At 59.8% G+C, this 88,699-nt stretch carries 86 protein-coding genes, 1 tRNA gene and 1 pseudogene (1 of these 88 running past the window's edge); 21 read left to right on the top strand and 67 right to left on the bottom strand.

What is annotated here, in order from left to right; genetic code table 11:
- The first annotated feature begins 446 nt into the window (after positions 1-446).
- The gene (locus ABXR19_RS08750) at positions 447-1,571 is read left to right on the top strand and encodes a restriction endonuclease, SacI family (protein ID WP_354600737.1); all 1,125 of its coding nucleotides are present in this window, start codon (positions 447-449) and stop codon (positions 1,569-1,571) included.
- Here ABXR19_RS08750 and ABXR19_RS08745 read toward each other — a convergent pair.
- From ABXR19_RS08745 to ABXR19_RS08690, 12 genes are all read right to left on the bottom strand, one after another.
- Positions 1,568-2,620 carry a DNA cytosine methyltransferase gene (locus ABXR19_RS08745; protein WP_354600736.1) on the bottom strand — a complete coding sequence of 351 codons (1,053 nt, stop codon included), beginning with the start codon at positions 2,618-2,620 and terminating at the stop codon, positions 1,568-1,570. The genes ABXR19_RS08750 and ABXR19_RS08745 overlap by 4 nt on opposite strands.
- Positions 2,601-2,915 (bottom strand): XRE family transcriptional regulator, encoded by a 315-nt coding sequence (locus ABXR19_RS08740; RefSeq protein ID WP_354600735.1) that lies wholly within the window; start codon positions 2,913-2,915, stop codon positions 2,601-2,603. The genes ABXR19_RS08745 and ABXR19_RS08740 overlap by 20 nt, the downstream gene beginning before the upstream one ends.
- 129 nt (positions 2,916-3,044) lie before the next feature.
- Positions 3,045-3,239, bottom strand: coding sequence for a hypothetical protein (locus ABXR19_RS08735; RefSeq protein ID WP_354600734.1), 195 nt, complete (start codon positions 3,237-3,239; stop codon positions 3,045-3,047).
- A gap of 146 nt (positions 3,240-3,385) precedes the next feature.
- Positions 3,386-4,615 carry a type II secretion system protein GspD gene (locus ABXR19_RS08730; RefSeq protein ID WP_354600733.1) on the bottom strand — a complete coding sequence of 410 codons (1,230 nt, stop codon included), beginning with the start codon at positions 4,613-4,615 and terminating at the stop codon, positions 3,386-3,388.
- Positions 4,612-5,706 (bottom strand): zonular occludens toxin domain-containing protein, encoded by a 1,095-nt coding sequence (locus ABXR19_RS08725; RefSeq protein ID WP_354600732.1) that lies wholly within the window; start codon positions 5,704-5,706, stop codon positions 4,612-4,614. The genes ABXR19_RS08730 and ABXR19_RS08725 overlap by 4 nt, the downstream gene beginning before the upstream one ends.
- Before the next feature lie 24 nt (positions 5,707-5,730).
- Positions 5,731-6,018 (bottom strand): DUF2523 family protein, encoded by a 288-nt coding sequence (locus ABXR19_RS08720; protein ID WP_354600731.1) that lies wholly within the window; start codon positions 6,016-6,018, stop codon positions 5,731-5,733.
- 10 nt (positions 6,019-6,028) lie between these two features.
- The gene (locus ABXR19_RS08715; RefSeq protein WP_354600730.1) at positions 6,029-7,384 is read right to left on the bottom strand and encodes a hypothetical protein; all 1,356 of its coding nucleotides are present in this window, start codon (positions 7,382-7,384) and stop codon (positions 6,029-6,031) included.
- A 168-nt stretch (positions 7,385-7,552) separates the two neighbouring features.
- Positions 7,553-7,783, bottom strand: a complete 231-nt coding sequence (locus tag ABXR19_RS08710; RefSeq protein ID WP_303563104.1) for a major capsid protein — start codon at positions 7,781-7,783, stop codon at positions 7,553-7,555.
- Between the two features lie 51 nt (positions 7,784-7,834).
- Positions 7,835-8,206 carry a hypothetical protein gene (locus ABXR19_RS08705; RefSeq protein ID WP_354600729.1) on the bottom strand — a complete coding sequence of 124 codons (372 nt, stop codon included), beginning with the start codon at positions 8,204-8,206 and terminating at the stop codon, positions 7,835-7,837.
- A 12-nt stretch (positions 8,207-8,218) separates the two neighbouring features.
- Positions 8,219-8,605: a hypothetical protein gene (locus tag ABXR19_RS08700; RefSeq protein ID WP_354600728.1), complete on the bottom strand. Its 387-nt coding sequence runs from the start codon at positions 8,603-8,605 to the stop codon at positions 8,219-8,221.
- A 13-nt stretch (positions 8,606-8,618) separates the two neighbouring features.
- Positions 8,619-9,824 carry a rep family protein gene (locus tag ABXR19_RS08695; RefSeq protein ID WP_354600727.1) on the bottom strand — a complete coding sequence of 402 codons (1,206 nt, stop codon included), beginning with the start codon at positions 9,822-9,824 and terminating at the stop codon, positions 8,619-8,621.
- A gap of 234 nt (positions 9,825-10,058) precedes the next feature.
- Positions 10,059-10,292 carry a helix-turn-helix transcriptional regulator gene (locus tag ABXR19_RS08690; protein ID WP_354600726.1) on the bottom strand — a complete coding sequence of 78 codons (234 nt, stop codon included), beginning with the start codon at positions 10,290-10,292 and terminating at the stop codon, positions 10,059-10,061.
- A gap of 74 nt (positions 10,293-10,366) precedes the next feature.
- Between ABXR19_RS08690 and ABXR19_RS08685 the strand changes: the two genes are divergently transcribed.
- Positions 10,367-10,951: a hypothetical protein gene (locus ABXR19_RS08685; protein ID WP_354600725.1), complete on the top strand. Its 585-nt coding sequence runs from the start codon at positions 10,367-10,369 to the stop codon at positions 10,949-10,951.
- A gap of 17 nt (positions 10,952-10,968) precedes the next feature.
- Here the strand turns inward: ABXR19_RS08685 and ABXR19_RS08680 are convergent, their stop codons facing one another.
- The 9 genes from ABXR19_RS08680 to ABXR19_RS08640 all read right to left on the bottom strand — a co-directional run bounded on the left by ABXR19_RS08680 (position 10,969) and on the right by ABXR19_RS08640 (position 19,027).
- The gene (locus tag ABXR19_RS08680) at positions 10,969-12,156 is read right to left on the bottom strand and encodes a tyrosine-type recombinase/integrase (RefSeq protein ID WP_354600724.1); all 1,188 of its coding nucleotides are present in this window, start codon (positions 12,154-12,156) and stop codon (positions 10,969-10,971) included.
- 223 nt (positions 12,157-12,379) lie between these two features.
- On the bottom strand, positions 12,380-13,471 hold the full coding sequence (ychF, locus tag ABXR19_RS08675; RefSeq protein ID WP_354600723.1) for a redox-regulated ATPase YchF: 1,092 nt from the start codon (positions 13,469-13,471) through the stop codon (positions 12,380-12,382).
- On the bottom strand, positions 13,468-14,061 hold the full coding sequence (gene pth, locus ABXR19_RS08670; protein ID WP_354600722.1) for an aminoacyl-tRNA hydrolase: 594 nt from the start codon (positions 14,059-14,061) through the stop codon (positions 13,468-13,470). The genes ychF and pth overlap by 4 nt, the downstream gene beginning before the upstream one ends.
- A complete protein-coding gene (locus ABXR19_RS08665; protein WP_354600721.1) occupies positions 14,061-14,672 on the bottom strand; it encodes a 50S ribosomal protein L25/general stress protein Ctc in 612 nt (203 codons plus the stop codon). The genes pth and ABXR19_RS08665 overlap by 1 nt, the downstream gene beginning before the upstream one ends.
- A 94-nt stretch (positions 14,673-14,766) precedes the next feature.
- Complete coding sequence (locus ABXR19_RS08660; RefSeq protein ID WP_354600720.1) at positions 14,767-15,723, bottom strand: ribose-phosphate pyrophosphokinase; 957 nt, start codon at positions 15,721-15,723, stop codon at positions 14,767-14,769.
- A gap of 81 nt (positions 15,724-15,804) precedes the next feature.
- Positions 15,805-15,878: transfer RNA gene (locus tag ABXR19_RS08655), tRNA-Gln, on the bottom strand.
- Positions 15,879-15,936: 58 nt separating this feature from the next.
- Entirely contained in the window at positions 15,937-16,803 is an 867-nt protein-coding gene (gene ispE, locus ABXR19_RS08650) for a 4-(cytidine 5'-diphospho)-2-C-methyl-D-erythritol kinase (RefSeq protein WP_354600719.1), read from the bottom strand.
- Positions 16,800-17,375: a lipoprotein insertase outer membrane protein LolB gene (gene lolB / locus ABXR19_RS08645; RefSeq protein ID WP_354600718.1), complete on the bottom strand. Its 576-nt coding sequence runs from the start codon at positions 17,373-17,375 to the stop codon at positions 16,800-16,802. The genes ispE and lolB overlap by 4 nt, the downstream gene beginning before the upstream one ends.
- A gap of 14 nt (positions 17,376-17,389) precedes the next feature.
- Entirely contained in the window at positions 17,390-19,027 is a 1,638-nt protein-coding gene (locus ABXR19_RS08640) for a tetratricopeptide repeat protein (protein ID WP_354600717.1), read from the bottom strand.
- 86 nt (positions 19,028-19,113) lie between these two features.
- Here ABXR19_RS08640 and mutM point away from each other — a divergent pair, with 86 nt between their 5' ends.
- Complete coding sequence (gene mutM / locus ABXR19_RS08635; RefSeq protein WP_354600716.1) at positions 19,114-19,929, top strand: bifunctional DNA-formamidopyrimidine glycosylase/DNA-(apurinic or apyrimidinic site) lyase; 816 nt, start codon at positions 19,114-19,116, stop codon at positions 19,927-19,929.
- A 120-nt stretch (positions 19,930-20,049) separates the two neighbouring features.
- Positions 20,050-22,011, top strand: coding sequence for a dynamin family protein (locus ABXR19_RS08630; RefSeq protein ID WP_354600715.1), 1,962 nt, complete (start codon positions 20,050-20,052; stop codon positions 22,009-22,011).
- A 235-nt stretch (positions 22,012-22,246) separates the two neighbouring features.
- Here ABXR19_RS08630 and ABXR19_RS08625 read toward each other — a convergent pair whose 3' ends face one another.
- From ABXR19_RS08625 to ABXR19_RS08565, 13 genes are all read right to left on the bottom strand, one after another.
- Positions 22,247-22,495 (bottom strand): YfhL family 4Fe-4S dicluster ferredoxin, encoded by a 249-nt coding sequence (locus tag ABXR19_RS08625; RefSeq protein WP_354600714.1) that lies wholly within the window; start codon positions 22,493-22,495, stop codon positions 22,247-22,249.
- A gap of 28 nt (positions 22,496-22,523) precedes the next feature.
- The gene (gene coaD / locus ABXR19_RS08620; RefSeq protein WP_354600713.1) at positions 22,524-23,012 is read right to left on the bottom strand and encodes a pantetheine-phosphate adenylyltransferase; all 489 of its coding nucleotides are present in this window, start codon (positions 23,010-23,012) and stop codon (positions 22,524-22,526) included.
- Positions 23,009-23,560, bottom strand: coding sequence for a 16S rRNA (guanine(966)-N(2))-methyltransferase RsmD (gene rsmD / locus ABXR19_RS08615; RefSeq protein WP_354600712.1), 552 nt, complete (start codon positions 23,558-23,560; stop codon positions 23,009-23,011). Before rsmD ends, coaD begins: the two co-directional genes overlap by 4 nt.
- Before the next feature lie 186 nt (positions 23,561-23,746).
- Positions 23,747-25,651 (bottom strand): B12-binding domain-containing radical SAM protein, encoded by a 1,905-nt coding sequence (locus ABXR19_RS08610; protein ID WP_354600711.1) that lies wholly within the window; start codon positions 25,649-25,651, stop codon positions 23,747-23,749.
- A 162-nt stretch (positions 25,652-25,813) separates the two neighbouring features.
- Positions 25,814-26,260, bottom strand: coding sequence for a hypothetical protein (locus ABXR19_RS08605; protein ID WP_354600710.1), 447 nt, complete (start codon positions 26,258-26,260; stop codon positions 25,814-25,816).
- A 288-nt stretch (positions 26,261-26,548) separates the two neighbouring features.
- Positions 26,549-27,304 carry a hypothetical protein gene (locus tag ABXR19_RS08600; protein WP_354600709.1) on the bottom strand — a complete coding sequence of 252 codons (756 nt, stop codon included), beginning with the start codon at positions 27,302-27,304 and terminating at the stop codon, positions 26,549-26,551.
- Between the two features lie 135 nt (positions 27,305-27,439).
- Positions 27,440-28,258, bottom strand: a complete 819-nt coding sequence (locus tag ABXR19_RS08595; protein WP_354600708.1) for a hypothetical protein — start codon at positions 28,256-28,258, stop codon at positions 27,440-27,442.
- Positions 28,259-28,361: 103 nt separating this feature from the next.
- On the bottom strand, positions 28,362-28,826 hold the full coding sequence (locus ABXR19_RS08590) for an Lrp/AsnC family transcriptional regulator (RefSeq protein WP_354600707.1): 465 nt from the start codon (positions 28,824-28,826) through the stop codon (positions 28,362-28,364).
- Positions 28,827-29,038: 212 nt separating this feature from the next.
- Positions 29,039-29,386 (bottom strand): DUF167 domain-containing protein, encoded by a 348-nt coding sequence (locus ABXR19_RS08585; protein WP_354600706.1) that lies wholly within the window; start codon positions 29,384-29,386, stop codon positions 29,039-29,041.
- Positions 29,387-29,487: 101 nt separating this feature from the next.
- A complete protein-coding gene (locus ABXR19_RS08580; protein ID WP_354600705.1) occupies positions 29,488-29,895 on the bottom strand; it encodes a VOC family protein in 408 nt (135 codons plus the stop codon).
- 78 nt (positions 29,896-29,973) lie between these two features.
- Positions 29,974-30,660, bottom strand: coding sequence for a dihydrodipicolinate reductase (locus ABXR19_RS08575; protein ID WP_354600704.1), 687 nt, complete (start codon positions 30,658-30,660; stop codon positions 29,974-29,976).
- A gap of 213 nt (positions 30,661-30,873) precedes the next feature.
- On the bottom strand, positions 30,874-31,323 hold the full coding sequence (locus ABXR19_RS08570; RefSeq protein WP_354600703.1) for an SRPBCC domain-containing protein: 450 nt from the start codon (positions 31,321-31,323) through the stop codon (positions 30,874-30,876).
- A gap of 131 nt (positions 31,324-31,454) precedes the next feature.
- On the bottom strand, positions 31,455-32,633 hold the full coding sequence (locus ABXR19_RS08565) for a hypothetical protein (RefSeq protein ID WP_354600702.1): 1,179 nt from the start codon (positions 32,631-32,633) through the stop codon (positions 31,455-31,457).
- A 584-nt stretch (positions 32,634-33,217) separates the two neighbouring features.
- Here ABXR19_RS08565 and glmS point away from each other — a divergent pair.
- Entirely contained in the window at positions 33,218-35,068 is a 1,851-nt protein-coding gene (gene glmS / locus ABXR19_RS08560) for a glutamine--fructose-6-phosphate transaminase (isomerizing) (RefSeq protein WP_354600701.1), read from the top strand.
- Between the two features lie 424 nt (positions 35,069-35,492).
- On the opposite strand, the gene ABXR19_RS08555 is transcribed toward glmS, so the two are convergent.
- Positions 35,493-37,214, bottom strand: a complete 1,722-nt coding sequence (locus ABXR19_RS08555; RefSeq protein WP_354600700.1) for a MarR family winged helix-turn-helix transcriptional regulator — start codon at positions 37,212-37,214, stop codon at positions 35,493-35,495.
- A 133-nt stretch (positions 37,215-37,347) separates the two neighbouring features.
- On the opposite strand from ABXR19_RS08555, the pseudogene ABXR19_RS19700 reads away from it, so the two are divergent.
- Positions 37,348-37,431, top strand: a pseudogene (locus ABXR19_RS19700) (hypothetical protein); the annotation flags it as partial.
- Here the strand turns inward: ABXR19_RS19700 and ABXR19_RS08550 are convergent.
- Positions 37,407-37,940, bottom strand: a complete 534-nt coding sequence (locus ABXR19_RS08550) for a response regulator (RefSeq protein WP_354600699.1) — start codon at positions 37,938-37,940, stop codon at positions 37,407-37,409. The pseudogene ABXR19_RS19700 and the gene ABXR19_RS08550 overlap by 25 nt on opposite strands.
- 992 nt (positions 37,941-38,932) lie before the next feature.
- Here ABXR19_RS08550 and ABXR19_RS08545 point away from each other — a divergent pair.
- Together ABXR19_RS08545 and ABXR19_RS08540 are read left to right on the top strand one after the other, a co-directional pair.
- A complete protein-coding gene (locus ABXR19_RS08545; protein WP_354600698.1) occupies positions 38,933-39,310 on the top strand; it encodes a hypothetical protein in 378 nt (125 codons plus the stop codon).
- Positions 39,295-39,732, top strand: a complete 438-nt coding sequence (locus ABXR19_RS08540; RefSeq protein WP_435594308.1) for an HAD-IC family P-type ATPase — start codon at positions 39,295-39,297, stop codon at positions 39,730-39,732. The genes ABXR19_RS08545 and ABXR19_RS08540 overlap by 16 nt, the downstream gene beginning before the upstream one ends.
- A gap of 473 nt (positions 39,733-40,205) precedes the next feature.
- Here ABXR19_RS08540 and ABXR19_RS08535 read toward each other — a convergent pair whose 3' ends face one another.
- Positions 40,206-41,084: a LysR family transcriptional regulator gene (locus ABXR19_RS08535; RefSeq protein WP_354600697.1), complete on the bottom strand. Its 879-nt coding sequence runs from the start codon at positions 41,082-41,084 to the stop codon at positions 40,206-40,208.
- A gap of 182 nt (positions 41,085-41,266) precedes the next feature.
- On the opposite strand from ABXR19_RS08535, the gene ABXR19_RS08530 reads away from it, so the two are divergent.
- From ABXR19_RS08530 to ABXR19_RS08520, 3 genes are all read left to right on the top strand, one after another.
- Positions 41,267-42,025, top strand: coding sequence for an SDR family oxidoreductase (locus ABXR19_RS08530; protein ID WP_354600696.1), 759 nt, complete (start codon positions 41,267-41,269; stop codon positions 42,023-42,025).
- Positions 42,026-42,066: 41 nt separating this feature from the next.
- Positions 42,067-43,071: a zinc-dependent alcohol dehydrogenase family protein gene (locus ABXR19_RS08525; protein WP_354600695.1), complete on the top strand. Its 1,005-nt coding sequence runs from the start codon at positions 42,067-42,069 to the stop codon at positions 43,069-43,071.
- 85 nt (positions 43,072-43,156) lie between these two features.
- Complete coding sequence (locus tag ABXR19_RS08520) at positions 43,157-43,993, top strand: SDR family NAD(P)-dependent oxidoreductase (RefSeq protein ID WP_354600694.1); 837 nt, start codon at positions 43,157-43,159, stop codon at positions 43,991-43,993.
- Between the two features lie 597 nt (positions 43,994-44,590).
- Here ABXR19_RS08520 and ABXR19_RS08515 read toward each other — a convergent pair.
- From ABXR19_RS08515 to ABXR19_RS08495, 5 genes are all read right to left on the bottom strand, one after another.
- Positions 44,591-45,013 (bottom strand): HAD domain-containing protein, encoded by a 423-nt coding sequence (locus tag ABXR19_RS08515; RefSeq protein ID WP_354600693.1) that lies wholly within the window; start codon positions 45,011-45,013, stop codon positions 44,591-44,593.
- Between the two features lie 291 nt (positions 45,014-45,304).
- The gene (malQ, locus tag ABXR19_RS08510; protein ID WP_354600692.1) at positions 45,305-46,789 is read right to left on the bottom strand and encodes a 4-alpha-glucanotransferase; all 1,485 of its coding nucleotides are present in this window, start codon (positions 46,787-46,789) and stop codon (positions 45,305-45,307) included.
- 76 nt (positions 46,790-46,865) lie between these two features.
- A complete protein-coding gene (gene glgX / locus ABXR19_RS08505) occupies positions 46,866-48,938 on the bottom strand; it encodes a glycogen debranching protein GlgX (protein WP_354600691.1) in 2,073 nt (690 codons plus the stop codon).
- 10 nt (positions 48,939-48,948) lie between these two features.
- The gene (gene glgB, locus ABXR19_RS08500) at positions 48,949-51,120 is read right to left on the bottom strand and encodes a 1,4-alpha-glucan branching protein GlgB (RefSeq protein ID WP_354600690.1); all 2,172 of its coding nucleotides are present in this window, start codon (positions 51,118-51,120) and stop codon (positions 48,949-48,951) included.
- 303 nt (positions 51,121-51,423) lie between these two features.
- Entirely contained in the window at positions 51,424-53,850 is a 2,427-nt protein-coding gene (locus ABXR19_RS08495; RefSeq protein WP_354600689.1) for a glycogen/starch/alpha-glucan phosphorylase, read from the bottom strand.
- Between the two features lie 260 nt (positions 53,851-54,110).
- On the opposite strand from ABXR19_RS08495, the gene glgC reads away from it, so the two are divergent.
- Entirely contained in the window at positions 54,111-55,379 is a 1,269-nt protein-coding gene (gene glgC, locus ABXR19_RS08490) for a glucose-1-phosphate adenylyltransferase (protein WP_354600688.1), read from the top strand.
- Positions 55,376-56,707, top strand: a complete 1,332-nt coding sequence (locus ABXR19_RS08485) for a glycogen synthase (protein WP_354600687.1) — start codon at positions 55,376-55,378, stop codon at positions 56,705-56,707. Before glgC ends, ABXR19_RS08485 begins: the two co-directional genes overlap by 4 nt.
- Before the next feature lie 95 nt (positions 56,708-56,802).
- Here the strand turns inward: ABXR19_RS08485 and ABXR19_RS08480 are convergent, their stop codons facing one another.
- From ABXR19_RS08480 to cysT, 4 genes are read right to left on the bottom strand one after another with little or no spacing between them, the layout of a single operon-like run.
- Complete coding sequence (locus tag ABXR19_RS08480) at positions 56,803-57,741, bottom strand: CysB family HTH-type transcriptional regulator (RefSeq protein WP_354600686.1); 939 nt, start codon at positions 57,739-57,741, stop codon at positions 56,803-56,805.
- Between the two features lie 2 nt (positions 57,742-57,743).
- Positions 57,744-58,868, bottom strand: a complete 1,125-nt coding sequence (locus ABXR19_RS08475; protein WP_354600685.1) for a sulfate/molybdate ABC transporter ATP-binding protein — start codon at positions 58,866-58,868, stop codon at positions 57,744-57,746.
- Positions 58,865-59,782, bottom strand: a complete 918-nt coding sequence (cysW, locus tag ABXR19_RS08470; protein WP_354600684.1) for a sulfate ABC transporter permease subunit CysW — start codon at positions 59,780-59,782, stop codon at positions 58,865-58,867. The genes ABXR19_RS08475 and cysW overlap by 4 nt, the downstream gene beginning before the upstream one ends.
- Positions 59,782-60,621 (bottom strand): sulfate ABC transporter permease subunit CysT, encoded by an 840-nt coding sequence (gene cysT / locus ABXR19_RS08465; protein ID WP_354600683.1) that lies wholly within the window; start codon positions 60,619-60,621, stop codon positions 59,782-59,784. Before cysT ends, cysW begins: the two co-directional genes overlap by 1 nt.
- Positions 60,622-60,780: 159 nt before the next feature.
- On the opposite strand from cysT, the gene ABXR19_RS08460 reads away from it, so the two are divergent.
- Complete coding sequence (locus tag ABXR19_RS08460; RefSeq protein WP_354600682.1) at positions 60,781-61,614, top strand: class II glutamine amidotransferase; 834 nt, start codon at positions 60,781-60,783, stop codon at positions 61,612-61,614.
- Positions 61,615-61,740: 126 nt separating this feature from the next.
- Here ABXR19_RS08460 and ABXR19_RS08455 read toward each other — a convergent pair whose 3' ends face one another.
- From ABXR19_RS08455 to ABXR19_RS08435, 5 genes are all read right to left on the bottom strand, one after another.
- Positions 61,741-62,061: a cupin domain-containing protein gene (locus ABXR19_RS08455; RefSeq protein WP_354600681.1), complete on the bottom strand. Its 321-nt coding sequence runs from the start codon at positions 62,059-62,061 to the stop codon at positions 61,741-61,743.
- A 257-nt stretch (positions 62,062-62,318) separates the two neighbouring features.
- Entirely contained in the window at positions 62,319-62,600 is a 282-nt protein-coding gene (locus tag ABXR19_RS08450; protein WP_354600741.1) for a dihydrofolate reductase family protein, read from the bottom strand.
- Positions 62,597-62,986 (bottom strand): dihydrofolate reductase family protein, encoded by a 390-nt coding sequence (locus ABXR19_RS08445; RefSeq protein ID WP_354600680.1) that lies wholly within the window; start codon positions 62,984-62,986, stop codon positions 62,597-62,599. Before ABXR19_RS08445 ends, ABXR19_RS08450 begins: the two co-directional genes overlap by 4 nt.
- Before the next feature lie 54 nt (positions 62,987-63,040).
- A complete protein-coding gene (locus ABXR19_RS08440) occupies positions 63,041-63,478 on the bottom strand; it encodes a ProQ/FINO family protein (RefSeq protein ID WP_354600679.1) in 438 nt (145 codons plus the stop codon).
- Between the two features lie 408 nt (positions 63,479-63,886).
- Positions 63,887-64,894 (bottom strand): sulfate ABC transporter substrate-binding protein, encoded by a 1,008-nt coding sequence (locus ABXR19_RS08435; RefSeq protein ID WP_354600678.1) that lies wholly within the window; start codon positions 64,892-64,894, stop codon positions 63,887-63,889.
- 221 nt (positions 64,895-65,115) lie between these two features.
- On the opposite strand from ABXR19_RS08435, the gene ABXR19_RS08430 reads away from it, so the two are divergent.
- Both ABXR19_RS08430 and ABXR19_RS08425 read left to right on the top strand, forming a co-directional pair.
- Complete coding sequence (locus ABXR19_RS08430) at positions 65,116-65,916, top strand: substrate-binding periplasmic protein (protein WP_354600677.1); 801 nt, start codon at positions 65,116-65,118, stop codon at positions 65,914-65,916.
- A gap of 53 nt (positions 65,917-65,969) precedes the next feature.
- Positions 65,970-68,987, top strand: coding sequence for a PAS domain S-box protein (locus ABXR19_RS08425; RefSeq protein WP_354600676.1), 3,018 nt, complete (start codon positions 65,970-65,972; stop codon positions 68,985-68,987).
- Between the two features lie 87 nt (positions 68,988-69,074).
- Here the strand turns inward: ABXR19_RS08425 and ABXR19_RS08420 are convergent, their stop codons facing one another.
- Positions 69,075-69,989 carry a LysR family transcriptional regulator gene (locus ABXR19_RS08420; protein WP_354600675.1) on the bottom strand — a complete coding sequence of 305 codons (915 nt, stop codon included), beginning with the start codon at positions 69,987-69,989 and terminating at the stop codon, positions 69,075-69,077.
- Between the two features lie 97 nt (positions 69,990-70,086).
- Here ABXR19_RS08420 and lysA point away from each other — a divergent pair, with 97 nt between their 5' ends.
- Positions 70,087-71,334 (top strand): diaminopimelate decarboxylase, encoded by a 1,248-nt coding sequence (gene lysA, locus ABXR19_RS08415; protein WP_354600674.1) that lies wholly within the window; start codon positions 70,087-70,089, stop codon positions 71,332-71,334.
- Positions 71,335-71,629: 295 nt separating this feature from the next.
- Here lysA and zapD read toward each other — a convergent pair whose 3' ends face one another.
- The 8 genes from zapD to ABXR19_RS08375 form a co-directional block, all read right to left on the bottom strand.
- Positions 71,630-72,385, bottom strand: a complete 756-nt coding sequence (zapD, locus tag ABXR19_RS08410; RefSeq protein WP_354600673.1) for a cell division protein ZapD — start codon at positions 72,383-72,385, stop codon at positions 71,630-71,632.
- A gap of 65 nt (positions 72,386-72,450) precedes the next feature.
- Entirely contained in the window at positions 72,451-73,086 is a 636-nt protein-coding gene (gene coaE / locus ABXR19_RS08405) for a dephospho-CoA kinase (protein ID WP_354600672.1), read from the bottom strand.
- The gene (locus ABXR19_RS08400) at positions 73,064-73,750 is read right to left on the bottom strand and encodes an SPOR domain-containing protein (RefSeq protein WP_354600671.1); all 687 of its coding nucleotides are present in this window, start codon (positions 73,748-73,750) and stop codon (positions 73,064-73,066) included. Before ABXR19_RS08400 ends, coaE begins: the two co-directional genes overlap by 23 nt.
- Positions 73,751-73,797: 47 nt before the next feature.
- The gene (locus tag ABXR19_RS08395) at positions 73,798-74,550 is read right to left on the bottom strand and encodes a type III pantothenate kinase (protein ID WP_354600670.1); all 753 of its coding nucleotides are present in this window, start codon (positions 74,548-74,550) and stop codon (positions 73,798-73,800) included.
- Position 74,551: 1 nt separating this feature from the next.
- Entirely contained in the window at positions 74,552-75,355 is an 804-nt protein-coding gene (locus tag ABXR19_RS08390; RefSeq protein ID WP_354600669.1) for a biotin--[acetyl-CoA-carboxylase] ligase, read from the bottom strand.
- Between the two features lie 76 nt (positions 75,356-75,431).
- On the bottom strand, positions 75,432-75,827 hold the full coding sequence (locus ABXR19_RS08385) for a hypothetical protein (protein ID WP_354600668.1): 396 nt from the start codon (positions 75,825-75,827) through the stop codon (positions 75,432-75,434).
- 58 nt (positions 75,828-75,885) lie between these two features.
- A complete protein-coding gene (locus tag ABXR19_RS08380) occupies positions 75,886-76,347 on the bottom strand; it encodes a DUF4124 domain-containing protein (protein WP_354600667.1) in 462 nt (153 codons plus the stop codon).
- Positions 76,348-76,372: 25 nt separating this feature from the next.
- Positions 76,373-78,427, bottom strand: coding sequence for a M3 family metallopeptidase (locus ABXR19_RS08375; protein ID WP_354600666.1), 2,055 nt, complete (start codon positions 78,425-78,427; stop codon positions 76,373-76,375).
- 105 nt (positions 78,428-78,532) lie between these two features.
- Between ABXR19_RS08375 and ABXR19_RS08370 the strand changes: the two genes are divergently transcribed.
- On the top strand, positions 78,533-79,390 hold the full coding sequence (locus tag ABXR19_RS08370) for an HDOD domain-containing protein (protein ID WP_354600665.1): 858 nt from the start codon (positions 78,533-78,535) through the stop codon (positions 79,388-79,390).
- Between the two features lie 234 nt (positions 79,391-79,624).
- Here the strand turns inward: ABXR19_RS08370 and ABXR19_RS08365 are convergent, their stop codons facing one another.
- From ABXR19_RS08365 to ABXR19_RS08335, 7 genes are all read right to left on the bottom strand, one after another.
- A complete protein-coding gene (locus ABXR19_RS08365; RefSeq protein WP_354600664.1) occupies positions 79,625-80,632 on the bottom strand; it encodes an esterase/lipase family protein in 1,008 nt (335 codons plus the stop codon).
- A gap of 138 nt (positions 80,633-80,770) precedes the next feature.
- Positions 80,771-81,667 carry a phosphoribosylaminoimidazolesuccinocarboxamide synthase gene (locus ABXR19_RS08360; protein ID WP_354600663.1) on the bottom strand — a complete coding sequence of 299 codons (897 nt, stop codon included), beginning with the start codon at positions 81,665-81,667 and terminating at the stop codon, positions 80,771-80,773.
- Between the two features lie 119 nt (positions 81,668-81,786).
- On the bottom strand, positions 81,787-82,059 hold the full coding sequence (locus tag ABXR19_RS08355; RefSeq protein ID WP_354600662.1) for an oxidative damage protection protein: 273 nt from the start codon (positions 82,057-82,059) through the stop codon (positions 81,787-81,789).
- A 357-nt stretch (positions 82,060-82,416) separates the two neighbouring features.
- Positions 82,417-82,899: a type II toxin-antitoxin system VapC family toxin gene (locus tag ABXR19_RS08350; protein ID WP_354600661.1), complete on the bottom strand. Its 483-nt coding sequence runs from the start codon at positions 82,897-82,899 to the stop codon at positions 82,417-82,419.
- 143 nt (positions 82,900-83,042) lie between these two features.
- Positions 83,043-83,276: a DUF3820 family protein gene (locus ABXR19_RS08345; protein WP_354600660.1), complete on the bottom strand. Its 234-nt coding sequence runs from the start codon at positions 83,274-83,276 to the stop codon at positions 83,043-83,045.
- A gap of 124 nt (positions 83,277-83,400) precedes the next feature.
- Positions 83,401-84,699 (bottom strand): M16 family metallopeptidase, encoded by a 1,299-nt coding sequence (locus tag ABXR19_RS08340; RefSeq protein WP_354600659.1) that lies wholly within the window; start codon positions 84,697-84,699, stop codon positions 83,401-83,403.
- Between the two features lie 93 nt (positions 84,700-84,792).
- The gene (locus ABXR19_RS08335) at positions 84,793-86,175 is read right to left on the bottom strand and encodes a M16 family metallopeptidase (RefSeq protein ID WP_354600658.1); all 1,383 of its coding nucleotides are present in this window, start codon (positions 86,173-86,175) and stop codon (positions 84,793-84,795) included.
- Between the two features lie 73 nt (positions 86,176-86,248).
- On the opposite strand from ABXR19_RS08335, the gene ftsY reads away from it, so the two are divergent.
- The 3 genes from ftsY to ABXR19_RS08320 all read left to right on the top strand — a co-directional run.
- Positions 86,249-87,253, top strand: a complete 1,005-nt coding sequence (ftsY, locus tag ABXR19_RS08330) for a signal recognition particle-docking protein FtsY (protein WP_354600657.1) — start codon at positions 86,249-86,251, stop codon at positions 87,251-87,253.
- Between the two features lie 18 nt (positions 87,254-87,271).
- Positions 87,272-88,429 (top strand): dienelactone hydrolase family protein, encoded by a 1,158-nt coding sequence (locus tag ABXR19_RS08325; RefSeq protein ID WP_354600656.1) that lies wholly within the window; start codon positions 87,272-87,274, stop codon positions 88,427-88,429.
- 211 nt (positions 88,430-88,640) lie between these two features.
- Positions 88,641-88,699: the start of a cell division ATP-binding protein FtsE gene (locus ABXR19_RS08320; RefSeq protein ID WP_354600655.1), read on the top strand. Its footprint extends 595 nt past the window's final position; the window shows 59 of its 654 coding nt (coding positions 1-59); its start codon is at positions 88,641-88,643; its stop codon lies beyond the right edge, outside the window.

The following is an 88,699-nucleotide window of genomic DNA, read 5'->3' as shown; positions in this document are numbered from 1 at the left end:
ACCGATGCGTGGTCTGCATGGGCTGCGGGGCAATAAGGCCGCCCGCAGCCCATGCAGCGATGATACGGTTGGGTCCGCCGTCAAGGCCAAGCCCTGACGGGCGCCTGCGGCGGCCTTGACGGAAGACCGGCTTGTGCGAGAGCGGGCGGTTCTAGAAAGCAAACAGCAAAGGCCTCTATTTACGCATATGAACTCTCAAGCAATCGAAAAATGCGTTTCCGATAGCCTTGGCGAATTGCGTATAGAGGGAATTTCGCATTTGCGAAAATCCCTTGTTCGGTCACTCCGCATCCACACAAGGTCTGCTCTCATTCGTTTATCGTGGGGGCGGCGACGGTATGAAGCAAGGGGCGAAGTACAGAGGGCACATTACGCATATGAACTCTCAAGAAACGTTCGCGCGAAGCATGACTGCTGCGTCTGTTAGACTTCGAGGATCTATTTCTATGAGCAAAACTATGGCGACCGCTCCCCGAACAAAAGTGCTTCAACCTCTGCACCAAGCGAGTAAATCACTGCTTGAGCAAGAGTGGGACAAAGTTCTTGCCGAGCCTTTGGCGGAACCGCTTCGAGACGAAGAATGGGGGGGCGCGCTCGAGACCATCATTACTAAAGGCGGCAGCACCTACCCATATGTATTGCTAGGCCAAGTCTTGGCGAAAGCGGCTGATGGGTCAATCAATACGCTGTGCTTACAGGACAGCTCGTTGCTTCCTGGCGCTAGGGACGTACGCATGCTTGTTAGAAATGTTGTTGTCCCTTGGAATTCGTCTGTAGGAAAACCGTTCCCAGGGACAAATCCAGATCCTTATGTAAATAACCCTGCGCGCTATAAAAATTTCGGTGAAGAAATGGCAAGCAAAGCAGGGAATCGAGCACTTTACGACTCACTGTTTAAAATAATTTCTCACGTGGAAAGTGGTGGGCAAGAAGAAGCCTTGCGGTTTTTACGTTTGATTCTTATTGAAACAAGAGTCGCACTCGAAACAAATAAACGAGATTACGTAGGCCCGTCTCGGGCCAGTCTTGAGGATGTAACTAAAGTTCTTGAAGAGTTTTTAAGTGAGCGCTCAAATGGCGTACGCCTTCAGGTTGTATGTTACTCAGTCTTTAAAGCATTTGCGGAGGCGTTCCCTAGTTTCGGGGAGGTTCGCTCATACTCAACGAACTCCGCGGATGCGTCCGGTTCCCGTGCCGGAGACGTTGAGCGAATAGCCGATGGGAAGGTAAATTTTGCGATTGAAGTAAAAGATCGAACATTAACCTTAAGTGATGTTGAAAGTTCGATAATGAAGGCGCGAATAACTGACGTTAAAAACTTGGTCTTTTTGGTACAGGCTTCTCCATTGTTGCAGGAGCGTGATGAGATCATGAAAAGGGCCGCGCACGAGTTTACTCGAGGAATTGATGTCAATATAACCGAATCAATATCCTTCTTCAAAACGGTTTTGCTGCTCCTATCCCCGGAGCAGCGTGCAGCACTACTCCGGGTTGTGCATGACGCGCTTCACGAATTAGGTGCTCATTACAAGCACGTCCATCGCTGGGTTGAATTGATGAAATCAATTTAGGACTCTGAGGCCTGGAGCGCTTTCTTTGTCCGTTTTCTTTCTAGAGTGTCACCGCAGGCGTTAAGCGCGTTATGCAACGCCTTGGCGACAACCGCTGCAAATTCAGGGGGAACAGCGTTCCCGATCTGGGCATATTGCTGGTTACGCCTTCCGACAAACTCAAACCAATCCGGAAAAGTCTGCAATCTGGCAGATTGACGGACGGTCAAGCGAGAACAACCCTTTACCTCACCAGTTTTGGGTTTCCCCCCGGCTTGTAAATGCTCGTGATACTGACGCAAGACCCCTTGCGGATCTAGGATGTGAGTGCGATTTCCACCAGCACTTGCAGGTATTGTATGAGCAGGTGCATCCATATTTAATGGACGTCCCTTTCCGTTTAATAACATCCCTGCATAGGGACTACGGCGAAGAATAGGGTTCTTTGCGAAAATCACTTTTGCCTGGTTTATGTGATCGACAGGGCAGCCCTCTAATGCCTCTGCCACAGTGCGGTATTTATTTTTATGGCTGGGGCCGTGCGTTGGTTTTGGGAAATCAAATTTTGTCCCAACAGGCAAACCGATGACAAACAGGCGGCGGCGGTTTTGCGGAATGCCGTAGTCTGCCGCATTAAGCACCTGCCAATAAACCTCATAGCCTAATTCCCGAAGTTCATCGACTCGATCTTCTAGGTAAGGAAGAAATCTGGCGGTAGTAAGCCCCGCAACGTTTTCCATAAGAAAAGCACGCGGGCGTATTTCTCTGACGACACGCACAAATTCGGGGACCATGTCTCGAACATCCAACTTACCAAGCTGTTTTCCGGACACAGAAAATGGCTGACATGGAGGCCCACCTGCTACGAGGTCAATAGAACCTGCATACTGTTTGAAATCAATATCGCGAATATCGTCACACAGGTGCAGAGTTTCCGGCATGTTTTTACGGTGAGTTTCAATAGCTGTTGAGTCGTACTCAACAGCTACACGCACATCCCAGCCTGACATCTTTAGCCCAACGGAAAGGCCTCCGGCGCCAGCGAACAAATCAATTGTGTGATTTCTCATTATTTGCTTCCGTAAACAGCAATCGGGTTTGCTTGCTACCCCCAAACTGACCTTTTACTACCCCACCTCTTGGTTTGCTGGCATCAAATTGAATTCGAGCCAGTGTCGCGCGAAAATCAATATCGGCTTCGGCCATTTCACCCATAAGCGCAGCAATGATTGCCAAGTGCGGAGGTACTTCCTTGTGTTGCGAGTGATTTGTAATGGAGTTCGGCGTCTGTTTTATCAGCACAGCGAACTCCTTGATCGTTAGGCCAGCTTTGCCAAGCTGGCGACGGAACTCTTCGTAAGTCATGCCTCAAAACATAACACACTCGCAATGGCTACACACTCAATAATACACGAAACAAATCAAAACATTAATAAAAAAAATTATTTGATTTGTTTTGAATTGCATCAAAAGGTTTGTCTTCTGGGTTGCCTATTAACGATGCTCACGAAGGGCCTCCAGTGCAATCCTGCCTGGTTCCTCCCCTGCATACCTCTCTGAAATCTTGACTAGCGCCTCCCTCAATTTGCGGTTTTCTGCCTTGAGAGGCTTAGTAGAAGCCTTGGAATCCTTGGCGATTTGGCGAGCGGTAGCCGCCGCCAGTCGTGCTTTGGCAAGCTTGGTACTCATCACTACCTCTCGATCTCTCCAGTTTCTGAACTCCACCGGTTGTGCGAACTATCGACTCCGGTTGCGATACATCCACTCAAGCAGCATCCAATACAGCGGCGCGACGATGATGAACGTGAGAAACGTGACCATATGACCTCCATGGACTACAGGCGCTGGACTTGAAGAACCAGCAGGATTTCCGACCGAGCAGCCTCGGAGCCGGATGTGTGCAGAAACTTCGGCAGAAACGTCAGTCCATCTCTGCTGTTACTGTCTTTGTTCTCAGCCAAGCCGCCCAGGACGATCAGATCGCCATCCTTCATGCTGATCGAGGTTTTGAGCGACCGCTTGGTCAGGGTCGGTGAGTTGTTGACGCCGGTTGTGGTCGCAATGAAGTTGGAGAGCTGCTGATCGATGTTCAGGTCGATCACGCCTTCACGTACGGTCGGCTGAATATTGAAGATGACTCCGCTGGAGCGATACTCGACGCTCTGCACTGCTTGGCCGCTACTCGGATAGCTGACGGCGCCGAGTACAGGCACATCCTGGCCAACGGAGAAAACGCCCTGAGCGCCAGAGCGAATGCGCAGTGATGGGCTGGATAACACCTTGAAGCGACTGTCCTGGTTCAGCAGGGAGTAGATGCCTTCGAGGTTCGCAGCTTTGAACTGGATGAAGCTGTTGGCCTTGGTGATTGCTCCAATTCCAATGGAAAAGCGACCGTCCAGCAAACTGGCGAGCAAGCCAAATGCAGAGCCTTCCTTTTCAGACGTGCTGACCTCATAGACCACGCCGCGCGCCATGACCTCGCCAAACGCGACATCGACTTGAGAGAGCGCCTGCTTCAAGCGGCCAATCTCGTCTGGTGTGCCGGTGAATACCAAAAGGTCTGACGCGCGATCCACCAACGCAGCGGCGCTGTTGGGCGGCGGTGTTTGTCCCTGGGGGATTTTTGCCGAGTCGGACGCCTTCACCGTGCGATTTGCAGTGAAACCGTTGCCAAACAGTGGTGCAAGAATTTCCGTCAGAAAGCCGACTTCACGGAACTTAGGGCGATAGACGAATACCTCTGAGGCAGGGGCGCGATGTGTCTTGCGAGCGACGAAATCCACGCCCGCACGGTTTTCGAGTGCGTACCCAAGGCTATCCAGAAAGCTGATCAGAAAAGGGCGCAAATCCCCCTTGTCGCTTTGCCAGCGGAAAGAAATGATCCGCTGATCTGCGGCCACCTCAGGATCGAACATATAGGGTGTGTGCAGCGCATCGCCAAAGATCAGTTGAAGTGCATCAGCAACCTTGACGCCTGTCAGATCGAACCCGGTTGGGGAATTTGCGGCATGAGCGGGCCATGGAAGAACTGCGGCCATCAGCAGGGTGGCAATAAGCTTTCTCATGGCATCGTTCCCGCGATAGATGGGACAACTGGCGGAGGCGCAATGGTTCCGCTGTAATAGGTCACCGTCTCGCCATCAATCTTCCCTGCCATCGCTTGGCCGCTGTTCGCGAAGTTGGAAGGGCTTTCAAAGCGCAGGCGCCCTGTCGGACTGGCGAGCACCACGTACTGTTGATTGCCTGAAACAAACCGGCCTGCAATACGCCAGGCTGTGCTGAAACTGATAGGCGGTAGAAGCGCCGTACCTGATGCGGGTAACTGAGAGGCGGAAGCCTGTGTTGATGCCGGCATGGCAGTAGTCGCTGCATGGGGTGCGCGATTTTTGAGGTGCGTATCCGGCTGGAAGAAGCGGAATACCTTGTAGAAGGAGAAGAGGACCGCAATCGTGACGCCAATGATTAGCGGCAGAAGCCACCAGCGTTTGAAGATGTTGGTTCGATCGTCAATAGCCTTTTCGTTGCCGTTTCCGCCCGCGTAGCTCTTGTACATCGGGAAAAATACTTTGTCATACTCTTTTTGATAACGACTGATCGCGTTGGTCCGTGTCTGCTTGTAGCCTTCAAAGACTTCAACCCGGTAGCGCTTTCCGATGCCAAGGGCTTTGTGCTTGGTTGTCCTGAAGCTGAATTCCACGACATTCTTCACGCTCCTGTGCAGGCCCGAAATATCCTGGATCATCAGCGCAACATCACAGCTCACTCCTGTCTCAGGGTGCGTGTAATGGCGGTGCATGCGGAAGAACTGCATGTGCTCATGGGTGAGCTTTCCACCATCGGCGGGCCAGAAGCGCCACGCTTCATCAATGGCGACCAGATCACCAGGTAAAACGACCGACACGACCTCGGTGTGCTCTTCGTCAGGGAAGAATGCTGGTTGCAGGATGCGTTCATTGGTGACATGAACAACCGTTCCGAGCTTGCCTTCTTGCGCCTTGTTCTTGGCCAGCAGGTACTCGTGGATCTTCTCTTCGTTGATGCCGTCAATATTGGTGATGACCCGGCGACCTGCGGCAATGGCCGATACGATCACCGAACTGGTGACTTCGTAGGATTTTCCGCTGCCTTGAAGGCCGGTGTATGCGTTGATCGCCATTGGTTACTTTCGCATATGCGAAACTCAGCCGATCACGGGGATGCGACGGATGATGAATCGGGTGGCGTAAGCCGATAAAACCATGGGCACGCCGACGTTGAACTGCATGATGTTCATCAGCCACCACATTGATCCAGGCAAACCGCCAAACGCGCTGCGAAGCGATGATCCATCAGGCAGGATGGTCGTCAGAATCTCGATGAACTCAGTTGTAATGAAGAAAAGGCCGAAATAGAGAACGAACTTGATCAGGATGGAGCGAGCAATCCACGCCAGTGCAGACCAGAGAGCAGAGAGAAGAATTCCGTACATTCCCAATACCTCAAGCGCGAAGCAGGACAAGCAGAGCCAGCACCGACCAAGCAACGAACATGAATGCCTGGATGATTTGCTGGTTCTGTCCGATGACGGTGCAGTGCGCGTCTATCTGGAAGCTGTGATTCCAGACGCTGAAACTGGCTACCGGGCATGTCCCCACTCCTGCCGGCATCATGAAATTTCGCAGGGTTGGCAGAAGGTTTAGCACTGGTGCCATGATCTGCTGGGCTGTTGGCGTTGCTTCAAGCTCAGGCTGGGGAATGGCCGGGTCGGCCCCGAGATTGACCTGTGGCTGTTCCGAAGCCGGATTTACAGCATTGGGATTCGGTTGAGTCGTCGGCTGGAGCTGCGATGAAGGCGCCGTTGGATTTAGCGGCAGCGAATATGCGGTCGGATCAGATGCTGGCCGAGGCTGCACGAAGTCACGCACAGTGGGCCACATCGACGGGTTCTGCTGCATCCATGTTTGCGCTTCTGCGGCAGTAACAGGATTGGCCTGCTGATATGGAAGCCCTTGATAGCCCGGCTGGGCTGCTGCCTGCTGCCAAAGGTGATTGGACAAATCAGCAACGACCTGTGGGTTCAGCGGCTTGGCCAATTCGCTATCTGGCAGAGCAGCGACGGCTTGCTGCAATGATTGGCCGGTAACGTTTTGAGTACCAGTGTTGAGTGGGTAGGAGTAGCTCGCACAGAACCCTCCAACAGCGTACATGCCGCGCCCGCAAGAAATGGAGGCAGTCCCATCCAGAAGGACGGAGTAGTTCCCGCAGTAATACAGGCCAGAGCCAACAGCGAAACAATATGGCTCACTCGGCTGCGTAACACCTTGCGCACGGTAACCGTCGTAATACAGCTGGCGCGCCATAGGTTCCGGTTGGCTGCCGTACACTTTTCTACCTGCGGAATCAAAGCCAACCCACACCGGATCGCCGACGTTGAAGCCATCAACGCTGTAAGAGAGATTTGCGGCGGATGACTGATCTACTTTCAGGGTGTCGCTATGGAATAGCCAGTTAATCAGGCCATCCAGCGCCAGGGTGACGCCATATCCAACTGCGGCAGTCGTTGCCGCAGCCAGCATGACTGTGGCCCACGCGGGCGCAGTAACCCCAATCAGCGTAACGACACCAGCCCCGGCAGCAGCGCCGACTGCTGTACCAGCAACGTTGGACATGGCCGATAGCGTTCCGTAGTACCGTGGGTCATTGGCAGCAAAGCCTCGGGAACGCATGGACTGCTGCGTTACGCCACTTACCGCGCGATTTACCCCAGATGAAACCGTGAGCGCTTGAGCTTGTGCTGTGCCGACTTGCAAAGAAATGACAATTGCAAATACAGCAGACAGGATGCGGGTGATCATAGGTCAAGCCCCCGGATGACCGCCCAGGCGCACAGCTGCCCCCATCCGAAAATGAAGATGTACCAAATTTGTGTGCTGGTCATGGTGTTGGCTTTCGGCAGATGTGTTGGCAGGCATGAAAAAGGGGAGTGCTAGCCCTCCCCATGTCATGGCGACAAAGGGGGCTGATCAGGCGCCCTTGAACATGCGCCAGACGATTTTCACGCCCTTGATGGCGAGCAGCAGGCCCATGGCCGAAACACCGATAGCCATGATGGCGGTGATGGTGGTCGACAGATCGATCTGGCTGGTCAGGGTCGAAAAGTCGGGGCCGGTATTGGTGGCCGTTTGTGCAAACGACACCATCGGCGTAACCAGAGCCACCATTGCGGCGACGAAAATTGCGAACAGCTTTTTCATGTTGCTTCCTTTCAGAGAAATATCCGGGTGCGCCGGACACGCTTGTTTCGATTACGCGCCTCGGAAGAAGCGCAGAATCGTTCCAACCTTGAGCGCCACGAGATACAGACCTACCGTGACGCAAAATGCTGCCGCCCATACTTGCGCGGCATATATGTAATCGAAGGACTCCGGGGCGCAGCTCGGGCTGATTGCTGTCGTAGATGAGGTGGGGTTATCCACCACTGCCGTAATGACGCCTTGCCACGCGCTTGTGCCTGAGGTGAAAGTGATGATCGTGTTGGCTTGAACCGGGTCTGATGTGCATGACTTTGCGGACCAACCACTTCCCCAGCCGAGCGCAGCGGTAACAGCCGGCTTGACGTTGGAACACGTCAGGTCAGTTACCGCGACGGTCGTATTGTTGAAAGTGACTGTAGCCATGGCAGGAAAGCCTTATGCGGCCTTGGCTACCTTCACATCGACAAGATCAACTTGGCAGATGTACTCGATGGCAACAACGACAAGTTTTTCGACGTCGTTTGAAACCTCTCGACCATCCATTACTTTCTTTTCGACTGCCGTGACGCGGCGGTAGGTGATGAAGCAGCGGGCAGGAAAGAGCTTGTCCTTCATCGATTCACCAACACTGGCATCCGCAATTTTTTGATCAATTGCAGTGTAACCAGTCCAGTTTTTGCTGGCGGGGGTAGAAACAATAGTAATTTTGGTCGATTCGATTCCCTCCATTCGTCCTCCTTTTTCACCAGTAAAACCAGTGGAAACGCCCAAAACAAACTCTTCACTCTTCAGCTCACTGACGTGACGTGATAAAAGCGACATTTTTTCTACTCCTTTATGTAAATGACCAATCAATATTTTGAGCGATGCGCTCGACTGCTTCTGCACCGCCAGATCGAGCGGCTTCCAAAAATTTGCCCATGCCGCCAGCTTTGACGATGTTCTCGAACTCGACACGGCCAACTCGGGTGATGATTGAGGACTCGCCCTGAGCGTTCGCATCCTCGATGTCGTCAAAAGTGACAGGCAGGTCGAAGCGACGAAGAAGGGGCGCGGCAGCCTTCATCGAAATGCAAGACTTGCCTTTGGTGGCGCGCAAGTATTCGAGCCACAGCTTTAAGGCCTGAGAATCACGGCCACGAAGGATTGCGTCTTCCAGAATTGCCCAGGGAGTCAGCGAGTGGGATCCGCCGGTTTTGAGCCTGCCGGCGGTCATTTCGGCGGACAGGCTCCAGTCCCGTTCCCTGTCAAACTTGGCGAGATATTCGCTGGCATCCCATGCCGTCCGCACGTCAACACCAACGCGCCGGTCTTTGAAAAACTCGCGGCAGTCCAAACCATGCTTGAGCAGCGCGCTTTGCCAGACAGGAAATAGCGAAGCTGAAAGCAACTCGGTTTCATCAGGTGACAGTGGGCGCGGAAAAAACCACGCCTGGTGCTGATGGGGGTGCCAGCCATTACGCGGGTTCCACTTAATCTCAGTGGCAACACATGCACCGCTTCGAGACTCGGCCAGGGCACGGAACTGACGCGACTGACTGAGCGTGCGTTGGGCTGATTTGAACTTTTCAAGCATTAGGGCCAAAGAGTCCTCCAGCCGATGTGCACACGTGAAAGTGACCATTACTGCGCCTCCGCCTTCCGCATGTATGGCCCCGAATAGCGCGCCGATTTGCTCAGCTCGCCGTCGCATGACCTTGGCGCAGCAGAAAACGCAGCCCCAAACGTTCCCGCAGCGGAGAACCCCTCCAATGCCGACTCCACCCGTGGCATTCCGATAGACGGGCACGTCGTGCTCAAGGGCGGTTCTACCGCATACGCTGACCCTGAACTCACTCCTCTTGCCCGTGATTTCACCGGTGTCACGATCAACAACATCCCGCCAGAATGGATAGAGCAAGTCCTGACTGCCCTGAAGCAGGATGTATCGATAGACCCGGAGCGCAGCTTCTGACGGCGCCGGGATGGCAACACCATCGCGGATGTGACGAACCCCGACAGGCAGGGTTTCAACAAAGCGAAGGTCGGCGAGTCGAGACACATCACGAACCTGCCTTTGCCGGCGTTGACAACAAAATCCGTATAGGTTTACCTAGAGGCGCCGACCCGGCTGCGCCCTCGTCCTCGCGCTCACGCGCTGCGGGCGTTGCGCTGCCGGTCGCCGGTGTGGAGTTGGTGTCTTTGGCAATGCCGCTCAGGGCTCGTGCATAGAAGTTCATTCCGGGGGCCAGTGCCTCCGGAAACATATCGAGTTGAACGAGCTGCCGACGAGCCTTCATTTCTGAGCCTCGTTCGTCATCCCGCGAGCAAGTACCCAGCCGTCGATCTCGGATGCAACAAAGCCGAGCTTTCGTTTGCCAAGTCGAACGGGGCGCGGGAAGTTGTGGGTCTCATCTTTCAGCCAACGCCATAGTGTTGGGCGACTAATGCCAAGCCGGGAAAGCACGGACACGTAGCTTTCGACGGTTGTTGGTGTTCCCAAAACAGAGTGAGCTACACTACTTTCCATTACCTTTTCTCCATTCAATCGTGAACTATGTCATCGATGTGGCGAGCATAGTTCTCCGTTTCAGGAGGTGTCAAGTGTTTTCGAGCATCAATTCGCGGATGAAAGATCTGATTGAGTCGAAGCTACCCAAGTACGGCCGCTTCCAAAGACTGGAAGAGCTTTCCAAGATCAAGGTCAGCGTGTGGAAGAGTTGGTGGGCGCGGAGACAGCGAGCAACGGCACAGATGGTGGAGGCCGTCGCTTTGATTTGGCCTGAGCATGCCTACTGGCTTGCGACCGGCGATGAGCTCCCGAAGGAGGGCTTTACCAGTCCTGCAAAGGAGCCTGAGTTTGAATTTTCAGCAATTGCTGGAATTACTCAGCAAGTGCTGACAAGACGCTTTTCCATCCTGAAGGAATTAACAGGCTGTCTTGATTGGAATGCTCTTGAGCAAGATGGAGAGGTGATTCAGGAGCGTGTTGTCGCTGTAGTGGATAAATTTTTCGAACGATATTCAGAAATAACCGATGACGACCTGATGGTCACAGATGATATTTCGAAACTACTGTCGCCGGAGGCTATGACAAGAAAATGGTTTGCCATACTGGAAAGAGATGAACAGTTCAAAGAGCTTGAAAAGGCCCGAGAAAAGCTAATAGCCAAGATATTTTCAAAATAGTCGAACAAAGCTCATTGTCATGCTCGTTGTTTGAGTGTTTTTTCTACGAGCATGTCTAATAAGTCAGCCCACCTTTGCATCATTTCACGTCGCTCGTCGAAGTACGTCGCATGGTTGTAACTTCGCCGCACTGAATTGGGTTCAGTGTGCGCGAGCTGAGCTTCAATTACGTCACCGCGATACCCCAACTCGTTCAGCCTAGTGGATCCTGTTGTCCGGGTTCCATGAGGGCTGTATTTGGTTGCCCACCCCAGTTTTTTTAGTGCCTGGCGAATAGTTGCGTCCGCCATAGGCTTGCTCCGATCATCACGGCTCGGAAAGACATGCTTTGTATGGCTGGTAATGGGGTGAAGCGCCTTGAGCAGATCGATGGCTTGGCGCGGGAGTGGAACCGTGTGTTCCCGCCTGTTTTTCATCCGACAAGCCTGAATTTTCCAAACGCCGGATTCAAGATCGAGCTCTGACCATTCCGCGCAGACCGCTTCATTGGGACGCGTCAGCGTCAGCCACATCAGCCGAAAGGCATAGATTGTTTGGAAGTTTCCTCCGTGCCCTGCGAAGTCCGTCAGCAGTTTGCCGATTTCCTCGGTATTCAACGCCCGTTTGTGCTGCGTTTTGTTCTTGGGTAGAGCTTCACGCCATTGATGCACAGGATTGGCGTCGGCCCTGAAGGTTTCGCAGGCAAGCTCAAAGATGCCAAACATGGTGCGCTTGGCCTCGGCTGCGACAGTTACACCGTTTTCTTTCGAGCTATTAAGGAGAAGGCTGAGGATCGTTGGCGAAGAGATTTGTCGGACTGGCAGGCTGCCAATGGTTGGGAAAACAACCCGTTCAAGCATGTTCAGCCGGCGAGCTTTGGTTACAGCCTCCCAGCTTTTGAGAGCCAGCCATTCCTTCGCGACGACTTCAAAAGTGCAAGCAGCTTCCTTGATGAGGCGGGCCTTTTCCTGCTGGCGGTGAACAACGGGGTGGATGCCCTGTTTGACCTGTTTTCGGACTCCATCACACTGCTCGCGTGCTTCAGCCAGCCCCATGTCTGGATAGTTGCCTAGCGCGAACATGGATTCTTTGTTGTTCAGCTTGTACCGATATCGCCAAGCTTTGGTGCCGGATGGCTTGACCTCCAAGTAGAGGCCATTGAAGTCCTTAAGTCGGTATAGCTTTTCGCGGGGCTTGGCATTGCGGCAATGGGCGTCGGTCAGCATGGCACACCTCAGAAGAAGGGGTGTTCATTGTACCCGCTCATCTAGCGGACTTAAAAAGTGGCATACCCGCTTTTGTACCCGCTTCTTCTGTGAAAGCACTCGAAATTTCCTGATGTTTCATAAGTGATCAAAGGGCACAAAAAAGCCCGCCAATTCTACGTTTGGAGGGCTTTTTTGGGTTTCGCAAAGTTTCACGGTATTGCGTGATATTGCATATTCTGATTTAGACGTTGAACAGGAAGTTCAGTACGTCGCCATCTTTTACGACGTATTCCTTGCCTTCGGAGCGCATCTTGCCGGCTTCCTTGGCGCCTTGCTCACCCTTGAACTGGATGAAATCTTCGAAGGCGATGGTCTGGGCGCGGATGAAGCCCTTTTCGAAATCGGTGTGGATCACGCCGGCCGCTTGCGGTGCAGTGTCGCCCTTGTGGATCGTCCAGGCGCGCACTTCCTTCACACCGGCTGTGAAGTAGGTTTGCAGGCCGAGCAGGTCGTAGCCAGCGCGGATCAGGCGGTTCAGGCCCGGTTCGCTCAAGCCGATGTCGGCGAGGAAAGCCAGCTTGTCTTCGTCATCCAGATCGGCCAGTTCGGCTTCGATCTGGGCGCACAGGGCGACGACCGGCGCGCCTTCCTTGGCGGCGTGTTCGCGCAGACGATCAAGGTGCGGATTGTTTTCGAAACCGTCTTCCTTGACGTTACCGACGTACATCGCGGGCTTCAGGGTCATCAGGCACAGCGGCTTGAGCTGGACCAGATCTTCTTCGGTGAGCTTGAAGGTTCGTGCCGGCTGGCCTTCGTTCAGGTGTGGCAGCATGGCTTCGAGCAGGGCGACGAGCTTTTGCGCATCCTTGTCGCCAGAGCGGGCCTTCTTGTTCTCGCGCTGAATGGCTTTCTCGACGGCAGTCATGTCGGCCAGGGCGAGTTCGGTGAGGATGGTTTCGATGTCGGCGAGCGGATCAACGCGGCCGGAGACGTGAATCACATTTTCATCTTCGAAGCAGCGCACCACGTTCACGATGGCGTCGGTTTCGCGGATGTTGGCGAGGAACTGGTTGCCCAGACCTTCACCCTTGGACGCGCCGGCGACCAGCCCGGCGATGTCGACGAATTCGACGATGGCCGGCTGCATGCGCTGCGGCTTGACGATCTCGGCGAGCTGAGCCATGCGCGCATCCGGTACTTCAACGATGCCGACGTTCGGCTCGATGGTGCAGAAAGGATAGTTTGCTGCCTCAATGCCGGCCTTGGTCAGCGCGTTGAAGAGGGTGGATTTGCCGACGTTGGGCAGACCGACGATGCCGCATTTGAGACTCATGCTTTTTCCTTGGGCGCCGCAGGGCGCGCGTTGATGTGTTGGGTGGCGGCGTTCCAGTCGCCCTTGGCAATTTTCGGCCAGGCGCTGAGCGCCCGGTCGATGGCCGTGTCGATTTCAGTTTGCTCTTCGCGGCGTGGGCGGTTCAGTACGAAGTTTGCCACTTCATTCTTGTCGCCGGGATGACCGATGCCGATGCGCAGGCGCCAGTAGTCTTGTGTTGAGAGTCGCGAGGAAATGTCTTTCAGGCCATTGTGGCCGCCCAGACCGCCGCCGTATTTCAGGCGCAGCTGGCCAGGGGGGATGTCCAGTTCATCGTGCACGACGAGGATTTCGTTGGGCAGGATACGATAAAAGTGGGCCAGAGCCAGTACCGACTGACCCGAGCGGTTCATGAAAGTCTGTGGCAACAGTAGCCAGGTGTCACCGGCTTTGCCCACGAAACCGTGAAAGCGGCTTTCATGATTGAGGCGGGCGCCCAAGTCCTGCGCCAGGCGCTCACAAAACCAAAACCCGGCGTTGTGCCGGGTTTCGGTGTATTCGGCCCCGGGGTTACCGAGGCCGACAATCAGCTTGGGAGCTGACTGAGTCATCAGGCCTTGGCTTCGCCTTCGTCGGCTTCGGGCTCGGCAGCGCCGCCGCGCGGAGCTGCGATGGAAGCGATGACCTTGGAGCCTTCGGTGGCGTGAGCCAGCTCGACGCCTTCAGGCAGCTTGATGTCGGACAGGTGAATCACATCGCCCACGTTCATGCTCTTCATGTCGATTTCGAGGAAGGCCGGCAGCTTGCCCGGCAGACCCTTCAGGTCGAGTTCGTTGATGACATGCGAGAACACGCCGCCGTTGAGCTTCACGCCCGGACATGCGTCGTGGTTCAGGAAGTGCACCGGCACCTTGATGTGGGTGGCGTGGGTGGCATCAACACGCTGGAAATCAACGTGCAGCACGATCTGGCGGAAGGGATGCCATTGCACATCGCGCAGGACGGCGGTTTGAGCAACGCCGTCGACTTCGATGGTCAGCATGGAGCTGTGAAAGGCTTCCTTGCGCAGGGCGTGGAACAGATCGTTGTGATCCAGCGAGATCTGCACGACAGGCGCATCGCCGCCGTAGATGATGCCAGGGGTTGTACCAGCGTGACGCAGGCGGCGGCTCGCACCCGTACCTGTAACGTCCCGCTTGGCTGCTTTGAGATTGAATTCCATTTTACTTCTCCAGATTAAGGTGGCTGCCCGCGACCAGGCTTTCACCGACACAAAAAGCGGTACCGAAATGGCTCCGCCTCAAAAAATACGAAATTTATTCGTCCATGAACAGCGAGGAGACGGACTCTTCGTTGCTGATGCGCAGCATGGTGTCGGCCAACAGGGAGCCGATGCCGACTTGCTTGATCTTGGAACAGGCTTTCGCTTCGTCGCGCAGGGCGATGGTGTCGGTGACCACCAGCTCGTCCAGTTCGGATTCCTGGATGCGCGCGATTGCAGCGCCGGACAACACCGCGTGGGTGATGTAGGACACTACACGCTTGGCGCCATGTTCCTTGAGCGCCTGGGCGGCCTTGCACAGGGTGCCGGCGGTATCGACGATGTCATCGACGATCACGCAGGTACGGCCTTCCACGTCGCCGATGATGTTCATGACTTCCGAGACATTGGCTTTCGGACGACGCTTGTCGATGATGGCCAGCTCGGTTTCGAGTTGCTTGGCAACCGCACGGGCACGTACCACGCCGCCAACGTCTGGCGAAACCACCATCAGGTTGCCGCCTTGCTCGGCCTTGCGCAGATGCGAGAGCATCAAGGGCGTAGCGTAGATGTTGTCGACCGGGATATCGAAGAAGCCTTGGATCTGGTCGGCGTGCAGATCAACCGTCAGCACGCGTTGCACGCCCACGGCCTGCAGCATGTTGGCAACGACCTTGGCCGTGATTGGCACGCGCGCTGAACGCGGGCGGCGATCCTGACGGGCATAGCCCAGATAGGGGATGGCGGCAGTGATCCGGCCGGCCGAGGCGCGTTTGAGTGCGTCGACCATGATGATCAGTTCCATCAGATTGTCGTTGGTCGGGGTGGAGGTCGGTTGCAGCACGAAAACGTCTTTACCCCGGACATTTTCAAGCAGTTCGACATTCACTTCGCCATCGGAGAAGCGGCCAACGGTGGCCGATCCGACTGCGATGCCCAGGCGTTTGACAACATCGGCGGCCAGCTTGGGGTTGGCGTTGCCAGTGAAGACCATCAGGCTGCGGTAAGCCATGACCACCTCGTGAGATTGCGTTGGCAGAAACGATTCGGGCAGGCCGACAGCCTCGGCTGTGACCTGCCCGAACATGTAGGGCTGGGGAAGAAGGATTCGAACCTTCGAATACCGGAATCAAAATCCGGTGCCTTGACCAACTTGGCGACTCCCCAACAAACCTTCTATCGTCCTGCGGACTCCAACGCTGTAGTCCGCCTGACAAAAATTCTTTCAATCTCTGGCCCAAGCCAGCAGTGGGTGTGTATCCAGCGCCGGAGCGCACCAGACCTTCCATTCGGTCTGCAGGATTTTCACCACTGTTTCCGCAGCTGCCTGGCGCTCACACGGCAGGAACACACAGGCTCCCGAACCACTCATGCGAGGGCTACCGAAGGGTTCCAGGGCGTCTAGCGCCTTCTGAATCACAGGGTAGCGACTACAGGCTACCGGCTCCAGATCATTACGCCCTTGCAGCAGGCGTTGTTCCGTTTCGGTAACTGCGAAGCCCGCAATTCTGAGGGCTTCGGTGTCGCGAGTCAATTCCTTTGCGGAAAAAATTTCTACGGTCGGTACGCTGACGGGTGGTTCGATGACGACATACCAGCTTGGCAACAGGCCCAGCGGCTGAAGTTCTTCGCCTACGCCTTCGGCCAGTGCGGTGCGTCCATAGACGAAGAAAGGGACGTCAGCGCCCAGTTCCAGGGCCCAGGATTGCAGTTTTTGACGCGGCACATCCAGCGCCCATAAATGATTCAGGGCGAGCAGGGTGGTGGCCGCATCCGAGCTGCCGCCGCCCAGACCGCCGCCCATGGGCAGGTGCTTGTCGACTTGCAGGTCAACGCCCAGACGGCAGTGTGTCTTGCTTTGCAGCAGGCGCGCAGCGCGCACGATCAGATCGGATTCGGCTGGCACGCCCGGCACTTCGCTCAGGCGCTGGATTGCGCCATCGCCGCGGACGCGAAAACCGAGGGTGTCGCCGTGATCCAGCATGCGAAACGCCGTCTGCAGCAGATGGTAGCCATCGGCGCGCCGTCCTGTGACATGCAGGAACAGGTTGATCTTGGCCGGGGCCGGGCACAGCAGGAATTCGCTACTCATAGCTGCCAGGCTTCAATCGCGAGGCGAATGCGTAACGTGTCGTGCTCGATTTCCAGCATGGCGGGCAGTGCGTTCGGGGTGTCGTTCTCGTAACGACTGATCCGCAGCGTCCAGCCCATGTCGGTGGCGAGGAGCAGGCGATTGTCGGGATCACGCTGCACGTTCTCCGCCCGATCACTGACACGGCCCAGCGCCCACAGGGCCAGGCTGTCCAGCGGCAGCGGGGTGTCGGTCAGGCGTGCAAGTAGCTGATCGGCATCGCGAGCTTCCTGACGTTCGCCATCGGCACTGATCCAGCGCGCCCCCAGGCTGTCGCGCTGAAGTTCGGCGAGCTGATTGCCGAGTGGGCCGGCAAAGCCGATCAGATCGGTGTTGTGGGCGTGCTCCCAGTTCATGCGGATGGTATTGGAGCTGCCGGGCTGGCGGATGGCGATGCGGGCTTCAAGAGAGAAGCGCTGGATGCTTTCGCGCTGCGGACGTGCGGGCAGATCCTGCTTGGCCGCTTGCGGGCTGCAAGCGGCTAGCAATACGCAGAGCAGGGCCGTGCTAAAGATGCGGTAAAAAGACTTCAAAATCAATCCTTGTGTCACAGGCCGAGGCGGGCCGACAGGGCTTTGAGTGGCACGCTGGCCGGGCTGGTCTTGAGGGCTTCATTCATCAGCTTGCGCGCGGCATCTTGCTCTCCGCTGGCCCACAGGACTTCGACCAGATGGCCGGCCACCTCTGCGTCAGGGAATTTGGCATAGGCGCGTTGCAGGGTTGCGAGCGATTCTGCCAGCTTGCCCTGGCGAAAATGCAGCCAGCCGACGCTGTCGAGAATGGCGGCGTCATCCGGTGCCAGTTTGATTGCCTTGCTCAGCAGCTGCTCGGCTTCGTCCAGCTGGATATTGCGATCCGCGAAGGAATAACCCAGCGCATTGAGGGCGTGAGCATGGTCGGGTTTGAGCACGATGACGCGGCGCAAGCCTTGTTCCATTTGCGCCGGTTGCCCCATTTGCTCTGCCAGCAAGGCGGCGTCATAGAGCGCCTCAATGTTGTCCGGTTCACGGGCCAGCAGGGCTTGTAACACCTTGCTGGCGGCTTCCTGCTTGCCAAGCTGGCGCAATAACTGAGCTTCGGCAGACTGCAGCGCGGTAAGCGACTCGGCGCTACGCGCCCCTGCTTCGTGCAGGCTTTGTACGGCCTCGTCGGTCTTTCCCTGGGCGGCGAGCAGGCGTGCTTTGGCTACCTGTGCATTCACGAAATGCGCGCCGGGGCGCACGTTTTCGAAGGTCTGCAATGCTTCATCACGGCGACCGCGTTCGGTTTGTACTTCGCCCAGCAGCAGGCGCAGGCGTTCGACTTCGCCCCAGCCGCGCTGTACCAGCCGCGTCAGCAGGCGTTCGGCGGTCGCCAGATCTTCGGCCTGCGCCGCAATGCCGACGATGGCGAAAGCCAGGGCATCGTTGTCCGGGAACTCGCTGAGCATTTTCTGATATTGCTCGGTGGATTCCTTGCTGCGTTTCTCAACGGCCAGCCAGCGGGCGTAATTCAGGCGCGCGTCGAGGGCTTGTGGATGGCGTTGGCCGAAGGCTCCGAGCGCCTCCATGCTGGTTTTTAGCTGATCGGGTGGCGCACTCTGTGCCTGCAGCAAGGCGGCGCGTTCCAGGTCGGGCTTGAGGCGTAGTGCTTCGCCCGCTGCGGCGTGGGCGGCGGCGGCATTGCCGGCATCCAGTTCGGCCTGGGCACGGGCGAGGTGAGCTTCGGGCAGGCTCAGGTAGGGCGTGCTCAGGCGTTCGATGATCCGGGCGGTGGCAACTTTATCCGTGCTGCGCGCAAAGATGCCCGGCAATTGCAGCAGCAGCGTGCCACGCGTGGCTTCCTGACGTGCCAGTGCCGCCTTGATCGCCGCTTCGGCTTCAGCCGGTTTGCCGGAGGCGTTGAGCAGGATGCTGGTGGTGGCGATCTCATTGGCGCGCTGGCTGATGCGCGGATCGTCCGAGCGTTTGGCCAGATCGCCGTAGCCGGCCAGCGCTGTTTCCAGGTCGCCACGCGCATAGGCAATTTCGCTGACCATCAGTTGCAGCAGGAGCTGAGGGCTGGACAGCGGCGGACGTGGCTTGGAGACCGGCGCCGGCTCGGCCTTTGCAGGAGGGGTATCTGCACAGGCAATGCCCGCGCCGCTTAAGGCGGTGGCACAGCCGAGAACGAATAGCAGCGGGCGCAGGCAGAAGGGGGATGACATGATTCTCTCTGTTGTGAGGACTTGTGTCAGGGATGTTAGCAGCAGTGTAGAGTTTTGCCTCTTCAACAACATCAGACCCACGCCAAATGCCCGAGTTGCCGGAAGTCGAAATCACGCGCAGGGGCATCGCGCCGCATCTGTGCGGGCAGCGCGTCACTGCCGTGCGGGTGCGTCAGCCACGTTTGCGTTACCCGGTGCCGGACGATCTGGTGCAGCGCTTGCCGGGGCAGGTTGTGCTGGCGGTGCGGCGGCGCGGCAAGTATCTGCTGGTGGAATTCGCCGAGGGCTGCCTGCTGTTGCACTTGGGCATGTCCGGCAGTTTGCGCATCGTGGCGGCGGACCTGCCGGCCGAGAAACATGATCATTTCGATCTGGTCGTGGGCGCGCAGGCGCTGCGTTTGCGTGACCCGCGGCGTTTCGGGGCGGTTTTGTGGCTGGATCATCCGGCCGCAGCACACCCGCTGCTGGCGCGTCTGGGCCTCGAGCCGCTGGAGCCCGGCTTTGATGGCGCTGCCCTGCAGGGCTTGTGCCGGGGGCGCGCAACGCCGATCAAGCTGCTGATCATGGACGGCCACCTGCTGGTGGGTGTCGGCAATATTTATGCGTCTGAAAGCCTGTTTCGGGCGCGTATCCATCCGCAGACGCCGGCCGGCAAGCTCTCGAAAGCGCGTTGCGAGCGGCTCGCGAGTTGTCTCCGCGAAACCCTGCAAGACGCGCTCGCGGCCGGTGGCAGCAGCCTGCGCGATTTCGTTCATAGCGACGGCTCGGCGGGCTATTTTCAGCAGCAATACTTTGTCTATGGCCGTGATGACGAGCCCTGTCGCGTCTGCGCCAGCCCGATCCGGCGCCTTGTGATGGGGCAGCGCGCCAGCTTCTATTGCCCGCGCTGTCAGCGCAAGTAAATGTGAATTCTGCAATCACAGGCCAAAGCCTTGATTGCATTGGGGTATGCTACCCTTTCAGAATATGTGCTCAGCCCGTGCACGGGCTGTCCAGAACAGCAAGACCAGGAGAAGCCTCGTATGGCGCTGATTGACAGTTTTTCCGCATACACCCGTTGGCGTGCCGATGTCGGCAATGCCGTGCAGCACCTGCGCGGCTGGCTGAACCACAATGACATCGGCGATGCACAGACCGATCTGCGCCTGCAGTGCGTGCTCGAACGTCTGAAGGAAGACAAGCTGGTTGTCGCCTTTGTGGCCGAATTCTCGCGTGGCAAATCCGAACTGATCAACGCCGTATTCTTCTCGCATTACGGTAGCCGCATCCTGCCTTCCAGCGCCGGCCGCACCACCATGTGCCCGACCGAGCTGCAGTGGGAAGCAGGCCAGACGCCGGGCGTACGCCTGCTGCCGATTGAAACCCGTGATCGCCAGGAAAGCGTGGCCGACCTGCGCCGCATGCCGGCCGAATGGGTGTTCGAGCCGATTGCTCTGGATGACGCCGAAAGCCTGCAACGCGCCTTTGCGCGCGTCGGCGAAACCCGTATGGTGCCGCGCGAAAAAGCCGAGGAGCTCGGTTTCGCGGTCGACGACACCGGCGTCGAGGGCACCAAGCCTGATGCGAACGGAATGATCGAGATTGCCTGCTGGCGCCACGCCATCGTGCAGTTTCCGCACCCCTTGCTGGAACAGGGCCTGGTCATTATCGACACGCCGGGTTTGAATGCCATTGGTTCCGAGCCGGAACTGACCCTGTCGTTGCTGCCCAGTGCGCATGCCGTCCTTTTCATTCTGGCCGCCGATACCGGCGTTACCCACAGCGATCTGCAGGTCTGGCAGCGTCACGTCAATGTCGGGCGTACTCAGCGCCATGGTCGCGTGGTGGTGCTCAACAAGATCGACGGTTTGTGGGACGGTCTGCGTTCCGAAACCGAGATCAATGCCGAGATCAGCAAGCAGGTGCGCTCGGTCGCCAGCACCCTGGAAATCCCCGAGGATCTGGTCTTCCCGGTTTCCGCGCAAAAAGCTTTGCTCGCCAAGGTGAGCCAGGACGCAGCCTTGCTGGAGCGTTCGCGCATCGGCTCGCTGGAAGCGGCCCTGTCCACCGAATTGCTGCCCACGCGTCAGCAGATCATCCGCGAAAACGCCTTGCTCGAAACCGGCGAAATCATCCGTCGTGCCAGCGAGTTGTTGCACACGCGCTTGATCGGCCTGCGCGAGCAGCTCAAGGAAATGGCGGATCTGCGCGGCAAGAATCAGAGCGTCATCGAATACATGATGCGCAAGGTGCGCACCGAGAAAGACGAGTTCGACCGTGGCTTGCAGAAATACCACGCGGTGCGCAGCGTGTTCACCAGTCTGTCGAACAAGGTGTTCTCGCACATCGGCATGGATGCGGTGCGTTCCGAAACCCGCCGCACGCGCGACGCCATGGGTGGCGCGACCTTCTCGCGCGATCTGCGCACGGCCATGCAGGAGTTCTTCGAAACCCTGCGCGGCAAGCTGCGTAATTCAGCGACGGACATCAGCGAAATCAGCAACATGCTGGATGCCATGTACAAGCGCTTCGCGGTGGAGCACGGCCTCAAGCTGGCGCCGCCGAACAGCTTTTCGACCATGCGTTACGAGCGTGACATCCTGCGGCTGGAGAACGCCTTCAACGAGGAAATCAATACCCTCGCCTCGATGGTGACGCACACCAAAGGCACGCTGACCCAGCGTTTCTTTGAAACCGTGGCGCTCGAAGCGCGCAAGACTTTCGAAATCGCCAACCGCGATGTCGAACAATGGCTGCGCGTGGTGATGTCGCCGCTGGAAACGCAGGTGCGCGAATACCAGTTGCAACTCAAACGCCGCCTGGAAAGCGTCAAGCGCGTGCACGAAGCCACCGGCACGCTGGAAGAACGCATCAAGGAATTGATGCAGGCCGAAGGCGCGCTGCTGCGTCAGGTCGAAGAAATTGACGCGATGCGTGGCGTGATCGAAATCGCCCTGGGCGCATCGTTGGGCAGTCCGCGCCGCGAGGACGAACTGGCGGCTTGAGCTTCCGGCGATTCAACAAAAAAACCGGGCGCTGCCCGGTTTTTTTGTTTCCTGCCTGAAGAGCCGCTCTGGACGGACTTCTTCAGTGTGCATGTTCGAAAAGGCGCACCCAGCAAGCCTGTACCGGCATGTTCCGTGGAGAGTAAGGCTGCATGCCGCTCGGCGTAGGGTTCGCACCGCGCACGCGGTCCGGGTGGTGATCACGGAGTGGGAATGGTGCGCAATGCGCACCCTGCTACTTTTGCGTCAGCTTGATGAACTTGGCCATCAGCTGATCGGCGCTCTCCACCATGTCCGGGTTGTGCGGAATGCAATCCACCGGGCAGACCTGCTGGCATTGCGGCTCGTCGTAATGGCCGACGCATTCGGTGCACTTGTCCGGATCGATCTCGTAGATTTCCTCGCCTTGCGAGATGGCGTTGTTCGGGCATTCCGGCTCGCACACATCGCAGTTGATGCAGTCGTCGGTGATTATCAGGGACATGCTGATATTTCCTGTCGTTTAAATGGGTTTAGCGTTGCGCCAGTTTCTGGCGGATGCGTTCGGTCACGCAGGGCTGCACGAAGGTACTCACGTCGCCGCCGAGCAAGCCGATTTCGCGCACCATGGTGGCGGAGAGAAACATGTTTTCCTCACCGGGCGTGAGGAACATGGTCTCCACGTCCGGGTGCAGACGACGGTTCATGCCCGCCATCTGAAACTCATATTCGAAGTCGGACACCGCACGCAGCCCGCGTACGATTACCCCCGCCCTTTTCTCGCGTACGAAATCGATCAGCAGTCCGGAGAAGCCCAGCACCTCGATGTTCGGTTGATCTGCCAGAACTTCGTGGGCGATCTCGACCCGCTCGGCCAGCGAGAACAGGGGATTCTTGCCGCTGCTGGCGGCCACGCCAAGGATGATGTGATCGAAGATCCGTGCACTGCGGCGCACCAGATCTTCGTGGCCCCGCGTGAGCGGGTCGAAGGTGCCGGGGTAAACGGCGATGCGTGGATTCATGCGGAATCTCCTGCTGCGGTTTGGCTGAACAGCCGGTAGTGTACCTGACCTGCCTTGCCGGACTTCAGAAGATGCAGAGCCGCCAGGCTGTCGACGGCCTCTTCGGCCTCGACATACACCCGCGCGCCGGGCGCCAGTACGCGCGCCAGATGCGGCGCCAGGCGGTCCAGCCAGCCCTGACGGTAAGGCGGGTCGAGAAACACCAGATCGAACTGCAGCGGTGTGGCCTGCAGGAACTTCAGACCATCACCGGCTTGAATCCGCACGTTGCTGAACTGCAGCTGGGCATTGGCGCTGCGCAAATGTGCCATCACCTTGGCTGCGGATTCCACCATCACTACGCTGGCCGCGCCGCGCGAAGCCGCTTCGAACCCGAGCGCGCCCGTACCGGCAAACAGGTCCAGACAGCGCAATCCGTCCAGATCCTGGCCCAGCCAGTTGAACAGGGTTTCGCGCACGCGATCCGGCGTCGGGCGCAGGCCGATGGCGTCGGCAACGTCGATAAGGCGCGAGCGGTGCGTGCCGCCCACGATGCGAACTTTGCTCAAGAGAGTAATCCGTCAGCGAATGAGTCGCGCATTTTCGCACGCCGTGAGTCGCAAGTCGCGAGTCGCAAGTCGCAAGTCGCAAGTCGCGAGTCGCAAGTCGCGAGTCGGGGTGAGGGTTGGGTTTTTGATTTTTGATTTTGGGTTTGGCGACTTGCGACTTGCGACTCGCGCCGTTCCGACTCGCGATCAGCGATCTGCCAGCGCCCGCACAATGAAATTCTTCGCCACCTGTGGCCGTGGCACGCGCATTTCGAACCACGAGCGCACGTCGCGCCCCAGCTCGATGCCGTGCATGAAGTTGTACAGCGCCTTGGTCAGGGCGCGACCCAGCTCATCGTGGTCCACGCCGGTCGGGTCGATGAAGCGGATGTCGTTCTTGGCGAAGCTCACCGGCGGCAGCGGCACCAGCTGGATGCCGTAATCCTGTGGGTTCTTGCCGACCGGCGAATGCACGGTGCAGGCGAAACGGTGGAAGAAACCGGACTGGATGCAGCCGGCCTCGAACAGCTGGCGCACGTATTCGAGCGCATCCACCGTGTCCTGCACGGTCTGAGTCGGGAAGCCGTACATCAGGTAGGCATGCACGAGGATGCCGGCCTCGGCAAAAGCATGCGTGACGCGCGCGACCTGATCGACCGAAACGCCTTTCTGCATCAGCGTGAGCAGGCGGTCCGAGGCCACCTCCAGCCCGCCGGAAATGGCGATGCAGCCGCTCTGCGCAAGCAGTTCGGCGAGCTCTGGGGTGAAGGATTTCTCGAAGCGGATGTTGCCCCACCAGGTGATCGCCAGATTGCGGCGCTGCAGCTCTTCGGCCAATGCGCGCAGCATCTTGGGCGGCGCAGCTTCGTCGACGAAGTGAAAGCCGGTCTGGCCCGTCTCGGCGATGATCGCCTCGATGCGGTCCACGAGGATCTCGGCGTTGGCCGTTTCGTAACGCGAGATGTAATCCAGACTTACGTCGCAGAAGCTGCATTTTTTCCAGTAGCAGCCATGTGCCACGGTCAGCTTGTTCCAGCGTCCGTCGCTCCACAGGCGATGCATGGGGTTCAGCATGTCCATGACGGAGAGGTAACGGTCAATCGGCAGACCGTCCCAGGTGGGTGCGCCGACTTCCGCAAAGGGCACGTCCGGCTCGGGGAAATTCACGTAGCTGACCGCACCGTCTTTGCGCAGGAAGGTCCGTACCAGACGGCCATTGCCACGCTTGCCGCGCAAGTGTTCGAGCAGCGCCAGGGTCGGGCGCTCGCCATCGTCCAGGGTGATGAAATCGAAATAGTCGAAGACGCGCGGTTCCGTCAGTTCGCGCAGCTCGGTATTGGCGAAGCCGCCGCCGAGCACCACGGTGATCGCCGGGTCGTGCGCCTTGATCGTCTGGGCGATGCGAAAGGCCGCGTACACCGTGCCGGGAAAGGGCACGGAGATCAGCACGACTTGCGGCTGGTGACGGGCCAGCGCGTCCAGCGTGAGGGTTTTCAGTGTCGCGTCGATCAGATTCTCGGGCGCAGCCAGCGCGGCGGCCAAGGGTTCAAAAGTCGCTTGCGCCATGGCAATCGATTCGGCATAGCGCACGAACTCGAAGCGCGCGTCGACGCCTTCGCGGATCACGTCGGCCAGATCATTCAGATACAGCGTGGCCAGATGGCGGGCGCGATCCTGCAGGCCCAGCGAGCCGAAGGCCCAGGCCAGCGGGTCGCCCCCATCGGGATCGACGTAGGCATCCAGCGAATCGAAACGGCTGCCCTCGGGTAGGTAGGCGCCGCCGCAGATGCGATAGGCCAGGGTCGAATCGCGACCCTGCAGGAAGGCGATCACCGGGCCGATGCTGGCGCGGTAGGCGGCGAAATTTTCGAGGAAGGCGGCGACATTCGCGCTGCGCGATTTCGCCAGCGTGGTTTCTATCTGCGTGCGGATTTCATCCAGCCCGGCCGGCGAGAGCAGGCGCAACACCAGCGCGATGGCCAGGTCTTCCTGCACGGCGTCGACGCCCTGCGTGCGCAGGAAGCCGGTCAGGTAGGCCGTTGAAGGGTAGGGCGTGTTCAGCTGCGTCATCGGCGGGATGACAGCAAGGACGCGTTGAGGAGTGACAGACATAATTCCAATTCCAGATAGAAACGATACTTTGTCGACTTCGCCTTGCCGTGCCATAGCACTGTCAGCGGCTCGTCTTCGCGTCTCGTCTCTATCTGGAATTGGAATAGGGCGTGAAAACAGGGCGGAAGCCGCCATTCTACGGCCTGTGCCAGTGGGATCTGCCTACTTCGTAGCGTCGTTTGTGGGCGTTGCGCTGCCAGCTTGGTTTACATCCGCGCCAGCGAAGGGCGGACGGGCATCTGCATCCGGTGCGAAACCTTGTAGCAGCTCCTCGGCGCGCGCCATGTTGAGCTGGGTCTGGGTGAAACCACTACCCAGACCGGAGTCACTCAGCCAGCGGGCGGCGGCTTGTGGTGCGGGGGGATTGTGTGCGCTGTGTGGTTGATCCAGAACGACATCCAGTCCCAGCTTTTGCAGATAGGCCACGCAGTTGAGGGCGCTGGCCTGATCGAACGCCTTGTCCAGCGTGAAGACTTGGTCGGCGAACAGCTGGGCGATCTGTTCATCGTCGAGCTTTAAAACCCGCGCGATGGCTGCGCGGACTTCGTTTTCCGGCAGTGTGCGGCTGCAAACCCCACCACGGAAAACGAGGCGAAATCCTGTTTTCATTGTTTGCTACAGATGCATGTTTGATTTGCTGGAATTTACATAGATTCCGTGTGCTGAGGAGGGTTTTTGGGCCGCTGCAACAAAAGTTGTCAGATTTATTCTTACTCAATCGTCCGGCGAAAACGGAATGCTCAAATGTCTGCCTGAAGAGCCTCTTCTGGCGGGCTTCTTCAGGCATGGTGGCTGCGGAGCGAGGCTCCGTGCGGCTCTGCAGGCTGTATCTTTTCAGGAGGACAGACGCCGGATTTTCGTGAACGTCGCCCTTCCAGGCCCGGTTCAGCCTCCCGCTCAGCTCACCGCGCGCTCGCCTGCGGGCATGGTCGTGATGTTCAGCTGCAGATGGCTTTCAATCTGGTGTTCGGTGCCGCAGTGGCGGCACTGGAACTGGCTGCTGAAAATCTGTGCCGGGCGTGTGGCTGGGGCGGGCGGGATGATGATGACGGTGCTCGGCGCGCCCTCTGGCAGCGACTGGCGGGCTGCGTGTGCGGGCATTTCGGCGGGCTGACTGAATTGCGCGGCGGCGTCGGCCAGCCTTTTCTGGGCGCGCTCCAGACTGACAAAGCCCGATTCGTGCATCCAGTCGTCGTTCGGCGTGCGGGGTTCGACGGCAGCACGGGGAACGCTGCGTCTGGGCTGGGCAGCCACAGGCATAGGCGCCGCGATGGTGGGCGCTAGCTGGGTCGGATCGGTGCCGTTCAGCAGCGCCTCGGCGCGGGCCAGATTGATGTGGGTGCGCTGAAACTGGCAGAGTTCGGCCGGCTTGGGGGCTTCAATGCGCGGCGGCGCGCTCAAGGCGGCGGCTGGGGCCGCTGGGCTCATCTCTTCCAGTGTGACCAGCATCCCGAGCTGCGCCAGCGCACTTTGATACGCCTTGGCCTGCGCAGCGTCGAGATTCTGTTTGAGCAGCACGCGCTCGCCGGAAAAGATACGTTCAGCCTGCGCCGGGTTGGCCTTCAGGCGGGCCGTTGCCTGTTGCCGCACGAGGGCTGGATCAAGGCCTTCACGCAGGCCACCCTGAAAGACAATCCGAAAAATTTTGTCCATGTCGCTCCCTTGTTTGACGCATGCGTGGCAATCGCAGCCGGAGATTAACCGACCACGATTTCTTTTGGGAGACAACAATCTACTTGGCGGGGCCGGCATCGGCCGGCCGCCCGGCGTGCGGCGCTTGGCCCGGACTCAATCCGGAAGCTTCGTCAGCTGGATCTGGATGTTGGCGTGCACTTGATGTGTGGTGCCGCATTCGCTGCACAGGAAAGATCCACTCAGCACCAGCGAGTTTTCCTGCCCCGTGCCCGGAATGATCACGAAGCTGCTCGCAACCGGTTCTGGAGCCGGAGGCTCGACTGCGGGCGCCTCGGCTTCTGGCGCACTGTCAGTTTCGACCAGCGCCTCAACCTGCGTGGGCGGCGCTTCCGTTTCCAGCGGCGGCCAGGGGCGTTCCTCGGGCGGCGTAATGATGCTGCCGGTGTATTCCGAACCGTTCAGCAGCGCCTCGGCGCGCGCCAGATTCAGATGCGTGCGTGCCAGATTGGCGAAACTGGAGCTGCTCAGCCAGGCCTCGTCCGCGTTACTGCGGATCGGCTTCTTCGGCGCGGGAGGCGCGATGGCTGCGGCGGCCGCTGACGGGGCGGCTTCGGGTGCCGTGGTCACGGGCTCGGCTTGCGGCTCGGAATCCAGGGTCGGGAAGGGCGTCGAAGCCGGCACCGGCGCGGCTTCCGGCGCTTCCTCCTGCGGCGGCTCAATCGCGGCAGGCGGCGTCGATCCGGGCATCGCCTCCATGCTCACGATCATGCCCAGCCTGCTCAGGCGTTCGCCGTAGGCGATCCCCGCAGCTTCGGACACGCCATTTTTCAGTACCACCGGCTTGCCGGAAAATATCCGCTCGATCTGCTGTGCGCCCACGCTCAGGCGCGCAGCCACATTCGCCCGCACCTTGGTTGGGCTCAGGCCCTCGCGAATTTCTCCGCTGAACACGATGCGGTATTGCGGTTCCATGGCGCGCCCCGGTGGGTGGTTAATTCAGGAAGTTGACGATTGTATTTTGTGACCGAAAAACATGCCACCCTGATTGCAACGCGTGAATAGCGCGCTCAGAGCCTCAAGTCGGCGCCGGCAGCACGATCTGCGTACCGAATTTCGCCCGATGCACAGAGAAGAACGCCCGCACGTTACGTACATTCGCGTCCGCCGCGAACAGACGCTGCGCCGTCTGGTTATACGCATCCATGTCTGCCACCTGCAGGATCAGCACGAAATCCGGCCCGGATGACACCCGGTAGCACTGCTGCACAGCCGCATCGCCCGCCGCGCGCGCCTCGAAGGCTGCCAGGCGTTCGCTGGCCTGCTGATCCAGCGTCACCTCGATGATCGCCGTCAGCCCCGCGCCGATTTTCTCGGGCGACAGGATCGCCACCCGGCGCTCGATGATGCCCGCGTCGGTCAGACGTTTCACCCGGCGCAGGCAGGTCGCCGGCGATACATGCACGCGCGCCGCCAGATCCTGATTGGAAAGTGACGCGTCGGTCTGCAGCAGGGCGAGGATGCGGAGGTCGGTGGGGTCCATTTGTTTCACAAGTGCTGGGTTCTGAGTTAAAAAAGTGCCGAGTTCTGAGTACCGAGGACTGAGTGGCTGGAGAGCCGCTCGTGGCGGGCGTCTTCAGGCTCTATGCCTGCACAGCCCTCATGCAAGCAGCTCTTCGGCCTGACTGCCTGTAGATCCTTTCTGCGCGCAGCTTTCGCGGGGTGGCTTGGGCGAGGCGACAGCCGCCCCCTCTTTCATAACGCCGGCTCCTCCGCATCACCTGCCTGCCGTGCCAGCGCCTTGCTGACAACGGCGGGCAGGCGCTTGGGTGAGGCGATGCGTAGTTGCTTATTGATATTGAAGCGGCCAAACACCACCTCGATGTCTTTCGGCTCCACCCCGAACTCCGGCGCCAGAAAGCGCAGCATGTGGTCGGTCGCCCGCCCTGCCACGGGCGTGGCCGTAACGCTGACGCATAGCTGATGGCCTTTGCCCTTGCCGATCGCATCGGTCTTGGCGCGCGGCGTGCCGAGGATGTTGAGCACCAGCGTCTCGCCGTCCCAGAAACAGAAGGGGCCGTTTTTCGATTTCAGGCGGGGCATTTTGGGTTTGATGGTTTGGGGTTCATGGATGACGAACGAATTGCTGAGTCAAGGGCGGTTAGGCGAAGCCACCACCCGCGTTGAATGCTTGCGCAGCATTTCTAAACCACGTCGGGCGTGATGGACGGAGCCTGACTATTTCCGTGGCAAACCGCTTCTATGTTGTATCCATCCAGGTCGTAGACGAAAGCCGCGTAATAGCTCTTGTGATAATGCGGGCGCAGGCCCGGAGCGCCGTTGTCTTTCGCGCCTGCTTTCAATGCGGCCTCATGGAAGGCAATCACGTCTGCCTCGCTCTTTGCATGGAAGGCAATATGGCTTCTTGGCGTGAATGGCGTGCCAGACGAAAGCCAGAAATCACCGCCGGGATCGCCTCCATCCTTTTCGCCAAACCCCGCCGCATTTTTCAATTCAAGCTTGATGGTGTATCCGAGCGGGGCGAGGGCTGTTTGATAGAACGCCTTGCTGGCGGCGAGGTCGCTGACGTTGATGCCGGTGTGATCAATCATCTGTGCTCCTTGTAGCAGTTAGTTGGCGAAATCAGGTCGAGGAGGGTTTGACGCGCATGTGCACCGCCTGCCTGCCGGCTAAACCCAGCCATTCTCAATAAACTCCATCACGCTGTAGCGCCGATTCTCAAGCGTGTGGGATCGAATCGCGGCAATGATCTGTGCCAAACCTTCCGCGTAGGGCGCCGGGCCGAATACGCTGGTTTCCAGCACGACGCGGCCCACCTGATCTTCAATCTCGATGCGGTGGAAAGCATGCCGCGCAAGGTATTCGGCGGGGATTTTCAGGTCGTCCTGCTGCGCTTGCGGGTCCCGGATGGAACGGATCGCTTCGCTTGGCACGCCCAGCGATTGCGCCAACGCGACTGCGGTGCCGGGCACCGATGATTTTTCAGCCTGATGTGATTCGGTAATGCTTACTTGGTAATTCCTGAACAGTGACCCGCTCGCCGCCAGCATCGCCATGAACTTGAGCATCAGGATATTGGTGTTGGGGCACAGCACCACCGGGAAGTCGAAGCCGCGCTGCTCGATTTCAGACCCCGTAGCCAGCTCCACCAGCGTCGATTTCGTTGTCTGGCAGTAGCAGATGATCTCTTCCAGTTCCCGGCCCGAGCCGGCATGCACGACGATGGCGCTGCCTGCGTCCTTGCCCGCATCCGCCCAGGCAATCACCTCGGCGGACGCTAATGCGCCCGGCAAAGCGCCCAAGAGTTCCCGGGCTAGCTTGCCCGTGCCTGCAACGATGATGACTGCCTTGTCCATACTGTCTGATCTCAATGATTGCCGCGAGGCGGCGGGGTAAAACATTCATTTTTCTGCGAGCTGGGCGCTTGCAGGCCGCACGGACGGCTGGGGCCGGCAAAAGACAAGACCTGGTCCTGTTTCATCGCGCGTAACGCCAGCATGCCGGAGCGGAGGCTTGCCCGCGCGGGTCAATGACCCGCTCCACCTGGCTTGAGCTTGGTTGTTTCACGGTCAGGCGGCGTTGCCTGTGTGCAAAACTTCTGCCGCCAGTCGCTGCAAGTTCTGCGCATTGGCATTTGCAACGAACTGGGCGATTCCTGCGTAGTGCTCAGCCGTATCAAAGGTTTGACGCCAGTGAATCTGCGTACCTTGCTCGAATGGCCTTAATTCGATGGACAGAATGAAGTGGTGACCAGAGAAGTGTTCGATCTCGAAAAGCTCATCGGTCACAATCCGCGTGAAGCGGCTCTCGTTCGGATAATCCTTGCCATCGGGCCCGTGCATGGTGAGCAACCAGATGCCGCCGGCTCGGAAGTCGAACTCATGAATGGTGTTCCTGAAGCCATCAGGCCCCCACCAACGGGCGACCCGAGCCGGGTCGTTCATCGCAGCGAAGACCTGCGCCGGGCTTGCTGCGATGAAGATGCTTCTTGAATCAGAGCGGTTTTCGATGGCTTCCATATTACTACTCCCAAAATGCGGACTGGGTTTTGATATTGGCTAGCGTGGAGTTGAGGCGCCTGCGCGGCTTTTCGCGCAGGTCGCCTCGAACGCAGGGTTAGGCATCAGTGCAGTGCAAACCCTTGTGCGCATCAATTTGAGCCTGCCTCGGTCTGTTCGGCTTGGTTCGCATCCGATTTCGCGCGTGCCGCCTTTGCCGCATAAGCCGGATCGAACGTTGATATCGGCTTCAACTGCAAGTCGAATGGCTTGTATTTGCCTTTGAATTGAGGCTCGCCAGGCAGGCGAGCAATGTCTCTCCAGTAGCTCGGCTCCAGTTTTTCCTCGGTGCGGGGCCTCCGGATACATCGAGCAATTACTTGGCGACACGTTTCGTCGAGCAGCAACGTATTTTTGTAGTCGCTTGAGCACGAAGAAAGAAGCTGGAACATCCCGGTGAGCGCCGCTGTTGCATCCGGCAAGTCTGGCTGCGATCCGCGGTGTATGAACTCATTGCGGGCTTTACGCGCAACGTTAAGCAATTTATACGTGCCTGCCTCGACAACCCCTTTCTGAAATAGCAGTTCTATACGGGCCGAGGTTGTCCATACTCGATAGTCCTTGAGAAAACCGCTGCGATTGGGGATGGCGTCAACCGAAGCCTTTGACTCGACTTCGACGCGCCATATTCGACTAATTATCTGCTCTATAGAGGTCCAAATGCAGGTTAGCGCCTCGGCCAGTGCCCCAGCTACGTAGTGCGTTGTACCAGCCAATGCAATTTCAGGACTGATGGGATCACACTTATCAAGTATCGCGCGTCCGCGAGCAATAGCCTTTTGCAACTTTGCAAGAGTGATTGGCTTCTGATCGAGCAGTACGATGTTGTCGCTGACACTTGCACTCCGATCTCGGAGCGAAAAATGCAGCGATGTTGTTCGGCTCGTGCCACCATGCATGCGTATGTAGCCGGTATTAAAGAGCCATCCTGTGCAAATATCAGCGGGCAGCGCCCCCTCCGTGTATACGCCACCAAGAAGCATCTCTAGAAATACGCGATTGAACATCTTTAGGGCGGCATCCGGATTCGAGAACTCCGGCAACGCAGGCATGGCCAAACTGCCATCGAAGCCTACGAGCATCATGTAAGGCGCCACGTTGCCATCGATAAATCCACTTGCACGATTGAGCTTCAAGTAGTCGTAGGTTGACCGATTGATATCCTGCAACGAAGGCTTCCAACTGTCGCGTCCGTCTTTCGCAATGAGCTTCAGCGGTGCGCTAACGGCCATTACAAGAGGAATTCCATCGGGCATGTTTGATTCGGTCATCGTTGCCCCTCTAGGCTGACACTTCTGATGCCTAACTTGTTATAGGAAGCAGTTTTGCTGCATAACATCGGCGCGTGCTCCCTAACATGGCGCCGCCTTACAGCGAAGAATGGCTTGCAGCTTGCGTTTCCGGCACTGTGCTACGGTTTGTGCTGCACTAACAGAATTGTGAAAAACCTCACTTTTCCGCTTGAATCAATCCGCGCCTGCCGGGCGTGCTTTGTGCCGCCAGCCCAATGTAAGCCAGATGCATGACCGGGGCAATGCGCGATCCGCCCGTGATCCCGGCCTTTTCGCAAAGCCCCCTGCAGCAAACGTCTTGGCCTTGCCTGTCCGGACGAGCGCGCGGGCTATGCCTCTTCATGAGGCCTGCCTGAAGAGCAAGGCCGGGCGGGGCTCTTGAGGTAGTTGCTGGAAAGTCCTGTGCTGCCCGAGCTTCTTTTGTGCCAGCGAGTGTGAAATTATATTTCACAGAGTCTATCTTGTGAAATAAATAGTCTTATTGATGGCTTATTTGCAAGCATATTTTGAATGACCCCCGCTAGCATGGCCGGCATCGCAACCCTTCCGAACTGGAACCCACCATGTGTGGCATCGTCGCAGCCGTTTCCCAGCGCAACATCGTTTCCATCCTCGTTGAGGGCCTCAAGCGCCTCGAATACAGGGGGTACGACTCCTGCGGCGTGGCGGTGCATCAGGATGGCGCGCTGCGCCGGGCGCGGTCCACTTCGCGCGTGGCGGAGCTGGATGCGCTGATTGCGGAAGATGGCGTGGCCGGCTTCACCGGGATTGCGCACACGCGCTGGGCCACGCACGGGGTGCCGGCGGTGCATAACGCGCATCCGCATTTCTCGCCCAGCCTGGCGAATGCGCGCATCGCGCTGGTGCACAACGGCATCATCGAGAATCACGACGAGCTGCGTGCCGAGCTGCGCGCCAAGGGCTACGAATTTGCCAGCCAGACCGACACCGAGGTGATCGCTCACTTGGTCGATCTGCATTACGACGGCGACTTGTTCGCGGCCGTGAAAACCGCCATCGTGCAGCTGAAGGGTGCGTATGCGATTGCCGTGTTCTGCCGCGACGAGCCGCATCGCGTGGTGGGCGCGCGCGCCGGTTCGCCGCTGATCTTGGGTGTGGGCGAAGGGGAAAATTTCCTCGCCTCCGATGCGATGGCGCTGGCGGGCGTGACCAACCAGATCGTGTATCTGGAAGAGGGCGACATGGTCGACCTGCAGGTCGGCAAATACTGGATCGAGACGCGCGAAGGCGAGGGGGCGCAACTGAGTTTCAAGCGCGTGGAGCGCGAAGTGCGCACGGTATACGCGCACAGCGGCGCGGCCGAGCTGGGCCCGTATCGCCACTTCATGCAGAAGGAAATCTTCGAGCAACCGCGCGCGATTGGCGACACGCTGCAAGGCGTTGAAGGCATCAGTCCCGAGCTGTTCGGCGACGGCGCCTACAAGGTGTTCAAGGACATCGATTCGGTGCTGATTCTCGCCTGCGGCACCAGTTACTACGCAGGCTGCACGGCGAAATACTGGCTGGAATCCATCGCCGGCATCAGCACCCAGGTGGAGATCGCCAGCGAATACCGTTACCGCGACAGCGTGCCGAATCCGCGTTCGCTGGTGGTAACGATCACCCAGTCGGGCGAGACGGCGGACACCCTGGCCGCACTGAAACACGCGCGCAGCCTGGGCATGGAGCACACGCTGACGATCTGCAACGTGGCCACCAGCGCGATGGTGCGTGAATGCAAGCTGGCCTACATCACGCGCGCCGGCATCGAGATCGGCGTGGCTTCGACCAAGGCTTTCAGCACCCAGCTGGCCGGCCTGTTCCTGCTGACCCTGGCGATTGCGCAGACGCGTGGGCGCCTCAGCGATGCGCAGGAAGCCGAGTACCTGCGTGCGATGCGCCACCTTCCGGTCGCGCTGCAAGGCGTGCTGGCGCTGGAGCCGCAGATCATCGCCTGGTCGCAGGACTTCGCGAAGAAGCAGAACGCGCTGTTCCTGGGCCGTGGCCTGCATTACCCGATTGCGCTGGAAGGCGCGCTCAAGCTCAAGGAAATCTCCTACATCCACGCCGAGGCTTATCCGGCCGGCGAACTCAAGCACGGCCCGCTGGCGCTGGTGGACAGTGAGATGCCCGTGGTGACCGTGGCGCCGAATGATGCGCTGGTCGATAAACTCAAAAGCAATATGCAGGAAGTGAAGGCGCGCGGCGGCGAGCTGTACGTGTTCGCTGATGCCGATTCACGCATCGAGAGCGAGCCGGGCGTGCACGTGATCCGCATGCCGGAGCACTACGGCGCGCTGTCACCGATCCTGCACGTGGTGCCGCTGCAACTGCTGGCCTACCACACCGCCTGCGCACGCGGCACCGACGTGGACAAGCCGCGCAATCTGGCCAAGAGCGTGACGGTGGAATGAGCGTCCTTTGTTCCGTGACAATAATGTGCGTAAATAACAAAGTCGCTTACTAGATAACAAAGTCGCTTACTGAATAACAATGTCGCTTACTGGCGACATTGATGTTCAAAGACAGCGAAACGGCAGACGGGACGGCCTATCCGTAAGGCTGTGCAGGTCGTGCATCTCAGGTCGCGTAGTTGTTGCTGTGGTTGAAGAGACGGTTAAGCCTATTTTTCATCCGAACTCTGTCACTCAGTTCAGAGGGGCTGAACGGCAGCAATGCCGAGCTCCGGGCGCAGAGATTCGGACAGACATAGGGGGCGACAGACTTTAAAGCTTTTGCCGACTCATCGTCGGCCAGAACGGCCAGTGCTTATGCTTCGCCGATCTATCTTCTTCAATACCTAAGCGGACCTACGCCGCTTAGGTCTGTCATTCGTGACTACTCCACCTTGAGATCTGCCGAGACGGTTGGGTCAAAGTAACTTCGCCTGGCTAGCTCGGTTAGTGCATACGTCCGCCGACCATCAGTATCAAGTTCCCTGTCGACCAATTTTCGTTCTTCAAGATGTTTGGCTCTACGGCCAACTAGCTGATGGGAGCAGTCTAATTCCTCCGCTATTTCGCCAGCCCGCATCGACTCGCTGGACGCTTCCAACGTTTGAAGAATGCCCAGTTCTGTTCGCGGAAGTAGCAGCTCCCCCCTGACCGACTTAAGCTCTGATTCGTATTTTCTTGACAGATTTATGACTCTGCAATGGCCTTCTTGGCATTTGGGGCAGCGCATTCCAAAGAATTGAAGCTTGTCCAAGTCCACCAATTCGAACTTCGCGCCGCAGCCACAACAAACAATTTCCTGATTGTTACGAAGATAGTTCAGTATCTGGGGCGAGTAGTCAAAAACTCGTTCAACGAAGTAAAGGCGAAAGACGCGCTCCCCCGTGGGTCTTCCGAAGGCGATCGCGTATTTTTCGCAGAGCCCAAGATTGAGCGCAAATATTGCAACCTTGCGCCCCTCACGGTTTGTCATCTCGAAATACTTCGTCAAGAAGAAATTAAGCTCCAGCGTCGCCAGGAGAGGTTCGTGCTCAAGAGCAACGTGGAAGTGACTGGTTGGAGGCGTTCCTTCGATGGCAGTGAAGACACTGGATGTGTGGCGACGTAGTTCGCGCGCACGATGAACAAACGATTCCAATAGCTCTTTTAAGCTGAATATTGACGATCTTTCATCAAATGCTTCCTGTAGGAATCGCCCTGACTGGAAGAAACTCTCAACTTTCTCCTCGTAGAACTTGCGGGACGCATCGGCAATCGCTCTTAGGCCAATGACTTTTCCCGCTGAAACATGAGATTCATACAGATAAACAAGTGTGTGTCCAAGAATTCGGGGATTGCAGAGACAAGCATTGAAGAGATGCCTGAAAACTTCTTCGTTGTTCTTCTCGAAGAATCGAGTTGGGTCTGCCCCGCAGTAGTGTGTGAGGCGTTGAAGTACAAGCCTCTTTGTAAAATCGACGCCGTTTTCTTCCAATCGGGTGATGTCGCCGGATCCATACAATTTAAATAAATCTAGGTAAACCTCGTCGATCTTCGTGCGGTCTATCGATCCTAGATAGATCCGTCCGGGATACGCCGCAATCTTGAGCTTGATGAACTCATCTGAGAGGTTGTTTAGCGGAGCAAGAAGCACGTCTACGACCGCCCGCATAGGGTCCAGCGGTAGCTCAGAGAAATCATCAATCAGTACAAATAGATGCCGAAATCCTGCCCTTTTCAGAACCGATTTCAGTTTGCCGATTAGATCTGCGGGATTGAATACATTGAGCAACAAATCGGCATACTCTGATTCGCCTGAGCGCTTGACCTCATTTGCCTCCTTCGACTCAGACGTTAAAGTGGCTCCGACCTTTTCCTGAGAAATATTAAGCGCCGCACTAGCAACTCTTTGGGAGGTCGATGCCGAAGAGCCAGACTCCTTCCGTTGCATACAGCGGATGCCGACTACGCGTATGAAGTTTTCATCCGAATAGTTCTCCAGAAAGGCTTCAAGCTCAGAATGCAAGCTTTCGACGCGACCTGAGAATGAATTCTTTACTCTTTCCCAAAGTGAATTCGATAGCTTTTTCTGGAGCTCATTCCTAATTTCCTCAACTACATTCCGCAAGAACGTTCGATAGATAAGCAGCCGCTCAATAGCTTGTGGCGATAGTGCGTGATCGAGAGCAGCAACCTTCTCCTGAAGCGAAATATCGACTTGTGCGCTATCCCATATTCGTTACTACATCGATGCAACGGTCATGGACGTCTATATCGTCTCCCGGCTTGATCCGAACAAGATCCTCGGCCGTCCGACCCTCTATCTGGTGGTCGACCAGTTCTCTCGCATGATTGTGGGGATGTACATCGGGCTTGAGCCACCTTGTTGGGAGGGCGCGATGCTGCCCAGTGGAGAGGCGTCGCTTATCGCCCGGAAGCGCTCTTCGCTATTCCGCAGCGCGTCGCGCGCGCTTTCGCGCTCTATGACATAGCGCAGAGCACGTGGCAGCCAGTGCGCATCAATATGAGCTTTGGAAAGATAGTCGTGCGCGCCGCGTTGCATGGCTTGACGCGCAGTTTCTTCATCAATTGCGCCACAGAGAACAAGAATCAGGGAATCCGGCGCGGCGTGCGACACCCGATCGAAGGCGTCGATGCCCTGAGCGTCGGGCAATGTCACATCCAGCAAAATTACTTCGACACGCTCTTCATTGAGTCGTTTCAGCGCTTCGGCAAGGCAAGTCACCAATTCCACGTGAAAGCAGCCGTCTGCCGTGTCAACAAGAGCGTCCTGGATCAGTTTGGCATCAGCGGGATCGTCCTCGATAAGAAGTACAGTGGTGGCATCATTCATGGCATGGTACCGAGTGCGCGCGTCTCACATTTATGTCGCAGCCATTCGAGAATGCTCTCCTGAGGGGCTGGAAAAAGATGCCGAAGGCAGGGGTTGCCCTTGATGCCAGGGCCTCAAGCGAGACCGGGAAAATGAAAAATCGGGTGTGCGCCATTGCGATATCCATCCTGCCTCGTAGACGTGGGCCTTCAATATCAGTACATCGGGTGGCGCATTTGGGATGCGCGTAGCGAGGGCCGCGCTAACGTGACCGAGCTTCTCGTTCGAACAGAAAACTAATTGCAAATTTTGGTACGGTCAGTACGTTGGAGTACATAAGACTAAAAAATTGATAGAAGACGATCATCAGAACGGCATTTTTGCCATCGCAAAGCACTCAGCTTGTACATGCGTCTTCGAAGAACTGCGGCACCACGGGTAACAGGAGGCGCGTTTCGCGCATGGACACGATGGGTTCGTTAGCGCACCGACACCACATTCCCGTTGGAAGATCGTGCGTCTACATATCTCACGCTGGCGACAGGTTGTTACCGCGTCCTATGGCGTAATCTACGCATTGCACATATGAAACCCGCCGATGGAAAACTTTTTGCGCTCCTGCGTGCCAAGTGACAAGGAATTCCGGTAATGCGAAAAGTTAATAGTGGCGCTCAGGGACTATCAGCGAAAGAAATCGGCGAAGCCGATTCATGTGCCATGCGCAGAATGGCACTCGCGGGATGATCATCGCTTCTGACAAATCAGCAATGTACTTTCGCGGCATTGGCACCGCGAATCCGCCGAAGCGCTACACGAAGGTAGAATGCCTGAAAGCGTTCGAAGCGTCCGCGTGGTCAGAGCGCTTGAATTCGCGCACTCGCTTCATTATGCGAACGGTTCTGCACAATGATAATGGAATCGATGCACGTCGCCTCGCCGTCGATTCGATCTAGGACGCATTCAACATTGACCCAAATACGCTTTCGCACCGCTTCGCCAGCAAGGCGCCTGCGTTGGCCGCCGAGGCAGGCGAGCGCGCGCTTAAGAATGCCGGGCTTGAAGCGACTGAAATAGATGCAGTAATCGTAAGTACGTGTACTGGGTACTTGTGTCCCGGCCTCTCTGGTTACGTCATTGAACTCCTCGGCTTGCGTCCTGACGTGCGGGCGTTCGATCTGGTTGGGCAGGGTTGCGCGGCGGCTTTGCCAAACTTCCAGTTGGGTGAATTCCTGATCCTGGTCTGCTGTTCTGGAAAATTGCCCGGCAATAAAAAACCATATCATCCGCGAGGCATCCGGTCCTTTCGGATCGCTGTAAGGATGCCCCGCAGAACCATCGCTCCACGCGTACCCAGGGCGTTCTCGGATTGTTCGCCGTGGCGGATACGGTGAAAGAACACAGTCGCGAGGCAATTGCGGAACTCCACGCACTGGGGATCAAGACCCTCATGCTGACCGGTGACAATGCCCACACGGCACTCGCCATTGCGACTCTGGTCGGCATCGACGAAGCGCACCGCAATTTGCTGCCAAAAGACAAGCTCAAGGTGATTGAGGAGACGCTCTCAAGTAGTGGTGCTGTCGGCGTGGTTGGTGATGGCATTAATGATGGCCCGGCTCTCGCATGTGCCGACATCGGGTTTGCAATGAACGCGGCAGACGTTGCTCTGATGGACGACGACTTGCTCAAGCTGTCACGCTTCATTCGCCTGTCTCGCTACACGCATGCGTTGCTATTGCAAAATATCGCGCTTGCCTTGAGCATAAAGGCCGTGTTTCTCGTTCTGACCTTGATGGGTACTGGTACGATGTAGATGGCATTTTTGCCGATTGGGGGCTGTCTGGTGGTGGTGGCGAACGGACTTAGACTACTGCGCAAATAGCGCCGACTTCAATCCCAACAAGAACCGAAGGCCTGTGTTCACGACGGCAATGTCTGGGCGAAAGGCAGCTTAACTTCGTAAGCTGTCGTTGGTGGAACTTCGGGTCGAATGTCTCTTGTGGGTCGGCTTGATCCGGATGAGGACGGTGAGACCGGTCGTTGGCGTACTAGGCGATGCGAAGCGAATGCCGAATGCCGAGTGCCTAATGCGTACAGTCAGACAGAAGCCGGCCGGCGGTTTCTGACGACTTAGCCGAACGACCGGTTTTTGGTGGGCAAACTGACATCGTCACTGCCTCGACTCGGCGACTCGGCGACTCGGCAACTCGGCCAGAGCAATCGCGAGTTCTGTCGACCACCATGCCCCAGTAGCAACGCTGACCGAATGCCAGCGGTACACTCCTGTCAGCAGAAGTGTTCCACCAAAAAATCCACAAAGCTGCGCAGCTTGGGCGAGCGGTACCTATCCGAAAGATAGACCACGCTCATCGGACGGCTGGGGAGTTCATGTGTGGGGAATAGTTGGACAAGGTGACCTTCCCGCACATCGGCCTCCAATAAAATCGCGGGTTGCAATACGATACCTAGGCCGTGCAACGCGGCAACGCGTAGCGCCTGTCCGTGATTGACCTGCAATCGGCCGGAAACAGGAACGCGGCAGGCACCGTCGTGGTCCGTCAGGCGCCAATGCACCAAAGCGGCGGGCGCGAAAGACAAGCATTCATGCTGGCTCAGATCCTCCGGTTTTTCCGGCGTGCCGCGGCGTGCCAAGTAGGCTGGGGACGCGCAAATCATCAGCCGATAAGGCGCCAGCGACTTGGCTATCAGCGCTGAATCTGGCAATTGGCCGATACGGATCGCGGCCTCGAACCCTTCTTCGACCAGATCCACGACGTGATCAGACAAAACCACGTCGACGCTCACTTCAGGGTAACGCTCCAAGTACACGGCCAAAGCGGGCATCAGCGCTTCGGTACCGAAGGTGACGGGCGCGGAAATACGCAGCTTCCCGGCGGGCGCCAGTTGCAAATTTTGTGCTTGCACATCCGTTTCGGCCACCAGTCTGAGGATTTCCTTGCAGCGCGTGTAGTAGTCCTCGCCGAAGGCGGTGAGATGTTGGCGCCGGGTTGTCCGGTTGAGCAGTTGCATTCCCAGACGTTTTTCGAGCGTGCGCAGGTGATTGCCGGCCATCGTCGCCGAAATGCGGCAAGCCGTCGCGGCAGCGCTCAAGCTGCCTTTTTCAACGGCCAGAACATACACCTTCATGCTGTCGAGGAGGTTCATTAAAAATCCCTAGTTGCAAATCAATCAATCGTGCCGCAGTTTATCTCCGTTTTATTTTCAATGACACTGATGCCTTTCCTGCTGCCGCAGTGGCCGAGGGCCACTCGGACAAACCCGGGACTTCAGAAATGGCTGGGTAGGTCGGCTTGCAGTCACCGCACCTCAACGATTGGGAAACGATCATGGACTTGAATATCAAAGGACGCGCCGCGCTGGTCTCGGGGGCCAGCGCCGGCATCGGTGCCGGTGTCGCGCGGGTGCTGGCCCGGGAAGGCGTCAGGCTTGCCATCACGGCGCGGCGCGGCGACCTGCTTGCACGCCTCGCCACGCAAATCGCCGGCACCGGAGCAGAAAGACCCCTCGTCGTGATCGGTGACGTGACCGTCGCGGCCGACGCGACGCGCATCGTTGCGCAAGCTGGTGCGGTGCTCGGCCCAATCGATATCTTGGTCAATTGCGCTGGCGGTGCGCGCCCGACGCAGCACGATGGCTCCGACGCGGACTGGGACGAGGCCTTCGCCTTGAATTTCACCGCCGCACGCCGGCTGACCCAGGCCGTGTTGCCGGCGATGCAGGCGCGACAGTGGGGCCGTATCGTCAACATCAGCGGCTCGATGGAGCCCCGCTCGCTCAATGCCGCCACCGCCGCCAAGGCGGCGCTGCATCTGTGGGCCAAGGGCCTGTCCTGCGACGTGGCAGCACAGGGCATCACCGTCAACACGATCCCGCCTGGCCGGATCAACAGCGAGCAGGTCCTCGACAAATTGCACCCGACCGATGAAAGCCGGCGCGCTTTCATCGCCCGGAACATCCCCATCGGCTACTTCGGCGATCCGGAAGACATCGGGCAACTGGTCGCCTTCCTCGCCTCGCCGCTGGCACGCTACATCACCGGCGCCGTCATCCCGGTCGATGGCGGCATGCATTTCTTTGCGCACTGACCCTCCCCGCACAACACTTTTTCCATCCCTGAGAAAAAACCATGAAAGCCATCCAGCTTACCGCTCCCTCCCTCACCGCGTTTCGCCAGACCGAGTTGCCTGATCCGAAGGCCGGTCGTGGTGAAGTACTGGTACGCCTGCGCGCCGCCGCGCTTAACTTTGTCGACGTGGCCATCGCGACGGGCGACTTCCCCGGCGCCAACTTCCCGATGATTCCGGTTGCTGACGGTGCGGGCGAAGTCGCCGCGCTGGGTGAAGGCGTCAGCGGCCTGGCCGTTGGCGACCGGGTGATCCCGCACTTCATGCCGAACTGGCAGGGCGGAGCCATCATGCCGCGCAATGTCGCCGCAATGCGCGGCGTTACGCTGCCTGGATCGCTGGCCGAGTACGTGGTCGTCCCGGCCACGTGCCTGGTTGCCTTGCCGGTTCACCTGGATTTTGTTCAGGGTGCGGCGCTGCCCATCGCCGCGACAACGGCCTGGAACGCGGTGCGTTCGGCGCAACTGCGCCCCGGATCGGTGGTGCTGCTACTGGGAACCGGCGGAGTCAGCATCTTTGCCTTGCAGTTTGCCAAAGCGTCTGGTGCCACGGTGATTCTTGCGTCGTCGTCCTATGAAAAGCTGGAACGTGCGCGTCAGCTTGGTGCGGATCACCTGATCAACTACCGCGCCACGCCGGCCTGGGACGACGAGGTTCTGAAACTCACCGAAGGGCGCGGCGCCGACCTGGTCGTGGAGACGGTTGGCGCAGCGACCATCGTGCGCTCGCTCAACGCGGCGGCGGTGGGCGGCACGGTATTCACGGTTGGCTTTGTTGGTGGTACCGCATCCACGATCGACCTGCTGCCGATCATCGTCAAGGCGTTGCGCATCGTCGGTAACAACACCGGCTCGGTGGCCGATTTGGCGGAGGCGGCCCGAGCGATTGCCACCCATCACATCGTGCCGGTCATCGACCGCGTTTTCAGTATCGACGACACCCACGCGGCGTATGCCGAGCTCAGTGTCGGAGGGCGGCACTTCGGCAAGCTGGGCATCACGCATTGAGCCACGGAAGACCCTCAGCATTCTGATTGTTCAACAATGGGCAGCCTGTGCCCACCCTGTCACTCGGCCTGCCAGGCAGGCCAGTTTGGAGAAACTGAAAATGACCACAAACGTATTCCCAGAAAAGCGCTTCAGCGGACGGACGGTTCTCATCACCGGCGGCGGAACCGGCATGGGCAAGGCAGCCGCGTTGCGCTTTGGTCGCGAAGGCGCCAATGTCGTGATTGCAGGTAGACGGCCGGCGGAGTTGAATCAGGTCGTCGCTGACATTAAGGCTGCCGGCGGCATCGCCTTGGCCGTCCCGACTGATGTGTCAGATCCGGAGCAGGTAGAGGCGCTGGTGTCGAAGACCGTTACTACCTTCGGTGCTTTGCACATGGCCTGGAACAATGCCGGCGTGCTGGGCGCCTTCGCACCCCTCCAGGAAATGAGCTTTGCCGATTTCGACGCGGTGATGGCGATCAATCTGCGCGGTGTGTTCGCCTGCCTGAAATACGAGATTGCCACCATGCAGGCGGCGGGCGCCGGGGGCGCCATCGTTAACACCTCATCGTGGACGGCGCATGGCGTAATGCCCGGGCTGGCAGCCTATGCGGCGGGAAAAGCGGCGTTGGATGCGCTGACTCGCACAGTCGCGCTGGAAGTGGGTTCCAAGCAAATTCGCATCAACAACGTCAGTCCAGGCATCATCGCCACACCGATGGCCAGTGGCGTGCTTGCTTCAGAGACGGCCGCGTTGCCGTTCCAGAAGCACACGCCATTGCAACGCATCGGTCAGCCGGAGGACGTTGCCGATGCGGTGGTCTGGCTGCTCTCTGATGAGGCGCGATTTGTCACCGGTCAAAGTCTACTGGTCGATGGAGGCTTTACCTTGGGTGGTCTGCGTCCTTGGTTCAACAATTTTGTTGCCGAGCATTCGTGAAGGTCGTGCGATTATAACTACATGACGATGGTATTTCTCCCTCTCGTTGCTTCGTAGTCATCGCCCTGGAGCCGTGGCTGGTTAGCGTTTTCTGGTCAGCTGCGGTCTTCTCTGGAACGCTCCAATGGAATGCAGATCGACGTAGTTGAATTCAATCTGCCATGCTCAGCGCCCCTACTACGAACCAGAATATAGCTGACTAAATCGCGTAGAAACTCAACTACCTATTTCGGCCGAGCTGAAGTCACCGAGCATCCGGCTGAGGCACAGCTCGACTAGATAACCCAGCTTTTAACCGTGGCGACTACGAATGTCGGGTTAAGAATCGGCATGATCCGGATAAGGACAGTGAGAGCGGTCGTTGGTGTACCTGGGGCTGCGGAACGTATGCCGAATGCGTACAATCAGGCAGAAGCCGGCCATCAACGGACCGTCAGACATGCGTACCGAAAGCGGGCGTTCATGCGCTGTCGTGCCTCGCTCTCTGTCCGCACTATTAACCGTAGACGGATCCCTGGGTCCGTCCACTTACAAGTTAGGTTTCTGGAACGCAGCCGTGAGCACTGAAGTTCATACAAAAGAAGGCGCAGTCCAAGCTCAGCTTGCCAGCAGCCCCTTCAGTTTTGCCTGCACTACAGGGCATGAAATGCCTTGGTCCGGAGGGCACCAGACAAAGCGGGGATTGCTTTTGGCTGCTATCTGTACGGTCTCGTGGTCATCCAAGGCAAGCCAGCGTGTAATCTTTCTGGCGCGGACGTCGTCACGAATTTCTTGGGCCCGATCCGATCCATACGTCTCGGTAATTCCCGCAAAGCGACTACCAAGAGGTCCCAATATCTGGATGAGCTGTTCGTCACTACAGCGCGTTCGCCAATCAGAGCTGACGATTATGCGTACCGCCGTGTAGGGTTCTAGGATTTTGACTAGGAGCGGCAGCCAGCAGAACAGGTCGCGCGTGCGCACATCTGCTGTATGCAGCGTGCCGTCGAAGTCTATAAATATGTGGGTAATGGTGCTCATGCAGTCACTTTACATGAGTGCAAGAGTTGGTTAAATATGTCGATTGCGTCGTACACGCCTAGGTGTGTAGAGTACGCGTAGGTCATTTTTGCGGATAGAGATAGGAAAATTTTTGGCCAGCATGGACATTAGATCAGCTGGTCAGTCGTTCTATACTGCGTTGCTCACCGGCTGCCCCGTTTTGATTGAAGCCGAAAATTAGCGTCTCGATCTGTCGAACTTACACTCCTCCGCTCAAGCCCAAGGATGTTTGGGCTCTCCAGATTACATCAACAGCGAATAACCAATTCCTCAGCGACGATACAGCCTGCAAAAACTTGAAAGTAGCGCGCCATGCTGCGGCTGAATCTGCGGCCACTCGAAGCGCCATTGCCAGTAACCCTCGGCCTTGCCGGGGAAGTTCATGCGCGCCTCCGCTCCCAGTCCGAGCACGTCCTGAAGCGGATGGATCGCGGTGTCGGCAACGCTGGCGCAGGCCGCGCGAATCAGACTCCAGTGGATGTCGTGGCCGTCGATGGCGAGGTAGTCGCGCACGTGCTGGCGTTCTGCGTCGCCGATCTGCGCCCACCAGCCGCGCGTGGTGTCGTTGTCGTGGGTGCCGGTGTAGACGACAGTGTCCGGGCTGTAGTTGTGTGGCAGGTAGGCGTTTTTATTGTCACTGCCGAAGGCGAAATGCAGGATGCGCATGCCGGGCAGCTTGAACTGCTGGCGCAGGGCATCCACCGCCGGAGTGAGGATGCCGAGGTCTTCGGCGATGATCTTGAGCGGGCCGAGTGCCGCGCCGATAGCCTCGAACAGCGCCGCGCCGGGGCCCGGCAGCCAGCGGCCCTTGATGGCGTTGGGTTCGCTGGCGGGAATTTCCCAGTAGTCGACGAAGCCCCGGAAGTGGTCGATGCGCACGATGTCGACCAGCTCGAAAGTGCGGCGGATGCGGGTGATCCACCAGGCGTACTTTTCTGCTGCGTGCGCCGACCAGCGATACAGCGGATTGCCCCAGCGCTGACCTTCCGCACTGAAGGCATCGGGCGGCACGCCGGCCACTACTTGTGGTTTGCCAGCGGCGTCAAGTTCGAACAGATCGGGCCGCGCCCAGACTTCGGCGCTTTGATAGGCGATGAAGATCGGCGCATCGCCGATGATCTGGACGCCCTTTGAATTGGCGTAAGTCTTGAGCGCGTGCCACTGGCGGAAGAAGGCGCACTGGCAAAACTTCCAGAAATTGATGCGCTCGGCGTGGGCTTTGCGCGCTTCGGCCAGTGCTGCGGGATCGCGGCAGGCCAGTGGCGCCGGCCAGTCACACCAGTCCTGCCAGCCGTGGTGATCGGCGAGCGCCATGAACAGGGCGTAGTCGTCGAGCCAGTCGGCCTGCGCGGCGCAGAAGTCGGCGTAGTCCTGGCGGGTTCCTGAGCTGGCCGTGAGGAAGAAGTTCTTCGCGGCCTCCTGCAGGCGCGTCATGCGCCATGGCACGACGGCGGCGAAGTTGATTGCGCTGCCAGAAAATGCTGAATCAGGTGCGAGTTTTTCAGGCAGCCAACCCTGTGCTTGCAATTCGGCCAGATCAATCAGTAGAACATTGCCGGCAAAGGCCGAGCTGCTCATGTAAGGGGAGTTGCCGGGGCCGATGCCGCCCAGCGGCAGAATCTGCCACAGCGACTGGCCGCTGGCGGCGAGCCAGTCGACGAAATGGCGTGCCTCAATGCCCAGATCGCCGGAGCCGTGCGGGCCGGGGAGCGAGGTGGGGTGGAGGAGGATGCCGCTGGCACGGGGGAATCGCATGAATTTGTCCTGATTGTTGCTGGCGTTTTGTAGGAGCGGCTTCGGCCGCGAATGACATTCGCGGCTGAAGCCGCTCCTACAGATGAATTTTCGCCCCGCCGGCGGCCAACAGCACCATGCTGTGTGCGGCCAGCGGGAACAGGGTTTCGCCGTGGCCATGCCAGTCGGATTCGCCGCGCGGATGGGCGGTGTCCAGCCACACACGCCATTCGCCCGCAGGCAGCAGGAAGCGGTGGTCGACGGTTTCGGCGTTGATTAGCAGCAGCAGCGGCACTTTGGCGCGGCCAGGCTGGCTGATCAGGCAGCCCAGTATGCGTGCACCGTTGTCACGCCATTCGTGGCTGTGCAGGGCTTCGCCATCGTGGCGCAGCCAGACCAGATCACTGACGCCGCGCCGGTACCAGTGCGTGGCGAAGAGCATGGCCTGATGGCGCAGCGACAGCAGGCGGGCGGTGTAACCGATCAGGTCCTGATCGGCCGCTTCCCAGTCGATCCAGGTGGTCTCGTTGTCCTGGCAGTAGGGATTGTTGTTGCCCTGCTGGCTGTGGCCCAGTTCGTCGCCGGCCGCGAGCATCGGCGTGCCTTGCGAGAAAATGGCGCTGGCCAGCAGCACGCGTTGCATCCTGCTGCGCAGCGCGGTTACGGCGGGATCGGTGCTGGGGCCTTCTTCGCCGCAGTTGTGGCTGAGGTTGTGATTGTGGCCATCGCGATTGTCTTCACCATTGGCTTGATTGCGCCGCACGACATAGCTGAGCAGATCGCGCAGGGTGTAGCCATCGTGGGAGACAACGTAATTGACCGAGGCCAGCGGTTCGCGCCGGTTGGCCTGGAACAGGTCGGAGGAGCCGCACAGGCGCATTGCGAAATCGCCGCGTGTGCACGGGGCACTGAGCCAGAAGGCGCGCAGAGTGTCGCGGAAGCGGTCATTCCATTCGTGCCAGCCGCGTGGGAATCCTCCCAGCTGGTAGCCACCGGGGCCGATGTCCCAAGGCTCGGCGATCATGGTGACATGCGACAGTACGGGATCTTGCGCCACGGCGGCGAAGAAGGCCGCGCGTGGATTGAAACCGCCATCGTCGCGCCCCATGATGGGGGCGAGGTCGAAACGGAAACCGTCGACATGCATGTCGCTGACCCAGTAGCGCAGGCTGTCCAGCACCAGACGCAGGACGTTGGGCTGACGGATGTCGAGCGTGTTGCCGCAACCTGTGTCGTTGATGAAGGTGCGTTTGTTATTGGCGTCCAGGCGGTAGTAGCTGGCGTTGTCCAGCCCGCGAAAGCTGATGCTGGCGCCGGTGGCATCGCCCTCGGCGGTGTGGTTGTAGACTACGTCCAGAAATACTTTGATGCCTTCGGCATGGAGTGCGCGGACCATGCTGCGGAATTCATCACGCACCGACAGGCCTTCGTTGCCTGAAGCAAAGCGCGGGTCGGGTGTGAAGAAATTGATGCTGTTGTAGCCCCAGTAATTCACCAGGCCCATCTGCGTGAGGCGCAACTCGTCCAGGTGGTAATGCACCGGCAGGAGGCTCAGCGCGGTGACGCCCAGACGTTTGAGGTGCGCAATGGAAACCGGGTGGGCGAGGCCGGCATAGGTGCCGCGCAGGGCTTCGGGCAGTGCCGGATTGAGCCTGGAGAAACCCTTGATGTGCAGCTCGTAGATTACCGTGTCGGCGGGGCTCAGCGCCGGGGGCTGGTCATCGCCCCAGTCGAAGCTGTCGGGGGCCGGCACGCGGGCCTTGAGTGCGCGGCTGCCGTTGTCGATGGTACACAGCTGTTCGTGGCTGTCGGGAATGGCGCAGAAGTTTGCATCGCTCCAGTCGAAGCGGCCGACGATTTCGCGTGCATATGGATCAAGAAGAAGCTTGTCCGGATTGAAGTAATGACCCTCTTGAGGCGCCCACGGTCCCTCGCAGCGCAGACCGTAAATCAGGCCGGGTTTGGCGTCGGGCAGATAGCCGTGCCATACGTCAAGCGTGTGGCATGACAGCGGCAGGCGCATCATTTCGTTTTCACCGGCCGCGTCGAACAGGCACAGGAATACTGCGGTCGCGTTGGCGGAGAAAATTGCGAAGTTGACCCCTGCCGCGTCGGCGTGCGCGCCGAGGGGCCAGGGCTTGCCGGGTTCCAGTGCGAGCGGGTTTTCCATCAATGCTTCCTCAGGGCTGCCATTCAAAAATCACCGTGGCCAGTGGTGGCACGTCAATCAGGATCGAATCCAGCCTTTGTTGCCAGGGCACTTCGTGACTGCTGGCAAAGGGTGTGCCGACATTGCTGCCGCCGTAGTGGGCCGAATCGGTGTTGATGCGTTCCACATAGCTGCCGGCGCGCGGCACGCCCAGGCGATAGCCACGATGCACGGTCGGCGTGAAATTGCAGATCACCACGACGGGATGGCTGCCTTCACCGCCATGACGGATAAAGCTGAAGATCGAGTTGTAGGCGTCGCTGTGTTCGATCCATTCGAAGCCGTAACCATCGGCATCGCGCTGGTGCAGGGCTGCGCTGGCACGGTAGAAATGGTTCAGGTCGCGCACCACGCGCTGCACGCCGGCGTGCATGGGATCGTCGGTCAGATGCCAGTCCAGGCTCCGCTCGTGATTCCATTCGGCCTCCTGCCCGAACTCGCAGCCCATGAATAGCAGCTTCTTGCCGGGGTGGCCGAACATGAAGCCGTAGTAGGCGCGCAGGTTGGCGAACTTCTGCCAGCGGTCGCCGGGCATCTTGCCAAGCATCGAGCCCTTGCCATGTACGACTTCGTCATGCGAGATCGGCAGTACGAAGTTTTCGCTGAAGGCATACACCAGCCCGAAGCTCATCTCGTCGTGGTGGTGTTTGCGGTGGATCGGGTCACGCGCCATGTATTGCAGGGTGTCGTGCATCCAGCCCATGTTCCATTTGTAGTGGAAGCCGAGTCCGCCGGCGAAGGTCGGGCGCGATACGGCCGGGTAGGAGGTCGATTCTTCCGCGAGCGTGATGGCCTGCGGGCGTTCGCCGCCGACAACCTCGTTCATGCGCTTGAGGAAGGCGATGGCTTCGAGGTTTTCGCGTCCGCCCTGCGCGTTCGGAATCCACTCGCCTTCCTTGCGCGAGTAGTCACGGTAGAGCATCGAGGCGACGGCATCCACGCGCAGGCCATCGACGTTGTAGCGCTCCAGCCAGTACAGCGCGTTGGCAATCAGGAAGTTGCGTACTTCGGTGCGGCCGAAATTGTAGATCAGGGTGTTCCAGTCCTGATGGAAACCCTCGCGGGGATCGGCGTACTCGTAGAGGTGCGTGCCGTCGAAATTGGCGAGGCCGTGTGCATCGGTCGGGAAGTGCGCGGGCACCCAGTCGAGCAGTACGCCGATGCCTGCGGCATGGCTGCGTTCGATGAAGCGGGTGAAACCGGCGGTATCGCCGAAACGCGCTGTGGGCGAATACAGGCCGATGCTCTGATAGCCCCAGGAGCCATCGAAGGGGTGCTCGCTGATCGGCATCAATTCCAGGTGGGTGAAGCCCATCCATTGCGCGTAGGGCACGAGCTGGTCGGCGAGCTCATCCCAGTTGAGCCAGTCCTGCCCGTGGTTCTTGCGCCGCCATGAAGCCAGATGTACCTCATAGATGCTGATCGGCTGATCAAGTGCGTTGGCACGTTGGCGCTCGGGCGAAGGTGCAACGGTTGGCGGCAGGTGGCTGACCACGCTGGCGGTCGAGGGGCGCAGCTCGGATTGCAGCGCGTAGGGGTCGGCCTTCAGCGGCAGGGTGTGGCCGTTGGCGGCACGGACTTCGTATTTGTAGCAAGCGCCTTCCGGCACGTCGGGCAGGAAGATTTCCCACACGCCGCATTCACGGCGCAGGCGCATCGGGTGGCGGCGATTGTCCCAGCCGTTGAAATCGCCGAGCACGGCGACGCGCGAGGCGTTTGGCGCCCATACCGCGAAGCTGGTGCCGGTGACGCCATCAATCTCGCAGCAGCGCGCGCCGAGGATTTCGTAAGGGCGCAGATGGGTGCCTTCACCGAGCAGCCAGGCATCGGTTTCGCCCAGTACTGGCGGGAAGCGGTAAGGATCCTCAAGGGTGACCACGTTGCCGTCCTGCCAGGTGACGCGCAGGCGGTAGGCAAAGGGCTTCTTGGCGTCGATGAGACCTTCGAAGAATCCGCTCGATTGGCGCTCGACCAGTGCGCCGCGCCGCTTGCGGGCGCGATCCACGACGTCGATGGCAGTGGCGCCGGGAATGAAGGCGCGCAGCCAGAAGCCACCCGCATCCGCAGCGTGCATGCCCAGAATGGAAAACGGATCGCCGTGACGGGCGTCGCAGAATGTCTGGAGTTCGGTGTCGGTCAGCATGCGGCGAGCTTAATCCATTTTCTGCTGCGGGGTTGAGACGTGCCTTGAGGTGCGGGGGCATGCGTGAAAGACTTCGCAGGGCGCCGGTGCTCTTGTAGGGCGGACTTCAGTCCGCCGCCGCGCTTGGCGTGCGACTAAAGTCGCACCTACGAATTCCTCCGTGAGGGCTCTGCCGGTTCAACCTATTCGCAAGCACTACACTGATTTTTAAAATGAAGCGCCTGTAGAGCCGCACCAAGCCTTGCTCTGCAGCACACCTGCCTGAAGAGGTCCGCTGCGAGTGGCTCTTCAGGCAGGTGTTCCTCATGGCGCCACCGGGATGTTCCAGATCTCCTTGGCGTACTGCGCGATGGTGCGATCCGAGGAGAATGAGCCCATGTTGGCCATGTTGATGATGGCCTTGCGTGCCCAGGCTTCCGGCTGTGCATACAAAGCATCGACCCGGGTTTGTGTCTCGATGTAGGAGGCGTAATCGGCCAGCAGCATGTAGTGATCGCCACCCCACAGCAGGGCGTCGACCAGGCCGCGATAGCGTCCCGGCTCGTTGGGCGAGAACTGTCCGCCGGCAATCGCATCGAGTACGGCCTTGAGGCCCGGATTGTTTTCGTAGAGGCGCATCGGCTGGTAGCCGCCCTGCTTCATCGCCTGCACTTCGGGTGTGCGCAGACCAAAGATGAAGATGTTGTCGTCGCCCACATTTTCGCGGATCTCGATATTGGCGCCGTCATCGGTGCCGATGGTCAGCGCGCCGTTGAGGGCCAGCTTCATGTTGCCGGTGCCGGAGGCTTCGGTGCCGGCGGTGGAGATCTGCTCGGACAGATCCGCGCCGGGCATGATCACCTCGGCCACGGAGACGCCGTAGTTGGGGATGAAGACCAGCTTCAGCTTGTCGCCGATACGCGGGTCGTTGTTGATGACGTTGCCCACGTCATGGATCAGGTGAATGATCGACTTGGCGGACATGTAACTGGAGGCGGCCTTGCCGGCAAAGATCGTGACGCGCGGCACCCACTGGGCATCCGGTGAGGCGAGGATGGCCTGATAGCGCCAGATGACATGCAGCACGTTGAGCAACTGGCGCTTGTATTCGTGGATGCGTTTGATCTGCACGTCGAAGAGGCTGTCCGGGCTGACCTTGATGCCTGTGGTTTTTTCGATCAGTGCTGCGAGACGCCTCTTGTTGGCGTGCTTGATCGTCATGAATTCAGCGCGGAACGCGGCATCATCCTGCTTCGCTTCGACCTGTTTGAGCTGGTCCAGATGGTTGCGCCAATCCGGCCCGATGTTTTTGTCGAGTAGCGTCGCCAGCCCCGGGTTGGCTTGCGACAGCCAGCGTCGTGGCGTGATGCCATTGGTCATGTTGGTGAAGCGTTCGGGCCACAGGCTGGCGAAGTCGGCGAACAAGGTCTTGACCAGCAGATCGGAGTGCAGTGCCGATACGCCATTGATCATGTGACTGCCTACCACCGACAGATTGGCCATGCGCACACGGCGCTCGCCGCTTTCGTCGATCAGCGACAGGCGGGCGAGGAAGCCGTTGTCGCCGGGGCGATGTTTGGCGGCCAAGGCCAGGAATTCGGCGTTGATGCGCAGGATGATTTCCAAATGACGTGGCAGCACATGCTGCATCAGTCCGACCGGCCAGGTCTCCAGCGCCTCAGGCATCAGGGTGTGATTGGTGTAGGAGAAGGTCTTCTGGCAGATTTCCCAGGCTTTCGCCCAGGGCATGCTGTGTTCATCGCACAGCACATGCATCAATTCGGCCACGGCAATTGCCGGGTGAGTGTCATTCAGGTGCATGGCGACAAAATCGTGCAGATTGTCGAGCGTGCCATGCTCCACCATGTGGCGCAGCAGGATGTCGCGCACTGAAGCGGCTACGAAGAAATACTCCTGACGCAGGCGCAGTTCGCGCCCGGCCGGGGTGCTGTCGTTCGGGTAGAGCACCCAGGAGATGTTCTCGAATTCGTTCTTGACCTGGGCCGCGCGGCCATAGTCGCCGGTGTTGAAGGCCTGCAGATCGAGGTCGGCCGGGGCGACGGCCTTCCACAGGCGCAAGGTGCTGACTTTTTTAGTACCGTAGCCCGGGACCACCATGTCGTAAGCCTTGGCGACCACTTCGCCGGCATGGCGCCACACGGCGCGGTCCCCGATGTGTTCCACCCAGCCTCCAAAGCGCACCGGGAAGCTGATGTCGGCACGCGGGAATTCCCAAGGCGTGCCGTCGGCCAGCCAGGGATCGGGCAGCTCGGTCTGCGCGCCGCCGACGATCTTCTGCTTGAACATGCCGTATTCGTAACGGATGCCGTAGCCGAAAGAGGGCAGGCCGAGGTTGGCCATGGAATCCAGAAAGCACGCGGCCAGACGGCCCAGACCACCGTTGCCCAGCGCGGCATCCGGCTCCTGATCGACGATCTCCTCCAGCGTGTGGGCGTGATCCGTCATGCCTTGCATTGCCGCATCTGTCAGGCGCAGCGCGCCCAGCGCGTTGGACAGGGTGCGGCCGATCAGGAATTCCATCGACAGGTAATACACGCGCCGCGCCTTGTTGTCGCGGTCGGCGCCCTGGGTCTGCACCCAGCGTTCGGAGAGTTGCTCGCGCGCCACTTGGGCGACGGCTTTCATCAGATCAGTGGAGGTCGCATCCTGACGTGCCACGCCTACGGTCTTCAGGAGTTGTTCGTCGATGGCGGCATTCAGGGCGATGGCCTCAGGGGTCGGTGAATTCACAGGAGCTCCTTGTTTCAGTCTGGCTGGGGTCGATTTCAGTTTTTCTGGTCTTGCACGGGCCGGGAATATTTTCATTCACTTCCCTTATGCGCGCCTTGTTTCAGTGCAGGTAGCGCAATAGACTCTAGCCCATGCAATTTGCGGGCCTTACAGGCACTTGCACGCTGCGAATGATAGCCATGGCCGGATATTGATGCTGGCACATTAAGTGCTGAAGGCACATGTTTTGTTTTTTGAACAATTCACCGAGGATGGAACTCATGGTCTACCCCGATCTGGCTAAGAGCCTGGATCTGCCGAAACGTACCGTTGCCCTGGTGTTGGCCGGCGGACGTGGCAGCCGCCTGAAAAATCTGACGGACCGGCGTGCCAAGCCCGCCGTGTATTTTGGCGGCAAGTTCCGGATCGTTGATTTCGCCCTCTCGAATTGTCTGAACTCCGGTATTCGCCGCATCGGCGTGATTACCCAGTACAAATCGCACAGTCTCTTGCGCCACCTGCAGCGCGGCTGGGCCTTCCTCAAGCCGGAGATGAACGAGTTCATCGATCTGCTGCCCGCGCAGCAGCGCACCGATGATGAACGCTGGTATCAGGGCACGGCCGATGCGGTGTACCAGAATCAGGACATCATCGCGGCCTACGGCGCCGATTACATATTGGTGCTGGCCGGTGATCATATTTACAAGCAGAACTACGCGCTGATGATTGCTGATCACGTCGCCAAGGGGCGTGAATGCACGGTTGGCTGTATCGCCGTGCCACGCAAGGAAGCCAGCGATTTTGGCGTGATGGCGGTCGATGAAAACGACAATATCATCGAATTCATCGAGAAACCGGCCAACCCGCCAGCCATGCCGGGCAACCCCGAGATGTCGCTGGCCAGCATGGGCATCTATGTGTTCAATGCCCGCTATCTGTATCGTGAGCTGGAGCTTGATCTGGCCGATCCGAACTCCAGTCACGACTTTGGCAAGGACATCATTCCGCGTGCGGTGCGCAATGCACAGGCTGCGGCACATCCGTTTGCGCTCAGCTGCGTGCGTAATCGTACGGGCGAGGCACCGTATTGGCGCGATGTGGGTACCGTCGATGCGTACTGGGATGCCAATATCGATCTGACTGCCACCGAGCCGCAACTCAATCTGTACGACACCAGCTGGCCGATCTGGAGCTATCAGGCCCAGCTGCCACCGGCCAAATTTGTGCACAACGAGCCGGGTCGGCGTGGCGCCGCCATCGAATCGGTAGTGTCCGGCGGTTGCATCGTGTCGGGCGAAGTCGTGCGCACCATGCTCTTCAACAATGTGCGCGTGCACTCGCATGCACAGGTGCGCTGGTCGGTGCTGCTGCCGGGCGTGCAGGTCGGGCGGAATGTGCGTCTGAACAAGACAGTCATCGACCGCGACTGTGTCATCCCGGATGGCATGGTCATCGGTGAAGAGCCGGAACTCGATGCCCAGCGCTTTTACCGCACTGAAGGCGGTGTAACGCTGGTAACCCGCGACATGCTGCTCGCGTTGCAGTCATGAAGGTTTTGCACGTAGCGGCGGAAATTTTTCCGCTGGTGAAAACCGGGGGATTGGCGGATGTGCTGGGGGCCTTGCCGCAGGCATTGATCGGGCAGGGCGCCGATGTGCGCCTGCTCTTGCCTGGCTTTCCCGCCATTCTGGATGCCATTCTGGAGCCCAGCTGTGTCTGTGAAATCGGGACTGTGTTCGGTGCTGCGCGGGTGCGCCTGATGCGCGGGCACATGCCTTTCAGTCATGTGCCGGTGTATGTGCTTGATGCGCCGTATTTCTATCGGCGCAGTGGCAGCCCCTATCAAACCCATACCGGCGCCGAATGGCCTGACAACCTGCAGCGCTTCGCCGTGCTCGGTTGGGCGGCTGCGCAACTGGCCGCCGGCACGCTGGATGCGGACTGGATCCCCGATATCCTGCACGCGCATGACTGGCATGCCGCGATGGCTTGCGCCTACGTCGCGCAGCATTTGCCGACGCATGCTGCCACCGTGTTTACGGTGCATAACCTGGCTTATCAGGGCCTGTTTGCGCTGGCCGATTTCCATCTGCTGGGCTTGCCGGGGCGTTACGCCGCGCCGAGCGGGCTGGAGTATCACGGCCAGCTGTCCTTCATGAAGGCCGGCCTGAAGTTTGCCGACTGCATCACCACCGTGAGTGGCAGTTATGCCCGCGAGATTGCTACGCCCGAATTCGGCTGCGGTCTGGAAGGTGTGATTCAGGGCCGTGCCGGGGATGTGTTCGGGGTGCTCAATGGCGTGGATTACGCCGTCTGGAATCCCGAGCGGGACACGGGCATCGCCGCTAATTTCAGCGCGACCGATCTGGCGGGCAAGGCGTTGTGCAAGACCTGTCTCTTATACACATCTGTGCAGGGCAATGGCGATCATGCGCTGGAGGCTGCGTTTGTGGATGCGGCCGACAAGTATCCGGAGCAGGTGGCCGTGCGCACGGTGTATGACGAAGCACTGGCTCACCGCATCATCGCCGGCAGCGACGCGCTCTTCGTGCCCTCGCGTTTTGAACCCTGTGGCCTGACTCAGTTGTATGCCTTGCGTTACGGCAGTTTGCCGGTAGTGCGCAGCGTCGGCGGTCTGGCCGATACCGTCGTCGATGCCAGCGAGGCCCATCTGGCAGCCGACACTGCCACCGGCTTCAGCTTCAGTGAAGCCAGCAGCGCAGCGCTCAGCGCCCGGTTGGATCAGGTGTTTGCCCTCTACGCACAGCCGGCACGCTGGCAGCAGATGCAGCGCCGCGCGATGACTCAGGAGTTCTCCTGGGATGCCGCCGCACGCTCGTATTTGAAGCTTTACGAGGCGCTGCTGACCACGCAGTGAGGTGTGTGAAGAGCCGCGACCGGCAAGCTTCTTCAGCATGCCATGCCTGACAGGGCCGCCCTTGGCGGCTCTTCAGGCGGCTGCTTGCAGCAACGCTAAAACCCGTTTTCCCGATGCGGTGCCACGGCTGCACGAACATTCGGCTCGGTCAGTTCTGGCGCGCAAAGCTCGATAAAGCGGAAAGCATAGCCGCGCAGATAATGGCCACGGCGCACCGCAATCAGTGTGGTATTGCGGGCGAACAGGTGCGAAGCATCGATCAGGCGCAGATCGGTGTCCTTGGCTGGATTGAAGGCGCCCGGGGCGATGATGCCGACGCCCAGCCCCAGTTCGACGTAAGCCTTGATCACGTCGGCATCGAGCGCCGAGATCACGATATCCGGACTCAGATTGGCTTCGGCGAAGGCCTTGTCGATCTTGCTGCGCCCTGTAAAGCCGCTGTGATACGTGATCAGCGGATGCTCAGCCAGCGCGGCCAGCGTCAGTTCCGGCTCATCCAGCAAAGGATGGCCAACCGGCACGAGTACCGCATGATGCCAGTCGTAATAGGGAAAGGTCACCAATTCCGGTTCCGCATCAAGCGACTCGGTGGCGATACCAATGTCGGCGTCACCGGAGAGCAGCTGCTGTACGATTTCCTGCGGGCTGCCTTGATGCAGCGCGAGGTGCACTTTCGGATATTCCTGTTTGAAGCCTGTCACGATTTTGGGCAGGGCGTAACGCGCTTGCGTGTGAGTCGTGACGACCGTCAGCTGGCCCTGATCGCGCTGGGTGAACTGGTCGGCGAGTTTCTTGATGTTGCGTGCGTCCAGCAACATGCGTTCGACAATCACCACCAGTTCCTTGCCCGGCTCGGTCAAGCCGAGCAGACGCTTGCCGCGGCGGATGAAGAGTTCTACGCCCAGCTCGTCCTCCAGATCCTTGATGTGTTTGGACACGCCGGGCTGCGAGGTGAACAGCGCGTTGGCGACTTCGGTCAGGTTGTAGTTCTGCCGTACCGTTTCGCGCACGATGCGTAGTTGCTGGAAGTTCATGATCAGATCCCTGAGGCAATGTAGTGATCGGCGTTGGCTGGCGTCACTTGGGCGGGTGCCGGACTCTCGAATACCTTGAGGCGCGAGGGCACGAGCAGCACGTCGACGCCAGCGCGCAGTTGCAGAGTAATCAGGCGCTCCAGCGTCAGCTCGACTTCATGATGATGCAGAGTACCGTGAATATCTGTGCGTTCAAGCTCCACCCGGGCGGTCAGGCCAAACGCCTGGATGCGGGTGATGCGCGCGCGGATGCCGCTGGATTGTGACAGATCCGTTTCGATATCCAGCTCGTGCGGGCGCGCGAAGGCGATGACCTCGACGCCATCCGGAATGATGCTCTCGGCGTGGCCGAGTGATTGCCCGCCAACCTGAACTTCGCCCGGCGCCGAGCGCCCGTGGAAGAGATTGACCGAGCCCAGAAAGCTATACACAAACGGCGTCTTCGGCGCACTCCAGACTTCTTCCGGCGCGCCGATCTGCTCCACGCTGCCGTGGTTCATCAGCACCACGCGGTCGGCGACTTCCAGCGCCTCTTCCTGATCGTGCGTCACGAAGATGCTGGTGATGTGCAGTTCATCGTGCAGGCGGCGCAGCCAGCGGCGCAGCTCTTTGCGCACCTTGGCATCCAGCGCGCCGAAAGGCTCGTCGAGCAGCAGCACGCGCGGCTCCACCGCCAAAGCACGAGCCAGGGCAATGCGCTGGCGTTGCCCGCCGGAAAGCTGAGACGGGAAACGATCCGCCAACCAGTCCAGTTGAACGAGCTTGAGCAGTTCGGTGACTTTCTTGCGGATGATCGTTTCCGAGGGGCGCTCGTGACGCGGCTTCACGCGCAGGCCAAAGGCGATGTTGTCGAACACCGTCATGTGGCGGAACAGCGCGTAGTGCTGAAATACGAAGCCGACTTCGCGATCCCGGACGTGGGTGCCGGATGCATCGTTGCCTTCGAGGATCACATTGCCGCTGTCAGCCTGTTCCAGCCCGGCGATGATCCGCAGCAAGGTGGTCTTGCCGCAACCGGACGGGCCAAGCAGGGCGACCAGTTCGCCGGTCGGAAAGTCGAGCGTAACGTCGTTCAGGGCAACGAAATTGCCGAACTGTTTGCGGATGTTCTGGACTTGGATGCTCATGACACTTCTTCCTGTTGGCTATCACGCAGGCTTCGAGCAGCCTGCCATTCGATGTAAGTCTTGAGTACCAGCGTCACCAGTGCCAGCAAGGCCAGCAGCGAGGCTACGGCGAAAGCGGCCGCGAACTGGTACTCGTTGTAGAGAATTTCGATCTGCAAGGGCATGGTGTTGGTGACGCCGCGGATATGCCCGGACACCACGCTGACCGCGCCGAATTCACCCATGGCGCGCGCGTTACACAGCACCACGCCATACAGCAGACCCCATTTGATGTTTGGGAGCGTGACGTGCCAGAAGGTTTGCCAGCCACTGGCGCCCAACACGATGGCCGCTTCCTCTTCTTCCTTGCCCTGTGCCTGCATCAGCGGGATCAGCTCGCGGGCAACGAAGGGAAAGGTCACGAAGATGGTCGCCAGCACGATGCCGGGCACCGCAAACAGGATGCGGATGTCGTGCTCTTGTAGCCACGGCCCGAACCAGCCTTGCGCGCCGAACAGCAGCACATAGATCAGGCCCGCCACGACTGGCGATACCGAGAAGGGCAAGTCGATGAAGGTGATCAGCAACTGCTTGCCACGGAACTCGAATTTGGCAATCGCCCAGGCGGCAGAGACCCCGAACACCAGATTCAGCGGCACGGCAATCACGGCTGCGATCAGCGTCAAATATATCGCCGACAGCGCATCCGCTTCCGTGATGGCGGCAAGATAAACGTCCCAACCTTTTTTGAAGGCCTCCACAAACACCGTTGCCAGCGGCAGTAGCAGGAAGGCCGCGAAGAACAGCAGCGAGATGCCCAGCACTGTGTACTTCACCCAAGGATTGTCGCGGGTTGCGGCATTGTCCTCGTAGTGTCGCGGTGCATTCAATGAGGCGAGACGCGCCACATTCAGACTTGCAGTTGCGCCGGCCATTACACCGTCCTCCCGATCCGGCGTGTCGACCACGCCTGCAAACCATTGATGATGAAGAGCAGCACGAAAGACAGCACCAGCATGACTGCCGCAATGCTGGTGGCGCCGGTGTAATCGTATTGCTCCAGTTTGGTGATGATCATCAGCGGCGTGATTTCCGAAACCATTGGGATGTTGCCGGCGATGAAGATCACCGAGCCGTATTCACCGACTGCGCGCGCAAAGGATAGGGCGAAGCCGGTCAGCAGGGCCGGTAGCAGAGCCGGGAAAATCACGAAGCGGAAGGTATCCCAGCGCTGCGCGCCCAAGCTTGCGGCGGCCTCTTCCAGCTCGGTCTCCAGATCTTCCAGCACCGGCTGAACGGTGCGCACCACAAAGGGCAGGCCGATGAAGATCAGCGCCAGCAGTACGCCCCAGGGCGTGAAGGCAATGCGCACGCCGTGCTCGGCAGCGATGCTGCCGACCCAGCCCTTGGGCGCATAGATCGCCGTCAGCGCGATGCCGGCCACTGCTGTGGGCAGCGCGAAAGGCAGGTCAATTAAGGCGTCCACGATCTTGCGACCCGGAAAACGGTAACGCACCAGCGACCAGGTCAGCAGCAGGCCGAACACGCTGTTGATGGCGGCCGCGATCAGCGAGGCGCCGAAGGACAGACGGAAGGACGCCAGCACACGCGGCGACGTCACCGTCAGCCAGAAGTGCTCCCAGCCACCCGTAGCCGTCTTGATGAACACTGCCGACAACGGGATCAGCACCAGCAAGGAGAGATAGAACAAGGTATAGCCCAAGGTCAGCTTGAAGCCGGGCAGGACTCTGAAGGTCTTTTGTGGGGTCGTCATGTGCGGGCTTGCGTTATATGAAATGACCACAGTTTATGGATCTCTATATACGAAACGAACGAATAAAAGCTGCGTTGCTTATTCTAAATATGAGTAAGGGTGGGTTTGGCTATCCGTATTTCGATATGGGAAAGATGTATGAGTAATTGATGACGCCGGATGCAGAATCAGGTCAACGCTTTGCCATCACGTGCCGTTAATCTCCCTATGTGCCAGCTTCTTGGAATGAATTCTTTCAAACCTGCCCAGTTGAGTTTCTCGCTGGAAGGTTTCCTGCGCAGGGGCGGCGAGACCGGCGAGCATGCCGACGGCTGGGGTATTGCCCTGTATGAAGAGCGGCGCTGCCACCTGCTGATCGACGAGCAGCCTTCGGCTCAATCCCTGATGGCGCAATGGATACAGCAATATTCCACGCGCTCGCGCAACATCATCGCGCATATCCGCAAGGCGACACAGGGCGTGGTCAGCGCCACCAACTGCCATCCCTTCATGCGCCAGTTGTGGGGCCGGGAATGGTCGTTTGCACATAATGGCAATCTGGACGTCGCGGCCTTGCCGCGTGCGGAGCACTTTCAGCCGGTCGGGCAGACGGATAGCGAGCTGGCTTTCTGCCTGCTACTGGACGCGCTGGTTCGACGCTTTGGTGAAACGGAACCGGCGCCGGAGGCTTTGCATGAGGTGCTGGCCGAAACCACCCGGCAGATCGCGGCTTCGGGGACGTTCAATTTCGTGCTGTCCAATGGCGAAGTGCTGTTCGCCCATCGCAGTACGGAACTGCATTACGTCCTGCGTGCGCATCCCTTTGGGCGGGCGCTGCTGCTGGATTGCCAGCTGGGCATCGATTTTTCGCGGATCAACCATCCTGACGACCGTATGGTCATCATCGCCACCCAGCCATTGACCGATGAGGCCTGGCTGCCTTTGCCGCAGGGCGAGCTGGTGGCGTTTGCCGGTGGGCGCCGTTCAAGCCCACTTGGTCTGGTGGGGGCTTGAGTCCAGCTTTGCGATTGCGTGATGAAACACATCCGTTCGCAAATCAGCGCGCTTAACAGATTCCGGCGTTTCAATAGCCGCTACATGCGCCCCACTCGACTACGCAAAGCCGCGTGTTGAAGCCTGTCAAAGATAGTCTTCCCGCCGCGGCGCGAAGACTTCGATAGCCACCGAATCCGCCAGTACTTCGGCGCCATGCTCCACGCCGCCGGCAATGCACCACGCATCGCCCGGCTGTAAATCGCGCACCTCTTCGCCAATCGACAAACGCAGGCTGCCGCTGACCAGATAGCCGGTCTGCTCATGCGGGTGCGCATGGCGTGGCAGGGGGAAGCCTTTCTGCAGACGAAATTCCACCATCAGCGTTTTGTCGCCGTGCACCAGCGTTTTGCGTTCGATGCCGGGCAGGGCGGGGATATAGGCGTCTTCACTATGCAAGGCAAACATGCAATCACTCCTGGGTGGCAAGGGTCAGTCGCCATTGTCGTAAACCATGTCTCGGCGTCAAGGACGAATCAATTTCGACCTGCAGCCAGGGCACGCAAGGCCTTTGGCACACGTTTTTTCATGCCCTGCCTGAAGAGCCGCACCTGGTGGCTCTTTGCAGAGTGCCTGCCTGGAGAAGTCCTCTGTGCGCGGCTCTCCGGGCAGGGCATGGTTGTGAGCTGGTGCCATGCGCCAAAGTGCGAACTCTCCGTGTCACATCACCACGCCTCATTCGCCATCTTTTTGCGTCGGGCCAACTCCTTCTGGCTTGGCTCGGTACTCAGGAACGAACCGGGCCGGACATCGCCGTCTGGTACATAGGTACTCATCACAACGCCGCTGGTCGAAACCTGGGAGCGAACGAGGCGAAGTGCCGATGGCTTCGCTGCCGCGCTGAAGAGGCGCTTGCCCTGCCCAAGCAGCACTGGAAAAGTCCACACGTTGTACTCGTCGATCAGTGAGGCTGCCTGCAGCGTTTGGATCAAATTGCCGCTGCCTATGATCTGCAGATCGAGGCCTGCTTGGGCCTTGAGAGCGATGATTGCCGAGATGACATCGCCGTGAAGCAGGCTGAGTTGTTCCAGTGCAGCTCCATCAAGCTGCGCGAAGCAACATGCTTTTTCGCCGCATTGAGCGTTTTCGCAATCGGATGGTCCTCCGGCTGATAAGGCCGGTAGGCTTCGAATATCTGATAGGTCCTGCGCCCGAGCACCAGTTCGCGATCCTTGCCGTCGAAACCGGCTGCCGAGATGTTCATGCTTTCGTCCCCGTAGCCGGCCATCCAGCCGCCAAAGGCAAAACCGCCAGTGGGGTCTTCTTCCGGACCGCCAGGTGCTTGCATGATCCCATCAAGCGACACAAACGTGGATGCGATGAGCTTTCTCATGGAAACACTCCTGTCTTGAGGCGGGTCCGGCTCATGCAGGCTAGCCGGCAGCCGTTATTTCCGCGAGAACTTGTTCGCTAGCTGAGTAAGCTTTTCCATCCGTTCCACTTCAGCGCGGGCGGCTCGTTCAGCTTTGTCTTTTTCGGCTTGCACGGCCTTGTTCTCTTCTGCGCGTTTCTTGAAGCGATCAAACAGCTCCTTGCTGGCCAGGGCGCGCTGTTCTTCGCTCACTTCACCTGCCGGCGAATCGTCCAGATTGAAGCGCTGGGTCGCGATCTGCAGGTTTTTCAGATAGCGCACGGAACGGGTGTGCATCCCGAGTGCGGCACGCAGTTGCTTGCGATTTATTTCGGGGCGGGTTTCCAGCAGTTGCTTGTCGATGCCGATAGCCAGCGGCAGACTTTTTCCGAGGACTTCGTATTCCTGCTGCAGCTGTTTCAGCAAATCCTTTGCAGAAGGCTGGGGTGCTTCGGTGCTGGCGACTTCGGTCATGTTGTGCGTTTTGAGAGTGTTGTTCAGGGGCACAGTTTAACCAAAAGGGCTGCTGGAACTGCTGTTCGGCAGCCATTTATAGATCCTGTCCGATGAAATCTGAACTTTGACGCACAAGCCCATGAACGTAGCCCGGCATGCAGCCCTTCGACATGCTCAGGATAAACCGGGCTTCGCCCGACGGAATCCGGGGCTTCTTGCCCGCCGCTCAGACCTGATGCACCACGCGCCTCGCGGTTGCGGCTGTGGGAGCGACGTCCTCGTCGCGAAAGGCTTCACGACGAGGACGTCACTCCCACATAAACCCGCCCACTACCCAGACAGGTCCCGGATTGTGCTTTGCTGCAGACAGGCTGCGTACCCCGATTTTCATTGGGCCGGATCAACAGGCTGCTTGTTCCGTGGGGCTTAGCGCGGCCCGATCTGGTCAAACACGCCACCGTCGGCAAAGTGAATCTTCTGGGTTTTCTGCCAGCCACCGAAGACTTCATCGATAGTGAAGAGTTTTACCGGAGCGAACTGCTTGACATATTTGGCAGCAATCTTCGGGTCTGTCGGGCGGTAGAAATTCTTGCCGGCAATGTCCTGACCTTCCGGTGAATACAGGTATTGCAGGTAGGCCTCAGCCACCTTGCGGGTGCCTTTCTTGTCGACCACCTTGTCTACGATGGAAACCGGCGGCTCGGCCAGGATGGATACGGAAGGCGTCACGATCTCGAACTTGTCTGCCCCCAGTTCCTTGACGGCCAGATAGGCTTCGTTCTCCCAGGCAATCAGCACGTCACCAATGCCCCGTTCAGTGAAGGTCGTAGTCGATCCGCGCGCACCGGAATCCAGCACCTTCACATTGCTGAAAATCTGCTTCACGAACGACTTGGCCGAGGCCTCATCGCCACCATTGTGTTTGATGGCATAGGCCCAGGCAGCAAGGTAGTTCCAGCGTGCACCACCTGAAGTTTTCGGGTTGGGCGTGATGACTTCAATACCGGAACGGGCCAGATCCGCCCAGTCCTTGATTTTCTTCGGATTGCCCTTGCGCACCAGAAACACAATGGTCGAGGTGTAGGGCGAGGCATTGTGCGGCAGACGTTTTTGCCAATCCGGTGCGATAGATTTGGCTTTTTCGGAAATGGCATCAATATCGTAGGCCAGGGCCAGGGTCACCACATCCGCTTCCAGTCCATCAATCACGGTCCGAGCCTGACCTCCCGAGCCACCGTGAGAGGCCTTGATGGAAACGGTTTCTCCGGTCTTGGCTTTCCAATATTTGGCAAAAGCCGCGTTGTAGCTTTGATACAGCTCACGCGTGGGGTCGTAGGAAACATTCAGCAGGGTGACGTCAGCCAGCGCCTGGCTGGCGGAGAGCAGACCGAGCAGGGCGGCTGCGATCAATCTATTGCGTGGGGAGAGCTTCATTGGAGCGTCCTTTCGTTATTGGAGTGAAGCGACAGGGACACTTTATGGGCGGCGGCTTATCAGGCGAACGAATAAAAACCGAATTGCTAATAACAAAAATGCCAGCCTGTATGAGGAAGCCCGTTGGGTGAGGCTGCCCGGGCATGCTCGAAGCGGGGTTTTTGCCTACCTAAGGGTAATTTGCCGCGGGTTTTGTACTGGTCGGGGCGGGCGCTGCTATCTTGAAAAATTCGGGTATTCCGGGGTTTGCGATGTCGGGTTCGTTGCGAGCTGTTTGGCGTGGTCTGCTGTGCTGCGGCATGGCGGGTTTTGCGCTGGGCGCTGCGGCGGCCGACAAGCTGGTGTTCTGTGCGGAAGATCGGGATATCCGGCCGTGGATTACGCGTGACGGCAGGGGTCTGAATTTTGAGTTGCTCAATCGTGTGGCGCGGCAAGCGGGCTTGCGTTTCGAGTATCGCCAGACTTCCTGGAAACGCTGTCTCGAAGATTTGAAACAGAACAGCGTGGATGGTGCTTTTGGTGCCAGCTTCAAGGCCGAGCGGCTGGAGTTCGGCGCCTATCCCGGCGGCGAGCGGGCAGACCCGCGCAAGCGCCTGAACATGGATCGTTATGTGCTGGTGCGACCCAAAGGCGCGCGGGTTGACTGGGATGGCAAGCGTTTGAGCGGTTTGAAAGGCCCGGTCGGGGTGCAGCTGGGCTATTCCATTGCCGATCATTTACGCAGCATGGGCGTGGCGGTGGATGAGGGCTCGCCCGGTGCGGCCGAGTTGCTGCGCAAGTTGCTGGCCGGACACGTGGAGGCCGTCGCGATGCTGGACGGCGAGGCGCGCAGCCTGCTGGCCGAAGATCTTCGTTATGCCGCACTGCTGGAAATCGTGGCGCAGCCTTTGGTCGAAAAGCCGTATTATCTGCTGCTCTCGCACCGTTTCCTGGCGGCGCGCCCGGAGCTGGCCGAGGCGATCTGGCAAGGTATCGAGCAGGTGCGCGAATCGCGCGACTATCAAGCGCTGGAGAAGCAGTAAACGATGCGGGCCGACCGAGCACCGCACGACTTCACGTACAGTGAGGAGACACGATGCGGTTGAATTTGTTTGATCGATGGCAGGCGAGCTTCCGCTTCCGCCTGGTGGTGGCGACAATTGTCGCGATTACCGTGATGGTGGGGCTGTATTCCACGGTGCAATACGTGCGCCACGTGCACACGGCCGAGGCCGCCCAGAAGGCGCGCGCAGAAGGCTTGGCCAGTCTGATGGCCGAATCTCTGGCCCAGCCCATGTTCGATTTCAATACCGTGGCGGTGCAACTGGCAGTCAAGGCCTTGGGCTCGCACACGGATATCCGCTGGGTGCGGGTGACTGACAACAATGGCGATGTGGTGGTGGATACCGGCAACGAGGTGCAGGCCAGTGAGTTGCTGCTGACCCTGCGCCGGCCGATTACCTACCGCGATGGCCCGCGTCTGCTGGAAGTCGGAAATATCCAGATGGCGTTCTCACGCAAAACCCTGGATGCTGAAATTTTCAAGGCTTCGATCGAGATCTTGCTGGGTGGTTTCTTTGTGGCCATTGGTACCGTGCTGGCAGCGTTATGGGCTTTCCGTTCGCTGACCCAGCCCTTGGGGGCGGTTGCGCGGGGTCTTGATCAACTGGCGGCCGGCCAGACCAATATTGTTTTGCCTTCGGCGCAGCGTGACGATGAGTTCGGGCGCATGCATACCGCGATGGCGCGCTTCCGCGATGCGCTGCTGGAGCGCAAGCGTGCCGAGACCGCGATTCGCGACAACGAACAGCGTTTCCGTGATTTTTCACAGAGCTCGGCCGACTGGTTCTGGGAGCTGGATGCGCGCCTGCGCTTCAGCTACTTCTCCGACAATTTCGCCCTCATCCTGGGCGTCGATCCTTCCAGTCTGCTGGGCAAGACGCGGATTCACCTTGCCGATTTTGCGGTGCTCAACCAACCCTCGGTGCGCGCCGAACTGCTCGGCCGGCTGGCATGTCGCGAGGCCTTTCGCAATGTTGAATACCATGCCCGCAAGGCCAACGGAGAGCTGCTGTGGATCTCGGTAAGCGGCGTGCCGCATTACGCGCCGGACGGCGCATTCCGCGGCTATCGCGGGGTGGGGCAGGACATCACCGCGCGTCGCAACGCCGAGGAAGTGGCGCGCAAATTATCGCTGGCGGTGGAGCAGAGCCCGAATAACGTCATCATCACCAATGCGGCGGTCGAGATCGAATATGTGAACGAGGCCTTCACGCGGATCACTGGCTACACGCTGGATGAGGTGCGCGGGCGCAACCCGCGCTTTCTGCACTCTGGTCAGACGCCACCGGAAACCTTTGTCGCCATGTGGCAGGCCCTGAGCGCCGGTCTGCCCTGGCAGGGGGAGCTGATCAACCGCACCAAGGATGGCGTGGCTTACGTCGAGCAAGGCTTCTTCGCACCCTTGCGTCAGCCAGATGGCACGATCAGCCATTACCTGGCGATCAAGGAGGACATTACCGACAAGAAGCTGGCCGAACTCGAACTGGACGGCTATCGCCAGCATCTGGAGCAGATGGTGAATGAGCGCACGACGGAACTGGCCGAAGCCAAGGAGGCGGCCGAAGCCGCCAGCCGCGCCAAGGGTTCCTTCGTCGCCAACATGAGTCACGAAATTCGCACGCCGCTGAATGCTGTGCTGGGTCTGGCGCGCATCATCATGCGCGAGAACGATGGCCGCAAATCCGGACGCACGGCCGGACAGATCCTTGAGGCCGGCGAGCATCTGCTCTGTGTGATCAACGACATTCTGGATTTTTCGCGGATCGAGGCGGGCAAGCTGCTGATTGAGCTGCGTCCCTTCCGTCTGGCTGTTTGTATCGAAGAGGCGATCAAACTGGTGGCCGAGCGGGCGCGCGCCAAGGACCTGCATTTATTTACCGAGCATGGCACAGGCATGCCGGAATGGGTGGAGGGCGACCGTCTGCGTATCGAGCAGATCCTGATCAATCTGCTCTCGAATGCCGTCAAATTTACCGATAGCGGCCGCGTGGTCCTGTCCTTGTCACGCAGCGGGGAGCAGATCCAGTTCAAGGTGGCTGATTCGGGCATCGGCATGAGTGTCGAGCAGGTGCAGCGCCTGTTCCAGCCTTTCGAGCAGGCCGATGCCTCGACCACGCGCAAATACGGTGGATCGGGCCTGGGCCTGATCATCAGCCGCAATCTGGCCCGTCAGATGGGCGGCGATATCACGGTCGACAGTGGGGTGGGGCGCGGCAGTGTGTTCACGCTGAGCCTGCCCCTGCGCGAAGCAGTTGCCGAGGGTAGTGCTGCGGTGGCGCAAAGTGGCACGCAGCGCCTTGCCGGCCTGCGCATTCTCGCGGTGGAGGATATGGAGCTGAACCGCATCGTGCTTGATGACATGCTCGAAAACGAAGGCGCTACCGTTCTATTTACGCAGCATGGCCAGCAAGCCCTGAGCCTGCTGGAAAAACAGGGCGCCGATGCGTTCGATATCGTGCTGACGGATATCCAGATGCCGGTGATGGATGGTTACGAGCTGGCTCAGCGCATCCGCGTGTTGCAGCCCGCCCTGCCGGTGATCGGCCTGACCGCCCACGCCATGCCCGAGGAGCGGCAGCGTTGCCTGAGCTCCGGCATGGTGGCGCACGTCAGCAAACCGATTGATTGCAGTGCCCTGGTGGCGAGCATTCTTGAGCATGTGGCGCGTGCGCCGGCACTGCCTGCCAGCATGTTGTTGTCTGATCCTGTGCTGCCCTCGCGCAGTGGCCTGATCGACTGGACCGCGCTGTCGGATCGTTATCGTGGACGCGGCGAGTTTGCCGAAAAGTTACTCGCCATTCTCGTACGCACGCACGCCGAAACACCGCTCAAGCTGCGCAATGCCGCGCGTGCCTACGACATCGAAACCATCAAGAGTCTGGCGCATACCCTGCAAGGCATCGCCGGCAATGTCGAGGCCGTCGCCTTGCATGCGCTGGCGATTCAGGCCGAGCAGAGTATTCGCGAAGGTCGCGACGACAGCCTGGCGCTGGCCGAGCAACTGGCAGCAAGCATGGATGAATTGCTCGATATGCTGAAGAGCCGCTCCTGACGCGCTTGTGCACATAGCCTTGCTGAAGAGGCGCACTGCTGTTGCCTGTGCGTTGGGGTGCGCTGGAGAGGCCCATTGGATGGGGGGCTACAGCTGTCCTTTCAGCCGCTCTTGAAGTGTCGTCGCCTCCGCGCGCAAGGCTGCCACAAAGTGATCCGCCAGCGGCGTTGAGGGCCGGTATTCGGGCCGGACCATGCTGACCCGGAACGGAATCGACACCGTAAAGCGCCGCAGCGCCAGTCCGCGTTCGGCGTAATCCAGAGCGGTGAGCGGATTCACGATTGCTAGCCCTAATCCCTCGCGCACCAGACTGCACACCGAGGCGGCGCTCTGGGTTTCGAGCTGCATGCGGCGCGCTACGCCACGCTCACGAAATACTGCATCAAGCTGAATGCGGTAGGGGTCGCCGGGGGCGAGGCTGATGAAGGGCTGATTCGCGAAATCGGCGGGGCGCAGTGCCGGTTTGGCGAGCAGTGCGTGACCCGTCGGCAGTACGCAAACCTCGTCGGCTTCCAGCAGCACTTCCAGTGCCGTGCCGGGCGGGGCGCTGGCGTGTTCGGTGAGGCCCAGATCAAAACGCTGTGCGCTGAGCCACTCCTCCAGCACGGGGGATTCCTGTGGCGTTATCGTTACGCTCACCTGCGGATGTTGTGCAAAGAAGCGCTTGCAGACAGCTGGCAGCAGCGCCTGTGCGAAGGCCGGCACGCACACCAGCGCGAGCTGCCCGCCGCGTGCTTCGCGTAAATCGGCCGCAGTGGCGAGGATGCGTTCCAGCCCTTGGTAGGACCGTTGCACCTCTTCATACAAAGCCAGCGCGCGCGCCGTGGGCTTGAGCCGGCCGCGCTGGCGGTCGAACAACGCATAGCCCAGCAGCTGTTCAAGGCGCGCCAGATCGCGGCTCACCGTGGGTTGTGAGGTGAATAGCAGACCGGCGGCGCCGGTGACGCTGCCCGCGCGCATCACGGCGCGGAAGACCTCGATGTGGCGGTGTTCGATTTCCATATCAGAAGTGAATTGATTGTGTGAATAAAAGCATTGTACTGAATTGATGGTGGCTGGCATGCTTCGTTCCTACGCAAACCTCGCCCGGAACACTTTTATGCAAAAGCCCCTAGATCACCGCCGCCTGCGCGCCCTTGCCGCCGAATTCGGCACGCCCCTGTGGCTTTACGACGCCGCCGTGATCCGCGAACGGATTGCCGCGCTGAAGGCCTTCGATCACATCCGTTTCGCCCAGAAGGCCTGCTCGAACATCCACATCCTGCGCCTGATGCGCGAGCAAGGCGTGGTGGTGGACGCGGTGTCGCCGGGCGAGATTGCGCGCGCGCTGGCGGCGGGCTTCAGTTCAAAGGGTGGTAAGAGCGAGATCGTGTTCACCGCCGATCTGGCCACCGAAGACACGCTGGCACTGGTCGTGGCGGAAGAGATTCCGATGAACGCCGGCTCGATTGACATGCTGCGTCAGCTGGGCGAGAAGTCGCCGGGTCATCGCGTCTGGTTGCGCATCAATCCGGGTTTCGGTCACGGCCACAGCAACAAGACCAACACCGGCGGCGAGCACAGCAAGCACGGCATCTGGCATGCCGATCTGCCTGCCGCGCTGGTGGTGATTGCGCAATTTGGTTTGAAACTTGTCGGCCTGCACATGCACATTGGCTCGGGCGTGGACTACAGCCACCTGCAGCAGGTCTGTGGCGCGATGGTCGATCTGGTCAAGGCGGCCGGGCAGGACATCGACGCCATCTCGGCCGGCGGCGGCTTGTCGATTCCCTACCGCGACACCGATGCACTGATCGACACGGCGCATTACTTCGGCCTGTGGGACGCCGCGCGTAAGGAAGTCGAGGCGCATCTGGGCCATCCGGTGAAGCTGGAGATCGAGCCGGGGCGTTATCTGGTCGCCGAATCCGGTCTGCTGCTGTCCGAGGTGCGCGCCACCAAGGACGTGGGCAAGAACCACTTCGTGCTGGTCGATGCGGGTTTTAGTGATCTGATGCGGCCTTCGATGTATGGCAGCTTCCACGCCATCAGCATCGTGCCTGCGGCGGATGAAGATCTGAGCCAGCGCCCGCTGCGCGACAGCGTGGTGGCCGGCCCGCTGTGTGAATCCGGCGACGTATTTACCCAGACCGACGGCGGCGTGGTCACCCCGCGCAGCCTGCCCGCCGCGCAGATCGGAGACTTGCTGGTGCTGCACGATACCGGCGCTTATGGCGCGAGCATGTCATCGAACTACAACAGCCGTCCGCTGATTGCCGAGGTGCTGCTGGATGGCGAGGGTGGCAACAACGCGCGCCTGATCCGCCGGCGTCAGACGATTGAAGAGTTGTTGGCGTTGGAGGCCTGAGCCGCAGCCTGCGGCTGAGGTCTGAGCAATGAGGATTGAGAGGGCTTTGTAGGAGCGGCTTTAGCCGCGAATGCGCGCGTGATTCGCGGCTAAAGCCGCTCCTACGGAAAACGGATCGCGCCATTTGGAAAAACTCTCAGCCTTTGATCTGAAAATCGCTCTACCCCAAGAGCCGCGCCTGACAAGCCTCTTCAGGCATGCATGCTGCAGAGCAAGGCGGTATACGGCTCTACAGGCAGCGCCAAAATACAAAAAGCCCGGTTCTCGAACCGGGCTTTTTGCTGTGTGGCGGGGCTTACAGGCTGCAGAAGGTCAGCTCGAAGGGAATGTCGGTTTCCGCCAGACGCGCACGCGCGGTGAGATCCGGGGTCACGAAGCGGATGTTGAAAGCGTATTTGTTGGCGCTGATCTCCGGCAGTACGCCGGCTTCGCGTTCAAGGCGTACGCGCACCAGCTGGGCGTGGCGGCCAGTCATCATGATCTGGTAGCCGCCGCGTTTGGCGACTTGATTCTCGACGCGGCCGCTGTCACGCAGCAGGCGCAGGATGATGGTCAGGCCATCACGAATCGGCAGCATCGGCGCGAGCCAGCCGTGGATGTCGTGCTGACGTTTGTCGGCATCGCGGTTGAGCCAGTAGTGATAGGACGGCAGATCGAATTCGCATACGCCGCCAGGGATGCCGGCGCGCGAGCGGATTGCCATCAGCCATTCGGATTCACGCAGATACTGACCAACGCGTCCGGCCATAGTCAGCAGCGCGCTGCTGGCGTGTTCGATTTCGTAGAGTGCGCCGGACAGGGCTTCTTCAGAGATTTGTGGATTGTCGCGGAAGGCCAGCAGGATCTGACGCTGGCGTTCAAGTTCCTGAACCAGATCGACCTTCAGGTCGGCACGGCCGGCAACATCAAGGATTTCGAAGAGGGCGAGCAGCGCTGCGTGGTGTTCGTAGGCGCCGTCAGAGAGCGAGAAATGCTGCACCTTGTCGAACAGGTCTTCCAGGCGCAGCAATGTGCGGATGCGTTCGCTCAGAGGATATTCGTAGGTAATCACCGCAATTCGCTGTTCTTGTCTGGATGTTGTGCGCATTCGGGCCAAAGTGCTGGCGCATCATAACATCAAGATTTGACAAATGGCTTTGCAGATTCAAGGAGATAGTGCTGGTGCAGAGCATCAATCCGGGCTTGCAGTGCAGCATGTTCTCCGGAGTTGTCGATGACCTCGGTGGCCGCGGCCAGGCGTGCTTCCCGGCTGGTCTGGGCGGCCATGATGCGGCGCGCCTCCGCTTCACTCAAGGCGCTGCGGGCCATGAGGCGCTGGAGCTGGATTTCCGGCGGGCAATCGACGACCAGAATTCGGTCGCAGCGCGCGCGATAAGCCGCAGATTCGATCAGCAGCGGCACCATCAGCAGTGCGTAGGGCGAGCTGGCCCGCGCCAGTTGCGTCGCGCATTCGGTGCGGATCATGGGATGCAGAATCGCTTCAAGGCGGCTGCGGGCGCTGCTGTCGGTGAACACCAGTTGGCGCATTGCGGCGCGATCCATTGCGCCATCGGCTTGCTGCATTGTTTGACCGAACTCGGCGGTGATGGCCGGCATGGCCGCACCACCCGGAGCGGTGAGTTGGTGGGCGATTTCGTCTGCATCGACGACGCAGACGCCGTGCGCCGCAAAGCCCTGGGCGACGGTGCTTTTGCCGCTACCGATGCCGCCCGTCAGGCCGACGATGAAATTACGGTGTGTTGCTGCAGACATCGCGCTGCGCATCGGCGTGCGTTGTCAGGAAGTCCGTGATCAGCGGTTCCAGAAATTCATTGCGGCCACTGATTTCGGCGCGGGCGTTGTTGTTGGTGTTGTCGCGCACCGTGATGCGGGCGGATTTGATGTTCTTCTTCTTGAGTTGTTCGATCAGGCGATTGGCGGCTTCTTCGCTGCGGAACAGGCCCAGCGAGATGGCAAACTGGGTAGGGCCGCTGTCGCGCACGATGATGTAATCCTCGATGCCCGCCTTGGCGAGAATTTCACCGCGCTTGGTGGCGCCATCCTTGCCGCCGTTGGGCGGGATATTCACCCAATAGGAGGTGGGCGTGACGCCGATCAGACGCACCGCCAGTCCGTCGCCCTGGCGGGCGGCTTGTTCGGAAATTTGCTGGGTGGCTTCCAGGTTGAGATTGCGCAGCGCGATGCAGCTGATCGTGTTCGGGCTTTGTGCGGGAGGGATACCCGCGCTGGTGGATACTGCCGTGGGCGCGGTCGCAATGATCTGGATGTTTTCAGGGGTGAGCTGGCGGGTGAGGCGATCTGCCTCGCCGGTCGGCGCCCAAGGCAACTGAAAGCCCAACAGGGGCAGGGCTGATAGCGTTGCCAGCATGATGTTGGCAGCGAGCAGCAAATAGAAAAATGGGCGCAGGGTCTTCATAAGTCCGTGATTATCGCGTGCTGCCGGGTGGCTACCAAGCCTTCTTGTCAGGAACTCTCGCCGGTTGTTGCGTTTTTGCCGGATTCTGTCGCGATGGCGAGCAGGCCATCCATGATCAGCCAGGGCTGCAAACGGGCGCGCGCGCCCAGATGCGGCGCTAGCGCTTCGGCATGGCCACCGGCCAGCAGGATCGGCGCGTTAGCCGGCAGCAGGGCTACCATGCGTTCGATGGCACCGAGCTGTGCGTGCAGACAGCCGGTACGAATCGCGGCATGGGTCTCGGTGGGCGGCGTCAACAGGGCTTCTACGGGTAGGCAGCCCTGAGCACGAGGCAGGGCAGCGGTCTTCGAGGAGAGGGCCTCAAGCATCAGATCCAGCCCCGGCAGGATGCAGCCTCCGGCGAAGATGCCCGGCTGGCGCACGATGTCCACGGTGGTGGCGGTGCCGGCACACACCACGAGGCAGTCCGCGCGAAGCTGCTGCCAGGCGCCGATGGCGGCCGCCCAACGATCCGGGCCGAGCTGAGCGGGCTGGGCGTAGTCGCAGCGCAGGCCGCAGCGCGTTGCGCTGGCCTGCAGCCATTCGACGGGCGCGGAAAAGCCGGCCAGCGCCTGCTGCAGGCGTTCCGCCATGGCGGGCCCGGCGACATTCGCAATGAGGATGCGTTGCGGCCGGAAGCCGGCCGGCAGGCTGGCGAGTAGTTGCGTCACATCGTCCAGCGCGCTGCGCAGCAGCCAGTGGCTGCCGTCATGGCAGGCGATCTTGACGCGGGAATTGCCGGCATCGATGAGCAGGAACATGTCAGCGACTCATCGGGGCGAGGCTGACGTCGCCGCCCGTAATCAGCAGATGGGCGCCGTAGGCCGTGTGCAGGATCAGCGCACCGTCGGCCGCGACATCACCGCAGTTGCCCAGATGTTCGCCGCTTTCCGAACTGACCCGCACCGGCAGGCCGAGCAGGGCATTGCGTGCGCACCAGGCGGCGCGCAGAGCCGTGAAGCCTTCACTGCCGAAGCGATCGAGCACGCTGGCCAACTCGCGCAGCACGGCGCCCAGCACCACTTCGCGTGGCAGGAGGAGGTCTTCGTCACTCAGGGCGGCGCTGGCGTGGCCCAGCTGGGTTTCAAGTTCCGCATCGTGGCGCAGGTTCAGCCCGATGCCGATGATCAGGCCGAGTCCGTTGCTGTCGAAGGCGACTTCGATCAGCACGCCGCCAAGTTTTTGCCCCAGCAACCAGATGTCATTGGGCCACTTGAGGCCGACACCGCGCGCGCCGAGGCTTTCCAGCGCCTGTGCCACGGCTAGCCCGACGGCGAGGCTGAGGCCCGCGCTACGCACCGCTGGTGGCAGGCGCCAGAGCAAGGAAAAAGTCAGGCTGTTGTCCGGCGAGGACAGCCAGCTGCGGCCACGCCGCCCGCGCCCGGCGGTCTGCACGTCGGCCACCAGCACCGATCCGGAGGCCGCGCCCTTGGCCGCGCGTTCCTGCAGCACCGTGTTGGTGGAGCTGCACTCAGCCAGCCAGTCCACATCGAAGCGCGCCCGTGCTGTGCCCAGCTGGCTGAGCAGCAGCGCGTAATCGAAGGCGGGGCGTGCAAGCATGGGCATGACGATAAATTGTTGGGGTGCGGGAGAGCGGAAGTCTAGCAGTCAGAGCCCGGTCGCGGCTGGATCAGAGTTGAGCTCAGGACTGAGGCATGGCAATCCGGCAGTGCTCCGGCACGGCGTCATCCGGCCCGCCGATGCAGGTCCAGCTGATGCGGCCTTCGCTCAGGGCGGGGATCAGCAGGAGGGTTTGCCCCGCATGCCCGCCCTTGATGATGATCATGCCGCTGTCTTCGATGCGGAGCAGATCCGGCACGCTCGATTCCAGCTGGGGCGTGTCGATGCCAATGCCTGCGCCGCTCAGCGTTCCGGCTTTCAAGGCGCGTGCGGCGATGAGCTGCTGGGTGTCCTGCATTTGGGCCAGCCAGCCGCCGGATTCGGCACGGGCGCGGTAATCGGCAAAGAAAGGGACGGTCAGGGAGGCGATCGCGACAATGGCGATCGCGCCCAGGCAATCCAGGATGAAACTTTTCATGAGGAGGTGAGGCGCTGCGTGACGGAGCTCAGGCTAGATTGCGACTGAGCCCCTGGTCTTATTTTGGATAGCCTGCCGTGTCGAGTGCCGTGCCCCAGGCGCCAGGTTCAAAGCCTTCAATGAATTTGCGGCCGACGGTGACGGAGGGCAGGAAAATCTCTTTCTTGCCGCTCAGTTGCTTGAGGGCATCACCGTCTTCAGCGGTCTTGAGGATTTTCTCGCTGAACGGCGCCTTGCGTTTCTGCAGCCACTGGCGGGCGGTGGCGCAATGCTCCTTGCAGCTCTCATCGACATACAGGGTGATCGGGAAGCGCTCGGCGGCCTGCTTGGTTTCGAAGGGCAGCTTGTCCTGTTCAATCTTGCTGTCGTAGAGGCGGCGCGCTTGCGCGTCAGCTTCTGGCGGTGGCAAATCGGAGTAATTGGCTTTGCCGTTCTTGTCGGTCCAGCGGTAGACCTCGGCACCGGCGCTCAGGGATGCGAGCAGGGTGACGAGGCTCAGTGCGATGCAGGCTATTTTCATCGAATCAATTCTCCAGATCCAAAAATCAGGCGCTCATGCCCAAGTGGCGCAACAGCGCATCCGGCTGCGGTTCGCGGCCCCGGAAGGCTTTGAACGAAGCCAGTGCCGGGCGCGAACCGCCTACCGACAGAATCTCGGCCAGGTAACGCGCGCCGGTCACCGGATCGAGCACGCTGCCACCGGCCGGGCGGGCTTCCTCGAAGGCGGCGAAAGCGTCTGCCGACAAGACTTCGGCCCACTTGTAACTGTAGTAACCAGCGCAGTAGCCGCCGGCAAAAATATGGCTGAAGCTGTTGGCGAAACGATTCCAGGCGGGCGGGAAATTGACTGCCACTTCACGCCGCACTTCATCCAGCAAGGGTTGCACACCGACGGCCGGATCAAGTTGCCAGTCATGGTGCAGGCGCAGGTCGAAGAGTGCAAATTCAAGCTGCCGGACGGTCTGCATGCCGCTCTGGAAGTTCTTGGCGGCGATCATCTTGTCGAAAAGTGCGCGTGGCAGCGGCTCGCCCGTGTCCACATGGCCGCTCATGTCGCGCACCACATCCCATTCCCAGCAGAAATTCTCCATGAACTGGCTCGGCAGCTCGACCGCATCCCATTCCACGCCGGAGATGCCCGATACCCACAGGTCTTCGACCTGAGTGAGCAGGTGATGCAGACCATGACCGGTCTCGTGGAACAGGGTCTGCACGTCGTCGTGGCTGAACGTCGCCGGTTTGCCATCCACCGGGCCGGGGAAGTTGCACACCAGATAGGCCAGCGGCGTCTGGATGCCGTCGGCGGTGCGGCGGCGGCTGATCGCGCTGTTCATCCAGGCGCCGCCGCGTTTGGTATCGCGCGCATGCAGATCGAAGTAGAACTGGCCGATGAGTTGGCCATCGCGTTCGATGCGGAAGAAGCGCACGTCCTCATGCCACACCGGCGCCTGATCTTCGCGGATGCTCACGCCGAAGAGCTTCTCGACCACGCTGAAGAGTCCGGCAATCACGCGCGGCTCCGGGAAATACTGCTTCACTTCCTGATCGGAGTAGCTGTAGCGCGCCTGACGCAGTTTTTCCGAGGCCCAGGTAATGTCCCAGGCCTGCAGATCGGCGAGCTTCAGTTCGCTGGCGGCGAATTCGCGCAGCTCGCGCATGTCGCGTTCGGCGAAGGGTTTGGCCTTGACCGCCAGATCGCGCAGGAAGCCCAGTACCTGCGCGGGTGATTCGGCCATCTTGGGTTGCAGCGAGACCTCGGCGAAGTTGGCGAAGCCGAGCATCCGGGCCTGCTCCGTGCGCAGGGCGATGATGCGGGCGATCAGCGGTGCGTTGTCCCATTCCGGATGATCTGCTTCGGCCGAAAATTCCGAAGCGCGGGTAGCGGAGGCGCGATACATGCGACTGCGCAGCTCGCGGTCTTCGGCGTACTGCATGATCGGGAAATAGGACGGCATGTGCAGCGTGAAGATCCAGCCCGGCTTGCCGGCGCGTTCCGCCGCAGCCCGGGCGGCACTTTTGACATCCTCGGGAAGGGCCGCCAGGCGGGCTTCTTCAAGCACCTGTTCGGTGTAGGCGTTGGTCGCATCGAGGACGTTTTCCGAGAATTTGGCGGCCAGCGCGGCCAGTTCTTCCTGAATGGCCTGGAAGCGAGGTTTCTGCTCTTCCGGCAGCTCCGCACCGGACAGGCGGAAGTCGCGGATCTCGTTGTCGATGATGCGCTGGCGCGTCGGGCTTAGCGTGGCGAATTCGCTGCTTTCGCGGATCGCCTTGTACTTGGCGAAGAGCGCCAGATTCTGGCCCAGCTCGGAATAATAGCGCGTCACTTCGGGCAGCAATTCGTTGTACGCCTCGCGCCAGGGCGGGGTGTCCATGACGCTGTGCAGGTGACCGACGATGCCCCAGGCGCGCGACAGCTGTTCGCCGCCATCGACCAGCGGAGCGACGAAGGCGTCCCAGCTGGCAGGCACTTCGGTGCTGGTCTGGCGGGCGATCAGGGCACGGCCGGCCTCCAGCAGCGGGCGAATGGCCGGGCCGACGGCCTCGGGCTGGATGGCATCAAAACGGGGCAGAACCGAGAAGTCGAGGAGCGGGGAGGTCATTTTTATGCGGCCTTGGGCAAAAAGCGGGGAGCGGGCTGAAGTTCAGGTGACATTGTGCCGTCAACTGCAAAGACCACAGCAAAAACTGTATGGAAGGGTGCGGCGATGAGTGAGACCAGCGACCGGCGTGCGGCGTTCAGCGCCGCCATCGAAAAAGAATTGAAAGCGGGCGAACTGGTATTCCCGACCAGCATGCAGGCGGCCGTGAAAATCCGCCGCGCGCTGGAGCAGCCCGATTCCAGCCTGTCCTCGGTCTCCAAGGTGATCAGCCTGGAGCCGCTGCTGTCGGTGAAGCTGCTGCGCATGGCCAACTCGGTGTTCTTCAATCCCAGCGGGGTCGAGGTCACCGACGTGCAGCGCGCGCTGATGCGCGTCGGTGTGAATAACGCACGCACCCTGGCTTTGGCGGTGATCGGCGATCAGCTCGCCACGGCCAGTGAGTTCGCCCCGGTCTGGCGTCTCGCTGATCAGCTCTGGCGCCACTCGCTGGATGTGGCCTCGCTGGCCTATTCGGTGTCCATTTCGCTGGAAAGTCCGCAGCCCGACACCGCTTTGCTGGCCGGCATGGTGCATGACATCGGCCAGTTTTACCTGCTCTCACGGGTACACGATTTCCCGGAACTGCTGGAAGAACAGAGCGAGATGGCCGACTTCATTCTCTACTGGGATCGCCGCGTGAGCCAAGCCGTGCTGCGCTCGCTCGGGACGCCGGAGCTCATTACCGAGGCGCTGGATGAGCAGGAGGAATGCTCTGGCAGCTGGCCTCCGCGCAAGCTCTCCGACATCCTGTTTCTCGCCAACTCAGCGGCCGGTACACCGAACCCCTTCAGCACCATCTCGCTTGAAGAGCAGATCGCGCGGCGCCAGGAAGCCTTCGAAGGCGTCGAGCACGAAACCGTCAATCGCCTGCTGGACGAGGCGCGCGTGCGCAGGGCTGCGGCGATGGCGATGTTGACGGCGTGAATTCGGGAACTGGGGACTGGGTATTCGGGACTGGGAAGGTCAAAGGCGGGGCGGGTGTCGCAAGTCGCAAGTCGCAAGTCGCAAACCCTTGCGCGGGCCCGAACGGCTCCCTCTCCCTGGCAGGGAGAGGGCTGGGGAGATGGTCGGCTAGTGACCCTCATCCAGACTCGTTGTACGGCCTTTATGCTCCGAAACTCGCCACGGGCAGGCCTCTTCAGCATGCCATCCTGCAGATCAAGGCTGCGCGCGGCTCTTCAGGCTGCCTTGGTTCAGGAATGAATCATCCTGATACACCCGCGCCAGCAACTGGCTGAAGGCGGAGACGCGTTCCGGCGGGGTCGGGTTCAGCACTTTCTGTTCCTGCAATACCGCGATCAGCTTGGCGGGCGCCACGCGCTTGTCGCCAACGATCTCGACGTGGCCAGCCAGGACCTCCACGCGTTGCGCACGGCTATCGCTTTCCACCAGCGCATTGCGCTGTTCGGCCAGCGAAAAAATGTCGTCATTTTCCACGCAGCGAGCACCGTCAAAGCGCCGGCAACTGCCACGTTCGTCGGTGTCGATCTTGAGGTAGCGGCTGACTTGCGGCACGAGTTGGCCGGGCTGGCGGATGAAGCGCGAGGAATAGGTGATGTCCGACCACTTCGAGCCGGTGACCAGATGGCAGGTCGCTGGCAACACCCCGAGACTCAGGACATGCAGCCAGTCGCGCCCGCAGGTCTTGGCGGCGGCAATGCCGTCGAAGGGGCCGGAGACGGTGACCAGACGCAGATCCGTCTCACGCTCAGCTGGAGCAAGGGCCAGCAAGGTGAGCGCGCGGCGCGAGATCAGCGCGCCCTGGCTGTGGCCGATCACCGTAATCTGTGGTGAATGGGTTTGTTCGGTCAGCTGGTTCAGCGCGCGGCGCAGCCCGGTCGCACTCTCGGTCAGACCGGCGCGATCGTCGTAGGTGAAGCAAGCCGTCTGCTGACCGTGAAAGGCCAGTACCTGCGCCATGCCGCGAAAATTGCCGGAGGAGCCGAAGCAGCCATGCACCAGTACATTCACCGGCTGGCTGGCATCCAGCCGCAGGCTGCGATCCGGGCTGTCCGTGCAGGGGCCGAGGCCGGGGATGTTCAGCGTCACGTCCGGCGCGGGCAGGCGCCCCGACTCGATCTCGTAATAGTCCGGATTCGGCGCTTCAAGCGTGGCGCAGCCGGTGAGCAGGGCGACGAGGCAGAGAACGGTAATGATGCGTTGCATGGCAGGCCTCGATCCGGATCGGGAGATCTGCAGTTTAACGGCATTTCCCGGCCCGGGCTGGTGTGTCCGTTGGGGCTGTGCGCAAAAGAAAAAAGGCCGGATGATCGGCCCTTTTGCGGGATGACGCCGAGATGCTGCTTAATAGGCCAGCGTCTTGCCGGTCAGACGCTCGTAGGCTTCCACATACTTGGCGCTGGTCTTGGCGATGATGTCGGCCGGCAGACGCGGGCCGGGAGCGGTCTTGTCCCAGTCCAGGGTTTCCAGATAGTCGCGCACGAACTGCTTGTCGAAGGACGGCGGCGAAATGCCTTCGGCGTAGCTGTCGGCGGGCCAGAAACGCGAGGAATCGGGCGTCAGCGCCTCGTCGATCAGGTGCAGGACGCCGGCGGCATCCAGACCGAATTCGAACTTGGTGTCGGCGATGATGATGCCGCGCTCGGCCGCGAAATCGCGCGCTTCCGAATACAGCTGGATGGCGGCGTCGCGGGTCTTGGCGGAAAGCTCTTCGCCCATCAGCGCCACGCATTGAGCGTAGTCGATGTTTTCGTCGTGCTCGCCTTGTTCGGCCTTGGTCGAAGGTGTGAACAGCGGCTGCTCCAGCTTGGCCGCCTGCTGCAGGCCCACCGGCAGGGTGATGCCGCAGACCTGACCTGTCTTCTGATAATCCTTCCAGCCCGAACCGATGATGTAGCCGCGCACCACGGCTTCGATCGGCAGCGGTTTGAGGCGTTTGACCACCAGCGCACGGCCGCGCACCTGATCGCGCTCGTTCGGCGCCACAATGTCTTCAGGCGCAATGCCGGTGAGCTGGCCGGGCAGGATGTGGCTCAGCTTGTCGAACCAGAACAGCGCGGTCTGCGTCAGCACCACGCCCTTGAGCGGGATCGCATCCGGCAGGATCACGTCGAAGGCGGACAGGCGATCCGAGGTGACGATCAGCAACTTGTCGTCATCCACCGCGTAGATGTCGCGCACCTTGCCGCGCGCGAGCAGGGGCAGGCTGGTGATGGAAGATTCGTAGAGGGCTTGGCTCATTGCGGTAAAACTCCGGGGCAGGGAATTGGGAATTGGGAACTGGGAACTCGGGACTGGGAACAACAGGCCCGGCGCCGAGGGTTTCCCCAGTTCCGAGTTCCCAGTTCCCAATACCGGATTTATTGTGCGGGCGGCGTATAGCCCGTGGCGGCATCGGCGCCGGCGCCGAAGAAATGGCGATCCATCTGTTCGGCCAGATATTTGCGGGCCTTCGGGTCCATCAGGTTCAGGCGGTTTTCGTTGATCAGCATGGTCTGATGCTTGATCCACTGTTGCCAGGCTTCCTTGGAGACGTTCTCCCAGAGCTTCTTGCCCATCTCGCCCGGAACGGGCGGAAAGTCGAGGCCCTCGGCTTCGACACCGAGCTTGATGCACTTGACCATTCTTGCCATGGCGGGAATTCCTGTGTTGCGTTAGGGAGGCGTGATTGTAGAGGAAAGCGGCGCGGGCGAGGGGGGCTCTGTAGAACCGCTCTGGGTGGGGATGTGCGGGGTGTTTGCTTGCGAAGACCCGCCAGAGGCGGCTCTTCAGGAGGGCTGGTTTAACCCAAATTTCAGTGATTTTCCGGATTAATTCCATGCTTTGGGTGGGCGCATTGCGCTGGACGCTTCGGCGTCCGTGCAGTGCGCCACCGGCTGCGGTTTCGCAGGCGGGCCTATCAGGCACGGTCCGCAGAAGAGCAAGTCTGGGCGCGGTTATTCAGGCTGCCATCGATGCTCATCGCGAATTGCGCCCTACGTGTTGCCGGGTCAGAGGGCTGCGTCACGTAAACAATCCCACACACGAAATCCCTCCGCATTTGCCGCGCGAGCGAGTTTTTTGTCGGCGGTGATCAAAATCGGTTTCGAGTCTCCCGTATATCGCGAAAACGCCCCACGCCTAAGCGTTACGAGCTGAAAAGAGTCCGACACATCAAGATCGTATTTTTTGGCGAGATCTTCTACTTCGTTAAAGACATCACGTTTCGATATTCCGATGTCGTCGATTTGCAAGGAGCGTTCGCGTATATGGCCCATCAACTCTTCGCAAGCGGCAAAATAGTTTTCTTGGGAAAGTTCTTTTCGCAAATACTTGATTTTGAATGCTCCCAGTGTTTCCGCAAAACAGACCGATGTTGTCGAAAAGACGGGATGCTTATTTACGTACTCGCGTAGAACCTGACTTCCATCTTCATCGACGAAATATTTCACGATGGCTGAAGCGTCGAGATAGTGCGTTCGTATGTCGGCCATGGCGGGCTCCTAAACGAATGAGGGACGCTATGACTGTAGCTCCTGAAATCGAGATGGGTAGTTGGATTTGCGCAGGGCGGGAACGAATTGTCGGGATTCTCCGCCGTGCTCATCCGGCGCAATTCGCCTTGCTCATTGACGCCCTATTTCGGCGTCGCCTGCCCGTTCTTCTTCCGCAGCGGATCAAGCAGCCCGCGCAGGTCGTTGTGATCCAGCTCGTAGATCAGCTCCAGCAACTGGCCGATCTCGCCTTTGGGGAAGCCTTCGCGGGCGAACCAGCCGAGGTAGTGGCCGGGCAGGTCGGCCATGAGCCGTCCTTTGTATTTGCCGAAGGGCATTTCGCGGGTGAGGAGTTTTTCGAGATGTTCGGGCGTCATCGGACGGGTATTTTCATGCGGATAACGGGATTGCGACAGGCCTGCCTGTAGAGCCGCACGGGGCGGCGCTGTGCAGCATGCCAGTCTGCGCAGGCAAGGCGCAGCGCGGCTCTGCAAGGGGTGCTTATTTTTTTCCGCCCACCACCACCGTGACCAGACTCTCCGGCTTCACGTAGCGCGCAAACGCGGCGCGGATCTGCTCCAGCGTGACGGCCTGAACGCGCGCGGGGTAAGTGTCCAGCGAGTCGAGCGGGCGTTTGTAGAAGCCGATGTCGGCCACCTGGGCGAGGATCTTGCGATTGTTGTCCAGATGCAGGGCGAAGCTGTTGATGAGATTCGCCTTGGCGGCCTGCAACTCAACTTCGGTCGGACCTTCCTGGAGGAATTTGCTGAGCGTGGCGTTGACCACGGCGAGCGCTTCGTCGGCTTGCTCAGCCTTGGTTTCCAGGCCGATCTGGAACAGGCCCTGACTGGCGGCCGGGGCGAAGTAGCTGTAGATGCTGTAGGCCAGCCCGCGCGCATCGCGCACCTCTTTCATCAGGCGTGAATTGAAGCCGCCACCGCCCAGCGTGTAGTTGCCAACGGCCAGCGCCATGGCGTCCGGGTCGTTGCGCTTGATGGTCGGCAGGCCGATGGCGATGTGGGCCTGACTGGCGGGGTTGGCGATGTGGGTGATGCCACCCTTGGGCAGGCTGGCGTCGGGCAGGGAGGAGGGGGCGCTGCCGAGGGGCAGGTCGGCGACCAGATCGTTGGCGATGCGCTCGGCCTGCTCGCGTGTCAGATCACCGACCAGGGTGACCTGTGCCGCGCGGGCGGTGTAGGTGCGGTGGTGGAAATCGACCAGCGCCTGCCGAGAGAGCCGCTTCAGGTCTGCTTCTTCCGTGACCCTGCCGTAAGGATGGCTGCCATAGGCGTTCTGCGCGAAGCGCTTGCCGAGAATGGCGCCGGGCTGGGTTTGCGACTCGCGCAGCTCGGCGATGGCGCGGGCGCGCTCGCGTTCGAGCACGGCTTGTGGAAACTGAGGCTGGGCGAGGATCTGGCGCAGCAGGCCGAGCGCCTCATCGCGTTCAGCTGGCGAGCTGAGCACGCGCAGGCCGAGGCTGGCGCGATCCGCGTCGACGCCGCCGCCGAGCTGGGCGCCGACATCGGCGAAGCGGTCGGCAATGGCATTTTCATCCAGTGCTGCCTTGCCCTTGCCGATGCCCGCATCGAGCAGGCCGTGGGTCATGGAGGCAATCGCCGGAGCGGACGCGCGCGCTGAACCGGCAGCGAAATCCACCTGCACGTCAAGCATCGGCAGATTGTGATCTTCAACGAAGAACACGCGCGTGCCCTGCGGGCTGGTCCAGTGCTGGATCGGCACCGCGGCCTGGGCGGTGAATGAGCCAAGGGTGAGAGCGAGGCAAGCAAAAAGGGTCTTCATGGGGCGTCCTGTTGCATCGTAGGTCGGGCTTCAGCCCGACGGCAATTTTTGCGAAGTGGCGTTGTCGGGCTGAAGCCCGACCTACGAAACCGGTCAGTATTTGAAATTCGGCGCAGTTTTTGGCGCCTTGGGGTCGATGGGCAGCGGCACAAGATCGGCCACGGTCAGGGTGTCGTCGCTGAGCAGCTGTTTGGCGACGGCCTGCACTTCGGCGGCGCTGACGCTGCGCAGTTGCTCGAACATTTTGTCCTCGTCGCGCCAGGACAGGCCCAGCACTTCGAGCCCGCCGATCTGCATGGCCTGACCCATTTGCGAATCGCGCGCGAAGACTTTGCTGGCGACCAGCTGGGCCTTGATGCGGCGCAGCTCGGTTTCCGTCACGCCGTGGGTGGCGATCTTGCCGATTTCGCCGCGCAAGGCAGCTTCCAGCTGGGTGATGCTGACGCCTTTGCTGGGCACGCCTTCCAGCATGAACAGGCTCTGCTGGCCGCGTGAAATCGCCTCGTAACCCGCGCCGGCTGAGACCGCCAGCTTGCGTTCCTTGACCAGCGAGCGCGAGATGCGCGCGCCGTCGTAACCGTCGAGTACTGCCGCCAATATCTGCAAGGCATAAGCTTCGCGACTGACGGGCGTCTTTCCCTCCAGATCGCTCAGCGCGGGCGCACGCCAGGCCAGCATCAGGTAAGGCAGCTCGGCTGGGGCCTTGACCGTGACGCGGCGGATGCCGGTTTGCGCGGGTTCTTTCTGCAACTTGCGAGTCGGCAGGTTGCGCGACGGAAGCTGGCCGTAGGTGGCCGCGGCCTGCTTGAAGACGGTTGCGTGATCGACGTCACCGACAACGACCAGCGTCGCATTGTTCGGCCCGTACCAGCGCGCATACCAGTCGCGCAGGTCCTGCGCCGTCATGTTGTCCAGATCCGGCATCCAGCCGATCACCGGGCGGCCGTAGGGGTGGGCGTGATACACCGTGCCCATCAGGGCCTCGTAGGCCTTGGCGCGCGGCTGGTCGTCGGTGCGCATGCGCCGCTCTTCCTTGATGACGGCGATTTCCTTGGCGAAAAGTTCGTCATCCACGCGCAGATTGGCCATGCGGTCGGCTTCCAGTGCCATCATCGCGCCCAGCTGCGCGGCGGGAATCTGCTGGAAGTAGGCGGTGTAATCCTGACTGGTGAAGGCGTTGTCCTGGCCGCCAGCTGCAGCGACCAGCTTGTTGAATTCGCCGGGGCCGTGCAGCGCCGTGCCCTTGAACATCATGTGTTCCAGCGCGTGCGCCACGCCGGTGGTGGCGTTGAATTCGTCCAGACTGCCGACGCGATACCAGACCATGTGGGTGACAGTTGGGGCGCGGTGATCTTCCTTGACCACGATCTTCAGGCCGTTGGGCAGTGTGGTTTCGAAGGGGTTGGCGGCTGCGGACAGGCTGGCAAGCAGGGCCAGGCCGAACAGGGCAGGTTTGAGCAGGGGGATCAAGCGCATCTGATAAACTTCCTCGCTGTTTTCAATGGCCGACGCACCCGCGTCGAGCCGGCATCATAGACCCAAGCCCCCCATGTTTAGTTTCTTCAAAAAGTCCGAAACACCCGCCGAGCCCGTTGCGGCCCCTGTTGCCGCCCAGGAAGAAAAGGCGCCACGCTCCTGGCTGGAGCGCCTGAAAGCCGGCCTGTCGCGCACCAGCGCGAGCATTGGCGACGTGTTCTCGCGCCGCAAGATCGACGACGAGCTGCTCGAAGAACTGGAAGCTACCTTGCTGATGGCCGATTGCGGCGTGGATGCCACGCTGACCTTGCTGGCCGAGCTGCGCCGGCGCTGGAAACACGAGAAGCTGGAAACCGGCGATCAGCTGCGCGCCGCGCTGGCCGAAGGATTGACCAAGTTGCTTACGCCGCTGCAACAGCCGCTGGTGCTCAGCGAACACAAGCCCTACATCATCATGCTGGTCGGCGTGAATGGCGCAGGCAAAACGACTTCCATCGGCAAGCTGGCGAACCATTTTCAGCAGCAGGGCAAGAGCGTGCTGCTGGCGGCCGGCGACACCTTTCGCGCGGCGGCGCGTGAGCAGCTGATCGAATGGGGCGATCGCAATAATGTCAGCGTGATCGCGCAGGAAGGCGGCGATCCGGCCGCCGTAGCCTTCGATGCGATCAGCGCTGCGCGCGCGCGCAATATCGACGTGGTGATGGTGGACACCGCCGGGCGCTTGCCGACGCAGATGCACCTGATGGACGAAATCGCCAAGGTGCGCCGCGTGGTGAGCAAGGCCGAGCCGAGTGGTCCGCATGAGGTATTGCTGGTGCTCGATGGCAATGTCGGCCAGAACGCGCTGGCCCAGCTCAAGGCTTTCGACAAGGCGGTAGGCGTCACCGGCCTGATCGTTACCAAGCTGGACGGCACCGCCAAGGGCGGCGTTATCGCGGCGATTGCGCGTACTCATCCCAAGCCCTTGCGCTTCATCGGCGTGGGCGAGGGCATCGAAGATTTGCAGCCCTTCGTCGCAATGGAGTATGTTGATGCCTTGTTGTCGACCGGTAACAGCGGTTCGGCTGAAGGTGTCTAACTCTATGAAGGAAACATCATGGGCGTGCGCAGCAAGCTGTTGGCAGGGATCGTGGCGATGAGCGCGATCGGTGGCGTAATGGCGGCAAATCTGGATTTCCAGAAAACCGGTGTCGGTAAGGACAATCTGCCGGTGATGGCCGCGCAGATCAAATCGCGCCTGACTTTTCCGCTGGCCTGGAATGCACAGGTCAAGGATCTGGCCGCCTGGCGCAAGACCGGCGTGGCCAAGCTCTGGGATCTCACCGCGCAGGCGCCGGACAAAACCGCGTTCGATGCACAGGTGCTCGACGAAGTGGATCGCGGCAGCTATGTCGCGCGCAAGATCGTTTTCAACCTGACAGCCGACAGCCGCGTGATGGGCCTGCTGCTGGTGCCCAAGGGCAAAGGCCCGTTCCCGGCGGCGGTGATGTATCACGACCACGGTTCGAAATTTGATATCGGCAAGGAAAAATGGATCGAGCCCTGGGGCGACGACGCGCAACTGAGCTCTGCCAAAGGCTGGGCCAAGCGCTTCTTCACCGAACGTTTCCCCGGCGATGAACTGGCCAAACGCGGCTATGTGGTCTTCGCCACCGATGCGCTGGGCTGGGGTGATCGCGCCGGCATGACCTATGAAGCGCAACAGGCATTGGCCGCGAATTTCATCAACATGGGTAGTTCGCTGGCCGGTTTGATGGCCCTCGAAGATGCACGCGCGGCCGAGTTCTTGGCGAGCCTGCCGGAAGTGAACAAGAAGCAGGTGGCCGCTGTCGGTTTCTCGATGGGCGCCTTCCGCGCCTGGCAGGCTGCGGCATTGAGCGATGCAGTGACGGCTTCGGTGGCCGTTAACTGGATGGCCACCACCGATGGCCTGATGGTGTCGGGCAATAATCAGCTGCGCGGCGGCTCGGCCTGGCAGATGACGCATCCCGGCATGCAGCGCTATCTCGATTATCCGGACGTCGCCAGTCTGGCCGCGCCGAAACCGATGCTGGTGTTTGCCGGCGAGAAGGACACGCTGTTCCCGCTCGACTCCGTCAACGCCGCGTTTGGCAAGATGGGCAAGGTGTGGGGTGCCTGGAAGGCGGCTGACAAGTTTGAAACCAAAGTCTGGCCCGGCGGCCACGTATTCCTGCAGGAACAGCAGGAGTTTGCTTACGACTGGCTGGATCGGCAGTTTGGCGTGAAGCGCTGAGTCGCAAGTCGCAAGTCGGAGGGCGCCGGTTGGCGCCCTTTTCTTTGCTTGCTCGCAAAGCCGCGCTGCGCTTGGGCCTGCAGCCATGCATGCCGAAGAGGCAATCCCGGTGCGGCTCTTCGGGCGAGCCTCCTGTTTGTGCCTGAAAGCCCGAAACCGCCCCACTTGCGGCTAAACTCGCTGCTTACCTCTCAGTCGGCAAGCCCCTTTCATGATCCGTTTCGAACGAGTGAGCAAACGTTACGCTGGTGGCCACGATGCCCTGGCGGA

Source organism: Uliginosibacterium flavum, assembly GCF_040566545.1.
Taxonomy (GTDB): domain Bacteria; phylum Pseudomonadota; class Gammaproteobacteria; order Burkholderiales; family Rhodocyclaceae; genus Uliginosibacterium; species Uliginosibacterium flavum.
The sequence above is the reverse complement of the archived record's forward strand: the minus strand, read 5'-3'. Positions and strand labels throughout refer to the sequence as shown.

Coding starts and splice junctions, on each gene's coding strand:
- ABXR19_RS08460 (WP_354600682.1), top strand. CDS start 60,781: ATGCAGAATCAGGTCAACGCTTTGCCATCACGTGCCGTTAATCTCCCT.
- ABXR19_RS08515 (WP_354600693.1), bottom strand. CDS start 45,013: ATGAGCACCATTACCCACATATTTATAGACTTCGACGGCACGCTGCAT.
- ABXR19_RS08420 (WP_354600675.1), bottom strand. CDS start 69,989: ATGGAAATCGAACACCGCCACATCGAGGTCTTCCGCGCCGTGATGCGC.
- ABXR19_RS08535 (WP_354600697.1), bottom strand. CDS start 41,084: ATGAACCTCCTCGACAGCATGAAGGTGTATGTTCTGGCCGTTGAAAAA.
- ABXR19_RS08425 (WP_354600676.1), top strand. CDS start 65,970: ATGCGGTTGAATTTGTTTGATCGATGGCAGGCGAGCTTCCGCTTCCGC.
- ABXR19_RS08640 (WP_354600717.1), bottom strand. CDS start 19,027: ATGTCATCCCCCTTCTGCCTGCGCCCGCTGCTATTCGTTCTCGGCTGT.
- ABXR19_RS08690 (WP_354600726.1), bottom strand. CDS start 10,292: ATGGAAAGTAGTGTAGCTCACTCTGTTTTGGGAACACCAACAACCGTC.
- ABXR19_RS08400 (WP_354600671.1), bottom strand. CDS start 73,750: ATGAAGACCCTGCGCCCATTTTTCTATTTGCTGCTCGCTGCCAACATC.
- ABXR19_RS08705 (WP_354600729.1), bottom strand. CDS start 8,206: ATGGCTACAGTCACTTTCAACAATACGACCGTCGCGGTAACTGACCTG.
- ABXR19_RS08630 (WP_354600715.1), top strand. CDS start 20,050: ATGGCGCTGATTGACAGTTTTTCCGCATACACCCGTTGGCGTGCCGAT.
- glgC (WP_354600688.1), top strand. CDS start 54,111: ATGGTCTACCCCGATCTGGCTAAGAGCCTGGATCTGCCGAAACGTACC.
- glgB (WP_354600690.1), bottom strand. CDS start 51,120: ATGCTGACCGACACCGAACTCCAGACATTCTGCGACGCCCGTCACGGC.
- ABXR19_RS08570 (WP_354600703.1), bottom strand. CDS start 31,323: ATGGAAGCCATCGAAAACCGCTCTGATTCAAGAAGCATCTTCATCGCA.
- ABXR19_RS08445 (WP_354600680.1), bottom strand. CDS start 62,986: ATGAGAAAGCTCATCGCATCCACGTTTGTGTCGCTTGATGGGATCATG.
- ABXR19_RS08455 (WP_354600681.1), bottom strand. CDS start 62,061: ATGTTTGCCTTGCATAGTGAAGACGCCTATATCCCCGCCCTGCCCGGC.
- ABXR19_RS08580 (WP_354600705.1), bottom strand. CDS start 29,895: ATGATTGATCACACCGGCATCAACGTCAGCGACCTCGCCGCCAGCAAG.
- ABXR19_RS08365 (WP_354600664.1), bottom strand. CDS start 80,632: ATGCAACGCATCATTACCGTTCTCTGCCTCGTCGCCCTGCTCACCGGC.
- ABXR19_RS08360 (WP_354600663.1), bottom strand. CDS start 81,667: ATGAGCCAAGCCCTCTACGAATCTTCCATCACCAGCCTGCCCCTGCTC.
- ABXR19_RS08750 (WP_354600737.1), top strand. CDS start 447: ATGAGCAAAACTATGGCGACCGCTCCCCGAACAAAAGTGCTTCAACCT.
- ABXR19_RS08435 (WP_354600678.1), bottom strand. CDS start 64,894: ATGAAGCTCTCCCCACGCAATAGATTGATCGCAGCCGCCCTGCTCGGT.
- ABXR19_RS08715 (WP_354600730.1), bottom strand. CDS start 7,384: ATGATCACCCGCATCCTGTCTGCTGTATTTGCAATTGTCATTTCTTTG.
- ftsY (WP_354600657.1), top strand. CDS start 86,249: ATGTTTAGTTTCTTCAAAAAGTCCGAAACACCCGCCGAGCCCGTTGCG.
- ychF (WP_354600723.1), bottom strand. CDS start 13,471: ATGAGTCTCAAATGCGGCATCGTCGGTCTGCCCAACGTCGGCAAATCC.
- ABXR19_RS08680 (WP_354600724.1), bottom strand. CDS start 12,156: ATGCTGACCGACGCCCATTGCCGCAATGCCAAGCCCCGCGAAAAGCTA.
- ABXR19_RS08480 (WP_354600686.1), bottom strand. CDS start 57,741: ATGAACTTCCAGCAACTACGCATCGTGCGCGAAACGGTACGGCAGAAC.
- ABXR19_RS08340 (WP_354600659.1), bottom strand. CDS start 84,699: ATGAAGACCCTTTTTGCTTGCCTCGCTCTCACCCTTGGCTCATTCACC.
- ABXR19_RS08475 (WP_354600685.1), bottom strand. CDS start 58,868: ATGAGCATCCAAGTCCAGAACATCCGCAAACAGTTCGGCAATTTCGTT.
- ABXR19_RS08390 (WP_354600669.1), bottom strand. CDS start 75,355: ATGCCCATGCTTGCACGCCCCGCCTTCGATTACGCGCTGCTGCTCAGC.
- ABXR19_RS08370 (WP_354600665.1), top strand. CDS start 78,533: ATGAGTGAGACCAGCGACCGGCGTGCGGCGTTCAGCGCCGCCATCGAA.
- ABXR19_RS08725 (WP_354600732.1), bottom strand. CDS start 5,706: ATGGCGATCAACGCATACACCGGCCTTCAAGGCAGCGGAAAATCCTAC.
- ABXR19_RS08355 (WP_354600662.1), bottom strand. CDS start 82,059: ATGGCAAGAATGGTCAAGTGCATCAAGCTCGGTGTCGAAGCCGAGGGC.
- coaE (WP_354600672.1), bottom strand. CDS start 73,086: ATGTCTGCAGCAACACACCGTAATTTCATCGTCGGCCTGACGGGCGGC.
- lysA (WP_354600674.1), top strand. CDS start 70,087: ATGCAAAAGCCCCTAGATCACCGCCGCCTGCGCGCCCTTGCCGCCGAA.
- cysT (WP_354600683.1), bottom strand. CDS start 60,621: ATGACGACCCCACAAAAGACCTTCAGAGTCCTGCCCGGCTTCAAGCTG.
- ABXR19_RS08385 (WP_354600668.1), bottom strand. CDS start 75,827: ATGAAAAGTTTCATCCTGGATTGCCTGGGCGCGATCGCCATTGTCGCG.
- ABXR19_RS08745 (WP_354600736.1), bottom strand. CDS start 2,620: ATGAGAAATCACACAATTGATTTGTTCGCTGGCGCCGGAGGCCTTTCC.
- ABXR19_RS08730 (WP_354600733.1), bottom strand. CDS start 4,615: ATGAGAAAGCTTATTGCCACCCTGCTGATGGCCGCAGTTCTTCCATGG.
- ABXR19_RS08325 (WP_354600656.1), top strand. CDS start 87,272: ATGGGCGTGCGCAGCAAGCTGTTGGCAGGGATCGTGGCGATGAGCGCG.
- ABXR19_RS08600 (WP_354600709.1), bottom strand. CDS start 27,304: ATGGACAAAATTTTTCGGATTGTCTTTCAGGGTGGCCTGCGTGAAGGC.
- ABXR19_RS08735 (WP_354600734.1), bottom strand. CDS start 3,239: ATGAGTACCAAGCTTGCCAAAGCACGACTGGCGGCGGCTACCGCTCGC.
- ABXR19_RS08565 (WP_354600702.1), bottom strand. CDS start 32,633: ATGACCGAATCAAACATGCCCGATGGAATTCCTCTTGTAATGGCCGTT.
- ABXR19_RS08485 (WP_354600687.1), top strand. CDS start 55,376: ATGAAGGTTTTGCACGTAGCGGCGGAAATTTTTCCGCTGGTGAAAACC.
- ABXR19_RS08595 (WP_354600708.1), bottom strand. CDS start 28,258: ATGGAACCGCAATACCGCATCGTGTTCAGCGGAGAAATTCGCGAGGGC.
- ABXR19_RS08700 (WP_354600728.1), bottom strand. CDS start 8,605: ATGTCGCTTTTATCACGTCACGTCAGTGAGCTGAAGAGTGAAGAGTTT.
- ABXR19_RS08525 (WP_354600695.1), top strand. CDS start 42,067: ATGAAAGCCATCCAGCTTACCGCTCCCTCCCTCACCGCGTTTCGCCAG.
- ABXR19_RS08590 (WP_354600707.1), bottom strand. CDS start 28,826: ATGGACCCCACCGACCTCCGCATCCTCGCCCTGCTGCAGACCGACGCG.
- glmS (WP_354600701.1), top strand. CDS start 33,218: ATGTGTGGCATCGTCGCAGCCGTTTCCCAGCGCAACATCGTTTCCATC.
- ABXR19_RS08720 (WP_354600731.1), bottom strand. CDS start 6,018: ATGTACGGAATTCTTCTCTCTGCTCTCTGGTCTGCACTGGCGTGGATT.
- ABXR19_RS08335 (WP_354600658.1), bottom strand. CDS start 86,175: ATGCGCTTGATCCCCCTGCTCAAACCTGCCCTGTTCGGCCTGGCCCTG.
- ABXR19_RS08350 (WP_354600661.1), bottom strand. CDS start 82,899: ATGGCCGACATACGAACGCACTATCTCGACGCTTCAGCCATCGTGAAA.
- ABXR19_RS08395 (WP_354600670.1), bottom strand. CDS start 74,550: ATGTTCCTGCTCATCGATGCCGGCAATTCCCGCGTCAAGATCGCCTGC.
- ABXR19_RS08585 (WP_354600706.1), bottom strand. CDS start 29,386: ATGCCCCGCCTGAAATCGAAAAACGGCCCCTTCTGTTTCTGGGACGGC.
- ABXR19_RS08710 (WP_303563104.1), bottom strand. CDS start 7,783: ATGAAAAAGCTGTTCGCAATTTTCGTCGCCGCAATGGTGGCTCTGGTT.
- ABXR19_RS08660 (WP_354600720.1), bottom strand. CDS start 15,723: ATGGCTTACCGCAGCCTGATGGTCTTCACTGGCAACGCCAACCCCAAG.
- ABXR19_RS08665 (WP_354600721.1), bottom strand. CDS start 14,672: ATGGAATTCAATCTCAAAGCAGCCAAGCGGGACGTTACAGGTACGGGT.
- ABXR19_RS08610 (WP_354600711.1), bottom strand. CDS start 25,651: ATGTCTGTCACTCCTCAACGCGTCCTTGCTGTCATCCCGCCGATGACG.
- ABXR19_RS08345 (WP_354600660.1), bottom strand. CDS start 83,276: ATGACGCCCGAACATCTCGAAAAACTCCTCACCCGCGAAATGCCCTTC.
- ABXR19_RS08550 (WP_354600699.1), bottom strand. CDS start 37,940: ATGAATGATGCCACCACTGTACTTCTTATCGAGGACGATCCCGCTGAT.
- ABXR19_RS08375 (WP_354600666.1), bottom strand. CDS start 78,427: ATGACCTCCCCGCTCCTCGACTTCTCGGTTCTGCCCCGTTTTGATGCC.
- pth (WP_354600722.1), bottom strand. CDS start 14,061: ATGACTCAGTCAGCTCCCAAGCTGATTGTCGGCCTCGGTAACCCCGGG.
- ABXR19_RS08380 (WP_354600667.1), bottom strand. CDS start 76,347: ATGAAAATAGCCTGCATCGCACTGAGCCTCGTCACCCTGCTCGCATCC.
- ABXR19_RS08625 (WP_354600714.1), bottom strand. CDS start 22,495: ATGTCCCTGATAATCACCGACGACTGCATCAACTGCGATGTGTGCGAG.
- ispE (WP_354600719.1), bottom strand. CDS start 16,803: ATGAGTAGCGAATTCCTGCTGTGCCCGGCCCCGGCCAAGATCAACCTG.
- glgX (WP_354600691.1), bottom strand. CDS start 48,938: ATGGAAAACCCGCTCGCACTGGAACCCGGCAAGCCCTGGCCCCTCGGC.
- malQ (WP_354600692.1), bottom strand. CDS start 46,789: ATGCGATTCCCCCGTGCCAGCGGCATCCTCCTCCACCCCACCTCGCTC.
- ABXR19_RS08530 (WP_354600696.1), top strand. CDS start 41,267: ATGGACTTGAATATCAAAGGACGCGCCGCGCTGGTCTCGGGGGCCAGC.
- ABXR19_RS08605 (WP_354600710.1), bottom strand. CDS start 26,260: ATGAAAACAGGATTTCGCCTCGTTTTCCGTGGTGGGGTTTGCAGCCGC.
- ABXR19_RS08575 (WP_354600704.1), bottom strand. CDS start 30,660: ATGGACAAGGCAGTCATCATCGTTGCAGGCACGGGCAAGCTAGCCCGG.
- ABXR19_RS08740 (WP_354600735.1), bottom strand. CDS start 2,915: ATGACTTACGAAGAGTTCCGTCGCCAGCTTGGCAAAGCTGGCCTAACG.
- coaD (WP_354600713.1), bottom strand. CDS start 23,012: ATGAATCCACGCATCGCCGTTTACCCCGGCACCTTCGACCCGCTCACG.
- mutM (WP_354600716.1), top strand. CDS start 19,114: ATGCCCGAGTTGCCGGAAGTCGAAATCACGCGCAGGGGCATCGCGCCG.
- ABXR19_RS08440 (WP_354600679.1), bottom strand. CDS start 63,478: ATGACCGAAGTCGCCAGCACCGAAGCACCCCAGCCTTCTGCAAAGGAT.
- cysW (WP_354600684.1), bottom strand. CDS start 59,782: ATGGCCGGCGCAACTGCAAGTCTGAATGTGGCGCGTCTCGCCTCATTG.